Below are 115343 nucleotides of genomic sequence, written 5' to 3' on the forward strand. Positions count from 1 at the left end.
AAAAATACTGTCAAACGATGTCTTTTTATGGAGCAACTGTTTCACGGCTTCTTTCCCGTAATCAAAGCTCATTCCTTCCGTAGTAATGATCAGATCTTCGTCGAAAATATTGTATTTGGTCATTATACGTCTATATCCGTTGGCCCTTTCCACAGCGTTCCGGATGGTTTGCGGACCCATGATGTGAGCTATTCTTTTTCTTCCGGTTTTAATCAGATATTCTACCATTAAGGATGAATTAATGTAATCATCCACGACCACTTTCGATACGTCTAAAGATTTGCTGGGAATTCGGTCAAAAAAGACCAAAGGCGTTCCCTGATTTATGATTTGCTGGTACAGATCATTATTATAGGTTTCATGGCACAAATTAATGATGATCCCGTCTACATTGAACCCTTCCAGAAGCTGCAGGTTTTTTCTTTCAATAAGCGGATTTTCATCAGATTGGGTAATGACAAGTCTGTAACCGAGAGGGTACAGTACATTCTGAATTCCTTCAAGAACCTTTGCGGAAAATGGAGTAATCATCTCCGGAACCACCACACCTATCGTTTTGGATTGCCCGGATTTTAAATTCAAAGCCGTAAGATTAGGTTTATATCCCAATTGATCCGCAGCATCGAGTACCCGTTTTTTGGTTTCATAGCTTACATTTTTATCATTAAGGAGCGCCCGGGAGATGGTAGAGGTCGATAATGACAAAAATTTTGAAAGATCTTTAATGGTTATGCGTTTCATCAGCCCATGTTTTTTGCTAAAATTAATAAAAAAATAAGCAATTGGGAACGTTCCCTGAGTTTCGGGAACGTTCCCAGTGTAAATTTTATAAAAAAAACTGAAGATGAACTGATTGTTAATATAGTTTTAACACATTGACTAACGTATTAATAATCCTTTGCATATGAATACCATTTCTTATCATTATGATGCCGAAAAAATCACTACAGGAATTCTGCACATCGGTGTCGGAAATTTCCACCGGGCGCATCAGCAGTTTTATACCAATGCCATATTGGAATCTGAAGACCAGAAGCAATGGGGAATCTGTGGAGTCTGTCTGCTCCCTTCCGACGAAAATATAGTTCGTAGTTTAAGAGCTCAGAATCTTGAATATTCCCTCACCGTCTGTGGAAGAAACGGAACCGATGAGGTGTATAAAATAGGATCATTGCGTGAACTGATCTGGGGCATTGAAGATCCGGAAGCCGTGATCAACAAAATTGCCGATCCTTCTATCAAAATAATCACATTAACCATCACTGAAGGCGGATACAATCTGGATAAAGAGACAGGAGCATTTATTTTGAACGATGAAAAAATCCAGCATGATGTAAAAAATCCGGGAACTTCTTCCACTGTCTTCGGATTTGTGGCTGAGGGGCTTCGTCGCAGAAAACTGAATAATAACGGAGGAATTACGATTCTTTCATGTGATAATCTTCAGCACAACGGAAATACAGCCAAAAGGGCTTTTACAGCATTCGTAGAAGCTCAGGATAAAGAACTGGCAGAATGGATGAAAACTCATGTTTCATTTCCCAACAGCATGGTAGACCGCATTACGCCTGCCGTATCTCCTGAAGATGTAGTAAGACTGAACCAAAAAAGCGGAATTGAAGATCTGGCCCCTGTTTATTGCGAAGATTTTATACAATGGGTGATTGAAGATAACTTTATTGCAGGAAGGCCTGCGTGGGAAAGAGCCGGGGTAGAATTTACGGATGATGTGACTGCTTTTGAAAATATGAAACTGAGCCTGCTCAATGCATCACACACTTTATTGTCTTATCCTTCTTTTCTGATGGGCTACCGAAAGGTGGATCAGGCCATGGAAGATCAGGATGTGGTAAGATTTGTCCGCAATTTTATGGATACGGATATTACGCCTTTAGTTCCTGCTCCTAAAAATACGGATCTCGAAGACTATAAAAAAACACTGATCGAAAGATTTGCCAACCACAGCGTCAGTGATCAGGTGAGCAGACTGTGTTTCGATGGGATTTCAAAATTCCCGGTGTACATCATTCCTAATCTGATTACTATGATTAAAGCAGGCATAGATCTGACACGTGTTGCTTTTCTTACTGCTTCTTACAGACATTATCTCAAATACAAAACAGATGACCACGGACACTCTTATGAAATAGGAGAGCCTTGGCTGACTGCTGAAGATCAGAAGCTGATTGATGATGAAAATACTCTTGCTTTCCTGGAATTATCTGCTTTTAAAAGCGCTGATTTAAAAGGTTCAGTCAAATTTGTGGAACTGTACACGGAGTTTGCCAACCAGATTAAAAACAAAGGAACCGGTCCGGTTTTAAAATCAATCATAAAATAATTGACCATGATTATAAATTCTGATATCCAGCCTTCAGGATCAAAAGCGAATAAGCCGATCCTACCATTTGTTATCATCACATTCATCTACTTTATCGTAGGGTTTCTGACCACTGTTAATGAACAGCTGCAGGCTCCTTTGAAATTCACTTTTCTGAGCCAGGCCGGAGGACTTAAAAATACTTTCACGACGCTGATCTCTTTTTTCTTTTTTCTAGGCTATCTGTTGAACGGAACCTTAGGAAGTAAGTGGGTGAATGCTTTCGGTTACAAAAACACAATTCTCCGCGGACTTTTCTTTATGATCTCGGGATTGTTTATGTACCTGTGCTCATCATGGTTCGGGTATCAGTATCCGGATTTGAAATTCAGTATCAAAGATGCGGTGATTCCTTTCGGGTTTGTGATTTTTGTGATTGGGTCTTACTTAATGGGAACTGCAGCAGCGATCATTCAGGTGGTGGTCAATCCCTACGCAGCTTCCTACGAATTAAAAGGAACCCAACCTGTACAGCGCTTGAATATTTTGACGGCTATTAATTCAATAGGAACGACTTCTGCACCGTTTTTCGTTACGGTAATCATGTTCAGTGGAATTTCAATTGAGAAGATAGAAATCAGACAATTGCTGTTGCCACTTGCCATACTTATTCTGTGCATTCTGATTATTATCGTGATCACGAAAAGACTTCATCTTCCTGATATTGCCCATACCAGAGCGGTAGCAGGAGAAAAGCTGGAAAGAAGCATTTGGTCTTTCAGACATTTTGTACTCGGCGTTCTTGCGATTTTCTTTTATGTAGGAACTGAAGTCGCCATCGGAGCGAATATCAATTTATATGCTTTTGAACTGATGGATTCCGGACACCCGATCACTTTCTTTGGAAAAACAGATATCATCATTGGAGGAATGGATCTCGGAATTCATGCTTTATTATCTACATTATACTGGGGCGGATTTCTTGTAGGCAGAGCGGTATCAAGCTTTTTGAGCAGTATTTCAGCCAGAACACAGCTGGCAGTAACGACGGTTTTAGCAACAATCCTTGCCCTGATTTCGATGATTACGCAGAATCTGTGGTTTCTCGTAGCGATCGGTCTTTTGCATTCTTCCATGTGGAGCTGCATTTATTCCCTGTCTATAAAAGGGTTGAATAAATATACTTCAAAAGCTTCAGGGATTTTTATTTCTGCCGTATTTGGAGGAGCTGTTTTCACCCTTGTACAAGGAGGTCTGGCGGATATTTTAGGCTCATGGAGATGGACGTGGTCCCTTACGGTGATCTGCGAATTATTAATGCTGGCTTATGCGCTGTTCGGATCCCGTATCCGTGAGAAAGATCTTATTATCTAACTGATTTTCATTAAAAAACACAATATGCTTAAATATAATCTGTTACTCTTTTTCTCGGCAGTCATAGGAAATATATCATTGAACGCACAGGAGCTGCATTCTGCCTTGCAGCTTAGAAACAGCCACTTGTGGAGAGGGCTTGAAGTATCGGCAGGAGCTATTTATACCGGCGATGTACATCTTGATTTTAAAAATTTCTACGGAGGTTTTTGGGCAGGGGGTAATTTTGATGGTTCTTACAAGGAATTTAATCATTACATCGGATATAAAAACAAAAAACTGGTTTTAGAACTTTGGGATATTTATAATTTCTCTCCCGGTGCCACCTATAACAATAAGGAGTATTTTAATTATTCTGCCCGCGAGACCGGTCGTTTCTGGGATTTCAGATCCTATTACACCATGAGTGAGCAGTTTCCCTTGGTGCTCAGCTGGAATACGGTTGTTTTTGGGAGAGACCGAAACAGCATGAATACAGAAAACAAATATTCAACTTTTGTTTCGGGAGAATATCCTGTTTACAAAAAAGAAAATCTGGAAGTAAGGGGAAGAGTAGGCTATAGTTTTGCGCTGAACAATAGCAAGGGAGAGAAGAACAATTTCTTTGCAAAAGATGCAGGATTCAATGAGATAAGCCTTATTCTTTCAAAGAGTTTTACCATTGAAGGCTATAAAATTCCCGTTGGAATATGGGCGATGTGGAATCCGGTGAATAACAATGCGTTTCTTCAGTTCTCCGTTCAGGCGTATTCATTTTAATAATACACATAAACAGATAAGGAAGTGAAATTTTCATTAAAAAAATCATGATTCACAATCCATTTTGTTTATCCGAATAGAATTTTTAGTAATTTACTGATAGATAACGGAACGTATGGATCCGTATGTCTGAAATACAATTTAATTAATCATGCAAGAAAAAAAATATAAAGCAGTCTGCTTTGGAGAGGTTCTTTGGGATATTTTTCCGGGTGAACAAAGAAGGATTGGCGGAGCGCCGTTCAATGTGGCGTATCATCTTTTTAAAATGGGTCTGGATGTAGAAATGATAAGCAGTGTTGGTGATGATGAGCTTGGTCATGAGCTGCTGCAGAAAATTAACAACTGGAAGATTCCTACGGATCATATTCAGGTTACAGAAGAACATCCTACGAGTACAGTCATTGCTTCAGTGGATGAAAACAATGATGCTCACTATGATATTGTAGAAAATGTGGCCTGGGATTTTATTGAAACGACTCCTGAAAATCAGAAGGTGCTCAGCAACGCCGATGCATTGGTTTTTGGAACACTGGCTGCCCGGAATGAAAAGTCAAAAAGCACTTTGTTTCAGCTGCTGGAAGTGAGTTCTTATAATGTTTTTGATATCAATCTGAGAGAACCTTATTACGATATCAGGATTATTAATGAGTTACTGCATAAGACGCAATTAGCCAAATTTAATAAAGCCGAACTCCGCATGGTCCTTGATTTTTTTAAGAAAGAATATAAGGATGAAAAAGACAGCATCAGATACCTGCAGGATCAATTTGGAATCCGTGAAATCATTGTATCCAAGGGAAGTAAAGGAGCACTTTATGCCCACGAAGACCAATTCTATCTGTATCCGACCATTCCTGTTGAGGTTAAAGATACCGTAGGTAGTGGCGATTCATTTTTAGCCGGATTTTTATCAAAAAGACTGCAAAAAGAAGCTTCTGCCCATGAAATCATGGCTCAGGCTGTTTCATTAGGGGCTTTCATTACCTCACAGGAAGGAGCATGTCCGGAGTATACACAGGAAGATTTCTTTACGTTTAAGGGAAAACATGAATTATCAGCTTTGAGTTTTTAAAGTTACAGAATGCGGGTTTGAGAGTCGGAGAATTTGAGGGTTTGAGAGTTTAGAGATGAAAAGTTCGTGTTTTGGGATATAAAATATGGGGTATTGATGGTTCTTAGCGTTATCCTCAATCTTAATCACATGTTTCATTTCTGAAATCTGGGCTCTCAAACCTTATCCCTGCCTTTTGTCCCCGTTTTCTGTTTCTTGTTTTCTCTGTTTAATAAAATCTGTAGGACGTATTCCGTTGAATTCATAAAACAGATTGGAAAAATTAGATCTGGAGGCAATGCCGCATTTCTCGGCAAGGGTTTCGATTTTATAGCTGAGAAAAATCTTATCATTATACAGCTTTGTCGTGATAAAAGTAATCCTTAATTCACTCAGATACCTGTTGAAATTTGTTTCCTTGAAATCATTGATGATTTGGGATAGATAATTGGAATTGGTGTCAAATTTTTGGGCCAGCTTATTCAAAGTCAGGCCTTGTTCTGTAAAACCATTCTTTTCTTCAAAATTTTTGAGTTTGATCAGGATGTCTTCTATCAGTTTTTTATCCAGACCGGACTTATGAATTTCAGGCTCGAAAGTGTTAGTTTCCGGGATGCTTCTCTGTTCCTGTACCCCAATGATTCTTTCTTCCAGTATTTTGTATTTACTGATGATTTCCTTTTCGTGTCTGTAGCGTATCACTAAAATAGCACACAAACCTAATGCAATGACCACTAAGCCGATGATGATAAAGCTTCCCCATGAAGTCTCCCATTCCAGCCTTTGCTTTTCCTTTATCAGGGTCTGTGTGTCGTATTCCTTATGGATTTTATGAGAAAGGTAGGTGAAATCCTGTGATAGAACACTGTCTGCTCTCAGGAGCTGTTTGGTGTAGTAGAGCTCCTTTTCGGTATCCTTTTTATTTTTATAATAATTAATCAGCAGTTCATAGTTTTCCCGCAATTCAGGAAGGATAAACTTATGTTTTTCAAATACGGAATCTACTTTCTGAAAATTAGCGATCGCCTGTGCTTGGTTATCTTCGGCCCAATAGGACTTTCCCATATAAAAGTAGTCTACGGTAGCCCACGCAAAATCATTGATATGCTGAATGGCCGGTAAAGATTCATTGAGCAGTTCCAGTGATTTTTTATAGTTCTTTTTGCGGTATTCTTCAATGCCGGCTTCCTTCAGGAAATATCCTCTTTCCTGTTTGAAATCGGAATGGTAGGTTTCTTTAAGCCCTGTTTTAATGGATAAATCTGCTTTCCTGAAATCACTCAGGTTTCTGTAGCAGACAATCATTTGATGAAGACCATTGTAATATCCCTTTTTATTATTGAAAATAATGTTGGGGTGGGTATTTTTCCTGATTTGAGACTCGAAATAATCGGTGGCTTCATTAAAGTGCTTGAGGGCTTCATCATAATATCCAAGATAGCTTTTAACCACTCCCAGATGATAAATGACCCTGTATTTCAGGTAATTATCTTTTGTGTTTTCTGAGAACCGATAGGCTTTTAGGTATTCATTTAAAGCCATCTTATATTTCTTAAAATTAAAATAATAAACAATTCCTTTACCGAGATAAGCATCACCAATAATATCAGAATCTTTGGAAAGCAATGCAGCAGATATCGTACTGTCTGCATATTGTAATTTCTGTTCGCGTGTAGATGCAAAAAAAACACCGTCTTTATAGGCCTGGGTCAGCTGTTCATAATTCTTTTCCTTTTTGGCTTTAGCGATGTACATATTCAGATAAGGAAATACGCTGCTGTCATTTTCTTCATTATTGATGTACTTCTCTTTTATTTTATAATAATCACTTAAGGTTTCTGCCTGCGAAAATAGAAGCCCAAAAAAACAAAGAAAAAATAATAGATAGTTTTTTTTCATCGAAATTAACGTGTTAGTAGTTTTTTATTTCACCAAAAATAGACAAATTTCATGAAATATATTTTGAAATTGAATGATTTCAACTTAAATGTTAAAACTGCTTATTTTTCAGTATAAATAACTGTTAAACAGACGTTTATTATTGTGCTTATTCATGAATTGACACGTACTTATTCCTGAATAAGCACAGTATCTTTTTTCATAGATGGGTGAGTCATTCTATATTAGGTCCAGAATTCTTAACCACCCCGGCCGGGATAACCTTTAAAACTTGACCATCGAAAATGAAAAAGATTATCTCATCATTATGTATCGTAATAATAATTTCTGCAGTAAGCTCATGCAGACAAGAAGACGAAGAATCTATTAGAGACTTTAACCATGAAAACTCAAAAAACAATGTTCTGCAGAAAAATGCAGATACACTAAATGCAGTTGCTGTCCCCGGGGATAAAGACAATGAAGTCCCCGTTGTTGTCAAAGGAGATCCGCCTCCCAAAAACGGCCAGCAATGGAAGCACTAATCCCCCTTATTATTTGAACAGACAAAACCCCTAATTGTTATTTACATCAGACCCAACATGCAGTTAAAAGCTAAACCTCATTTTTACATTTCAGTATTTTTCTTTGCAGGGATATTTTCTTATGGTCAGAGCATCAATGGAAAGATTTCCGATCAGACGAAGAAGAATATTCCTTACGCAGAGGTGATCGTATCAAAGGATAAGATTAAAAAGACTGCGATAAGCGATGAAAATGGGATTTTTGACATCAGGCTTCCGGAAAATGGGAATTATTTAGTGGAAATATTGCAAAATGGCCGTAAAACCTATAACGGGAATGTTTCTATCAATGGAGACGTGTCGGAAACTTTTACAATCCGTACCGGACAAGACCATGAGATTGGGGAAATTAGCCTTACCTCCAAAAAAAAACTGATTGAGAGAAAAGTAGACCGTCTTGTTTTCAATGTAGAAAATTCGATAACTGCTTTAGGAGGTGATGCCGTAGATGCGTTGAAAATAACGCCGGGTGTAAGATTACAAGGTGGAGATATTTTGCTTGCAGGAAAAAGTACCGTACGGGTAATGGTGAATGATAAAGTGGTACAACTTACAGGGGAAGAGCTTCAGAATTATCTGAAATCTATTCCTTCGGCAAATATCCAGAAGATTGAGGTCATAACGAACCCACCGGCAAAATATGATGCAGAAGGAAACAGCGGACTGATCAACATCCAACTGAAAGAAGTAAAGTTCGATAACTTGAGTGCTACGCTTCGATCTACTTACCAGCAGGCAACGTATGCTTCTGCATCGCATGGTTTGGGAGTTTCCTATAAGAAAAACAAGTTTTCGGTTTTGGCAGATCTTTCCTACTATTATGGGAAGAGCCTTTATACCAATGATATCAACTATTGGTATCCGGAAGAACACTGGAAAAATAGAATTACCAGCAAAAATAAATACACCTTATTAGGAACCTTACTTGATGCGAAGTATCAGCTATCTGATCAATCGGAAGTAGGTTTTCAGTATGCAGGTAATTTTACAGATATCTCAACGGACGAAAACAGCGAAAACAGAAGCTACAATTCTCTGCAGAACCAGATCAAAGATTATTCCAGCAATGGAGTTTCAGAGTCGAAACCAGAAAACCATTCACTGAATTTAAACTACAGTCAGAAGCTGGGTAAGGATGGAAAGAAGTTTTCTGTAGACTTTGATTATTTCAATGCACGGTCACCGAAAGATAACAATTTCACATCTTCATTGCTGGATTTTGTCAGCAATGGAGCAGATCGTCAGTACGCTGTGAATAATTCCAGCCAGAAGATTGATAACTATTCCGTGAAGACCGATTTTGATCTTCCTTACAAATGGGCAGATATTTCCTTTGGGGCAAAAGCAAGTTTCACAACGACTGATAATCAGGTACAGGCGGATTTTTATAATCAGGCTGATAACAGTGTTCTTTCTTCGCAGTATGATCATTTTCAATATACTGAAAATACACAGGCTGTTTATTTAAGTCTTTCAAAATCATTTGGAGAAAAATGGGAGGCAAAGGCGGGCCTGAGAGGGGAGAATACACAAAATAAGTCCAATTCTATTTCTACAGCTCAGATTACGGAAAGAAATTATTTTAAGCTTTTTCCTACCGCCTATCTGTCCTACAAAATAGACAAAGACAATACGGTTTCCGTGAACTTCGGCAGAAGAATTCAGAGGCCGGGATTTTGGGAGATGAACCCTGCCAAATGGTATCAGACCCCAAAATCATATACAGAAGGGAATCCTTTTCTACAGCCGTCTTTTGTATATAATCTGGAATTGAACTATTCCTACAAAAGCCTGCTGAATTTGAATCTATATTACGGAATATCAAAAGATAAATTCTCACAGCTCACCTTTCATGATACAGCGAATGACATCCAGATATTCAGAAGGTTGAACTATGCTGACGGGAAATATATGGGAGGAACAGCTACGGTAAGTTACAGCCCTTTTAGCTGGTGGGAATCATCAACAGATGTATCGGTTTCCTACAGAGAGCTTACTCCTTATATTGATATTCTCCAAAGTAAATATTCGGGTTGGGGTGGATATACGTCTACCAACAATGCATTTATCCTGAATAAGGCGAAAACATGGTCTGCATCTCTATTGTATACATATAACTATCCGGCAGTGGCAGGCTATGGAACATCATCGGCCAATTCAACACTGGATATTGGATTTAAATATTTAGCATTTGAAAAAAAACTCACCATAGGGTTGGCTTTCGAAGATATTCTGAAGAAAAATATCGAAAAAAACCAGAATAATTCTTCCGATATCAGGCAGACATTTAACCAGTATTATGATACAAGGCTGTTTCGCCTGTCTTTAAGCTACAGATTTGGAAATAACAAAATTTCTGTGGAGCAGAGTAGAACAGGAAATCAGGAAGAAAAGAACCGAAGTAATTAACCAGAATTTAAGTCTCACGTTTTTGTAGTCTAGAATGCAGAAACCAAGACATAAAGATACGTTGCAACACCGTCCAATAAAGGATATGATGACATGAAAAGCTTATCCGAAAAACTTAACTTTTAATTTTAAACAAAATGAAAACATCAAATTTCAATGCTCTTGTAGCAAAAATGGAAACCCTAAAAGAAAATGAAAAAGGATTACTAAAAGGAGGAATCGGAGTAATTGGTTCTTCTACTTCAATCCAGGCACCTTCAACAGGAGACGTAAACAACGTACAGTGCAAGTGCGTTATCGTTAAGCCAACAAAGTAATCAATCACAATGAATACGAATAAGCGGTTTGAAAAAACCGCTTTATTTTAAACTAAACTAATAGACTATGAAAACAAGTAATTATAATATTTTTTTTCCTAATGAAGATAAAATTGTAGGTTACAATTCGTTTTCTGATAATTTCATTGTCCTTGAACCTATCCTGTATGATCTTTACGAGGCAAGTGTTCATGAAGATATGGTGGAGGAGTTAGTGAATGTGCATGAGAATTTCTATGATATCCTGGTGAAAAACGGATTCGTTATAGACAACGAAGTGGATGAGCTTGCTGAGATCAAGAGAATCAGTAACGAGACGGATGATAATGATGAGGTTTTTGAGCTTCATATCAACCCGACTATGAACTGTAATTTCAAGTGCTGGTATTGCTATGAAACCCATATCAAAGATTCAAAAATGAATGATACCACCATTCAAAGCACGGTAGCACTTGTGGATAAAATCATTGAAGGAAATCCTAAGCTGAAGAACTTTAAACTGTATTGGTTCGGGGGTGAACCTTTACTGTACTTTTATAAAACTGTTGTCCCTTTATTTGAAGCCATATATCCCAAAATTGAAAAAAGAGGAATTGAGTTTTTCTCCAGCTTTACAACCAACGGATTGCTTATTGAGCAGAAACTCCTTGATATCTGTAAAAAATTCGGTGTTTCAAATTTTCAGATCACGCTGGACGGACACAGGGAGCGCCACAATAAAGTGAGATTTGTCTCCGAGAAAAGAGGAAGTTATGACGAGATCGTCAATAATATTAAACTAGGTCTGAAAAACGGCATTCATATGTCTGTAAGGATCAATATTTCAGAAGAAACCTTATACGAACTTCGAAACATCATCCATGATTTTATAGATATAGAAGAAAATGAGAAGAGATTCCTGAGCTTTTCTTTCTTTGAAGTATGGCAGGAAGAAAAAGATTTAACCGTAGATATTTCAGACATTGTAGATGAATTCAGAAATATGGGATTCCTCTGCAATTATAAAGGAGAGCAAATAGCTTCCATCAGAAATTCGTGCTATGCGGATAAGAAAAACCAGGCCATCATCAATTATAACGGAGATGTATATAAATGTACGGCCAGAGACTTTGCAACGGGCAGTAGAGAAGGCGTCTTAAATGATGACGGAACTATAGAATGGAATGATAAGTTCCAGAAAAGAATTTATGATACCAAATTCCAGAACAAGCCCTGTCTGGAATGTAAAATTCTGCCACTATGTAACGGAGGCTGCTCACAGCATCGTCTGGAACATATTAACGAAGAATATTGTGTTCACGACTTCAATTATGAGAGTAAGCTGAGTGTAGTCAAAGAAAGATTCTATTCCAGACTGTTTCAGAAAATTCCTAAAAAGTATGAACTCAACATATTAAATAGCCTGCTCAACATTGATGCAGATTATTTCAGAAAGAAAGAAGATGCGGTACAAACTACTTTGACGAGTCTGTTTATGAAGCAGGTTCGTGAATCTTTAATCGATGAATTATCCGACATCAACAATTCTTATATCGAGTGCTTAATGCATTTAAAACAAAATAACTTCAGTAAATCTGATGAAACTTTAGCTGCGATAAACAAGATCCAGGACCAGCTTTCCATGAATGATACTGAAGAAAAAGTACTACTGATTTCCGGACTTCCGGTACTTGCCTACAAAGAATATAAACTTGGAAATTATGAGCGTGCCATTGAACTTACCAATCAGTGTATTATCAATGACGACCTTTTTATAGACGAGCATGCTTTCCTGTATGGGCATAAAGTTCAACAGTTACACAACGTGATCCGCGTGATGCTTAGACAAGGGAAAACCCATGAAGCCCTGAATTTGGGAAATCAGATTTTGAATCACCTCATGTTTGGAAAGGATATTCAGTACATCGGATATTGGATCGAAAACTACCAGATTGAAAACGACGAAGAAGTAATGGTGATGGTTTATCAGATCTTCACTGAGCTGGTTTCTGTGATCAGCAAAATCAGCCTTGATCAGGAAGAAGAGGTGAATTATTACCAGCTGGCATTTAAAAATATGGCCGATGCACCTGATGTTTTAAACGAATTCAGAGAGCTTGTTGACTTTATAAAGATTAAAAACAGCTTTCATCAGTCGGAAAATATCGACCAGGACAACCTTGAAATTCTGAAAAATGATCTGTTGGAGTCCAAGTATGTTCATATGCATTATCCGTTGTTTAAATCACTATTTATTTCAGCGGGTCAGAACTCTTACGGGTCCAATAAAGAAGAATTCGAAAAAGTATATTCATAATAATTAAACAGAATGGTTTCATCATGAATTTTATTCCCCAACATGATCAAATGGATTGCGGTCCGGCCTGTCTTGCAATGGTTTCCTCCCATTACGGGAAAGATTTCGGATTGCAGTACCTTAGAGATAAAAGCTTTATCACAAGGGAAGGTGTATCTGTATTGGGAATTACTGAAGCAGCAGAAAAGATAGGCTTCAGAACCATTACTGCCAAACTGCAACCCCAGGAATTTGATAAAGACCTTTTGCCTTGTATTCTCCATTGGAACCAGAATCACTTTGTGGTTCTTTACAAAATTTCAAAGAATATTTTTAATGGTGAGCCGGTTTATAAAATTGCAGATCCGGGACATGGTTTTATCTCTTTACCGGAGGAGAAATTTCAGAAGGCGTGGGTATCAGGCGGAGGAAAAGGTGTTGCCTTATTTCTGCAGCCTACCGAGGATTTCTACCTTCAGGAACCTCCACAGGAAGAGAAGCTTTCGGCCAAATATCTTCTCAGCTATCTGAAACCTTACAAGAACCAGGTGTTTAAGCTTTTTATGTTTTTGTTTCTGGCTACCTTGACGGTATTGGTATTCCCTATTCTTACGCAAAAACTGATAGACGACGGGGTGAGCCAAAAGAATCTTTCCGTGATTATCTATATTCTGCTGGCCCAGCTGGCTTTCTTCTTCGGCAATATTATTTTTAATATTTTCAGTAACTGGATCGTGCTTGTGGTAGGAACCAAGATCAATATTCAGATTATTTCAGATTTTCTGAAAAAATTGCTGAAACTTCCCATTAAATTTTTTGAAACCAAACTGATCGGGGATTTTAACCAACGTATTCAGGATCATGAGCGTATTGAAACCTTCCTGACATCGCAAAGTATCCTAACCCTGTTTTCTATCATCACATTCTCTGTTTTCTTTGGCGTGTTATGGTATTATGACTACAGAATTCTGGCGATGTATGTTATTCTGACGGTAATTTCTGTTGGCTGGTCATTGTATTGGATGAAAAAAAGGAAAATCCTGGATTATTTCCGCTTTCAGCAGAGAAGTGAAAATCAGGAATCCATATATGAAATCATTAATGGTGTTTCAGAGATGAAACTGAACCAGTTTGAAGATTTTAAACGAAAAGAATGGGAGCAGATACAGCAAAAGCTCTTTAAAATCAACATCCGTATTTTGAAACTGGATCAGGTTCAGCTTTCCGGTTTTGAATTCATCAATCAACTGAAAAACATCATCGTTACCTTCCTCGCTGCTTCATTTGTGGTACAGGGAAGTATGACTTTGGGAGCTTTACTGAGCGTTTCCTATATTATCGGGCAGATGAATTCTCCCGTGAATCAGCTGATCTCTTTTTTCCGTTCTTTACAGGATGCAAAACTGAGTTTAGCCAGATTAAATGAAGTACAAAATCATGCTGAAGAAGAACATCCTGAGCACGTTTCGCTGATGAGTGAAAAGTATACGCGTCAGAACGGTATTGAAAAAGGAATTTACTTCAAAAATGTCTCTTTTCAGTACGAAGGTCCGCAGTCTCCCCATGTTCTTAAAGACATAAACCTCTTTATTCCCGAAGGAAAAATTACTGCCATTGTAGGGGCAAGTGGTAGTGGAAAAACAACGCTTATGAAGATGCTTCTGAAGTTTTATGCACCCACGCAGGGTGAAATAAGTTTCAATCATTTAAATGCACAGGACATTTCCCCTATGGATTTAAGGAAGAATTGTGGTGTTGTAATGCAGGACGGGTTTATATTTTCGGATACCATAGAACGTAATATTGCGACAAACGACGAAAATATTGACTATGTAAAACTTGAAAAAGCATTGGAAACAGCTAATATTAAAAGCTTTGTAGAAGAGCTTCCATTAAAGTTAAATACTAAAATCGGAGCTTCCGGAAATGGTATTTCAGGTGGACAGAAACAAAGAGTCCTCATTGCCCGGGCCGTGTATAAAAACCCTCATTTCATTTTCTTTGATGAGGCTACCTCCGCGCTGGATGCGGAAAACGAAAGAATTATTCATGATAATCTACAAACCTTCTTCAAAGGAAAAACCGTAGTTATTGTAGCCCACCGTCTCTCAACGGTAAAAAATGCAGATCAGATCATTGTCCTTAAACAGGGGCAAGTGGTAGAGCAAGGCAGTCACCACGATTTGGTTCAAACGAGATCAGATTATTACAACCTGGTAAAAAATCAGCTGGAGCTTGGGAATTAATCCTTGTAATTGTATAAAAATGCAGAAAAATCTAATTTTCAATATCCATTCCCGGTTCCTGATGTTATAAAAGAATTCCATTTATATTAATGGCCATATTCCCCAAAAAGCCTCTGAAAATCAAAATGATTTCAGAGGCTTTTGTATGTAAGATCTAAGAAATAGGGCTTTTGGATTGATATAGAAAAAATCAAAAAAATAAATAGACAACATTGTCTATTTATTGCATACCTTTGTAGAATGAAACAAAGAGGACAGGTCGTCATCGACAAAATATTAGATACTGCGGATAATTTGTTTTATAAGCAGGGTTACAGCAATACAGGGATTAATCAGATCATTGAAGAGGCCGATATTGCAAAAGCATCTTTATACAAACACTTTGAAACAAAGACAGATCTGTTGATTGCTTACGTTCAGCGAACGCATGAGCTTTGGTTTACCAGACTGGAAGCTACCATAAATGCAGTTGCGGATCCCAAAGAAAAACTACTGGCTATTTTCGATCATCATACACAGCGACAGGAAATCAGACAGTTTGGAGGTTGTCCTTTTATTAAAGTTAATGATGAAGCAGGAACAGACGATCCCCGTTTTTTGGCAGAAATACAGGCAACGAAAATTCACAGTAAAGAATTCATCAGAATGCTGGTCCAAAATTCCGGGCATAAAAAAATATTGTCGGATGAAGAATTGGCGGAAACCATTTATGTCATGTTGGAAGGCTCAATCGTGACAGCTTCAGTTTTTAAAAGGGCTGATGAAATACAATCGGCAAAGAAAATCATTGAAAAACTCATCTGAGATGAAAGAGATAAAAAATAAATGGCTGGAGCTGATCATTGTATTGTCAGCGCCTTTGCTTTCGGTCATTGATGTATTTATCATCAATGTGGCCATTCCGACTATCAAAAAAGGAGTTCACGCTACAGATGGTGAAATGCAGCTTGTCATTGCAGGATATCTTCTGGGTTATGCCGCTTTTCTGATAACGGGAGGCAGGGCAGGAGACCATTTCGGAAGAAAGAAAGTTTTCTTTTGGGGAATGTTTGCTTTTACGGTGGCTTCCTGTCTGTGCGGTTTGTCACAAACGTCTTTTCAACTGAATGTTACAAGGCTTTTTCAGGGATTGAGTGCTTCATTTATGGTGCCGCAGACCATTGCATTTATCCAGGTTTTGTTTACCGATACAAAAGAACGCGCAAAAGCATTCGGTTGGTATGGAATCACTCTTGGAACGGCGGCAGTAATCGGACAGGTTTTAGGGGGCTATTTGTCAGACACCCATTGGTTTATCGAAGGATGGAGACTGGTTTTCTTTATCAATTTGCCGATAGGAATTATAACGCTTTGGGCTACACATCGATATGTAACAGAAACGGTAAAACACCAAAGCACAAAATTTGATTATACAGGAATTTTAATTTTAACGTTAGCTTTATTTTCTCTCATTTATCCTTTAATTCAGGGGCGTGAGGCGGGCTGGCCGTTGTGGAGTTTCGGACTGATTATTTTGTCTGTCTTACTTTTTGCATTTTTCATTTATAATCAAAAAATTAAGCTTTCTAAAAATGAAAACCCACTCATTGACGTCCGGCTATTTAAGATAAAAGATTTTAATATTGGACTGGTTGCCGTATGGTTTCATTTTATGCTGCATACCGCTTATCTTTTGCTGAGCGCAGTCTATCTTCAAAACGGATTGGGTGTTTCGGCACTGGATTCGGGACTTTACTTTATCATTCCCGGAGTTTTATTCATCGTGTCTTCCGTGATGGCTTCACGGCTCATCGTAACATTTGGAAAAAGAGTATTGCAGGTGGGTGTAGTCATTTTAGTGATTGCATTTTATCTTCAAATGACGCTTTGGAAACCCGGAATCAGTACCTGGGCCATTATCGGATTAATGGGAGCCTGGGGATTTGGAAACGGACTTGTTCTTCCTTCGTTATTAAATATTGCATTAAAAAACGTACCTTCTCAGTATGCAGGTGCAGCGGCGGGAATTTATTCCACTTTTCAACAGACAGCTTCAGCACTGGGTGTGAGCATTATTGGTGGCGTATTTTTCTATTTTTCGAAAGATGGCTGGCAAACGGCTTATCACTTTGGAATTATTTGTTTAATCATATGCCTTGTAATAGTGGGTTTAATGCTACAATTACTTCCGGGTATGAAAGCAACAACCAAAACCTTAAAAAATAGACCAGAACAAAATGGAAAACCGGAAACCGTTGATCTATAAAGATGTTCCTTCGTCAGTAGGAGTAATCAGGGTGATCTCTTCTGATACAGGGCTTGTGGCCATTATCTGGGAAGGTGAAGATTATAAAAGGACAAAGCTTTCCGAACCGATAAAAGATGATGAACATCCGCTGCTTTTACAGGCTGAACAGCAGCTTAACGAATATTTTCAAAATAAAAGAACAACATTCGATATTCCGCTTGATTTCAGGGGAACAGAATTCCAGATTAGAGTTTGGGAAGCTTTATTGAAAATTCCTTACGGCATCACAAAAACATATGGTGAGTTAGCGAAAATTCTGGGTGATAGTAAAGCGGTCCGTGCTGTGGGCGGGGCTTTAAACAAAAATCCTATTTCCATCATTGTGCCTTGTCACAGAGTGGTGGGAGCATCCGGAAAATTAGTTGGTTTTGCTGGCGGTTTGGATAATAAATCGATTCTTCTTGATCTGGAACAGGGTGTTACAATGCCGAGATTATTCTGAATGATAATATAAACCATGATGAAAAATAAAAATATCCGTGTTCCTGAAAAAACCGAAACGTTCAACCTTGAAAATTTTCACGAATTATGTGATCATCTGGCGAGTCAGGATAGCGATTTAAAATTAATTCTGGAAAATCACGGGTATCCTCCGATGTGGACGCGTGCCAATACTTTTGAAAGCCTTGTTCATATTATTCTGGAGCAACAGGTTTCTTTAGCATCAGCTTTGGCCACATTAAATAAATTAAAGGAAAAAATTACAGAAATTGTTCCCGAAAATATTCTTAAATTAAGTGATGAAGAAATGAGAGAATGTTATGTAAGCCGTCAGAAAAATGCCTACATCAAAGGATTGGCCAATGCCATTGTGAAAGGAGAAATTGACCTTGAAAAACTTTCGACAATGTCAAATGATGAAGCCCGGGAAACTTTGGTGAATCTAAAAGGAATCGGCAATTGGACGGTAGATGTATATCTGATGTTTACCCTTCAGCGAACAGATATTTTTCCAATCGGAGATCTGGCTGCTGTGAATGCTGTAAAACGACTAAAACAGCTTCCAAAAAGTACTGCTAAAGAAGAAATTCTGGAGATCAGTGAAAAATGGAAACCTTTCCGTTCCGTAGCTTCGATGATGCTTTGGCATTATTATCTTTGCAATCTAAAAACTAAATAAACGAACATTTATTCTATGGAAGCCAAAGAATTACTCAGAGAACATTTTCTTAAGACCATCAGCCTGACCAATGAAGAATTTGATTATGTTTTCTCCCATTTTAAGCCCATTTCATTTAAAAAAAATCAAGCCATCATATCTCCGGGAGATGAGGTGGACCATGAATATTTTGTCATCAACGGATGCCTGAAATCATATTATCTGAATGATGATTTAAAAATGTTCATTCTTCAGTTTGCGATGCAGACCTGGTGGGCTTCTGATTATAATGCTTTGTTTAATCAGGGCAAAGCAACCACTACAGTAGATTGTATAACCGATGTTGATGTGCTCTGCCTGAGTAGTGGAGACAGGGAAAAACTGTGTGATGAACTGCATCAAATAGAACGTTTTTTCCGGTGGAGAAGCAATAAAGGATATGTTGCAGCCCATAAAAGGCTACTCTCATTGATGAACAACGATGCCAAAAGCCGCTACGAAGAACTGATGAAGCTCTATCCGGAATTGTATAATATGGTTCCCAAACAGTTGATTGCAGCTTATCTTGGCGTATCAAGAGAAACCCTGAGCAGATTTCGCTGATTGTAATAAACAAAAAGGCATCAACTGTAGAAGTTGATGCCTTTTTTTGTACCCAGGACCGGGATCGAACCGGTACTCCTAAGAACTGGTGTTTGAGACCAGCGCGTCTACCAATTCCGCCACCTGGGCTTGATGTTTGTTTTAAATTGGTGTGCAAATATATAAACTTTTTTCAATGTTCAAAAGCTTTTTGGGAGAAAAATTTTAAAATTCTACCTCCAAACCATCGTAGGCCAGATGCATTCCTTCCGGAAGATCCTTATCTTCAATATCATGCAGTCCCAGATGGTGGCTGATGTGGGTTAAAAATAATTTTTTAGGCTTAAGCTCTTTAAACAGGGCGATGACGTCAGGAAGGATAAAATGGGCAGGATGCGGATCAAATTTTCTGATGCAGTTTAAAACCAGCACATCCAGATTCTGTAATTTTTCTTTTTCTATGTCTGAAATGAAATTGGCATCCGTGATGTACGCTAGATTTTTAAACTTGTACCCGAAAACTGTAATTTCATAGTGAATCACTTCAATAGGTGTGATATCCGTATCCAGAACATGGAACGGCTTATTTTCAATTTCGTGAAGATCGAAGGCCGGAGCTCCCGGATATCTCACATCAGCAAAAGCATAAGGAAAACGCTTCTTAACCTCATGACCAACCCTTTCATAGCAATAAAGAGGCATGTTTTTTCCGCTTTTAAAGATCAGCGGACGCATATCATCAAGCCCGATCACATGGTCATTGTGTTCGTGGGTGAGAAGTGCAATGTCTACGTTATGTTCATGATTAAGGAGCATTTGCTCTCTGAAATCCGGTCCGCAATCGATCAGTATTTTCCTGCTTTCCTCTGTAGTAATCATTACTGAGGAGCGGAAACGTCTGTCTTTGGGATTTTCGGAAGTACATACTTCACATGTACAGCCTATAACGGGCACACCCTGGGAAGTACCGGTTCCTAAAAATTTCAACTTCATTTTCTTTTGAGGTTGGTTTAATTTTGGTAAATTTACGAAAAATTTTACGTCCTAATGTATCAGAAACTAACTCCTAAACAAAAAGCATTAACAATTAATCTAGATCCTACTATTTATGGTACTTTCGCAGAAATTGGAGCAGGGCAGGAGACTGTTCGTCACTTTTTTAGAGCAGGAGGGGCTTCCGGTACAATTGCTAAGGCGATGTCTGCTTACGACAAAGATTTTAGTGATGCCATTTACGGAAAAGAGGTCAAAAACAGGTATGTTACCCAAAACCGACTTCGAAAAATGCTCCGGTATGAAGTAGCGCTGATCGAAGAAAGGATTTCAAGGGAAAACAATCCGAACAGAAAGTTTTTTTCTTATGCGAACACGGTAACCACGATTAATTTCGACAAAACACTCAAAGGCCACGGCTGGGTAGGAATCCGTTTCCAGACTAAAGAAAACGAAGATTACAACGAGATCGTAATTCACGTAAAATTTAATGAAAATGATGCTACTTTACAGCAGGAAACTTTAGGAAACCTTGGGGTAAACCTTATCTTCGGAGCTTTCAACTACTACGACAATCCACGAAACTTAATCGAATCTTTATACGACGACATTGCCAAAGACGGTCTTGAAATTGACATGATCGATTTCAGCGGACCTGCTTTTGACTATGTTGACAACCGACTGATGTCACTTCAGCTTGTGAAGCATGGAATGACGGATGCTGTGATCTTCAATTCTCAGGGGAGCAATATGCTTCCTGCCGATGTATTGTACAAAAAGAATATATTCGCGGTGAGAGGAAGTTTCAGACCCGTAACGAAGGTGAATATCGATATGCTTAAAAACGGCCTTGAGATGTTCCAGAAAGATGCGATCTGTACCCATGAAGAAACTGAAGTTCTGATTGAGATCACCATTTCCAACCTTAGGGCGGATGGAGATATTGATGAAAGAGACTTTATGGACAGGGTAGATATCCTCGGAAAACTGGGATATACCGTTATTATTTCAAACTTCTCGGAATACTACAGGCTGATCGATTATTTCGCATCGTACACAAGTGGAGATATCGGTGTGGCTATGGGAGTAAATAACCTTCTGATGGTATTCGATGAAAAGTATTATAAAGATCTTTCAGGGGGAATCCTGGAAGCATTCGGAAAGTTCTTCAGAAACGGAATGAGGGTATATCTTTATCCTTACAAAGATCCTGAAACGCATGAATTACTGGATTCTTCAAACCTTAAAGTGGAAGAAAACCTAAAAGAGCTTTACAAATATTTCAAACACAACAACCGTATTGTGGATATCACGAATCACAATCCTGAGTACCTTGGAATTTATTCAAGAGAGATCTTAAGAAAAATCGCATGCTGCGTTACAGGCTGGGAAAACCAGGTTCCGGAAGGCGTTGCAGAAATGATAAAAGAACGTGGAATGTTCGGCTACAAAGAAGAGCTTTCCTTCAAACAATTCTCCTAAAACATAAAATAATATGTCAGAAATAAAGAAAAGACTTTCCTCTATTCTTGAAAGTCCAAAACATAATACAGAAGAAAAGCTTCAGAAAGTATGTCACCTGCTGGATCAGGAAATTTCTTACTTCAACTGGACAGGATTCTACTTTAAGAACGGAGATAAAGATGAGCTGAAATTAGGCCCTTACGTGGGAGCACCTACAGATCATACCATCATCCCTTACGGAAAAGGAATTTGCGGTCAGGTTGCCGTTTCTAATGAGACATTCGTAGTTCCAGATGTTCACCAGGAAAGCAACTACCTAAGCTGTTCTATCGATACAAAAGCTGAGATTGTAGTTCCTATCTTCAAAGATGGTCAGAATATCGGTCAGATTGATATCGATTCTCATACTGTGGATCCATTCACAGCTGAAGACCGTGAACTTTTGGAATGGCTTTGTAATGAGGTTTCCAAGATTTTGTAACTGAAACTTCAGGAAGAAATATAAAATATAAGCCCCGATTTAAAGTCGGGGCTTTTTTTGTGCAGACTGGTGGCTTCGAGTGCTTCAGCCGCCAGTGGTGTGGAGTATTGAAATATTTGGCTTGAACAGCCTCGTTGGTGAATTTGAAAGTCTTTGATTTTCAAATAACTTATGTGCTTTTCTATGCGATTTGCATTATAACTTATAAAACTTAAGTGTCTAAAAACTTTTGTCTCTTTTGTGGTTAAAATACTATCGTTGCATAGCATGAATTTCCGCCAGTAATCCTTTAAAATAATCCCCACATTTTGCGATATGGGTTCCGTACCAGGAAAATGCCTCTCCATCCACGATCATAATCTTTTTATCGGGGTAGAATGCCTTCATTTCCTCAATGTGTTTTTCTTTGAAGGGAAAGGGTTCGGAGGACAGCATGATCACATCTGCATCAGCGAGATCCTCCATTTGAATTTCAGGATACCGCGTTTGATCTTTAAAAATATTTTCAAAGCCTATTTCGGCCAGAATTTTATGAATAAAAGTATCGGATCCGATGGTCATATAAGGATTTTTCCAGATGAGGTAAGCTGCTTTTACGGGAGCATCAAGTTTAGCCTGTTCTAAAACATCATAGATCTTAAGATTGAATTGTTGTGCTCTTTCCTCTTTATTAAAAGTGTTTCCGAGCATTTTTAGAAGATAGTAGTTATCTTCAATGGTCTCTACATTGGTTACTATGACTTTAAAATCATCCATCAGGGCTTCTACCTGTTCTTTGATGTTCTCCTCTTTATTGGCGAGAATAAGGTCAGGCTGTAAAGCTTTTATTTTATCAATATGGATATTTTTTGTACCACCGATAACGGCTACATTTTTTACTTTATTTTCGGGATGGATACAGAATTTTGTCCTGCCTATAACTTCATGTTCAGTAAGGCCAAGATCAAATAACGCCTCTGTGATAGAGGGGACTAAAGAAACAACTTTCATATTCAGACTTTGTCTGCCTAAATTACAAAAGTTTTCCTGTCAGGAAAAGTCCGGCTACGGAAAAATAAATAATAAGTCCGGTAACGTCTACCAGAGTGGCTACAAACGGAGCAGAAGAAGTAGCAGGGTCAAGGTTTAATCTTTTCAGAATAAAAGGAACCATAGAACCTGAAAGTGTTCCCCAAAGAACGATCATCACAAGAGAAACGCCTACACTTAAGCCTACATAAGGCCAATACATTCCGTAATTGAAGAAACCGGCTTCGTGCCATACCATAATTCTTAAAAAGCCTATAACACCAAGAATGCTTCCAAGAGCAAGTCCGGTAAAAATCTCCTTTTTCATCACATACCACCAGTCTTTAAGACCGATCTCCTGAAGAGCCATCGCACGGATAATAAGCGTTGCAGCCTGAGATCCGGAATTTCCTCCACTGGAAATAATTAGTGGGACAAACAGCGCAAGAACGACAGCTTTCTGAATTTCATCCTCAAAATAGCCCATCGCAGAAGCAGTAAGCATTTCTGAGAAGAAAAGGATAATCAGCCAGGTTCCTCTTTTTTTGATCATCTCTACCAGAGAAGTCTGTGTATAAGGATCATCTAACGCTTCAAGACCCCCGAATTTCTGAATATCTTCTGTATTCTGCTGCTCAATCTGGTCAAGGATATCATCAATCGTTACAATGCCTACAAGAACGCCGGCTTCCGTGATGATAGGAAGGGCTGTTCTGTCATATTTTTCAAAATACGTTACTGCATCTTCCTTTGAAGTCATTGTGGTGATCGCCACAAAATGATTATCCGTCATGTCCGATATCAAAGTGTCTTCTTCGGCGAGTAAAAGGCTTCCCAAGGCAATATCATCGATCAGGCGGTTTCTTTCATCCACTACATACAGGTGGTTCATGGTTTCCACTCTTTTTCCGACCTTTTTGATCTGCTGAAGACATCTCTTTACGGTCCATTCTTTACGGATCTGGATGTAGTAAGGCGTCATCAGACGGGCAATAGAATCTGAATTGTAACCCAGAAGCTTCAGGGCAATTCTTCTTTCCTGCGGATTAAGATGATTGATGGAATACTTGATCAGCTCATCCGGAAAGTCCTCAAAAAGAGCAGTTCTGTCATCCGGAGTCATGCCGTTCAGGATCTCGGAAACCTCTTCGCTTCCGATGCTTCTGATGGTATCTTCCTGGAAATCAGGATCAAGGTGGGAGAACACTTCTGCTTTGTATTCTTTCGGAACTTTCAAAAATGCCAGAAGCCTCTCGTCAGCATGAAGATTGCTAAGAGTTTCGGCGATATCGGCAGGATTAAAGATAAGTTCGTCTCTGGAATTCAAAACGTGATTTTTTAGGATATGCAAAAATAATTCAAAAATTTAAGACTATGAAGTAAAGCCGCAAAATTAAGGATTAATTAAAGTTTAAAATAGATTGGATCCGCTTTTAAAACAGAAAAACACCCGCCGGAGCGGATGTTCAAAAATTAAATTTTAATGTATAAATACCTATATTATTCTAGAATAGGTCCGCACATCGGGTAAGGAGAAGGCAGGCACATACCTCCTTCACAGCATTCTCCGAATCCACATTGGGTATGGGTCTGACATTTTTTGATCATTCCGCCACCGTTGATATTCTGTTGTTCTTTTCTGGTGAGTTTTTTGAGATTGTTCATATCAATAGTTTTAATTATTAATAAAAAGACTGTATTTATTCAATACAATCGTATTCCATACAAACACCCTGGCAGCAAAAACCGATGAAGCACGGTCTTGTTACACTACATTTTTGAAAAGCTCCGCCATTGACCTGACTTTGCTGCTTTCTGTTGAGTTTCTTTAGATTTTTCATATTAAATAATTTTAATTTAATAAAAAGATAAGACGCTTAAAATTCAATACAGGCAAACGGTCTACAAACTCCGTCACAACACCATCCAATGGCACAGGGTCTGGTTGCATTACATCTGTTGATCGCTCCGCCGTTGATTTGGCTTTGCTGTTCTCTGTTGAGCTTCTTTAAGTGATTCATATCCATTAATTTAAATAGTAAGATAAATGATGTGATCCTTAAAGCTCCGGATCAATACATGCATACGGTGAGCATACTCCGTTACAGCACCACCCTATAGAACAAGGTCTGTTGGTATTGTTGCATCTGTTAATAGCACCTCCATTAATTTGTTTCTGTTGCTCTCTGTTGAGCTTCTTTAAATTTTTCATATTGTATAAGTTTTAATTTGTAAAACTAAAATAGTAAAAAATATTATATTATTCACCATATGATGAAAATATTTAACTAGTAATCAGTGTGTTTGGAGGTTTTTTTAATTTTTACGTGAAAAGATGACTGCGGGAATGTGCTTATAAACGGAGGTAGATTGTGAATGGTGAATTGTCAATTGTGAATTTTACTACCCGTCAATAATTGACTATTGACTGGTATATTGTGAATGGTAAATCTTCAAATGTGAATCTTATCATCCGTCATCAATTGACCATTGACTTGCGCAGCAAAATTGACCATTGACGGTCGAAGAACATCGAAATACTGTGAATAGTGAATTGTCAACTATGAATCTTAATTATCCACCAATAATTGACCATTCACTTTTAAAGCTCTGTTCCGGCTGTAGGCTTAAGCTTTCTAAGTTTTTTCAAAATACCTTTGATCGCTCCGTCTGTCCCTATTTTGATAGAGTTTTCAGTGGAACCCAGGAGACGCATATTTTTGCGATAGGTGTCGTAATCTGATTCAGTGACCAGATTTCCTTCGGCATCAAAAAGCTTCATACTGACCACGACCTGATTGGAAAACACATATTTTCCGATACCTACTTTGAAATATCTTACTTTGGGAACAATGGCAAAATCCGCATCATTATTGACGCAATAATCCGTGATGGTTTGTTTTTCTATGCTGTCGAAAGGAATCTGAACCTCGGCTCTGAGCATTTTATTTCTTCTGCCGCTGAAATTATCGGAAACAGCACTGAAGAAAGCATGGTTGGTGGGTTCTTTAATTTCCTCAATATCAGGCTCTACCTCGGGATTGAAGTATAGGATTTTTTTTACTTTGTTGTCCGAATTTTTCTGTGCTTTCACTGAAATAATGCCGACCAGTAAAAAAGTGCTGACTGCTGTAAAGAATATAATTTTTCTCATTTGTAATTCGTATGCAAAATTACTGCCTTTTCGTTGGATGACATACAATTTATTAAGAAATTTTTAACATTTTTTTCTATCAATTTTGATACATGGAATCAATAATGTTTTGCTGAATTAAAAAATAGTTGTAATTTTGCACCCGTTACATAATAATCATTAAACAATATTGGAATGTACTTAACAACAGAAAAAAAGCAGGAAATTTTCTCAAAACATGGAAAATCTGCAACAGACACAGGAAGTGCTGAAGGACAAATCGCTCTTTTCACTTTCAGAATCAATCACTTATCTCAACACCTAAAGGCTAACCGTCACGATTTCAACACAGAGAGATCTCTAGTGAAATTGGTAGGTAAGAGAAAAAGTTTACTAGATTACCTTAAAAACAAAGATATCGCAAGATATAGAGCAATTATTGCTGAACTAGGTTTAAGAAAATAATCTACAAAGATTTTCAAATAAAAGCAACTTCGAAAGAGGTTGCTTTTTTTGTGCCATTACTTTTTCTCTTTTCCAATCTTTCGGAGACTCAGCAGATGATACGGATAGAGTAGATTAACAAAAGTAGGAATCTGCATCATCTCTATAATCTGCGTGAATGATATTCATTGCCTTCATCAGAATCAACATAATCATCTGTGTAAATCCGTGCAATCCGTGGTTAATGCCTTTGTACGGTAAAATAGACTTTATATCTGCTCCACTATTTTTTATCATTTCCAATCTTTCCCAGATGAGTATTCTGAAAACTGTCCGGATATTTCAGTCCATATCCCAGGATTCTGTCGAATGCCGAGTGTGAGAATATAATAGCTCCGATCATCTGTACATAGGGAAGACTTAAAGCGGTTCCCACTACATAGATAACAATAGCCAACCCAAGATGATGAAATAGATTGTAGAAAAATGCTCCGACTTTATTATTGACAACATATCCAAGCATAGAAATATCAGGAGCTAAGAACAGGCCTGCAAACCACCACCACGACAATTCTGTACGGCTGAATGCGAAGATTCCCAATATCAAAAAGGCGACGTACTCAAGCTGTAACTGAATCTTCATAATTATATAGTATTGATGATCTGATAAATGTCTTATTGAATGTAAAAGTTACGGTTTAATTTGATTTAAAATAAAAATGAGACGTTATAAAACATCTCACTTTATATAATTAAACCGTGTATTGATTTTTAAAATAGGTTAAGTACCTGATATTAATGTCCGGATTTGGATTCAGTAGTTTCCACATGGCCTAAATATTTTGTACAATAAGCGCCGAATATCAGAATCACAAGGTAACAGAATACCGGAATGATAAACGAATGCTGCACCCCGAACTTATCAGCAAGATAGCCCTGGAAAATAGGAACAATAGCCCCTCCCAAAATAGCCATAACCACAAGAGAAGATCCCTGACTGGTATATTTACCCAAACCGGAAATCGCCAGTGTATAGATATTGGAGAACATAATGGAGTTAAAGATTCCGATTCCTAAAATGCTGTACATCGCCAGTTCACCGTGATTAACCATTGCAGAGATAAGAAGTACCACATTGATCGCAGCGAAAATAGACAAAGTCCTTGCCGGAGCTGCTTTACCAATAAAGAAAGCGATAAAATTAAGTACAATAAATACAATGAAAAAGCTTATCTGTGCAAAACTTAAATCTACAATACTGAAAATAACCAGGAAAACAGCAGCTGCTGCACCCAACATATAAATAGCCTTTTTGCTTTGGCTTAATGACTGATTTAAAGAAATAGCGCCAAGAAAACGCCCGATCATCGCCCCTCCCCAATACAGAGAAAGATAATTTTTACTGATGATCTCATTGAAACCCATGATCTGAGGCTGCTCCAGAAAGCTGATAATAAAGCTTCCCACCGCCACTTCTCCACCTACATAGCAGAACATTGCAAAAACACCGAATTTCAGGTGGCTGAACTCAAGAGCTCCCCAACCTTTTACAATTTCCTCTTCCTGTGTCTGGAAAGAAGGCAGTTTTACCCTTGAAATTAATAAGGCAACCAATAAAAGGATACCGGCGAAAATCAGATAAGGAATTCTTGTGGCCACAGCACTGAACGAACCGTCCGGAGCGGAGAAAAATTCAAAGATCAGGTGACCTCCCAATACCGGTGCGATCGTGGTTCCGAAGGCATTGAAAGCCTGGGTCATATTCAGACGGCTGGAAGCAGATTCTTCGCTGCCGAGTAATGAAACGTAGGCATTGGCTGTGATCTGCAGCACTGTAAAACCCAGTCCGAGAATAAATAAAGCCCCCAGAAATAGAGGATAATAGGAAAAAGTAGCTGCCGGATAAAATAAAACACAGCCAAAGGCCGCGAGAAAAATACCGAACATAATTCCTTTTTTGTAACCTGCTTTATTAATAGGATCTCCCTTTGAAATAGAGATCAGGAAATAAATCAGGGAACCGATAAAATACGCTCCGAAAAAACAGAACTGTACCAGCATCGATTCGAAAAAGGTGAGTTTGAAAAGCTGTTTCAGATAGGGGATCAGAATATCATTCATACAGGTGATGAATCCCCACATAAAAAAGAGCAGGGTGATCGTGATTAGCGGGATCGTATAATTTCTGCTCTGTGTTTTCACTTCTTTATTGATCATAAACATGTATTTATTTGAAAAGAATTATTAGCTCTTTCAGTTGTTTCGTCTGCTGCATATATATTGTGAGAAGCATGGCAAATATAAGGCAGAGGCCCGTTTTTCTGCAACTTTTCAGGTGTTTTTTACGTAAATAACTCATCTTTAATGAAATGAAAAATATTATTTACACTTTTTGAGACAATAATACGAAAATGACTCGATTCTTTGAGCAATTTTCTCAGGAAAAAATCTTTTTTTAACGGGAATGTGATGAATAACTTGAAGATTCTGTTCGTAATTCGTACCGCTTTGGTGAAATAAACGGATAAAATCTTATCATCGGGCATGCTATTTCTGAGACCGAAAATTTAATATTTCATTATTATACATTACCTTTGCAGACGAAAATTTAAAGAGTTTAAATATTAATTCATACTCAATACGGAGTATTAAGACGACAAATTTATGAGTGTACCTCAAGCGTTTACAGAAACGATTACTCTTGCAGACGGCAGAGAAATCACTATTGAAACGGGGAAATTAGCCAAGCAGGCTGATGGATCTGTGGTAGTAAAAATGGGTGGAACTATGCTTTTAGCAACGGTTGTAGCCAACAAAGAAGCAAATCCTGGTGTAGATTTTTTACCATTAACAGTAGATTATAGAGAAAAATTCTATGCAGGTGGAAGAATTCCTGGAAACTTCTTCCGTAGAGAAGCAAGACCTTCAGATCAGGAAATTTTAACAATGCGTTTGGTAGACAGAGTGCTACGTCCGCTTTTCCCTGAAGATTTCCACGCTGAAGTTCAGGTAATGATCTCTCTTATTTCTTACGACGGAAAATCTATTCCTGATGATTTAGCTGGTTTAGCGGCTTCTGCTGCGATCGCGATTACAGATATTCCTTTCAACGGGCCAATGTCTGAAGTAAGAGTAGCGAGATTTGACGGAAAACTTACCGTTAACCCAAGTTATGAAGATCTTAAGGTTTCAGAACTGGATATCATGGTGGGAGCTACTAAAGACTCCATCGTAATGGTAGAAGGAGAGATGAAGGAGATTTCTGAGCAGGAAATGCTTGAAGCGATCATCTTCGGTCATGCTGAAATCAAAAAACAAATCGAAGCTCAGGAGAGACTGGCTGAAAAAGTTGGAAAATCTTTACCTAAAAGAGAATACAGCCACGAAAATCACGACGAAGCGATTCGTGAGAAAGTTTGGAAAGAAACTTACGATAAAGTATATGAAGTAGCGAGAACTCCATCCGGAAAAGATGAGAGAGGAGAAAAATTCAAAGCGGTTCGTGAAGAATTTTTAGCTCAATATGTTGATAATGCAGAAGAATTGGAAAGAGTAACTCCTTTCGTAAAAGTATATTATCATGATGTAGAAAAAGAAGCAATGCGTCAGATGATCCTTGAAGACAATATCCGTCTTGATGGTCGTGATCCTCAAACGATCCGTCCTATCTGGTCAGAAATTGATTACCTTCCTGGAGCTCACGGTTCTGCAGTATTTACAAGAGGTGAAACTCAGTCTCTGACTGCTGTAACACTAGGTTCTGTAAAAGATGCGAACATGGTAGACAGCGTGATCTCTCAACACGACGAGAAATTCTTCCTACACTATAACTTCCCTCCATTCTCAACAGGTGAAGCAAGACCTTTAAGAGGAACTTCAAGAAGAGAAGTAGGACACGGAAACTTAGCTCAAAGAGCACTACAGGCAGTTATTCCTGCAGAAAACCCATACACGATCAGAATTGTTTCTGATATCCTTGAATCAAACGGTTCGTCTTCAATGGCTACAGTTTGTGCAGGAACATTAGCGTTAATGGATGCAGGTGTAAAAATTACAAAACCGGTTTCTGGTATTGCAATGGGTCTGATCACAGATACAAAATCAGGTAAATTCACGGTACTTTCTGATATCTTAGGAGATGAAGATCACCTTGGAGATATGGACTTTAAAGTAACAGGTACTGCAGACGGTATCACTGCTTGTCAGATGGATATCAAAATTCAGGGACTTTCTATGGATATCATGGAAAAAGCTTTGATGCAGGCTAGAGACGGAAGATTACACATCCTGAACAAAATCACAGAAACAATTGCTGAGCCAAGAGCTGATGTGAAGCCTCACGCTCCTAAAATGGTAGTAATGGAGATCTCTAAAGACTTCATTGGTGCTGTAATCGGGCCTGGTGGAAAAATCATTCAGCAAATGCAGAAAGATACGGATACGGTTATTGCTATTGAAGAAGTAGGAGAAATCGGACGTATCGAGATCGCTGGTACAGACAGAGAGAAAATCAATGCTGCTGTTGCTAAGATCAACGAGATCACTTTCGTTCCTGTAATAGGAGAAGTGTACAACGGTAGAGTAGTGAAAGTAATGGATTTCGGTGCGTTCGTAGCTATTGCGAAAGGTACTGAAGGACTTCTTCACATCTCTGAAATCGAATGGGCTCGTCTTGATAAAGTACCTTACAATGAAGGTGACGAAGTAGAGGTGAAGTTCATGGGTTATGATGACCGTAAGAAAATGAAACTTTCAAGAAAAGTTTTATTGCCAAGACCAGAAAGACCTGAGTCTAAGCCAAGACCAGAAGGTCAGGACAGACCACAGGGAGATAGAAGACCTCAAGGTGACAGAAGACCAGAAAGACAGGACAGACCTGAAGGTGAAAGAAGACCTGAACAGGCTCCAAGAGACAATCAGGATCCTTCAACTGAAGCTTAAGATTTAAATCTCAGATATAAATGAAATCCCTCAATTTGAGGGATTTTTTTTGGTTTAAAGTGATAAAGATTTGGTTATTGTTGGTAACCGCAAAGGCGCAAAGATTTTAAAAATAATTACATTTTTAAGTCGCAGGAAAACCGAAAATCTTCAGCAAGGTGACGATCAGATTGCTTCGTTGCTGTGCTCCTCGCAATGACAGCGGTATACATTTTTACCGGAGATAAAATCCTTACACCTTATAAACACCGTGTTTGTGAATTATCCTTTGCGTCGTTGTAAACTATTAAGACGGAGAAAAGGTGTTTTTAATAGCTCCGTTTTTTATCATTCCATTACGCTCCGATTCTCTGCTTCAGATCATCAGCACCGCCTGTTTTTCTCGGTTGGCCGTTTTTAGATGAACCGAAATTGTACGTATAAGAGATCGTTGCGACACGGGAATCTCTTTTTACCACGAAGTTTTCTACATAGTTATTAAAGGTGGTCTGTGCTTTCGGATTGCTCGTAAAAAAGATATCATTGAATGACAATTTCAGAACACTGTTGTTTTTGAATTTCTTCTGAGCTCCGATATTGAGATACCAGTTCGGCTGTACATCCATATAGGCATAGACTTCTCTCGCACGGTAGTTTCCGGTCAGTTCAGCGGTGAAACCATTCCCCAGTTTAAATGAATTGATACTGTTTAAATTGAAAGTGAAATTCCCTTTGTTATTGATCTGCGTTCCTGAAACATTTCCGGTATAAGATCCGTAGTAGAAATTCGCGCTGTTGTTCATATCCCACCACTTCGTCACTTTCACGGGAGCGATCAGATACAGTCCGAAATAGGAAGCCGAGCTTAAATTTTCATTGGTCTGAACGGTAATATTTTCTCCGTTTTCAAATACAGGTTTGATGACATCCGTAATGTTATTATCTGTTTTGCTATAACTTAAAGTGGCAAAATATTTACTGTTTAAGCTGTATGTCAGCTCATAATTCATCGTGGTCTGCGGATTCAGCTCCGGGTTTCCGGCCTTGTAAGTCGTAGGATCCAGATAGAATTTGAATGGATTTAACTGATTATAGCTCGGACGTGTAATCCTTCTGCTGAAATTGATTTCCAGATTGTTTTTATCAGTTATATCATAAGAGAAAACCGCGCTTGGAAAGAGTTGGGTATAATTCTTTTTGTTCACCTGATTGGTGGTAAGCTGCGTTCCTGTTACGTTTGTATTTTCAACTCTTAAACCAAATGTAGCACTGAATTTATCCCACTTTTTAGAAGCATTTCCATACACCGCATTGATGTTTTCCTCATAAATAAAATGGTTGGTTTTATTAAGATCCAGTTCCGGAACGCCTGAGTTTGCATTAAAGAATTTCAGGTCATTGTCCGCTTTCACAAAGCTGGTTTTGATTCCGGCTTCCAGTTTCCATTTGTTTTTCAGATTTTTTGTTACATCAGATTTTAAAGAATAAATATTTAGATTTCCTCCGATATCACCTTGCAGAATATCAAGATTGTTAAGGTTTCCGGATGCTTCGTAATTTCTCGTTTCAAAATTCTGGAGTGAGGTATTCGAGTAATTAATAAAGTCAAAATCAGTCGTGATTTCCGAACCTAGTGAATCAATGGTGTATTTATGATTCAGGTTGAATGAAATGTTTTTCCAGTGGTCACGAGAGCGGTTCTGCGTGGTAAAGCTGCCGTCAGGTTGACGGTCATTTCCCAGGATCAGACTTGAATTGTCACCTTTCGGATCAAATCTATTGCTTATAAAACCAACGGAAAAGCCCAAAACATTTTTATCATTCATATAATAATCCATTCCTGCTTTTGCAATATGATTTCTGAAGTTGAATTTCAGAAAATTGTCCTGCAGATAAGCTTTCTCGAATGTCCCATTGGTGTAGAAATTTCTGTCTAAAACCAAATGATTATAAAATTCTCTGTACGCAAAGCTGTAATTCCCAAAAACGTTCACCTTTTTATTCCGGTGGTTGATGCTGAAACTGTTGTTGTTTTTAATGAATTTTCCAGTTCCCAGAGCAGTGGAAACGCTTCCGTTCGTTCCTTTTCGCTGATCTTTCTTGAGCTTGATATTAATAATCGAAGTTCCTGCTGCGTCATATTTGGAAGACGGATTGGTAATGAACTCTATTTTATCAACGGTTGAAGAAGGAATTCCACGCAGATAAGCTGCCAGGTCAGATCCCGTCATGGGAGTGTTTTTTCCGTCGATTTGTACCAGAAGATTTCCTTTTCCCCGAAGGCTGATGTTGTCATTGCTGTCAACATTCACGCCAGGGGCTTTTTCCAGGACCTCAAAAGCAGAATTTCCCGTGCTGGCAATACTGTTTTCAACATTGAGGATCATTTTTCCATCCTGTCTTTCGATGTAAGGTTTCGTCTTGGTAATAGTCACTCCTTCAATAGATTTGATGTTGAGATCAATAGGAGAAAGCGACTTGTTTTCCGCGATTTGAATCGTGTCAGACTGATAGACTTCACTACCGTTTCTGTTGATCTTTAACCTGTAGTTTCCTGTTTTTAGATCACTGAAACTGAATTTTCCATTCTGTTCTGCAATTTCTGTTTTGACTAATGCATTTCCGGAGTCAAACAGATTGATTTCCAACTGCTCGGTTTTCTCACCACTGATCGTTCCCGACAATGAAAAATTTTGCACGCTTTGTGCCGAAAGCAGACTGCTGAACAAAGTCAGCGTCCATGCTAATAGGAGTAAAAATAATCTGGCCATTGTGTTTGTTTTTTAATTTTTTTTACAGTTTTCTGATATTTTAAGGAGCGCATTATTCATGATCTCCAGCTCTTCTTTTGAAACATTCTGCAGGGCGGTTTTCCGGTTGCCTTCTACCAGTTTCTGAACGTCTTTGATGATCTTTATCCCCGATTCGGTGACTTCAAGATTGGTTTTTCTGCGGTCTTCCGCATGGGTAGTCCGGATCACATATGCTGATTTCACCATCAGGTCAATAATCCTTGTCACCGATGCATTGTCCTTAAAAACCAGATCCCCGATTTCGTTCTGTGTAATTCCTGGATTTTCCAGAACTGCTTTGATGATCAGCCACTGATCAATCGTGATCGTGAAGCCATTAGCCTTAAGCTGACGCTGTGCATAATTTCTGTAAGACCTGATCGCTTTATCGATATGGTAGAATATGATTGAATTTAATTTTTCCATGTTTTCTGTATTGAATTTAAAATGACTAATCAATTATTGATATATCAATTAATTTGTAGTAAGTGTTTTTATTTTGTTACATTTCGCTGAAAATATTTTTGTATAAATTCAAAAAAACTGCATGAGCTGCAGTTTAATTAGTAATAGAAAAGGAAATCTGCTTGATCTGTGTAATCTGCGTAGGCTCATTATTTTCCCGCAAATCACACAGATAAAGCAGATCTTTGTGGATGAATTGATGAAGATTAACTGTTTTATAATGTTTTGAAAAGCCTGTCTATCAGATTTCTTGTGTTTGCATCCGGAGAGACTTTATAAAATTCATTAAGTAAATCGAGAGAAGAAGGTTTTTTAGGATAGTGATTGTTTTGAAGGAAATTTTTCAATGCTTCATTTACTTTTTCTTCCCCGATCAGTTCACTTAATTTCACCATGGCTACAGCACCTTTGGAATAGGCGATATGAGGTGAATCACCTGTCGTTCTGTAGATCGGAATATTTTCAGACAGACCTTTTTCGTTGTCATAAATCTGCTGATGCATTTTGATCCTTTCCTCCATTTTTTCTTTGCCGTGCATCTTTTTATAAAGCATCATTTCCGTATACATCGCAAGCGTCTCGGTGAGCATTACCGCTCCTTCTCTGTCATCCGGATTGATCTGGCTGTTTCCCCACCAAAGATGAGAAAGTTCGTGGCCTGCCAGTTCATTGATCACGTCCTGTTCTTTATCAGCGTGGATATTGGCATGGAAAATCATATCCTCAGGCATAAATATCGCCGACGGATACGCTGTTGCTGCAAAACCTCTGGTGAAAGAGGAGATTTCAGCAAAATTGACCGTTTTAAAAGGATATTTTCCAAAATTCTGTTCACAGTAATCCAACGTAATTTTTGCATTTTCAAGAAGATGATCTGCGTTTCCGAAATGCTTTTTATGATAGAAGATATTGATGGTAATGCCTTTATACAAAACACTTTTCACCTGATAGTCTGCCGAAGAAACCGCAAACCGGAACGGAATACTTTCCGCTTTGTACTGAAAATAGTTTCGCCCCGATTTTTTCCATTTTTTAACCAGATCTCCGGTGCCAATGGCAGTCTGATCACCTTCTGTAGAAACCGTCATCTTTAAATTGATAAAATCCTTTTTAAAGACCTCCGGAGCTTCCGGTTTTTTCAGCTCTGCGAGTTTTCCCAGGTTGTTTTTCTTCCGCAACTGCTCATCCTGGATTTCTTCATCTTTCTGATACCCGATCACAGGATAATATCTGCTGATCCGCATAAAAGAACCGTTTTCTATCACCGCATTGAAAGACTGATGTCCGTTAACCGCATACCATTTGTAGGAAAGTTTGAAATCAAGGTGGGCAATTCCTCCGGGTTTGATGGCTTGTTTTAAATGAACCTCAGAAATGTTTTTATTAATTTTCACAGTCTCGGAACCTGTCTGAAAAACAGCGGATTCTGTAATAAGATCAGGGTTGAAATTAATCAACACCTTATCAATAGGCTGATCGGTAAAATTGGCAAGGACATATTTTCCTGTAATCCGGTATGCATTTTCAGATGGGTGTAATGTAATCTCGGTGGTTACATCAGTGATTTCCGGTTGAGGCTTATTTTCATACTTCTTAAAATCCTTTTCGTACTGAACGGCTGTTGCTAAGTCTTTTTCTTCATTTTTAGGAATATAACCTTTCATAAAAAGTGTTCCTGCAAAAATACCCGAAATAAGCAAAACCAGGCCGGGAATTAGGGTGATCAGATTCAATTTTTTCGATCTGATCGCTTGATCTATCATCCATAAAAATGAAATGATTCCGGCTCCGAATAAAAGCCTTTCCGCAAAGGCATACATATAAATACCATAACCATTAAAATCACTGTAACTCCCTTTAAAATCTGAAAATATTCTGAATAAAGGATAAGGAACGATCTTTCCGGATGCAGGTCCGGCCAATAGAAATACCGCAAGAACGGAAATGCCCAGAGCAATCAATTTATTTCTGATCACATGATTGATCAGAAGGATGAGTCCTGAGAAAAGAATCAACGGAAATGTATTGAAAAGAAAAACGCCCAGATAAGCATTCCAATCAATATGAAGATATTGATACATGGCCTGAAAGACAATCCCCTGAACGATTAAAATTCCGGTAAAAAAGAACAGCAAAACACTGACAGAAATGAAATGCCCCGAGAGTCTGATTTTTGAGAAAAAAGTACTGTCTTCGATCAGCGAAAATCCGGATGAACGGCTTCTCCAATACAGATCATTAATGAAATAAGCCACAAGAAGAAGTCCAAACAATGGAAAATTTTCTGAAATAGTGGTTGCCATAAGACCTGAACCTGCATATTTCTGGGGAAGACGGATTCCTTTCTCGATCTCAGCGTACATTTCCATTCCGACGAAGAAAAGCAACAGGATGGAAACGGCAGGAATAGTAATGCTTTTGAAGAGATAGAGTAAGTCAATTTTAGCATAAGAAAGGATGGACTTAAAAGCATTTTTTTGACCGAAATTCACCTTGGATATAGTGTAAGAAAATGATGATTTGCTTTTAATTTCTGAACTTGAATTTACTTTTTTTACTTTTTGTTTTGAAACAGAAGAAAAAGAAAACAGCCGGTAAGTGAGCCAAAGAAATAACAAAGACGCCACTGAAAAAATGACCCTGTTGATGATTAAATATCCCGAAAATGGTACTAATGAAGCGTTTTTCTGATCTACAGAAAGTGTTCTGGCTTCAAAAAAATAGGATGATAATCCGAACGGATCCAGGAAGGCAGAAACTTGCTGCGTTTCTATGGATTGAGGTAAACCGCCAGCCATAAACGGCGAATTGGAAAATACCAGAACCACCATATAGAGGACATAGAGTAAAAGTCCGGCAACAACAGCGAGCAGTTTCTTCTTGGCTATTAATGAGATCAGAAAGATAAAACTGCAGACAAAAAAAGTGTTGATGAGACCAAAAATCACCATCGGATACAGATAATACCCCAAATTGAACACCTCCTGCATTTCACTTCCGGTCCGGGTGACCTGACCAATGAGGAAGCCAGTCATTAAAAAGGAAAAGCTGAAGAAAGTCTGCAGGAAATAGGTGCTGAATCTTCCGCTGAGATACGTCCATTTAGAAAAAGGAAAGGAAAAGAGTACAAGATCAAATTTTGAATCCTGGTCCTTAAAAAGTAGCTGTACCGCATAAATAACAGCCATAAATATGATGGAAAGACTCATCATTCCGGTCATAAAACCAATGGTGTACGGTGAATTGAGATAGATTCCGTCTCCAGCCGTAAGATTGAACTGGCTGCCGCAGAAAATACCAATGCCTGCTAAGAGTAAGGCGATAAGATAGGCTGGCCAGTGCTTGGTGATGCGTCTGGCTTCAAATAAAAATAGGGCGTTCATGGCTAAGGTTTTTGAGTGAGTGTACGGAAGTAAACGTGCTCCAGAAGCGGACTGACTGCGTTGAAATCTTTCGGCTGGTCTTCTGAAAATACGGTAATATGAAGTTCTCTTTCGATCAGTTGTCGGCTGATGATCTCATGGCTGGAAAGGTAATGGTCCAGTTCGTTTTTGTCGATGGGTTTGGACCAGATCCTGTCTTCCAGTTCAGAAATCAATTCTGCGGGTTTTCCCTGTCTTAAAATCTGTCCGTTATTCATCACCGCCATTTCTGAGCACAGATTCCTGACATCTTCCACCAGATGGGTCGAAAGAATGACGATAACCTCCTGGCTGATGTCATTCAAAAGGGAGTTGAAGCGGTTACGTTCTTCAGGATCAAGGCCTGCCGTAGGTTCGTCTACGATGATGATTTTCGGATTTCCCAGGAGGGCCTGAGCAACACCAAAACGCTGTTTCATCCCACCCGAAAAAGTATGGACTTCTTTCTTCCTGAAATCCGAAAGATTAACTTTTTCCAGTAGGCTGAGGATCTGTTCTTTGCGTTCTGTACGGTCTATGATCCCTTTTAACACAGCAATATGTTCCAGAAGGTCATAGGCAGAAACTTTCGGATAGACTCCAAAATCCTGCGGAAGAAAACCGAGGTTTTGCTTGATGTAATCGGGGTCTTTTGAGACATCCTTTCCGTTGAAGATAATATTTCCGGAAGTAGGTTTTTGCAGTCCCACAATGGTTTTCATTAAAGAGGATTTTCCGGCACCATTCGGACCTAATAACCCGAACATGCCGTTCCCGATGTCGAGCGAGATGTCTTTAACCGCTTGAAAGCCATTCTTGTAAATGAGGCTTAAATTGTTGATAGATAAAGTATTCATATTATAAGGTTTGGATAATAGAAGGGTAAGGCAGACCGTTGTGGTTGCTTGTGTAGATATTAGATTTCAGATTTCAGATATCAGACGTCAGATTTCAGGCTGAGGGAATGACAAATTTGAGAGACAAGAATCAAGAACCAAGAGACAAGATTTTAGATGCAGGACGATAATTCATTAGCTAAATGACTAACAAGTAGCAACAAGCAACTGACAACCAAAATTCATTCTCAAACTCTCCGACTCTCAAACACGAAACATTATTCTCTAAATTCTAAAATATCCCCGGGCTGACATTCCAGAATTTTGCAGATGGCTTCCAGGGTATCGAAACGGACCCCCTTTGCTTTGCCGGTTTTAAGAATGGATAGATTAACAGGGGTGATTCCTAATTTTTCTGCCAGTTCTTTACTCTGCATTTTTCGCTTGGCTAGCATGACATCTAAGTTGACTATGATTGGCATTATATAAATAGGTCTTGTTCGTTTTGCAAATGTAGTCCTTGCTTGAAGATATTCGCAAGAAACAGACAGAAAATTCCAAGCATGAAGTGGATAAACACCAATCCCCAGATCATACTTTCTACTTCCACAAAGAAACTTGCTATGATAACTATAGGAAGTGGAATGAAAATATTATACAGGTAAAATCGCTTAAGCTGAAGTATATTTTCTTTTACAAACAGTTTTGACTGAAAAAATACTTTGAAAACCTTGGCTGAAAGCCAGAAAAAAATCCCGTAGGTAATTAAAACCAGTAAGAATGAAAAGATGATATAAGAGCAGTTACGTTCAATATTCAGAAACGGCTGCTCTGTAAAAGGATAGTTGATATGCAGAAACATATTATCCTTATACGGAGTGATGGCATAACCGGTGAGCAGGCATACAATTGAATAGACAAAAGTGATCAGATACCCCGCCGAGAGTACAATACAAATGTAGTACAGAATCTTCGCAATAATTTTGGTCTGGTTCATGGCAATAATCATTTAACTATTGCAAATTTATAATTAATTATCGTAAAACAATAATTATATTAAGTAAAAAAATATTTAGTGAATCTCAAATGGAATTTGAAAATCAAAAAATCTGCTTTGTTTAACGCGTTTTTTGCCTAAATTTAAATGATAAAATTATTTCTCATGGCATACAGTATTGAACTGGCGGACAAAGTTCGTGAACGGCTTTCAGAAATTCCTGATCTTGAGATTAAGGAAAAGAAAATGTTCAGTGGATTAGCATTTTTGGTCAATGATAAAATGTGCATTAATATAAGCCATGATCAACTCATGTGCCGTTATGACCCTGATTTGGAAGAAGAAGTTTCAGAAAGAACAGGTTTTCTTCCCATGATCATGAAAGGAAAGCAACTCAATGGATATTGCTATGTGGAACCTGTGGGTTTTCAAAATCAGGCTGATTTTGAGTACTGGATAAAAATATGCCTGAATTACAATTCTGTAGCCAAAGCTTCAAAGAAAAAATAATCTTAATATTCCTAATTTTTTTTAACCATTAAGGTGAAATTGAGGTAAATCTGTTTGAATTTTTTTGTTGGAAAAACGCGAAGGATCGCAAAGAAATTTGAAAAGATTATGTTGTAAGGCGCTAGGATTTTATCTGCGATAAAATGGTAGACCGCTCAATAAAAGCCAATGGACTTGCTGAAAATCTCTGATTTTCTTGCGCCTTAAAATATCCTCATTTTAGTTCAGACTTTGCGCCCATTTGCGTTTTTCCAACTATAAGGAATGCCATAAATATCTGGCTGTATAGTTTCAAGACTTTATTAGGAAGGTTTGAAATTTTAAATATCAATTGAATACATGTAGACGAAATACTTTTTGTACTTCACTGTTGAGGAAAATAAACCTTTAAACAACTTCTTATTAAGAATATTAAGATTGATCACTGGCAGTATAATTTTTCGCGTATTGCTATTAAAATTTTTTCCGTCTTTTTTACATCCAGACTGTCGGGAAGGAGAGAAACGGAATGCTCGTGTTCTATCGAGTCTATAAGATCTTCAGCTTTTTGCATTACTTTTTCATAAGACCAGTTTCCGGCTTTGATATCAAGCAATTCCTCTCTGTTGTCTACGCGGATCTGTAAAGAATTTGTCTTAAAAATATGCTCACACGACTGCAAAAGGCGGATGGTGTGCATCATATTCTTGCTGTCATAATTCTGGCCGTGCTGCTGATTGACGTTGTAGCGGTCTTCATTACGTTCAGACACCCATTTCCAGTATTCCTTATAGTCTTTGCAATAGGTGGAGTAGGCGTCCAGATTGCATGAAAGATAAGCTATGGGTTTTTCATCCTTAGGAACGGAAGACAGAGACACCTGATTGGCTTCTTCATGCTGAATCATTCCTTTATAGCCTAAAGTTCCGGACTCATCATAAAACAGGGCGTGCATTCCTTTTGTATTCCCGATGCTGATCAGTCCGCATTTTTCCTGAACTTTTCCGTTGTCGGAGAGCCATTTCTTCAAAGGAACCGATCCCTGATTTTCAAGAATGTGGCAGAAATCCAGAACAGATTTTCTTTCCTTTTCAATGGGATTAAGAATCTTTTTATTGAGTCCTTTTGCTTTTTTGATCTGCGATACAGCGTATCCTGCAAAGGTATCTTTACATAATTTAGATAAAAAGTCTTCCGTACGGAGCAAATCCATCAGCGGATCTTTGTGCAGGATACATTCTTCCGGACTTGCAAGCATCTCCAGAATATTGGGGTTGTTTTTCTGCAGTAGTTCTACAAATCGTCCAATCTCATAATAAGTGATGTCATTCGTTTCATTAGACATCTGGGGGATATAATTCAGCCCGAAAAAATCTTCTTTCGGCAGATAATAAACCCCACGGATATCCGTATCCGAATTTTCTGTAGCCAGCCCGAAAGCGCGGCTGCCGGAGATGGCTTCGAAGAGGATGAGGTGGTTGGTTTTTAAGTCTTGGATGGTCATTGATGTAAAAAATTATCTATAGACAAAACATTTTCTTCTCCAAACCAAGATTTAATATTTTGGAGTGCTAAATCATTCATTTCTGATAATGCTAGAACTATAAGATTTTCTTTTGCTCTAGAACATTCCACGTAAAATAGATTTCTTGTTCTTACTTTTCTATTTATCGTCTCATCAGTATTATCAAAAAATTTCTCAAAATTATATTCTGACTTCCATTCTGTATCATCAATAATTGTTAAAACATTCCTAAATTCATCGCCTTTTGTCCCGTGTTTAGTAGAAAATACAGTGTTGTTTTGAGTGTGATTGAAAAAATTGATAATTTCTTGGTAGGGTAAATCCATAAAGCTTTCATAAAGAAGTTTATCACTTTCTATTCTTTCTTTTTGCTTTATATCTTCAATTGTATTAATATCAATATTGATTCTATCTCTGAATTTAATTATTGCTTCAGGAATTCTCAAAATGTTTTTTTGTAGAATAAATTCGAAAACTTCACGTATACTTTTAGTTTGTCTTTTCTCAACCAAAATATTTAAAATTTTATTTATTTTCACTTTTGTTTGATGTGTGAAATTATCATCATAAATATTTCCACTTTTCTTTAAAAACCGAATAACCTCATTATAATTTTTTCTTTCCCAAAAATGAATTAAATGTTCAATTCCTGTGTTTCTTTCTTGTGAGCTTTTTTTGTCAATATATCCTGTAAAATATCTTACTAATGGATTATTTCTATCTAATAATTGGTCTTTTGTTCTTTGACTTCTACCATATCTAATATCAAATATTCTAAATAATCTCCAGAAGTTAGCCCTTTTAGCAACTCTGCTATTGGCCAAAACTAAGATTTTGTCATGATTATTTCCTTTAAAATTCCAATCTTTACTGTTTAGATTTTTTATGACATTATCATAATTTTCATTTTTTAATGGTTCAATTCTACTTTCATAATCGGTAACATTTTCATCAAAAATAGTTTTTCCATTTTTGTTTACTTTTGTTTTTCTTGGAGGTAAGTAATTACAATATATGAATTTAACATTCCCATCTAAATTTTTTTGAGGAATTTGTTGAATATTTTTTCTGAAATTATTTAGAAGGTTAATGATATTTCTGGATGAGCGATAATTTTCTTCTTTTTTCACTAACTCTAATTTTTTATTGTAGTCAAACAGATAATAGCTTTCCAAATTTCCTATTCCTACATCATAAATTTTTTGATGAGAATCACCATAAAAACCTAATAGTAGGTTTGAATAATTTCTTTCTAAAAGACAATCTATTAAAGATGTAATTACTTCCTTTGCGGTGTCTTGATATTCATCTATAAATATAAAAGGGTATTTTTGAGCTACTATAGTTGTTAACGTTGTATAATTTTCAAACATTTTTGACGCAAGTTCAATTATATCGTTATGATGTAATAGGCCTTTTTCAAAATCTCTAAATGCTGAATCATCATAGTTTATTGATTTTATATTTTGTATGCGTTCATTTAAATTAGGATAATATTTACTATCTTTTTCTCTATTTACGTCTTCAGCATATCTAATTTCATTAAGAATACAAACTTCAATTTTTAACTGTTTTTGAAAAGTTTTAATGGATTCCCATAAAAACTCGTGAATTGTAAGAACTCTAACAATAGAATTGTTTTCTATTCTTCTTATAATCTCATTTTTTGCAATATTAGTGTAAGTAATACAAATTATTTTTTGAAGATTGTTTTCTAACTCTTCTGAATAATTATCGATTATATACTTTAAGGTTTGTACTAAAGTATATGTTTTACCAGCACCAGCACCAGCTTCTAATACAAAACTTTTTTTATTTTCAAGATGATTTACAATTTGTTCAAATGCATTCATAATTATTCTAAATTTTGTTTTATCATACACATTCCAGCCAGCCATTCTAAACCTTCTTTTATATATAAAGGAACTTCCCAATTTTTTTTTATTTCCTTTTCATTAAAAGTCATTAAATCAAAAGAAAAGTTTGTTTTAGTAGATGAACTTTTAGGTCTTAGTTCCCAAGGTGTTTTAACTAATAAATTCTCAGAAGAATGAGAATTCATTAATGTGAAAAAAGATTTTATTTTTTTTATACTTCCATTTTCTTGGGTTATGTTTGATCTAAAAAAATCTAAATTTTTATTAATAATCGCTTCTTCTAAGCTCCTTGCTAAATAATCATGTTCATCATTTTCTTTAATTTGATATGTTACCATAATATATTCTCCATCAAACTTTTCTTCTGAAGTACATTCGCAAAGATCTTTTATTGTGTTTTTTTTAGGAATCCAATCTATTAAAGTAGAATTTGAAGTGATAGCATTTTCTTCACTAGTTATACATTCCTCACCATTTATAGAACTCACAGAATCAATATCTGTTATTATTAACGTTTTTATTTTTATAAAATGTAATATTTCTTTAAACTTTTGAGTGTAAGCGCCACCAACTTCTAAAACTGATATATATTCATTTTGGAGACTATCTGCAACTTTATTTATCATTAATGGTAACAACATTTTTTCAGTGATTCCTTCAACCATTATCACTTTGTCAGCAAAAAAAATATCACATTTATGTAGATTCATATATTGTTTAAGAAATCTAAAAGTTTCTTTATAATCATCTTTATGCCTAAATTTATTAAAATCATTAATTATTATCTTATTTTTAATTTTATTGAAGTATCGAATTCTATCAAATCCTTTATCTAAATCAATACCTGCCTCTGCAATAATATGAGGGGAATGTGAACTTATAATTACTTGTACAGAAATTTTATGTTTTACTAATAATTTATTTATCTCTTTAATAAACACTTGTTGCATTTGTGGATGAAGATGTGCCTCTGGTTCTTCGATAAGTATTAACAAAAACTCAGTTCTCTCTTCTTTTTTCGCTTTTTTGAATTTTTCAACAAAGCTGATAATCTTTAAAACTAGATAGATAAGATTGCTGTACCCTAACCCATTGAAGTTTTCAGGAAGATCAATTTCTCCATTCTTATAAAAATATTTAATATTTTTTTCTAAAATTTTTTCTGATTCAAATACAGATTTTAATTCAATGTCTGGGATATTAATTTTTGGATCTAATCCAAAGCTTTTTAGTTCTTTTAAAATATCATTCAATATAGCTTTGTAATCGGTTTCTAATTCTTTTGAAATTTTATCAAGGCTATTTTCTAATTTTTTAACATTTGCATCATTTTCTTTATTACTTTCTTTATAATAATCGGAAAATCCAACTTCTAAGGTTTTATTTCTATCATCACCTACATCATCTAATTTTCTAGATGCTTTTATTGATTCAATTTTAAGAATCTTTTTAATAGTGTTTCTATAAATATCATCTAAAGGATCATCTAATTCACCTGCATAACATTTTAAATGATAATGTAATTTAACATTATCTTTAAGCCATAATATTATATTTAAATTTTTATCAATTCTATTTTTAAATGATTCAAAAAGTTTAAAAGTCTCTTTTGATTCAAAACTAAGAGTTATTAGAGTACTTGTAATATTACTATCTAAATCAGTTATAAAATCACTTAGATTAATCAAAGATTCATTCTCATTATATCCAATATTTAAAGTTAATTGGATTTTTGGCATTAATTTTTTTATTTCTTTTTCCTTTATTTCCTTTTCTATTTCATCATTTTCATCAATTTCTCTCCATTCATCATAGAGTGATAAACAATGTTTAAAAATGCTATAGGAGTTTTGAGAAAAATTTTCAAATTTTAAATCTTTTTTTTCTTGGACAAGGAAGAAATTTAATGCTTCAAATACAGATGTTTTTCCTGTGTTATTTTTTCCTACTATTAGTGTTAAATCATTTTCTATTTCTAGCGTAATATCATCTAATGCTCTGAAATTTTTAATAGTAATTGAGTTTAGCTTCACGGTTTTTTCTTCTAATATATTAATTTTAGTATAATTATTCCTTCAAACAAATATATTCCCAATCAATAAAAAAAGATTACGGTTTCCCATAACCTTTCAGTTATTTACATCACTATCTCCCTAAACACCCTCTCCATTTCGATCTTATCCGGCTTCCCACCTTTAAGGCTTTTAGATTTCTCTTCGTTTTCCAGAACTGTTTTCTCCAAAAATCCGAAAAGTTCCCAATCATTCGGGTGGTAATAGGATTCTCCTTTGGTCGCTTTTAAAGCGATAAGGTCTTCTATCTTTCTTCGGATATGATCATCAACCAAAACCAATAGCTCACTGAATAAAACCGGTGGAACCGTTCCTTTTTCTATGACCCATTTACCGGTCAGTGCTGTTCTCAAACAGTAAAAATAACTTTTCAGTTTTACTTCATCACTTCTGCAGGCTTCCAGATATTTTTTACTCATGCTCAGATAGTGATAAGAAACCGCAACCGGTGAAAAACAGGTATCTGCCAAAGGAGTAAACAGTTCCAGAAAAGGGTCATTTTTCTTATAAACGATAGGTGAATAAAACCAGCTCAATAAAGCTGCATTTGACTTCAGCAACAAATGGAAAGTCTTTCGTAAATCCCATCCGGAGCCGTCCAGATCATCTTCTGTCATAAATTCTATCGTCTCGTCTTTATCCCATGGAGAAAGATACCAATCTTTTTCATGACGGTAGATAAAACGGATGTCATAATCGCTGTCCGGAGAAGCAAAACCCCAGGCTCTGCTTCCGGATTCTACGGCTAACAGGACTTCTATCCCTCGTTCAGCCTCTACTTCTCTTATTTTTTCTAGTATTTTTGGTGTCATTTTGTTCTATTTTAATGCAAAGTAAAAGAGGAAGTGCGCAGTGTTTTTGCGTTGAACTATTAAGTTTGAGAGTCGGAGAGTTTGAGGGTATTAGAGTTTAAAAGGGGATGGTCAGTTGCTGGTTTTTTAGTTGCTGGTTTATAAATATATCATGTTTTGCATATGGAATTTTGTTTCTTAACTCTTGACTAAAATCAAAAGACCATAATTTCAGCCTTCAGCACAATCCCTACAACCTGCTACCTAATATCTGCCACCCTATTCCTAATTTCACTAATATTGCAACTTCACAACTCAAACTACATACAGATCCATGTTAGCACAACAACTACAGCATACAATAGATTTTAAAACAAAGCCTTTGGGCGCATTAGGGCATTTGGAGCATCTGGCGCACAAAATAGGAATGGTTCAGAAAACCGTTTCGCCAAAACTTTATAATCCGCATATGGTGGTTTTTGCGGCTGATCATGGGATTGCTGCTTCGGGAGTGAGTGCCTATCCACAGGAAGTTACCTATCAGATGGTCATGAATTTTCTGGGTGGAGGTGCTGCAATCAATGTTTTCTGCAGACAACATAATATAGCCATTAAAATTGTGGATGCCGGTGTGAATTTCGATTTTCCTGAAGGCTTGGAACTGATCGATAAAAAAGTGAGAAAATCCAGCCGGAATATTCTGCAAGAACCGGCCATGACGGCAGTGGAATACCAAAAAGCTTTAGAAAACGGAAGATCTGTGGTGTCTGAAATCGTCAAAACAGGCTGTAATATCATTGGTTTCGGAGAAATGGGGATCGGGAATACGTCTGCATCTTCACTGATGATGAGTAAATTGTTTGATCTGCCGGTTGTAAGCTGTGTGGGTCGTGGAACGGGTCTGAATGATACCCAGCTGTTGCATAAAATTCAGATTTTATCAGAAGCGATCGAAAAATATCCCGATGTAAAAACTGCAGATGAAATCGCACAGACTTTTGGCGGGCTGGAAATTGTGCAGATGATGGGAGCGATGGAGGAGGCCTATCAACAGAATATGCTGATTATGATTGACGGATTTATTGCCAGTGTAGCCGCTGCTACAGTTTGGAAAAAGAATCTTCAAATCATGGATAACTTCATTTTCTGCCATGTCAGTGACGAAAACGCCCATCAGACACTTTTAGAATTATTGGGACAGAAAGCTTTGCTGAATCTTAATCTGCGTCTGGGAGAAGGAACCGGCTGTGCATTGGCTTATCCATTGATTCAAAGTGCGGTGAATTTCCTGAACGAAATGTCAAGTTTTGAAGATGCCCATGTTTCAAATAAAGAATAAATGAAAGGTATAAAAAACGAACTGATCTATTTCGCCACAGCGCTTATGTTTTTCACGAGAATTCCCGTTCCGTTTACGATTCCGTATTCCGGTGAGATCATGAATAAATCGCAGAAATATTTCGCCTGGGTCGGACTATTGGTAGGCCTTGTGAATGCAGTTGTAATGTATTTATCTTACCATCTTTTTAACCTTAATATTGCCATTGTTCTGATGATGATCAGCAGTGTCCTTCTGACCGGAGCGTTTCATGAGGACGGTTTTACAGATGTCTGCGACAGTTTCGGCGGCGGATATGGCAAAGAAAAGATCCTGACCATTATGAAAGACAGTCGGGTAGGAGCTTACGGAGCGGTAGGAATTATATTGCTGTTTGCTTTGAAATTCTTCAGTATTCAGGCTTTGGGAACTATAGATTTGTTTAAAACTCTTGGTATGATTGTTCTTGCTCACACAGCAAGCAGATTTATTGCCGGAACCATGATCTATACGCACCGTTATGTGACGGATATTGATGTCAGCAAATCAAAACCATTGGCCAATAAACCTTTGGATGGATCAGCATTGGTGGTGAGTTTTATTAGTGTTTTGGCTTCCTTTCTTCTGATTCCGGACTGGCGGTTGATTCTGGCATTTGCATTGGCTTATTTGGGGAAAATCTGTATGGGCTGGTATTTTAAAAAGCATATCGGTGGATATACCGGAGACTGTCTTGGGTCTGTACAGCAGGTGACTGAAGTTTTGTTTTATTTAGGAGCAATGATCGTATGGAAATTCATGTAATCCGGCATACAGCTGTAGAAAATCCTGAGAATCTGTGCTATGGTTTTTCGGATATTCCTTTGCGAAATGATTTCCGTGAAGATTTCAATGAGGTGAGTTTTGATGAGAAATTTGATAAGGTTTTTTCAAGTCCGTCCGGCAGATGCACTCTTTTGGCAGAACATTTTAAATTGAATTACAGGACGGATGAAAGACTTCGGGAAATGAATTTCGGCGACTGGGAAATGAAGAAATGGACGGATATCCCTAAGGAAGAGATCAATCCATGGTATGATGATTTTGTTCAGATAAAAGCAACTGGCGGAGAAAACCTCTTAGAAATGCAGAACCGTGTTTTGAGGTTCTGGAATGAACTTATTTCTGAAAATCACGAGGATAAAGTGTTGATCATCACCCATGGAGGAGTCATACGCCTGATTCTGCAATCTATTTTACAGTTTCCTCTGGAGAATATATTTAAAATACAGATTGATTACGGAAAGAAAATGATTATTGAATTCAATGAAGGATATTTTTCTTTGAAAAAGCTGAATATATAAATAACTTACACAAATAAGAAGGATTGTCATTGCGAACCTTTAGGTGAAGCAATCTTAGATTTGCGTCATAAAAAAGTATTTTAAGAGATTGCTTCGTCGCTTCGCTCCTCGCAATGACATTATACAATTTTATCGAAGATAAAATCCTTGCGCCATAAAGCAATCGAATTCAAAAAAAATCTTGCGTCTTTGCGATATTCCAACAAAAAAACGAAAAAAAAGCACAAAAAAAGAGGCTAAACAAATAATGACAGCCTCTTTTCAATAAAATTAAATTCTAACTACTTCTCCATTTAAGCAGTAATCTGCTTAGGTCCTTTTCCTTTATCTTCTTCTTTTTTATCCAATCTCTCAGATATCTTTTTTACGATATATTCTATCGCAATAGGTGCTATAATTGCAATCAATGCTTTAAATATTCTTGATTTCATAGTAAGATTTTTTAATGTCCTGATTAATACAATTTCTGAGCCACTTTGAAATTATTTGTGGTAGCAGGTGTTTTAAAGCATACATTGAACCACACCTTTAAAAATCCTTTGAATTTTCGCCAACCCTCTTCGCGAGAGAAGAATTCCCCTTCATCGAATTTTTGTCATTACGAAAATCGCAAATATTCAAAAAACTTAAGTGTACTTCCTGTGCTGAAAGTATTTAATTAAAGTGTTCAAAAACTTTCGTCCCTTTTGTGGTAAAAAAACTAACCTTCATCAGGAATATCCAGTTTCTCATAGTTCTTAAACCCGGCAGTAAACTTTTCCTGCAACCGTAATCTTAGCTTTCTCGGCTTGTGAACGATCAGAGATTCTCCAAAACCAAGTAGTAATCTTTCCAGTTCAAAATTAATCTGTACACAGATTTTAAATAACGTTCCTTCCTCCGTTTCACTTAAAATTTCCTGACTTTTATGAAGCGGTTTGGTCTTTACATACGGAGCGTTGTGGGCATCGACAAAGAAAATGACATTTCTCGGAGCCATTGTTTCCGAAACCGTAACGCCGACAATATCTTTGAAATACTCGTCCCCATCCAGATCTTTATCGATATACGGAATATTTTCATTTGGTTCAATACTTTCCATACGGTCCAGAGCCAGATTGTACATTTTGCCCTTGTGCTGGCAGATCAGAAACCAACGGTTATTAAACTCCTTCAACAATTGAGGATGAACCACATAATTACTGGATTCCCTTGCGGTAAAACTGCGGTAAAGAATATTCAGGACTTTTTTATTGGAGATACTTTCATAAAGGATGTCGATATGTTCCAGTCCTTTCAGCTGTTCATTTTTATCCAGATGAATGATTGATTTCTGTCCTGTAGAATGGATGGAATCTTCCAGTTTCTGAATAACCCCGTTCATCTCTTTAAACATAGAGAAATCTTTGAACTGTTTCAGGATCTGAACGGCATTATTCATCGCTTTCAGATCACTTTCATTGACGGAAATATTATGAATGCTGTACTCAGAATCACTGTAACGGTAGTATTTTCTTTCAAATACTTCAATCGGAGCTTCATACCCGAATTTTTCACTCCTCATATTCTGCAGATCAAGCTGAACCGTCCGTCTGCTTACATAAGATTCCTTTCCTTCAAATTCAAAAAGGGCATCAGAACACGCATCAATAAGATCTTCCAGTGTATATTTCCGGTATTTGTTCTTAAGACATTTGTCTAATGTTTTATAACGAATAAGTGCGTTTTTATTGGATGACATGGTTTTTTGGTTTTGGATAAATGTGAATTGTGAAATGTCAATTTTGCTTCGCAAGTCAATTTTTAAATCGTTTTCATAATTGACCATTCAGTTGCGCAGCAAAATTCACCATTGACTTTAAAAACGATTTCTCTTTCCATTGATCATCTCCTAATGTCTCAATCGTTTTTAAATTGACTATTCACTTGCGCAACAAAATTCACTATTGACTTTAAAAAACTATTTCTCTTTCAATGCTTCTCCTTCAAAAGAAATCCCATCCCATCCGAACTCCATAAAGTTTCTGATATTCTGGTGGTCTGTTCCTTCAGGGTTTTTTAAAACATCTTCTCTGTAGAATTCTCCAAAAAGAGAAAGTACCTGTTCTTTTGATAATCCCTGAAGCTTAGCGAAACTGAAAACCTTACACGAACCGTTATTCTGACCGGCTTCGTTCACTGTATTTCCGTTTTTAAATTCAGTAGGGGTAAAATCATACTGTTCATCAATATGGGCAATTACTTCTTTGAACTGAAGGGTTTCAGGATTGTTTTTTAATTGTTCTAACAACATATTTCTTTATTTTTAATCGTTGGATATGGACAGATCATGCAAATTGGTCTTTTTTGCTTTTCTTCCTTTTCAACAAAAATAATTAAAATAATTTTATCTACGCAGAATTATTGCGCACTTGTGTCATTACTTTGCATTATCAAAATGAAAAAACAGATGGAATTTAACGGAAATCACCTAATCGAATTAGGATATAGACCAGCTAAATGGTTTAAAGATGCCATTACAAATATCAACGAAAATAATCTGGATGAAGTTCAGATCAGAGAATATCTGGATCAATTCAGGCAGCCTGATATTGTTCCGCTACATGATACCGCAAAAGATTTTGTCATCAACATCAGAGCAGAACATGAAAGTGAAGCCGATAACGTAGAGAAAGTGATCAATACGATGAAAGTCTTAATGAAAACACCTACGCTGACTGCCGGTGCCCTGATGCCGGATGCCTGTCCCACAGGACCTGAAGGATTGATTCCGGTAGGTGGAGTGGTTGTGGCTAAAAACGCAATCCATCCGGGATTTCATAGCGCAGATATCTGTTGTTCTGTGATGCTGACAGATTTTGGAGATGCCGATCCTAAAGAAGTATTGGATGCCGCTCACTCAGTGACGCATTTCGGATACGGAGGAAGACAGAGAGGAGAACAGATGCCTGTCTCTAAGGAATTGATTGATGCGTTTAGAGAAAATTATTTTTTAAATGATGAAAGGCTGATCAGTATTGCCCGCGATCATATGGGAACCCAGGGAGATGGAAATCACTTCCTGTTCGTCGGAAAGTCCAAAAATACAGGAAATACGATGCTGGTTACCCATCACGGATCCAGAGCTCCGGGAGCAGCTCTGTATGATAAAGGAATGAAGGTAGCCAACCGTTTCAGACAGGATATTTCCCCTGAAACATTGAGAGAAAATGCATGGATCCCTTTCGATACGGAAGAAGGACAGGCCTATTGGGAAGCGCTTCAACTGATCAGAACATGGACTAAGGAAAATCATACCAATATTCATGATGCGGTTTTAAATAAACTGGATACTGAAAAGAAAGATAGATATTGGAACGAACATAACTTCGTTTTCAAGGATGGTGATTTGTTTTACCATGCGAAAGGAGCGACTCCGCTGGATGATAAATTTATGCCGGATATCACAGGACCGAGGTTGATTCCATTGAATATGTCAGAACCCGTTTTGATTGTTCAGGGAAAAACGAACGAAAGAAACCTGGGATTTGCCCCACACGGAGCCGGAAGAAATTTCAGCAGAACACAGCATAAAAAATCATTGGCCCATAAAACGGTTGAAGAAATTTTCGATGAGGAAACCAAAGGACTGGATATCCGTTTCTTCTCCAATGAGATTGATATTTCCGAACTGCCAAGCGCTTATAAAAGTGCTAAAAACGTAAGAGCGCAGATTGAAGAATACGGACTTTGCGAAGTTCTGGATGAGGTGATGCCTTACGGATGTATCATGGCGGGAGATGTCGGTAAAAATGCACCGTGGAAGAAAAAAAAGAAGTTGAGAAAAGCATAGTGTTGATAACGATGCGATGCTTAAACCTTATAGGCTTCAAAAACCTGTAAGGTTTATATTCTCAACGGTGATCAACGTATAAAGAAGTTTATACAATAAAAAATCAATGGGGCAGTAGCTCAGAAGGTAGAGCAGTGATCACTTTCCGCTATTGGCAGACAAAGTTCCTATTGTACGAGTCACAGGTTCGATTCCTGTCTGCTCCACAATACTGATGAAAAATACTTATATTTGAATACCATTGAAGTGTTTTCATCAGTAAAAAAATTGAAGGCAAACAGAGTTCCTATATTGGTAAATACTCTCCGCCTTTTTCAAAATAATAGGTAAAAGGAGTTCCTATATCGTTTTTTAAAGAAGCCCTACTCCTCACTTATTTAATTTTAATCACAATGAAAACACTTCAATTATTTAATGCCGTACTGGCCAAAAAAACCGAAAGTACTCCTTTTATTTCTGACGCAGGTTTTGTGATCGAAGCAGATGCCGTTTGGGCAAAAGACGGGATCATTCAATTTTACGAGAAAGAAAAATTAAACGGGAATGATCTGAATAAGACCTTCCATAAATCCTGGCAGAAAATAAAAGACAGCACAAGGCTCGAGTTATTCATTGAGCAGCTTAAACATTATATTTCTACGTATGGAAGCAATTTCCAGGATGAAATCTATATTCCTGATGAAGTGCTGAATATTTCCAATGCAAAACTGATTTTTAAAGTCGTTAAAGCCTATTCTGCAGAAGAAATGACTGAAAAATGTCTTTCCCTGCTGAAGTCTGGAATTGCACTGAATGAAAAAACAATGAATGATGTGCTTTCTGTTTTAACAAAAGAACTGAATTATACTTTTACAGGAACAGAGAATATCAGAAACAAAGAAGCTATTGTCAAGATTGCGGATCTGTATCAGGTGTATCCTGCCAATCCCGTAGAGTTTTTCAGATATGTGATTTATAAAACGACAGATACTACGCTTTTGATCAAAAACGATGAGTTGATTAAAGCCATTAAAGAAAGTAAATTTAATCCGTCAGCACTATTTGAAAAATACGGACTGGAAAAGCTTGCTCAGATTTTCAACAGATTCAAACCGTTGTTTTTAGCGTATAAAAAAAGATCTTCGAAAACCATTAATAAGATTTCAAAACTATCCAAAATTCATCATCAGCCATTGGTTTCCAATCCATTGAATGAGGCGACTCATACATTGCTGGAGAGCAATGACCTTCACTGGCTGGATAATGCGACACCGTTTGCATTATTTAAAGCTTTGTCTGCCTGTTATTTGAGAATGTATGGTTTGGATACCTTTGTGTATAGAATCAGGAATGGAAAATCCTGGGTAAAAACCGGGAAAACCGGATCGGTAGGTGAAAAGAACTATGAATTTATCCTGAATTATGTAAAGTCGAGATTTGATCTTACCGGAAAGAAGTTCTACTTCCCGGAAAATGTAGAATTTGGATTGCCAACTTCTGAAAAAATGTTTGTAGGAAATATTCCTGCCGGAACAAGATTCCTTGGTGAAAAACTGGCGGTTGGAATTTATTGGGAAGATGGATGGGGAGCGAATGATCTTGATCTTTCCGGATTGAATATCGGAGGAAAGGCAGGATGGAATGCAGCCTATAACCAGGATAACGGAAGCCTGATGTATTCAGGAGATATGACCTCTGCGCCTAACGGTGCTGTAGAATATCTGTATGCTTCTCAAGGATTGAATGCTCCGACCCTGATCATGAACAATGTATATTCCGGAAGTGCGGACTGCGGTTATAAAATTGTGATTGGAAAAGGAGATCATATTTCCAGAGAATATATGATGAACCCGGATCATGTTTTTGCCGAAGTGAAATGTAATTCCGTCCAAAGACAAACTGTTCTCGGAATAATGCTTCCGAAAGGAGAAAAACAGTGTTTCGTACTTCTGAATTTTGGAGCGGGACACACCCATGTCTCAGGAAATTCCGAGATTTCGGTAATGGCCACGGAAGCATTGTACCAGCAGTGGTATGAGCCTCTATCTTTTAATGGACTTGTCACAGAATTAGGAGCAGAAATGACTTCTCAAAAAGAAGAAGCTGACTTCGATTTCTCCCTTGAAAGTCTAGAAAAAGATAGTTTTACAAAGGTTTTTAAGTAAACATAAACATCTCCTAAATCTGCAAAATCAGCGAGAGATTAAAAAACAACTGATATAAATTCCAAACCTCATAGGTTTCAAAAACCTATGAGGTTTACTTATTAAAATCTACTGCCATTTCGACTCACTCTCAAAATGGCTGTTTTATTTTAAACCCAGTTATATAAAATCATAGATCCCGTTTTTCCAGCCCAATACCTTGGAAGAATCCGCTTTAAGCCAGTTTTTCAGAATTGTAGCATAGACTTTTCTGAAATCTTCGGTATAAATTAAATCTCCTTCATTCAGTTTTTGCAGATCAGGAAGTGCGTTCAGAAGTCCTTTCTTTTTAAGGCCTCCGCTGATGAAAAACATTTGATTGGCAGTACCGTGATCAGTCCCATTGCTGGCATTCTGAGCTACCCGGCGTCCGAATTCTGAAAAAGTCATCAGTAAGACATCATTAAAAATGCCATTACTTTTCAGATCGGCGACAAAAGATTTTACCGCTTCATTGATATCGCTGAACAGTTTGGCTTGCCTTTCGTTCTGATTAACGTGGGTGTCAAAGCTTCCCACAGAGAGATAATAAACCTGTGTATTGATATCAGATTTAATCAGTGAAGCAACAGTTTTAAAATCCTTTCCCAGTTGAGAGTTCGGATAGACCTGATCTGTTTTTTTTGACTTACTCTTTTCAAAAATATAATCTGCATTATTGATCGTCGAGCCCAGGGTTTGGTATAAATAAGAAACCGTTTCGTCATCGTGATGGTGATCATACAAAGATTTAAAATATTTCTCCTGACTGGTCTGATAGAGCCTTTTCGGATCTTTAAAGGCAAATGCTTTATTGTTTTCCCCTTTCAGTGCCAGACTCAGCATATCATCTACTTCCAAAGCCTGTGTAGGATGCTCACAACGGTAACATTCCTCATCCAGAAAACGTCCCAGCCATCCGGTTTCCAGAAATTCATCACTGCGGCTCGCAGAATGCCAGATATCCATACTTCTGAAGTGAGATTTATCCGGATCTGGATAACCTACATTATTCATCACCGAGAGTTCACCATTATCGAAAAGCTCTTTGAAATAAGAAAGTGCGGGATTGATTCCCGTTTCATCATTCAGTGCTAAAGAATCCTTGATGGCAATATTGTTTCTTTCTTTAAAATAAATATCATTTTTTATAGGAATGATAGTGTTCAAACCGTCATTTCCGCCCGTAAACTGCAGCACGACAAGGATTTTCTGATTGGGCTCCAGGGCCTCATTCAGGGTCATTGCTTTCAGAAAATTGGGCATCATCAGCGATGCGGTGGCCAATGAACTTATTTTTAGGAATTCTCTTCTTTTGATTAGCATGATTTTTTTTTTAAGGTGACAGGGATTAGGGATTAGGTTGCAGATGATAGGTAGCAGATATTAGGTAGCAGGTTGCAGGACTGGATGCCGATTTTACTAATTTCAGGTGTTTTTTTAATATTTTTAAAGCAAAAAATAATAAATCAAAAATTGCAGAGCCAAGCGGTGGTTGCTATTACCTGCAACCTGCCACCTACAATCTGCCACCTAACATAACTGATATTCCGGCGTAGACATCAGATTAATAACCCCCATCTTAATACTTTTATCTGAAAAATTCTTTACGGTGTCCATATCAAGGGTTTTGGTGTTTTGGATGAGATAGTCTTCACAGTTTTTGTCATTAAAAACCTTTTCCAGTCTGCTCCAGTCGATGGTGATATTAGGGTTTTTGAAGGATTTATTCATCGCAGTTTCACGGGATTTCATTCCCATGTCAATATCATCATCCTGTCGCGGACTGTATTCCAAAGGACGTAATCCCGACCATATTTGTGGGATCTGCAGTCTTACCATCAGGGTAGAACTGTCTATCCATGATTTTCCGTTGGGCCATCCGGCGACATTCGGTGGATAGAGCAGCATTTGCCCCAGTAGTTTTTGATAAACGATGAGGTTTTCCGGGTTCTGGATATTCATCGGAAGCATTCGCATGATTCCGGCCATCAGTTCTATCGGGGATTTTATTCTGTTGCCTATGTTCTTTTTATCGTAAAACCATGAGCTTGAGAATATATCGTTCATCAGTTTTTTGATATCATATCCGGAATTATAGAATGTTGAACTTAACTGCTCTATAATTTTGGAATCCACATTTTCATTGACGAAGAACTTATATATTTTTGTCGTGATAAATGTTGCGGTGGCTTTATGCTCAAGGATAATATTTAAAACATCGGTTCCGGTGAAGTTTCCGGTTTTTCCCAGAAATGTTTTTGAGCCTTCATCATGCAGGTTTTTTCTCTCTTTAAAATTACCTTCCTTGTCATAGCCCCAGCCTGTGAATGCTCTTGCGCCTTCCCGGATATCTTTTTCGGTATAATTTCCTCTTCCCATGGTAAATAATTCCATCACTTCACGGGCGAAATTTTCATTGGGATGATCCTTTTTGTTCTGTTGATTGTTCAGAAAATTCAGCATAGCAGGGGATTGGCTCACTTCGAAGAGCAGCTCTTTAAAATTTCCCAGTGCATTCTTTCTTATGGTATTCAGAAGCTGTTTATTGAATTTTGAATTATTCACTCTTGATGCAAAATGCCCATGCCAGAAGAAAGCCATCTTTTCTCTCATCTGATCCTTGCTGTTCACCATCTGGTTCAGAAAATTCAGGTTCAGTTCATTGTTTTGGTCTCTGATGAGCTTCTGCATTTCCTTTTTCTTTTCTGCCGGAGTTTTACTGTCCGTCATCATATGGTCTGAAACAGGACTGTCAGGCGTATCATAGTTGATTTCTGTGAAAGCTCCTTCTTTAAATAATTCATTGACCAATGTCTTTGTATTAATATTTTTCATTCCATCTATTTGGTTGATTCCAGGTCCGAAACCGGCACGCCAAAGAAGATGTTTATTATGTAACAGTGAATCGGCCATGTTGAGTGAATTTAATTTTTTGATGCTTTAGAAAGAAAAAGGTTAAAATCATAACGGTTAAGAATTCTTAATATTATTTTTATTTATGATTTGACTTAAACAATCATTTAATTTTAACGAAAATTAACATATTGATAATCATTGTTTTATAATTTAATCCAGTGTTAAAATCAAAAAATAAGCTTCTCTTGGCACGATTTTTACAGCTTACTGCATTAGTAAAATTTAAAATTAGAGTTATGAAAATGTTAAAACAAGCAGTATTACTTGCTGGAATATTAACAGCAGGTATCGCAAGTGCACAGAGCTCACAGATGAATAATATGATCAAAGTAGGAGCAAATGTTGGTTTGGCAGTTCCTTCAGATAACGTTTCAGCAGCTGCGGGTGTGGATGTATCTTATCAGAATTTGATCACTCCCGGATTTGGATTAGGTATTGCAACAGGATATACTCATTATTTTGGAAAAAGTAACAACGGTTATGATAACAATGATGTAGGGGTAGTTCCTGTAGGAGCTTTGATCAGAATCTATCCGAAACAAACCGGTTTCTATTTTGGAACTGACTTAGGATACGGGTTCCTGGTAGGAAATGAGAAAGTAGCTTCCAACAGTTCTGCTGACAGACCGGACGGAGGTTTCTACATCAAGCCGGAGATCGGATACCACAACAGAGACTGGAATTTCTTCGTACAATACCAGAAAGTTTTTGTAGGAGATAAAGGCGATATCGCTGGACAGGACTACAATGTGGGGAATATCGGAGTAGGATTCGGATACAATATTCCATTAGGAAAGTAGTTAGATTTTTATATAAACAATTATTAGCCAAAACCTTTTTATGAAAATGAAAAGGTTTTTTGCTTCCCTGCAGGATTTACGAAAACAATTATTATATTTGATAAAATTTGAGGTTATGATTTTGAATCCAAAATTTCCGCTTTATTTACCAGGAGTAGAGAACAGTAATAATGATCATGTTACTATCATTGGAGCAAGTCTCCGTGAAGATATAACCATCTTAGGCTATTTTGTTTCCAGTAACGGAGGTCTTGAGATAAAAATACAGAAAGAATACAGTACGAAAGACTATTCTTCATTTTCTGATATATTAAGAAAATTCATTCAGGATAATCAGCTTGAAAATGTAAAGCGTCTGGCTTTGGCTGTACCGGGACCGGTAATTCACGGGAAAAGCAGTCCGGCGAGATTGGGTTGGGACCTGAATATCGAAGAGTATACCAAAGATTTCGGATTTGAAAAAGGAGATATGCTGAATGACCTTGAAGCTTCTGCTTACGGTATGGGGCTTCTTGAAGACAGCGACCTGGACCCGATCTACACCAGCGGACATCTTGAAAAAGGAAACGTCGCGATCCTGGCTCCCGGAAACGGACTGGGTGAAGCGGGATATTTCTTTGATGGAAAATACCTGAGACCTTTTGCAACGGAAGGCGGACATTCAGAATTCTCACCGAGAACGAATGTTGAAGTTGAGTTTTACCAGTTCTTAAACAATATCTACGGTATTGTAAGCTGGGAAAATGTATTGTCTAAAACCGGACTTTTCAATATCTACAGATTCTTAAGAGATGTAAAAAGACATCCGGAACCGGAATGGCTGGCAGAACGTCTGGCAGGACCGAATTTTGTTCAGGAACTGTACAAAGCAGCTGTAGAAGAAGATGTCATGATCTGCAGAATAGCTTTAGATACTTTCCTTGAATTTCTGGCTAGAGAAGCCAACAACCTTACCCTGAAACTTAAAGCGACAGGTGGACTTCTGATTTCAGGAGATATTCCACAGACGATCAGAGAATATATCGACAAAGGAAAATTCTATGATAAGTTTAAGATCAGTGATAAGATGGAGGAAATGCTCAAAAACACGCCAATCTATCTGATCAAACAGAATCACACGGCATTAAAAGGTGCCGCCCTGTACACCGCTTACTATCAAAATTAAAATACAAAACTCCGAAACTTTCGGAGTTTTTTTATGGGATGATATTATTCATAAAAATAATTGTTTTAATTGATATACATCAATGAAATCTATTAAATAAGTAGACTATATTTGCACCGTTAAAACAAGTAAATAACTTTATTCAAATGAAAAAAATATTCTTATTAGCAGTTGTTGCCAGCGGTTTGGCATTCGGACAGTCAAAGAAAGTAGTGGCATCTGATGTTCACTGGTGGGGGTACAAAGTAGCAAAATCTGAGGCAAGCTCTCATGATGGTACTGTAAAAGTAAAATCAGGAGACATGGTCATGAAAGGAAATGATCTTGTAGGAGGAAGCTTCGTATTGGATATGACGTCTATCAACGCAACTGACCTTTCCGGAGAATATCAGCAAAAACTGAACGGGCACCTTAAAAACGGTGATTTCTTTGAAGTTGAAAAATTCCCTACGGCTACTTTCGTAATTACTTCTGTAAAGAAAAACAGCGATAAGATCTATAATTCTTTAGTAACAGGAAAACTTACTGTTAAAGGAAAAACAAGCGCGATAACTTTCCCTGCTAAAATTGCATACAGCAAAGGAGTAGTAAGCTTAGTTTCTGAGAAATTCTCTTTCGACAGACAGAAATTTGATGTGGCTTACAAGTCTACCATGCAGGATGTTTTTGTGAAAGATGACATCGAAATGCTTGTAAAGGTGACTGCTAAATAATTTAATCAAAAAAAGATTGTTAAAAGTGTAGAAGTTCTACACTTTTTTTTATTTTTGTTGAATTGTAAATAAAAAAGAATGAAAAGATTACTATTGTTTGCTATGGTGTGCGCGAGCATATCATTTGTTTCTGCACAGAGGAAGTTTGATAAGGTTTCAAAAGTGACTTCATCAGAGATCAGGTGGTGGGGATATAAAGTCGTAAAAACTGAGGCTTCTTCGCATTCAGGGACAGTAAAGCTGAAAAGCGGAAAATTCAATTTCGATAAAACAGTCCTTGTAGACGGAGAGTTTGTAATAGATATGAGAAGCATGATGGCGGGAGATGTTTCCGAGGAAGATCAGATCAAGCTTACCAACGAATTGAAAAGTACCAATTTCTTTGAAGTTAAGAAATTCCCTATCGCAAAATTCCACTTGACTAAAATTATTCCTTTAGCAAACAGTGAGTACAATTCTACGATCTACGGTGACATTACGATCAAAGGGGTAAGAAAAACGATCACTTTCCCTGCGAATGCTTACGTTACTCAGTTTACAGTAGTGATTGAATCTGCGAAGTTCTCATTAAACAGAAGAGACTTTAAAGTATTCTATCAGTCTTCACTGAAAGATTATTTCATCAAGGACGAAATGGATTTCCAGTTCAGAGTTTCTACAGAAAAACTGGATAACGACAACAGAGTTCCTGTAAAGAAGAAGAAATAAGTAAAATATACAATCAAATAATACAATGGGCGGTTTTTATAAACTGTCCATTTTTTTGTATCCATACATTTTAATAATTGAAATCAGGATCAGATGTAAAAGTTGTGGCTCAGTAAAAATGAATTACTCTCGCGAATTATGCAGATAGAGCAGATTTGAAAAAAGTAAAATCTGTATCATCTGATTAATCTGCGTGAATTTTTTAAACCATTATTGATCAACTTCCCTCATGAGAATCAATGCAGTTGATTCCATCTTTGCTTCACTTAAATTTACAGTATAATATTAATCTTTGCGTTTAAAAGAGCATCTAGTCTGTCTTCATCTTCTAAAATCTCATAACAGCTCAGAAGCCTCTGAAATTAATCTGCATCTTTTATCATGTTTTTCTTAAATTAGTCCTATGAAAATTTATGTAGTAAGCGGTCTCGGAGCAGACTTTAAGGTGCTGGAAAGACTGGAATTCCCTGAGAACTGTGAATTGATTTTTATAGACTGGCTTATTCCCGAGAAAAATGAGCCCTTTCATTCCTATGTCGAAAGAATGGCGGAAAAAGTAGACGTTTCCGAGCCTTTCAGTCTGTTAGGATATTCTTTTGGTGGGATTATGGTGCAGGAGATCAATAAACTGAAACCGGCCCAGAAGGTAGTCATTATGGGGAGCATCAAATCAGATAAAGAGAAATCTAAATTTATAAAGACCGGTGAGATCACGAAAATCCCGAGAATATTTCCTGTAGGCATGTTCAATGACAAAGCAGCGAATGTATATTCTGTGGTCAGAAAACTCTTTGATCCTAAGAATCCAAAAATCCTTCAGTACTTTAGGGTAAGAGATCCGTACTATCTGAAATGGTCTGTAGAAAAGGTTTCCGAATGGAAATTTGAAGAAATCCCTGAAGTGATCCAGATATTGGGTGACAAGGATATCGTTTTTCCCATCAAATATTCAAAACCGGACTACGTGATTAAAGGAGGTACCCATCTTTTTCCGGCTACAAAATCCAAAGAAGTGTCTAAAATATTGAAGGAGGTGTTTGTTTAATTATGTAAATTTTGATTGAGTGTTGTTTTTTTTAGGGGTTAAATTTTAAAAATATATGTTTTTCTAAAATTTATGTTTAATTTTGATAGGGTTAAATATAAACTGTATGAAAATTGGTTTAAAATGGATCGTTTCATTCTCGGTCATTACCCTTGTGGCATTCGGAGGACTTTTTTGGAGCCCGATCGTTGATTTTCCCAACACCGGAGAATTTCTTGGCGAAGATAAAATTGTGGGAGCCGACGTAGCATGGATTTTGGCAGCAGCGGGTCTCGTATTACTTATGACACCCGGCTTGTCGTTCTTTTACGGAGGAATGGTTGGTAAGAAAAATGTAATCTCTACCATGCTGCAGAGCTTTATTGCGCTCGGAGTTATTTCTATTTTGTGGGTGGTTGTCGGGTTTTCTCTGTCTTTCGGGGATTCTTTAGGATTTGAGATCAATGGAGTGCACTACGGGATCATCGGAAATCCGCTGAGTTATCCATTTTTTAGTCGTGTAGGGGTGTTGCCTCATAAAACGATGGCTTCTACTATTCCTTTTGTGCTTTTTGCCCTTTTTCAGATGAAGTTTGCAGTGATTACACCTGCGCTTATTACCGGTTCTTTTGCCGAACGGGTTCGCTTCATTTCTTATCTTCTGTTCATGGTGCTTTTCAGCATTTTTATCTATACACCACTTTGTCATATGGTGTGGCATCCGGACGGACTTTTAAATAAATATTTCGGTGTAAAAGACTTTGCAGGCGGAACTGTCGTTCATATGAGCGCCGGATTCGCTGCTTTGGCCGGAGCTTTGGTTCTTGGAAACAGAAAAAATCCTCACCATGAGCCTTCCAATATTCCTTATGTTCTCTTGGGAACCGGAATGTTATGGTTCGGTTGGTTTGGGTTCAATGCCGGATCTGCTTTAAGTGCAAATGCTTCTGCAGCCATGGCTTTTGGAACCACTACAATTGCGTCTGCCTCTGCGATGATGACCTGGATTTTTTTCGACAGGATCAATGGCAGAAGTGTTTCTGCACTGGGAGCGTGTATTGGTGCTGTAGTCGGTTTGGTTGCGATTACTCCCGGCTGTGGCTTTGTCACTATTCCGGAGAGTCTTTTTATAGGATTTGCTGCTGCTATCGTTTCCAATCTGATGATGAACTGGAAAGCGTTGAAGAAAATAGATGATACCCTTGATGTTTTTGCCTGCCATGGAGTAGGAGGGATCATGGGAATGATCCTGACCGCTATTTTTGCCCATGGTGAAAATGCTAGCCTTCTTCATGGTGGAATTGGTGTTTTTGGTCATCATATGGCGGCTTTGGCTCTTGTTTCGGCTTTTACCTTCTTTGGTTCGCTGCTTTTATATAAAATTACAGATTCCATCATTACATTGAGGGTTTCCGAAGAATCTGAAGAGATGGGACTCGATCTTTCTCAGCATCAGGAGAGTTTCAAGTGATGGTAATTAAAAGAAAATCAGGGCACAGTTGATAGCCGAATACCCTGATTGTGATATTGAAATTAAAAGGATAGTTTCTAAATCCTATTCAATAGACTGGACGGCACTGAAAATGTTATCTTTTGATTTTTCAAAGACCTCACCTCCAAATTCTTCATTGTCTAATGAGAAAATACGAATGTCTTTAACTCCCATAATTCCGAAAATATGTTTTAAATAGGGCGTTTGAAAGTTGATATGTCCGTTCTTTTCATTTTCTCCGTATCCGGTATCGCCGCGGGCAGATAATATAAATGCTTTTTTGTTTTCGAGCAAACCAACATAGTCTCCATCGGGAACTCCTGACCTGAATTTCCAGGTTTCATTGATCCGCATTACCTGATCTATATAAGCTTTTAGACCACTTGGAATTGTCCAGTTGTACATGGGAGTTCCAATGACATAGATGTCGTGCTCTTTAAGCTCCTGTACAAGCTCATCGCTTATTTGTAATGCTTTTTGGTTTTCTTCTGTTCTGTCTGCCGGCTTTTTGAAGGCTCCAGCGATCCAGGCTTCGTTAATGTTAGGAATACTGTCGATGCCTGTTTCCCGGTACGTAAATACATCAAGAGGATATTTGCTTTTCCAGTTTTCGACAAAAAGTTGAGTGAGTTTTCGGCTGTAAGATCTTTCATTTCTTACACTGGCGTTGATAATCAATACTTTCATTATTATAAATTTATAACAGCAAAATTCCTGATTATTCATTCCTTAAAAATTGATCTAGTTCAAGAGGATTTATTTTTTTTTCGTATTCGGCTAATAAATTCGGCGGAGACACCTAAATAGGAGGCAATCAGATATTGCGGAACCCTGGAGACAATATCCGGATAAGTATCGAGGAAATCATAATACTTCTGCTCAGCTTTGTACATATTGTTGAATACGATCCTTTTCTCAAGAGTTCCCAGATAACTTTCTAAAATAATCCTGAAGTATCTTTCCAGAGAAGGGATTTCCTGCAGCATTTTTTGAAAAGACTGATGGCTGATCTGCAAAAGGCTTGTTTTTTCTACAGCCTGGATATTGTAAATAGAAGCATTTTGTTTAGAAAAGCTGGAGATATCCGTTGCCCACCAATGGTCTATAGCTAAAAAAAGGATCTCTTCATTTCCGTTTTCAGCATTGATGCAGAAGGCCTTTAAAACCCCTGAAACAATATAGCTGTCATAACGGCAAATTTCTCCGTTTCTTAAAAGGAATTCGCCCTTTTCCAATGTTTTTTCCGTCCAGAAGCTTTTAAAAATAGCAATTTCTTCAGGACTTAAGCTGACATGCTGACCAATATTCTTAATTAATGTATCCATTCGAAATGATTAAAAAGTGAGGAATTTTATAATAGGTTGAAGAGGTAACACTGTACACAGCTAATTTACAAAATACGTATTAAAGGCGTCTCATGATTTGTGAACTGTTATGAATTCTAAGATCCGGGGATGCTTTTATTGGGATTTATCGCGTATCTTTGTTGTAAGAGGAAAATGAAGAATTATCTATGGAATCAATATCGGTTTTTGAGATTATTAAAGTAGGAATAGGCCCGTCCAGTTCGCACACGATGGGACCATGGAATGCAGCTTCTGCATTTATCAGAATTATAAAAAGGGAAAGATCCATTGCTGAAGTGAAGGAAGTTTTCCTTGAGTTTTTCGGTTCTTTAGCGAAAACGGGAATCGGGCACGGAACGGATATTGCCGGAATGCTTGGATTAAATGGTGAGGATTTTACGACCATCAATACATCAAAAATTGATGAAAAAATAGAGAAGATCAAAAAAGACCAGATCATTAATCTGGGTGGAGAAAAAGAAATTCCTTTTATCTACGGCTATCACTTGATTTTAAATATGCAGAAATCCCTTGATTTTCATCCGAACGGAATGATTTTCAAAGCTGTTTTTGAAGACGGAACCGAACTGGTTCAGGATTTCTATTCTGTAGGCGGTGGTTTTATCGCAAGCCAGGAAAAAAACTCCATAGAAAAACATTGCGTCCGAACACTGTATCCTTGCCATCACGGTTCGGATATTGTAAAATACTGTGATAAACTGGGATTGAAAAAGTTTTCAGATCTGATTATGATCAATGAAGAAAGCTGGAGAACCCCGGAAGAAACCAGACTACAAGCGCTTAATATCTGGAAGAATATAAAAGAATGCATCTACAAAGGCGTTAATAAAGAAGGCATCCTTCCCGGAGGCCTGAATGTGACCAGAAGAGCGGCAGGAATCAACAGAAAACTTTTAGGAGACAAAGTCTATAAAAATATTGATGAGTGGTTCCAACAGGTCGTTGATGCAGAAGAAAACTTCACCAATATCAATAAATGGATTGCGTGTTTTGCCCTGGCAGTGAATGAAGAAAACGCAAGTTTCGGAAGAATTATCACGGCACCTACCAATGGAGCCAGCGGAGTTATTCCGGCGGTTTTAATGTATTCGCAGGCCTTTACGGAATGTACCAGCGAAGATGATATTGTACGATTTTTACTTGTTGCCGGAGAGATCGGAACTTTATTCAAGAAAAATGCCACTATTTCTGCGGCAATGGGCGGATGTCAGGCAGAGATCGGAGTTTCGTCAGCGATGGCTGCGGGAGGATTGACGGAAATCTTAGGCGGAAGCATCGGACAGGTCATGATGGCAGCAGAAATTGCCATGGAACATCACCTTGGACTGACCTGTGATCCTATCAAAGGTCTTGTACAAATCCCATGCATTGAAAGAAATACAATGGGCGCAATGAAAGCCATCACAGCCGCAAATATTGCTTTGGAAAGTGATCCGACAAAAGCAAAAGTAACGCTGGATGAAGTGATCCAAACCATGTGGGAAACAGCTTTATCGATGAGTGACCGTTTCAAGGAAACCTCAGAAGGCGGACTTGCCATTGCAGTCAACGTTCCTGAATGTTAAAAGAAAAAGTATACTGTTTTACATATAAAATCCTTAGATGATGAGTCTAAGGATTTTTTTAGATCGGTATGGCAAAAATTAAAAAATTCAGAGATTAGGAGATTGAGAGATTAAGTTGGGTTTTAATTTAAAACTTGTAATAAGAAAATAATTTTGACATATCTTATCTTCTCAATCTCCTAATTTCTCAATCCCTTAATTCTTTATAACTACTTTTTATTCAACAAATAAGTCTTCCCTTTCTGAATCAATTGCATTTGCTTGCTTTCTGGCATGAAGAGCATGACAATGTCAGCTTGTTCAAACCTGTATTTATTTTTTTCAATATTTTCCAGCGGAAATTCAGGCTGTCCTTTTCCCTGTGCATACAAGATTCCGTCTTTAGAAAATATAGTCAACGGAATCGGAATTTCTTTTGTTTCATATTCTCCGGCATATTTCTCCAGATCAGCATCTGATTTTGTATCAAATGACGGATATTGATAGTCTCTTCCATACAATTGATTTAAAATTCCCACGTATAAATCATTGTGGGCTAAATTTTCTCCATTAACGGTTACCGCAAAAGAAAGTTTGTCCGTTGGCTCATAGTTTAATATAGAGTGAGAGCCGGCCGTGTCGCCACCATGTCCGTAGGCAATGATGTTGTAGAACGGTACTTTCATTATTCCCGTCCCGAAAAACTTCTCTTCTTTATTGGAAGTCATCATTTCCAGGGTTTCCTTTTTTATGAATTTTCCATTGAATAAAGCATCAATAAAGGTATTCATATCCTCCGTAGTGGAAGTAATATCTCCTAAGCCAATGCAGTTGTGGAAATCGAAATCCGCCACTTCTTTCCAGCTTCCATCTGTAAATTTGTAGGATTTAAAGACATTTTTAGGATTGTCCAGTACAGAGAATGTATGCTTCATTCCTGCTTTTTCAAGAATATTCTCTTTCAGGATGACATTATAGGGTTTCCCAGACAGCTTTTCCAGAATTCTGCTTAAAAGAAAATACGCTGAATTGGAATATTTGGTTTTCTTTCCCGGTTCAAAACTTACGCCCAGTTTTTTAATTTCTGCAATGATTGCCTTGTCTCCAACTGCTTTTCCGAAAAGCCAGTTATCCTCTGGTTCACCTACATAATCACCGAGTCCGCTCGTATGGTTCAGCATCTGCTGTATGGTAATTTTTTGAGCGTTGGGAATTTCAGGATAGTATTTTGACAGCTTATCATTCAGTTTAAGCTTTCCGTTTTCAACCAATTGCATCAGCATCACAGCCGTAATCATCTTACTGATGGAGCCTATCTGATATTGAGTGTCTTTATCGTAAGTCACATTTTTTAGTTGTGACTGTCCAAAATCTTTGTGGTATTCCTGGACGCCATTTCTGAAAATAGAAACACTCCCGATCCCCTGATTTTTTGCTGCAATATAATTCAGGAAATCATCAATTTTTTCCTTGTTAATGGCCTTTCCGTTGAGATACTGTGCTTCAGTATTTTTAGAAACCGGATGATTTCTGAACAGATTTAAAGGAAGTATTTTTCCATTCTGATTCAGATTTCCTTCAAAATGATCCTCTTTGAAAACACCTTTGTAGCTGGCATTGATTTTTTTAATGTCAAAACTAAGCTCATTGTTACTGAAAGCCGTTTTGTCTACAGGAATGTCATCTTTGCTTTGCTTAGGACTGTTGAGCTGTGAGGTGTATCCTTCAGGCCCTTTTTTAATTTTCAGTACGACGGGAAGTTTCATCGTCTGGATATCCACTTCACCGTTCCAGGTTCCCTCGATTTGGGCGTGACAAATGTGTGCCAGAAAGACCAGCACAAGTAAGAGTTTGATTTTCATGATATTTAGATGTATTTAGATAGTAGAATTTGACATACCAAAGTCATAATCATGGATACCGCTGCAAAAAGAACGATATGCTGCCATTTTTTGATATTGGTTGCTGTCTTAAAGCCGTTATAATAAAGGGTTATACTATAGATTAAAATAATAATGGCAAACGATGCCATAGTCAGGGTCACGGCAATGTCTAAAACGGGTAACGGATCAGAAGGATGGGTCTGATGAGCGATCACTTTTTTCTGAGATTCTTTTACAAATGATAACCTGTCTGTTGCCTGCAGGAGAACCAGTAGAAGCTGTGAAATTAATACGGTATTAACGATATCAATGAACCTTGTTTTGCTGTTTAAAATCTTACCCAGTACAAATAGAATTACGATAGCATACGAAAAACTGATTAGGGTAGGAACAGCTACAGCCTGAACGGTCACCTTATCTAAACTGTTAATCCTATAAATACTGCTGAAATAAGTACCTGTCCAGTAACCCATCAAAATAGCCAAAGCTGTTGCCAATATCCCAACACCGAGCAATACCTTATCATCAAATCTTTCAAAAGGATTAAAAATTGTTTTCCAGTTCATCATGGTGAGTTTACAGGTTAGTTTTCAGTTGTCCGACTTTAGTGATCAGATCGTCCATTTTGTTTCTCATGGTCGGGTAGGAAAGGCCCGCTTGTTTCGCCATTTCTTTAATGCTTCCGCTGGAAAGGAAAAAATTAAGAACAAACTCCTGCTCTTCACGGTTTAGCTTAAGCAGAACGGGAAGCTCGTAATCGCCGCTTACCTCCGTTTTACAGTTCGGGCATTTCATCTGGCTTACATTTAAAGTATTGTCACAACTTGGACAGACAGTTGGCAGTTTCATCAATTAATTTTTTACGAAAATACTATTTTTTTTAATAAAGTTAAAATATTTTTTAATAAAGTTAAAAAGTTGATTATGAAAAGAGGTGGCAGATAGTAGGTCGCAGGTTGCAGGTAATAGGTGGTCAAAGTTTGAAAGTACAGCCTTTGATGTATTACTGAATGCATAGAAAACAAGGATAAAAGCACCGGATATCAATAAAATTGTTGTAAAATCCCGTTACCCGTTACCCGCGACCTATAACCTGCTACCTACTACCTGCTACCTACCATCTGCCACCTTCCACCTAAAAATAAATTTGCATTTCCGATAAAAACAGATATTTTTGCCTGAAAAATTAACAATCATGAAAAAATTCTTTACACTGCTGTGTATCGGTGCCTCTTTGGCTGCCTATTCTCAAATCAGTATTCCTGAAACTTCTCCGAAAGGAACGATTACCACTCAAAACGGAATGACTATTCAGTATAAGGATCTTAAATTCATCAAAGGAAAAGTGACCTACAAAAATGTGCAGAACGGAGCAGAGGAATTTCTCTATGAAAACTCTGTGAAAGCGGTTCAGGAAGCTAGTCCAAATGAAATTGAAAAAATCCCTACTGAAACTCCTGTAGCAACGGTGTCTGAACCGAAACAGGAAAATCCTAAACTTACCGAAAAGTATGATATCAAAAATTATCTTCTTCAGAAGCAGGATTCAGGATATATGAAAGGAAGAACGGTCAATAACCTGGGAACAGCATTTGTTGTCGGAGGAGCCGCCTGTTTTGTGGTAGGCGGGGTTCTGAATCTTTCCAAGGCTAGCGATACGAACGTAAGAAACGGTGAACCAAAAAATGGATCTCCTGTGCCTTTGATCATCGGTCTTATCGGAATGGGAGTTGGGGTTACGCTGAAACTGGCAGGACATTCCAAAATGAAAGATGCCATTAATAACTACAGAAATACCGCTGCATCAAAATTTACTCCAAGCTATTACGTTGTGAATAACGGTAATGGAGTGGGACTGATGATGAAGTTTTAAGAAGGTGGCAGGTAGTAGATGGTAGGTTGCAGGTGATAGGACTCGATAAAAAAATTATTCGTATTCGGTGTCTTTTATCACTATTTTTTGCATTCAGTAATAAAATCAAAGGCTGTACTTTCAAACTTTGACCACCTATTACCTGCAACCTGCTACCTACCACCTAATTACCTCAATATTCCTCTGATCCTGTTCGCATTGGTAATCAGTTCTTCTAGGTACTCATAGTTTTCTTTTTCCAGCGCGGCTTTGAATTTTCTGAGTTGGCTGATGTGCTCGTTCAGAACATCCAGAACGTTTTCCTTATTTTGTTTAAAGATAGGAACCCACATTTCGGGATGCGATTTCGCAAGACGTACCGTACTGGAGAAACCGGAACTGGCCAGCTGGAAAATGGTTTCCTCTTCACGCTCTTTTTCCAAAACGGTATTGGCCAGAGCGTAAGATGTAATGTGTGAAATATGTGAAATATAGGCAGTATGGATGTCGTGGTCTTCTGCGTTCATGTAGATCAGGTGCATGTCAAGGCTTTCTGCTACTTTTTCTGCCAGTTGAAGGGCGTCGGGTGCGGATTCTTCTTTATTGCAGATCACTCCGGCCTTTCCTGAGAAACTGTTGGAAACCGCAGATGCCGGACCACTGTTTTCAGTACCCCACATCGGGTGAAAAGCTACAAATCTTGAGCGTTTTGGATGGTCTTTGACCGCATTTACGATTCCTGCTTTTGTAGATCCGGCATCCATCACGGTTTGTTCATCGGAAATCAAATCGAGGACATCAGGCAGCAGCTTTCTGGCCGCGTCTACCGGAACGGCAATAATGATAAAGTCAGCATTTTTAACGCCATATTCAAGGTCTGTACCTGCGTCTATAATATGAAGTTCCAATGCTTCGCGGATATGCTCCTGATTGTTATCGATTCCGTAGATGAAATCTGCAATGCCTTTTTCTCTTAGTTTTAAAGCCATTGAACCCCCGATTAAACCTGCACCAATAATACTAATTTTCATCTTTTTAAATTTTTTAAAATAAAAAACCCCGTCCTAGGACGAGGTTTTAAGTTATGTTCATAAGAATCCTAGCCCAGATTTGAGTCAAAAATTCTATAATAATATGTTCCGTTATTGAAATTCACCAAGCGAAGGTATAAAATATTTTTTAAACTCAGGATATTTTTGGTTTAAATTATCACGTGACCTATGAACGCGGTTTTAATCTGCGCTGTGAATAATCGTTCTTTTAACGTCCTTATTCTGCTGTTCCAGGCTTATAGTTGTTACTCCGCCTTCAAAAAAGAATTCAATGTCAGTTTTTTTAGGACCAACGGTGTAAGTTATGGAAATAAGGCCATCTTGGTTTATTTCTTTTGTCGAATTTGCTTTAGGAAGATTGGCCAATAGCAGTTCTGATTTTTCTACTTCTTTATCTTTGATTGTTCTTCTGTAAACTTCATCAATAGAAGTATTTTTAAAGATGCATTCCATCTCAGTTTCGTATTCCACCTGTTTTTCAGTACATTCTTTTTGGGTGAGAATTCCCTTGGTTTCAGTAATAGGTGTATTTTCAACGGCTGGTTTTATAGCCGTAGCGCTGTCTTTTTTAACTGTTACGGTAGTTTCATTGACTGTTTTTTTTGATTCATTTTGACAGCCTGTAAACACTAAAAGACCAAGGCAGAAGAAACTAATTTTTTTCATGGAGAATAATTTGAATTTATAGGGCTTAAAAATAATGAATATTCTTCTTTAAAGTTGATTAAATCTGGGGTTTAAAAGTTTTTAAAAAAATGACTAGATACAATGGATTATTGTTGCTGTGGAGCTATTTTTATTGAAAGGATTCTCTATTTGTATATATTTTTTTCTTTCCTGTAATAGAATCCGAACCATGTTAAATTTATTTTTGACTCATTAATAATTTCCAAAGTTCCAACAGCCTTTTTATTATCAAGGTTCTCCCAATTTTGCATTTCATCAGGAAGTGGAATGATAGGTGGAAAATCTGTGAAATAAAGCTCGTACTTATTGACTCCAATTTTCTTTAATTCCGCATTCATTGAAAACCTGCCTGTAATGGTGAATTGGGCACTGTTAAGATTTGGCAAAAAAACAATACTATTTTTCGAATTGCAATTAAATGTCCATTTACCATCAATCTTTTGTAATGGTGCAGATGTATTTGTAGTTTCTGTTTTTGGCTGTAGTTTCGTTGAATTTTGTTTACAATCCAAAAAAATGAATGCACTAAAAATTGGGATTGCTATATATATCTTCATTTACTTAATCTGTTTATAAAATGGTGCACCATGGAGTCAGTTATTTATATTAAAATTTGTCAGTTTATAAAACTCAGTGACACTTATTTTGACATGGAAATTATTTTACCAAATCAATGATATTATTATTGATCATCTTATTATAATCCCCTTCAAAAAGCCCACTTTTATACTTCTTGTAATATTCGATTTTTGATGTGGAAAATTCATAATATAATCTGTCTTCTTTTTCATAGTATTTTCCGTCAGAGTAGTTTGGATAATTTTTATAATCATTATCATTTTTAATAATATATTTATCCGGTATCTCTAAAATAATATGGTCGTTTACTTCATATATGTTCAATATGTCTGAGTAATTAACGTTTGATTCCTCATATTCAGGCTTCCAATACATTACTCTTTGCCCAAGTGGATATAAGATTTTGTTTTTATATAGATATAGTTTCCAGCCAAAATGATTATCACCATTTATTGGGAAGAATATCACGTAATTTTTAGAAGTATTTGAAAAATATATTGTTGGTGTTGAGGTTTCCAAATCTTCATTATTAATTTTCCTAATGATAGCTTTTTCAATATCATTAAAAATAAGCATAATGAGTTCATATCTATTTTTATCAGCTCCTTCAATAGTTGTATTTGAAATATTGAAGTTTTCACAGTTTAATACATAATTAGGTGGATCAGAATTCTCTTGATTACAATTAACTTTAACTAATTGAATTAAGTTTTCTGTAATATTTACCTTATTTGAAACTTCTTTTTTATTTTTTCCCTGTCCATTACAGCTTTGTATTGTGACTATTAATAATATGAGAACTATTGTTTTCATTTGGAATATAAACGGTTTATATTATAATTTCAATGACTATTTTTTTAACATTATTTCAATTTGTGCAAAGGCATTTCATTATTCCCAGGATTGATAAAGTATATTGGGCTTCCTGAAATAAAGTAATTGTTGTCATATTTCTCAATACAAATAATCCCCATATCTCCAGAAGTATTATTGTAATTTATTTTAATTTTTCCATTATTGACTTCTTCAGCTTTTAGTGGAGAATATTTATTTTTCCTTCCTTCTTCGGTGAGATCTACGGAAACATCCTCCAATGAATTTATTGTTATATCAAAAATGGTTTTTGCCTCGTCTCTATTTGATGCTTCAAAATGATATACTCCTTTCCAAAAATCAATATTGCTTTTCGTAACATTATTATCTTTCAAAAAAGATTTTTGTTTTACTAAACATATCTTGGCTGAAGAATTTATTTTATAATGCTCCCATTTTTCAACATTTGCTCCGGATTCATCTTCTGCTACATCTAGTAAATAAATTTCATTTTTATCAAGATAGTAATACTTTGTTTTTACGGTTAATGATTCTGAATAATTAAGAGATTGGTAAATGACAATTGAATCAGATATAGTTTTATTTTTTTCTATATACAGTGTTATTTGATAGCTTAAATCAGCATTATTGTTTTTAGAAACTGAATTTTTGATGAATAATTCTGTATTAGAATTAAGTTTCCCAATAATATTTTTTTTATTTATAGAATTTAATTTATCGTAATCAAACTTAATTTTGGATAAAGGACATTTTGCATCATCCTCTTTAACTTGTTTTTCAGATCTATCAAAAAAAATAGTATTTAATTTGCAAGTTGGGTCGATAGAGCTTACAAAATTCAAATCTGAAATTAATACATCACCACTCCAATTTTTATTAAAAGAAATTTCTTGGGAAATAGAGGGTTTTGAAACGTTTTCTAGTGCCTTTTTGCAAGAGAATGAGCTTATAAATGATAATAAAATAACTAGATTTTTCATCATGTATTAGTAGATTTCGTTAATAATTTTAAAGCTTACACTATTCCCAATTATTTTTTTATATTAAAATTTCCTTTATCACTCAAAGAGTATGATTTAATTAATTTTCTCTTATCATCTTTCTCTGAATAAATGAAAATTTCATCTATTTCATTAATAGAAAACACAGTTGTGTCATCGCTATCGCCGTTACTATTAGCAATTTCTAAACCGTCTATTAATTTTCTTCCCTTAATTGTGATAAGGTATAGTAAATCACTTTCTCCACTAACATTATTTACAATATATAACTTATAATCTCCATTGGAAGGCAATTCTGCTATTGCATCTATACCTAATTGATATTTTTGTAGAAATAATTTTTTGATATTATTATCATTTAGAATTTCCAGTTTAATCTTTTCTGTAAAATTTTTATAATCTATAGGGAATATACTTGACGATTTAATAGATTTTGTCAACTCTTTCGAATTATTTTTGTCTTCCTCAATAGTTTCCTCTTTTTTTAAAATACATTTGTTAGGAGCATAATATTCTCCATTTGGGATTTCCAATATTTCCCAAACTATGCCGTTACCAGTTCTCTGTATAAGACAAACTCCTTTGCTCGGATTAAAAAAGCTGAAAAAATTACCAACATATGCATTTTTTTCTATGTTAAAAGCGGTTTTTATATTAATATTTTTTTCAAAATCACAATCAAGCTTTTGTCCATTATTATAGACCGCACAATACTGTGCATATAAAGAATCTTTAGTGATTCGCAAAATTTTCAAAGTAAACTCTTGGCTTTTATCTTCTGATTTCCAACGCCATATTTCGGGGATATTATTTTTCTTGCTTAAAACTATACTCTTTACAAATCTATTATCTTTAGAATCATGCTTTTTACATGAAGCTGTTATACCAAGAAGGAAAGTCAATACTAATAAAAATCTATATATCATAATTTAAAATCTATAGTTGGTAATTTAAACATTTGTCGACTCTAATTTTAAGTCCATTTAAATAATCTTCTGAAAACCATTTCTCCGAGGCTCCATAGTCGTAATAAGCTTTTCTTATTTCGCTTATTCGTTTGAGTAACTTTTCTTGATCTTCCGGTTGATTTAGCGCATTTGCAGTTTCTTGTCCCATACCTCCATCTATAGTAATACTTTGGCCAAATTCACTAACTAATAATTTTTGAACTTCTTTAATGGCTCCTCCGGAGGTAATAGTCCAGTCATAAATCATAAGAGCTATTTTTAAATTACTAATTTCACAATATCCTTTAGGTTCCCAATATCTTTTTCTATAAATAATGGTTGCTTGTTCTTCTGTAATTTTTTTTTGATTTTCTTGTGTTGGCTCTACTCCTAAATCTTCCTTTGCATATTTTTTCCATACAGGCCATGATATTCCCCTATTGGTAGGATCCCCTTTGTCTTTAGATGGTTCGTTTTTATATCCTCCTTCATGTTTTAAAATAATCGGTGCTATTTTTTTGAACTTATCTTCGCAGGGGTCTGAATTTGTTGTGATTTGTTTGTTTTGTTGAGATTGATATGTTTCATAGCAAATGCAAGTATTTGTGTAACCTAATTCTACTGCTAGCTGAGCAATACTTTTTCCATTTAAATTTATCGAATTTTTACAAAAGTACTTATCCTGAAGATAAACTGAATCAAATTTTCGAACATCCATATGTATCCAACTAAAAGTATGATCATATCTAAGATTGCCATTCTTATCATATAATAAGTCAATAGGCTCTATTGAAAATAAATTGGGATTAGGCCATTCTTTTTGAGCACCTAAATATTTTATAAATATACTATCTCTTATATTTCTTAATTCTGCAAGATTCTTCTTTTGAGGACCTCTTATTTGCCATTTGCCTTTACTGAACTGGATATCAATCGCTTTTCCTTGATGGTTTGTTGTTAAATAGTTCTTAAATCTGCATCTATATCCTGAAGAAAAAGAATCAATTTTATATGTTTCATTTTTACTAAAATAAAACTGTAAAGCTTTAAATCCAAATAAAAGTGATCTGTGTATACCAGGATATTCATACATATGAAAGGCTTCATCTTGAACATTTTTTTTATACATACCTTGTCCAGTGTTATCTCCAAAGTCTTTACAATTGTTGATTTCCTCAATGCGTCGAATCTTACTTTTTACCTTTTTATTTTTTGTAGTACAGCTACATTTAAGTTGATTCCATAATGCTGTATTAATATCAAAATTTTTAGAAAACTCGTCAATAGCTCTTAAAACATTTCCACATACCTTGCCTGTTTCGGAAACTTTCATGTAATCTTTCTGGAATTGCTTAATCATTTTTTCAGTTTTATCTGTAAATTTATCTGTTGGGACATTTCCTCCAAAACCAGCTAAACGGATATTAATTTCCCTTATTAGCTCACTAGGTACAGAGTTTTTGTCAATACAATATTTACCACCACATGCCTTACTACTTGTTTTCACCTCTCCCTTCACCACCGCCGGACTCCTCACATTTTCCACTTCCATCAGGCCATCTGAATCTACACCGAATCTTTTGGATTCTGCCGAAAAATCAATGGAAATTATTTCAATAAAATAATTCTGTTCATGGGCATCCGGATCACCGATGGGAAGATCTTTTCCTTTGTCGAAAACACTTTTAGTGATCACAAATCCTGAGGTAGTGTCACATACATCAGCTGGAATTTTAATATTTCCGCTTCGGTAGATTTCATCGTGAGAACCTGTATCGTATTCCCAGATTACGTATTGAATATGCTTTCCAACCATATTTTTGGAATGGATTCTTACTCTTACCTTATCTCCGACACTAACTTTTGACAGTTCCTTTCCGGAATCATTGATGAAAACGGCATCTAAAATATTGCCTTTCGGATCAGGTTGCTTTGTCCCTCCATTTTGCCCGGCTGGAAATTTGGGCGTGTCTGGTTTTGGTTTAGGGCGGGGTTTTGCCGGAGGTTGTCCGCTTTTATGATCCGGGTTGACGACATCTACATTCACTTTGCTGGCTCCCTGTATTTTTCCGTAATAACTTGCGGTAACATAATATTCGTGATTGGCTCCCTCATTTTGACTGCCTCTCATCAGAAACATATTGGCGATCTGTCTGAGAATTTTTTCATCGGACATCAGTGAGATTCTTACCTCTGCAATCCCTTTTTCATTAACTCTTGCTTTATAAACCTTATTCTGGCGGTTGTTTTTATTGACAGCAGGATCATGGCCTTTTCCCGCTGCATCGTCTTCCCACAGTTGAAACTCTATTTCTTTACCAAACATAGCAATACAGTGGGCCTGTGCCGTTAATGTATCACGATAGCTCGCCTTGTTCACATCTTTTCTATTTCTGTTGAAGAGAATAACTTTGTCGATCTTTGATATTTTCCCTGCTGCAGGAATCAGTACAAGAGTTCCTGCCAGCTTTTTCGAGGCAGGTGTTCCGGGAAGAAGTCCTTGCTGGGTTTCATATACTTTTATTTCAAACTCAATTCCTGTTGCAATTTCACCAAATTGATAAGAAACTTTCTTTCCTGTTTTTGGAGTTCCCGTAATATCTTTCCAGGTGCTGTTTTTCTGCTTTTTGAAAAGATGCCATTCATAGCTGCTGTTAAAGCCTCCAAGGATATTAAAAGCATTAATTTCATAATCGTTACTCGTTCCAACAATCGGATTCTGGGGACCTGTTATTATTCCTGTCATGGCTTAAACGTAGTATTGCTGGTCATTAATATCCTCTTTAAACTCATCATAATCCACCACCGGATTATAAACCTGTTGCTCCTACGTATCAGCATTGGAGGCCTGGGACTTACCGATTTCGCTTTGCTGGCCATGTTTAAGAATGGTGATTTTTCCACCGGTACTGCATATGAGTTCTGAGATTTCGGTGAGACAGCTTTTTCCCATGACTTTCACATTTTCGTAGGTTTTTTGCCATTTTCCCGCGGGTGCATAGGCGCAGGGAAGATAGCCGGTGGATGAAGGTTTCAGCTTACACTGCCCGAAAGGTTGAGCTGCAGGATCAAACTGAAGATCATCTTCCGTAACAGCCAGATAATCTGGATGTCCTTCGGCATCGTTCCAGTAATGTTTTTCATGGCTGGTGACTTTGAATTTTGGAAATGTAAATCCCTGATTGCACTGAACGGTTGCTTTCTGAATAATAAAATATTTACCGTCATGAGCATCAGAACCCCAACCATTGTTTTGATTGTCTTCTTTTTGATCATGTCCTTCTTTTTCAGATGACTGTTCGTCTTTTGCTGTCTGCCAATTATCTTCACCGGCCATTGAATCTATATTTTCTTCCTCTTCAATATTTTCAACCTCTTCCTGAGATTGATTTTCCTCAATTATAAACTGTGGATATTCAGGGATGAGCACTGTTTTTCCGGGAACGGGTTGTTCATGCATAATATCTTCTTTGGGACAGTGGAGATTGTGATAGGTTTTTAAAATAGCCTCATCTTTCAGTCCGAATTTCTTTGCGAGCAAGCCAAAAGTGTCGCCTTTCTGGATAATGTAATTTTTCATGCAATCATTGTGTTATGGTGATACTGTGTTTTTGAACCAGAGCATCTTCATGCCATAGACTCAGCGATGATTCTGCCCGGAACAGGTTTTTGTGATGTTTATGGGTGGTGTATTGAAGAATGATCTCTCCCGAAACAGGTTCCTCTTCCGCTGCTTCAAACCGGATCCCACGTTTCAACTCCTGAAGGCTGCAGGAATCTATGATTTTTCCTTTTAAAACAGTGACAATATAATCGGGATCTTCGTCTTCATATTCAGCTTCCATAAGGCATTGGACAGGAAAAGAATTTTGAAAAAAACAGAACTTTTCAGTCCAGGCCGATCTTTTGTGGAACCAATCCATTTTTGGAAATAAAGTTTGAAAAAGCAGGGTAGACCTGAATTGTCGTAAAAAATATTCACGGTCAGAAATATTATCCAGAAACGTATCCAAATACATCTTAGAAACAGATCCTGTAAAGAATTCCTCCAGGTCTGTACGCTTTTCTTTAAACTTTTGAATCGTGCTTTCATGATCGGCAAATCCAATAATATTTCCGGTGTCAGAAAGGATAAAATCGATCGGCATAATACTTTCTATGCAGGCTATTGAAAGGCTTCCTGTTTTGTCATCAGGTATTTCGCTATTGATTTTAAAATTCTTTTGATTAAATGTCAGAACATAATGGTTTTCAAATTTACACTCACAGATACCTACCTGAACAGTGTGATTTATCACTAAATAATTTTCCATAGGAGCTTCAAAGGTTTCACTGATGTGATACGTAGACAGAAAAAACGAATCGGGAAGTTGAATAGGAGGGACTGCTTTTTTCTTTTCCTGGTCTTTTTGCTTTTCTGTTTTAAAGTTCAGCGGTACGAGAAGCTGTTGAATACCATTAAGGTTTTCAAACCATAGGGTATCTATCCTTTTGCATCGGGAATTGTGAAAAAGCCTGAGCTCTTCGCTGGTCATGCCCAGTCGGAAGGATACAGAATGAAGCGTATCTCCGTTTTGGACTTTATATTCAAAAAAATCCATTTCTATCAATTGTGAATTATGGGTTAAATGTAATAAAAAATGGTATTCAAAATACATTTTCAATGCTAATTTTTTAAAATTATAGAGGTATTGCAATTGTATTCGTATTAATTTTATGTTATTTAAAGTTTATAATCAATAAAATAAGTAATTAATCCCCTTGTTGATAATAAAATTTTATTGATGTTTTACTTTTATACTTCAAAAGATGTTGTTTGTAGAAGAGGTGTATGTAAGCTTTATAGTAAGTCTTTCGTATTTAAAGAATTGACTAGATTTGTAAAATAACCGGTCCAAAAACACAATAATTATGAAGACTCGTTTTTTCTACACTTTGTTGATATTAATAGTTTCTGTAAGTCTAAGCCATGCAGAAACCTATACAAAAGATATGGAGAACCTTTTTTCCATAAAATCGGATACTGTAAAAATCAAAGAGTCTTTCAACCAGGATGATACTTCCGTTAATGAATTTTTGACAGACAGGTTGAAACCTATCCGCAGCAATTTCAAAAGAATCAATTCTATTAAAAAATGGAGTTCCATAAAAAAGAAAGACATAGAAGGAGAATCTGCCGAAGGCGGTGAAGCGGTATTTTATGAGCAGAAAGGACGTCTGAAGAAGGTAACGGCAAGACTGTACGGAGAAATGGGGCAGGTGCTCACCGAATATTATCTGCTGAATGGAAAGTTGTCTTTTGTTTTTGAAAAAATCTATACCTACAACCGGCCTATGTTTTATGACATCAAAGCCATGAAAGAAAATAATGACACGGAAGCTTTTGATTTTGAAAAATCAGAGATAGAGGAGAACCGGAATTATTTTGAAAAAGGAAAACTCCTTCATTCAATCAATAGCTTAGATTGTGGAGCGCCTTTCAGTAGTGATTATATAGCAGAAGAAGAGAAAAGATTTTCGGAATCATTTCAAAAACTGTTGAAGCTGAGAAGTCAGAAATAATATAATGTAACAATGTATCCGTCTAGCAGTTTACCAATGATTTAATCAATCAATATTTTAAATCATACATCAACGCATCATCAAATCATCTCATCAACAAATCGCCACATCACCATCTCTGCAGATTCCCCGGCAGCACACCCTCTGCAGGAAGGTTTAGCCGCCGGATCTACAGTTCCGGTTCAGTACAGGTCAACGGGATTTAGAGTATACTTATCAAATTTATTTTGCTGACCAATACCGGAAACGGAAGTTAATATGGACTGTGTGGACTGTTGTTTTTTCGTTAAATAAAAGATATCATTCTGTGCAATCTGTTCAATATTGTTACACTTTTACATTGGTAAATTGTTACACTGATACATTGTTACATTATTCAAAAACCTATGGATTAGAGATAATCAATGTTGAAGGAATATCAGATAACCACAGACTCTTACTGTCGATCAGGTTTTTCCAGCTTTTGCTGCTGACCAGCATCAGGTCCTGTGCGTTCAGAAATTCTTTCTCGATCTTTTTCTCGTTATATAAAGTGATGTGATTGGGTGCTACCTGTTCGATGCTTCTGATCAGTTCCTTCACCTCAATATTGTTGCGGATCTGTCCTGCGGCATCTAGGATAATGATTTGTGAATTGTTATTATTGATCAGCCTTTTGGCATATTCAAGCAGATAAAAATCGCTCAGGTTGAAGATCGGAACAAATACCTTATCGGCAGATTTAAAATCTTTTTCTACCATAACGCCTACCGGAATATGGGTTTTGTCCAGAATCTGAAGCGTAAAATCGTCAAAAGGAGAGTTGTTGAAAATGTTTCCTTTGCCTTTTACCGTGTTCAGAAGCTTTTCCGGGTTGATGATCTTGGTGGTGAATCCTAACAATCTTCCGAGCAAACTTCCTTCATACATAGATTTACCCAGCATAATCAGGAGAAGATCGTAATTTCCTTTATTGGAGATTCCTGTAAGGTCGCTTTCAATATCTGTGGACGCTTTGAAAAGCGTAGTCACTTCCAGTTTCAGGTCGTGGGATGTCTCAATCACGTTTTTAAACTGAGCATCTTCATACTCATTGATATCGTAGGCGTGCATTTCGTCTACCGGAGCAATATTCACTGCGGTAATGCTTTTGTTGCCGTTCATTTTATTGGTGAAATCATGGGCCAACTTCAGCAAAGTGCTTCCGGATTCAGGTTTGTCAAAAGAGAGCAGGACGCGGTATTTGGAATCATTGTTGTCATGAGTTTCTTCGTCGCTGCTTTTTTTGGATTTAAAAATAAAATTAATAAAGTCTAAAGCAGGCCCCGTCATAAAGGTGGTAAATAAAGCCATAATAACCAACATCGCGAAGATTTCCGGACTTAATACTCCAAGATCATACCCGATATTCAATACAATCAGTTCCATCAGTCCCCTTGTATTCATCAAAGCTCCGATCGTTAAACTTTCTTTCCAGTTGATGCCTACAAACCGCGCGGTGAGGGCACTTCCAATAAACTTTCCTGTAACCGCGGTTAAGATGATAAATACTGCTGTCAGCCAAAGGTGACCGTCATTCAATAGCCCGATTTGTGTACGTAAACCGGTAAATACAAAGAAAAGAGGAAGTAAAAGAACTAAAGCCACATCTTCCACTTTATCGATGAAAAGGGTACGGAATTTCGCATTTTCCGGCATAATCGCTCCTGCCATAAACGCTCCGAATAAAGCATGGATACCAATCACTTCAGTAGCATAGGCAGAAAGAATCAATGTAAGGAAGAAAATAGCGACCATCGGTTTGCTGATGGTGTTTTTGCCTGCCTGAAGGTCCCCGATTCTTTTCAGGAACGGTCTCACAATTTTGATCATTAAAAATACATAAGCGATAGCCATAATGATCACATAGATAGAACTGGTGAAAGAACCTGCTTTTACAATCGCAATAACGGCTGCAAGGATACACCAAGCCGTAATATCATCGGCTGCGGCACAGGTAATAACGATAGTTCCCAGTTTTGTTTTCTGAAGATTTCTCTCCTGAACAATCCTGGCTAGTACCGGAAATGCTGTGATACTCATCGAAATCGCAATAAACAGGGCAAAAGATGTAAACTGAATGCCTTCCGGTGCAAATTCCTGATAGACGAAATAAGAAAGTCCTATTCCCAATGCAAATGGGATGATGATACTCGCATGACTGATCACTACGGCATCATGAGCTTTTTTTCTTAATACACTCAGATCCAGCTCCATTCCTACAATATACATAAACAGGATAAGTCCTATCTGGCTTAAAAACTGTAAGTTACCTAATGATTCTTTCGGGAAAAGGAAAGCAGAGAATTCAGGAAAGTACATCCCGAGTAATGACGGCCCCAAAACAATACCTGCGATCATTTCACCGATGACGGTAGGTTGCTTGATTTTCATACAGATCCATCCGAAAAGTCTGGCAACCAGAATAATGGTGACAATCTGGGCAAGAAGCAATGCCAGCGGATGGTGAAGATTGGCTTTAAAAGATTCCTGGAAGTTGTCCCAGGTAGAGCCGGTGCTTGTCTTAGTGACTATATTTTCCTTGATCTCCAGCGTCTGTCCCTCTATAATAAAGAAGTACATCAGGCAGGAAAAAAAGGCGATGGTAGCTATGTAAAAAATTAAATTTCTGTATTTTCCCCAGTTCATGATTCCTATATTTTAATGCAAAGTTGATGAGAATATATTGATGTTAAATGCTCTTGTTCTTAAAATGTAATAAATGTTCTAAAAAATGTAATAAAAACCGCAAAAGGTTTGGAAGCTGGAAGAGAGAGGATGGAAGTTACTGTTGGGCATTTATTATAATACCTGTCTCAAAATTTGCTTGAAGCAATCCTAAAATTAATAAAACTGTATTTCAGTTATGTTTCAAACCTTAATAACATCCCTCTTCCAGCTTCCTTCTCCCGTACTTCAAAATTCTATCTGAAAGAATACCCCAATCCGATTCCTACTTTCCAGGCTCCGTTTTCAGCAGATGTTTTTGTATTGTAATAAACCGGTATCTGAAACGCTATCTTTTTATAAACCGCGGTAATACCGGCTCCCAGGTTGGGTGTGACAGGACTGTTTTTGGTTCCCGGAGAACGGTCCTCTTTAATTCTAAGCGATGGAAGCATTCCGGCGATCAGTTTAAGGCCTTTATGGGTAAAGCTGACATTCGGGCCTGTAAAATTGATAAAAGCTCCATGATCCACATATCCGGCCGCTACAATTCCGTCGAAAAAGGAGGCCTTGACCTTGGAACCTGTTTCCTGGGAAAAGCAAAGCCCGGATATGAGAATTCCTGCTGCATACAGACAATTTTTCATTATACAATCATTTAATCAGCAGCAAAAATACGTTGGAAAGGTCGTGTAAAAGGGGAGGATGTAATGAAACCGTTACATTTTGCAGTGAAACCGCAAAGGTCTGAAAGATCTACTTTCCGAAGAGCTCCATTAATGAATGTTTATAAGCTTCTCCGATCTGAAGTTTCAGGAAATTATCGCCTTCCGACTGAATGGTACTGATAATTTCGTTGGTGGAAAATACTTTGATGGAAGACAGCGCAATGATCTCCTTTTTATTCACCTGAGCGAAGTCTTTGGAAGGGAGCATTTCGAGAAGTGTCTTAAAGCTGAGGTTTTTGAGGACGATGGTGGTTCCGTCGTTCAGGATAATATCTTTATCGCGGCTGTCGATTTCTGAGGTTTTAATGTAAGCGATCTGTTCCGTGAAAATGACTGTTCTGCCGATATTGGTATTCCATTCGATCAGATCTTTTTTGTGAGGAACGTCTACCAGTTCTTTGGCTTTTTCGAAGGCCTGAATGAGTCTTTCTTTTTTGATGGGCTTTCTGACGTAGTCTACCACATTCAGGTCAAAAGCTTCCGCTGCATATTCCTTGTAAGCGGTGGTAAAGATGATTTTTTTGGAGCCTGAAATAATTTCTGCCACCTGAAGTCCGGTCATTCCAGGCATTTCAATATCCAGGATACAGAGATTGCAGTCGATTTTATCAATCTCACTCAGGAAAATTTTGGGGTCATTAAATGCTTTTACCACTTCTACATTTTCGATCTGCTCGCATAGAAGTTTTAAATAACTGATGGCCAGTAATTCATCATCAAGAATAACGCATTTTATCATAGAATTCCCCTAAATTGATTTTTAATTCTGCCGTGAAGATACCGTTTTTTGAGCTTTTCTCGAGCTGATAATGATTGTTGTAAATCATTTTCAATCTTTGATCCAGAGATTGGCTCCCGAAACCACTGTTTTCTTTGGCAAGAACGTTTTTTAAAGAAGCTTTGTTACTGACTTTCATCGTGAAAATACCGTTTTCGAGCTCCAGATGAATGGAGATAAAGGAATCCTGGGCCAGAAAATCAGTGTGTTTAAAGGCGTTTTCAATAAGATCAACAGAGATCAGCGGAGCGAAAACCTTTTCTTCATACACGGTATCCGACTTATTGATTCTTGATTTGATCCTGAAATCAAAAAGTGGATTGATCTTTATTTTATTGATCTCGATAAGGCTTAAAGCGAAATTCAGTTCCTCTTTAGGACTTACAAATTTATTGTTGCTTTCATATAAAATATAATCCAGAACATTCGCAAGTTTATCCAGTGACATATACGTCTGGTAGGCATGCGACTGCACCGAATTCAGAATGTTTTTGAAGAGATGGGGATTCAGTTTGGTACCAATATGCTCCAGCTGGACTTCATTCAGTTTCTGTTCAATGATTTTATTCGTTTCGGTGAGGCGGGTATTTTTCTGTCTGAACCTGCTGTTCTGGCTGAAAAGATAAATACTGACCGTAAGCAGGAAGAAAATAGCAAATACTCCAATGAATATCAGATAATCGTGGATCATGTAGTAATTGCCTTCCATAAAAATATGATTTGATGCTAGTATTTAAAATCAGTTTAATTTAACCATTAAGAACATTTAAGCTATTAAGATTAATGAAGAAAAATATCAAAGATATTTATAAAGAATGCTGCTTATTATTTGACATCGTCAAATCCTTAATTATTCTTTTTTAAGCAGGTTTCTTAATTCCTTAATGTTTAAAATAAAATTTATTTACTTCAGTTTCTTCAAAGAATTCAGCGTAACCGTTTCCTCACATTTTTCAAAAGAGATTTCATAGGTCGGGTTTTTCTCCGGATAGGTAATCACATAGTCAGGACAAGGCTTTTTCTGAGCATGACTTCTGTCGAAATCTACTTTTCCGTTCGTAATGATACTGTCTTTTATAAATTTCTCATCAATTTTATAGGTCGCCATTCCGTTTTTAGCCTCTTCAGAATATTTGAATTCCTTAGAAAGGGTTTCTGCAATCACACGACTGTTGGGAAGGTATCCGCTGCAGCTCGCGCCTTTTTTGTTTAAAATAAAAAATACAAGAATCAGCCCCGGAATAAGGCCTATTAAAAAGAATTTAATTTTTTTCATTAGAAAATTAAAAGATTGATATCGTGGTAAGTAAGTCCGAAACGGTCGCAGATCACTTTTTTGGTGTGTCTACCTTTGTACATGTATAAGCTCTGCTTCATTTCGTTTTTGCGGATCAGCATATTTTCAAAACCACCTTCTTCATCGTAATTCAGGATATAAGAAAGGAAGAAATTGGAAATAGCTTTGGTCGTGGTTCTTGGCATTCTGGACGTAAGATTCGGAAGTCCGCAGTGGATCACGCCGTATTTGATGATGTAAGGATCTTCCATCGTTGTCAGTTCGGATGTTTCGATCACTTTGCCGTTATCTATGGTAATATCGATGATGACACTGCCTTTTTTCATTTTTGCGACCATTTCTTCGGTAACGATAGGCGTCATATTTAATCTTGGAAGGGCACCGATCACCACATCTGCACGTCTTAAAGCTTTGCTTAATTCTTTGGGATCAATGATGGAGGTCGGAACTCTGCTGTCTACAAGGGTGTGAAGTCTTCTCAGCTTTGAAAGTGAGTTGTCAAAAACCCGTACGCTGGCTCCCAGTCCGATGGCTGCTTTTGTGGCAAATTCGCCCACAATTCCTGCACCCAAAATAACAACTTCTGCAGGTCTTACTCCTGTGATACCGCCCAGCATGAGGCCGTTTGACAGGGCAAGAAGTTCCGATGCATATAAAATAGAAACGGTTCCTGCTATTTCGCCGACGAGTCTTACCAGAGCAAGCTGTTTGTATTCGTCAACGATAAATTCAAATGCAATAGCGTTGATTTTTCGCTCTGCCAGCTTTAAGAAATAAGCTTTATCTCTTAGGTTGATCTGAAGAGCTGAAACCAGATAGGTATTTGGTTTCATGAATTCAATTTCTTCTTCTGTAGGAGGATTGATCTTTAGAATAAGATCCTGCCCGAAAGCTTCTTTAGGATCATTGGTAATCTTTGCTCCCGATTCAGAATACTGAAGATCTGTAAAAAAAGAGCCTTCACCAGCACCGGCTTCAATAATAAGCTCGTGACCGTGTTCTACCAATACCTGTACCGCGTCCGGAGTAATGCAGGTTCTCCTCTCATTAAGACAGGTTTCTTTAGGAATTCCAATACTGAACTGTTTTCCTTTCTTTATAACCTCCAACTTTTCTTCTTTCGGCATCAATTCTTCTTCAGTAAAAGGAGTAAAAATATTTGTAGTACTCATTCTTTAAATAAATTATGTCTTACAGGTTGTTGTTTTTCAATCGAATTTATAAGCAAAGATACATAATATTTACTCGAATGAAATTTCTCTTTCATCCCCTGTATTCACGATGCTCATTGTGTGGTACTTAAGCCCGTAGAGCTCTTCTTCGTATACTTCAGGCCATTCTATGATGCACAAAAAGGCATTATCCAGGTATTCTTCGATGCCGATATCATATACCTCTTCAATGTTTTTTAAACGGTAAAGATCAAAGTGATAAATCTTCCCTTTTGGAGTATTGTATTCGTTGACAATAGAGTAAGTAGGAGAGTTCACTTCATCTTGGCTTCCCAGGTTTTTGAGGAGAAACTGAGTGAACGTTGTTTTACCCGCGCCAAGATTTCCTTTTAATAGAAGGATGTTATGCTTTAAGTCAGGAATGATCTTATCGACAACTTCCTGCCATTGTTCAATGTTATGGATGGTGAAATTCATTATTTGTTTAAATTTTTTTTATATAAATCGTAAAAATGTGAAGTTCTTACTTTGGAATGTTGAGGATTTCTATTTCTGTCATTTTTAACAGGGTTTTCATACAGACTTAGTATTTCCGCCATTTCTACAGGATTTAAATCTTCAATTTTTTTATTAAAGAGAGACTTTGATAATGTTGTAATGCCTTTTCTGTTTTCTAAAAAGTCAAACATATCAAAATTAAAACTCAGGCAATCTGTTTGTTTATAATAATGCTCAATATATCTTGAAATAATAAAATATTTTATTACGGATTGTGCTTTAAATGTTAGGTGAGGATAAAAAGTATAGGCTGTCTGGCTGCAGGGGCATTCTTTTCTTGAAACTGATGATCTGAATATATTATCAATCATTAGATCCCACGAATTTGTAGATAGAGACTTTGGATAGACTGTATTATAAAAGGTTGTAAAGTTTTCTGGAAGTTTTGGAGTACTTCTCATTGCACCTGTGATTGTTTTGCGGTCTTCTGTCTGTAAAAAATATTTTCCTCCAAATTCTATGCATAGAATAAGCAGGGCAAAAGTAGAAATGAGTGCTATGGTAATGCTTTTTAAAAACTTCATCCAAATGATTAATGAAAGCGATGAAAACTTCGCTTATTAATGTTACAAATTTAATTCTAAATTATAATCAAAACAAAACCGGCTGAAAAATTCCAGCCGGTTCATCATCTAATAATACAAAGGTTACTGTTTAATGATCTTGTTGATAACGGTCTGGTCATTGTTCAGCGTTACCTTAAGGATATAAATTCCTGAAGCTATATGTTCAAGCGAAACTTCCTGTACCTGACCTCCTGTTTTTACAAGCTGTCCGGAAATAGTATACAGTTCAAAAGATTTCACTTTCTCCTTAGAATCGATCTTTACGAAAGATATGGCCGGATTCGGATAGATTCTTAATTTATCTTTTACCGTTTCGAGGGTAGATAAAGTACCCGCCTTGATTTCAAAATTGTCAAAAGAAAGATCAAAATCTCCCGCCGTCCTGTTGGCATTAATTCTAACTTTTACAAACTGGTTTTGATAAGCGGCGAGAGAATATGTTTTTTTGATATAATTTCCTGTACCCGGTTCATTATTTACCGTTCCTATGGTCGTCCATGTTGCCCCGAAATCCGTAGAAATCTGTACATCAAAGTTCCCCCAGGTAGCTAACGGTGCAAACGGGCTGCTGTAGTTCGTCTGTTTATAAGAGAAGCTTAGCTCATAATTAGCCGCATTTAATGGTCCCACATTGATGCTGCTGAATGTTCCGGCTGTGGAGTTGGCAAATAGGTTTTTATATAGATTGGTAGTTGTAGTTCCGTTTCCGGTTGCTCCTCTTTCTGATCCCAGTGCAAAAGATTGTGGACTTGTTCCGGTAGTCCATCCCTGCGGGAAAGTGGTAGTCATAAATTCTTCCTTCCATGGAGCCGGTGTCGTAGGAACGGTGGAGAATGCGACTGTTTTCCATGGGCTTTTTTCACCTGGCGAACAGATTCTTCTGATCCAGAAATAATAAGTACCGTTTGAAAGACCTGAAATCACTACAGAATTGGTTCCTGAAACTAAGGTTACAAATGTGTTGGTGTCTGCCGGTGGTGTATTCACTGTAGAAACAAAATATTCATATCCCGATGCTGGCTGTTGATTATTAACGTTCGTCCATGAAATATTCGCTCCATTGTAAGTTTCCGCATTTAAGGTCACGGAAGCAAGTTCAGTACAGCTCGGTGCCGGTTCCCAGATCACATCATCCACGTACATATAGGACCATGTACTTCCGTCCACTCTTCTGATTCCCAGATGATCAGCAGATCCTGAGTAATTATTAATATACACCACATATTCCTGATACGTCGTAGTCAACGGTATGGTTTCAATGATTTCAACGTTGGCAGAAGAAGTGGTTCCTGTTAAAGCAACAATCTGAACTTTGATATCAGCCGAAGTTCTTCTCGCTTTAAAACGAAGCCTGTGTGTTCCGCTGCTGATGTTGGTCAGTTCAGGACTTACCAGAATCATTTTTGTTGCAGCCTCCGTTGCAGTGGCACCATTTCCATAAAAACTAATATTATTCGGTGACGAATTAGCATCCGTTGTGGTTAAGCTGATGGTTGGTGTAGAACCATTATTCGAAGTCAGAATTTTACCCCAGCAATTGGGAAGATTGTTGGTTCCTGAAACGGAATCAAAACTTTCGTAGAATGAAGAAGCAGGCGTACAGGTCGTATAAATACTTACCGTACTGGAATAAGAGCTTTGACACTGCGTGCTTACACTTTTTCCGCGGATGAAATACAGAGTATTCGGTTGTAGTCCTGCAATATGTTGTGACAAAGTAGAAGTTCCCAGTGTAAATGGTGATCCCGCTACCATTGAATTGAAATTACTGTCTGAAGCCACTTCAATCACGTTGTTAATCGGCAGTGCGCTCCCGTTTTCAGTTACAGGCCATGTCACGTCAAATGAATGGGTATTGGCGTTGGAAGCTGTAATCCCATTAACAGGAATCGGGCAGTTGGTGATGGAACTGCTTACCGGATTCTGAGTATTATATAAAGGTCCGTTTGTACAGTTTGAATTCACTGCATAAACCGTGTACGTATACTGATTATTTCCGCGGATGCCGTGGTTATAATTGTTTTCAAAAGTGGTATTGGCTCCGTAATACGCTACATAAGCATTCAGAGAAGTATTTTCTCCCGTTGTATATACCGTTCCGTTGGTTGGGGCATTAGGCACCGTTCCGTTTACATTTCTCAGGATAAGGTATTTGTCAGCGGCCGGAGAACTGGCTATAAAACTTCCGTTAATGATGATTCCCGTATTGGTTAAAGCTAAATTGGAAGGCTGTGCTGAAGGAGCCATACATGGAGTGGGAGCCGTCCAGTTAAAAGTCAGTCCCTGTGCAGCCAGAAAACTGTAATTACTCGCGATTCCTGCAGAAGAATTGCTTCCTGCTACCGTATTATTCCAGTTGCTGGTGGCATTTCCGGAAGCCGTTCTGTTGTTGTAATCATTGCTTGAAGTTCCGCGAAGTCCCACCTTGGCATTGGTTGCGCTTGGGGTTCCCTGGGAATTCAGGCTGTAAACATATTTAATGCTTCCGTTTTCATGTAATCTCGCCTGGAAATTCCAGTCGTGGTGGGAGGCTGCAGTGGCAGGAGAAGCTCCGTAAGGTCTGAAATGACTCCATTGAACCACAAATTCACGGTTGGGAGTACTTCCGGTCACCGCATAATCAATAGATCCCTTTAATCCATTAATATTAAAAAGAGATTCAAGATCTGCAGACAATGGTGAAATCACCCCGGAATAAGAAGTTCCCGAACCGATAGGATCCGTAGAGCTGGATGTTGTACTTCCAAAGCTGATGAATCCGTTGGCATGTACTTTTATGGAATTAAATGCAGTTCCGTTAAAAGGAAAAGAGAAGGGAATAACGTCATTCAATGTGTAGACATTTTCGTCCAGAAGACCTGTTCCGGTAGATGCTGTAGCAGTGGCAATATTGGTTGCGCCGGATAAAGGTGTATACGTTCCCTGATTCTGTGAGAAAGAATAATAAGAGACAATCTGTGCATTCATAAAGACCCATCCTGAGAGGACGAGAGCTCCGGCCATGCGTAATTTTGACCGCGTGAGCAGTCTAAAGAATTGAGTTGTAATCATGCTTAATGTTTAAAAATTTTCAATGCAAACTTATTATTTTTAATTAGAATTAATTTAAATAAGAATTGTGATATAAATCATTCTTTTCTGGGAAGTTTTTTTCTTCAAACTAAATATTTAATTTTACACTATGATTTCCAAACAGACCATAGACAAGATTTTCTCAACGATACGGGTAGAAGAGATAGTAGGAGAGTACGTTCAGCTGAAAAGAGCCGGGTCTAACTTTAAAGGGCTCAGTCCTTTTCATGAGGAAAAGTCGCCAAGTTTCGTCGTTTCACCAAGCAAGCAGATTTGGAAAGATTTCTCCACGGGAAAAGGAGGGACGGCCATTTCTTTCCTGATGGAAATCGAGAATTTTACTTATCCTGAAGCCCTTCGTCATGCCGCCAAAAAATACGGGATTGAAATCGAAGAAGATCAGCGTGAATTTTCCGAAGAAGCAAAACATGCACAGACGGAAAAAGATCAGTTATACAAAATTCATGAAGTAGCCAATTCCTATTATCAGGAAATTCTTTGGGATTCCGAAGAAGGAAAAAGTATTGGTCTGGCTTACTTCAGAGAACGTGAGCTGAAAGATGATATCATCAGAAAATTCCAGCTTGGATATTCGCCGGAAAAGAAAAATTCATTTACGCTTTATGCCGAAGAAAAAGGCTACACAAAGGAAATTCTTGAAAAATCCGGACTTTCCATATTCCCTGAAAATACACCATCCGGAATCGACCGTTTCCGTGAAAGGGTTATTTTCCCGATTCACAGTTTTTCGGGCAGGGTTTTAGGTTTCGGAGCCAGAATTCTTAAGAATAATGTAAAAACTGCCAAATATCTCAATTCGCCGGAAACGGAAATTTACCATAAGTCTAATGTACTTTATGGCTTAAACCAGAGTAAACAGGCTATTTCAAGGAAAAATATCTGTCTTTTGGTGGAAGGTTATATGGATGTGATCGCGCTTCATATGTCCGGAATCGAAAACGTTGTAGCGAGTTCAGGAACGTCTCTGACAACGGAACAGATTAAACTTATCAAAAGGCTGACAGAAAATGTGACGATCCTTTTTGACGGGGATAATGCCGGAATTAAAGCCAGTTTCAGAAGTATCGATATGCTGCTTACGGAAGGAATGAACATCCGTGTTCTTCTATTTCCTGATGGTGACGACCCTGATTCATTCTCAAGAAAACATCCGCAGGAATATGTAGAAAAGTTCATCGAAAATGAAGCGATGGATTTCATTGATTTTAAAGCTGAAATTCTTTTAAAGGAAGTCGGAAACGACCCCATTAAAAAAGCCGAAGCCATCAGAGATATCGTAAAATCTGTAGGTTTTGTTCAGAATGCTTTAAAACGGGAAGTTTATCTGAAAGAAGTTTCCAATAAATTCGGACTTTCGGAGCAGAGTCTTTTCAACGAGCTTGATGTTCAGAAACAGATCACACAGAACCAGACGCAGCACGTTCAGCAGCAGAAAGAAAAAGTTCAGCCGAAGCTTGAAATTGTGCCTTTGGATGAGGAAAAAGAAGATCCTTATCTGTATGATGTTCTGTTTATGGAGAGCAAGCTGGTGGATCATATGCTGATGTTTGGAGATATTGTTCTGAAAAGAACCAATGAGAAAAACGAGGAGTATCAGATTACCGTGATTGAAGAAATCCTGCTGCATTTTGAAGAAGAGCAGTATAACTTTTTGGTTAAAGGCAACGAAATTATCATCAATCAGGTGAGAGACGGTATTCAGAAAGATGAGCTGAGAAGCGGAAACTTTTTTGTAGCGCTGATGGATGAAGAAATTACATCAAAAGTAGTGGATGCACTGATGCCATTGGATGAGCTGGAAAACTGGGGTTCCAGAAATATTTATCCCCCGAATTATGGCGACAAAATAGCAGAACAGGTGCAGGGCGACGTTTTACTCCATAAATACAGATATATTGATTATCTGATCAAAGAAACAGCACGACAGTTAGACCAGTACAGCGGAACGGATGAGGTAAAATACTACGAGCTGATCAAAAAAATCACGCTGCTGAAACAGGCTTCCATCAGACTCAGCGATATTATTGAATATTCTCCTATCAAAGGCATCTACATCGACAGGAAAAGATAAATTGACAGACATTCTGCTGATCATCACGCTGATATTCTGTGACAAAAAGTCCTATAAAATTTTAGGAATAAAAGTTGTAATTTAAACTTCGAAAATAGTTAATAATACATAATAGAAATATGGACATTAAAAAAGACTTCAGAGATTTCTCTGTAAAACATTTAGGAAACAACGGTTTGGTTACCGATCAGTATATGGGAATGTACGGCCCAACAAACCTTACGCCATATATCATGGAAGAAAGAAGATTGAACGTTGCACAGATGGACGTATTTTCACGTCTGATGATGGACAGAATTATCTTCTTAGGAACCGGAATCGACGATCAGGTGGCTAACATCGTAACTGCACAGCTTTTATTCTTAGAAAGTGCAGATCCATCGAAAGATATTCAGATCTACATCAACTCTCCGGGAGGAAGCGTGTATGCAGGTTTAGGGATCTATGACACGATGCAGATCATCAAGCCGGACGTAGCAACAATCTGTACAGGTATGGCAGCTTCAATGGGTGCTGTTTTATTAGTAGCAGGAGAAAAAGGAAAACGTTCTGCGCTTAAGCATTCAAGAGTAATGATTCACCAGCCGTCAGGAGGTGCTCAGGGAGTAGCTTCAGATATGGAGATCAACTTAAGAGAGATGCTTAAATTAAAGCAGGAGCTTTATGAAATCATCGGTCACCACTCAGGACAGACTTACGAATGGGTAGAAAAGTCTTCAGACAGAGATTACTGGATGACTTCCGAAGAAGCAAAAGGCTACGGAATGGTAGACGAAGTTTTGCAGAGATCTACAGAGAAAAAATAATTTCCTTTTTTGGAAATAGTTAAAAACGCACCGGTTTCGGTGCGTTTTTTTGTTTTTATTTAACCACAAAAGAAACAAAAGTTTTTTGAACACTTTAGTTATTTTGAAGTTGAATACTTTGAAAATAGAAGATCACTTAAGTTTTTATGAAAATCTTCGATTCTCAAAAGTGGCAAAAATGCTCGCCCAAAGGCAATTTATTTATTTCTTAATTATCTTATGAACCGTAGTATTCTTAGATGTTTTAATTTCTACTAAATAAATCCCGGCCTTCAATGTCTGAATATTAATCTTTGTGGTATTTCCAGTCAATACTTTCTGCCCTGATACGGCATAAATATTCACTTCTTTAAGATCTTCAGCATTCTCTATTCTGATAAAATCACTTGCAGGATTAGGATAAATTCTGAATTCCTTTTTACTGTTTTCAGAAACACCTAAAATCAGGTTCGAAGCTTCTCTTGGAGTGAAAGGCTGTCTCTGTCCAAAACTTAAGCCCAGCCAGTCATTATTACCCAGTTGAATCTGAGAGAGATTGGTTTGTCCTCTCCAGCTTGAAAGATCTTTTCCTTTGAAAAGCTTCCAGGTATTGGTTCCGGATGCATTTCCTGTAAAATTATTGAGAGAAAGAGTGCTGATTTTATTGCTACCTGATGTAAAATTAAAATAAGGCGCCTGAGCATGAATCAACTGTAAAGCCTGTTCAGCATTTAAGCTTCCGTTGTATTTAATTCCGAACACAAAAGAATGAGCTTCTCCGGCAGAACTGCTGGTTCCAAAATCGATAATAACAAGGCTGGTATTATTTCCTGTTCCGATCCAGTTAGTGATCTGTGAAGAATTGTACCACGAAAAGTTGTAGGCAGCTACAGGAGGAGAAGGATGGGAAAGTGGTGGTGTAGTGGGAGTAGATCCATAACCGAATGATGCCCCATACCATTTTCCATCAACGAGCGGATCATTGTTGGCCCCATTGTTCAGGTGCATATTTTCTGCGGTAGGACCGGACCATGTAGACCAATAGTCTTCCAGACTTGGCGTGTGGTGATTGTAATTGATGCTGTAAAGAAATCCTGAAGGCACTTCTGTTTCCAGTTTTGAATCTACTGCGTCAATAGCATTAATAAGATCTTCCATGGTAAGGTTATTGGCATCATAACGGAAACCCCAGGCGTAGGATGTAGGATTGTCGCTGTCATTAAAATCAGCGATGAAATAAGCTTTTTTAGAGCCTGTTCCTACCCAGAATTTGACGTCATTTTCTGTAAACTGGGCGGAGATTTGCTGCAGACACAGCAGCAGTAAAAAAAGATAAATCTTCTTCATAATATAATTAAATTAAAGTTTTATTCCCGAAACTTTCCATCCGGAAAAGAATACAAAATCTCTTTCCGAAGTGAATACAGATAAGGCAGGTCTCCTGGCTCGCTTCCTTAAATACGCCTTCCCGGATGGTGATCCAGTGGCATCATGTACTTAAAGTTTAAAATAGCTTACAGTTGCGGGTACAGCCCAAGCATTGAATTTCTTCTCACTTGATTCCCTGTTAATGAACAGATGTTCAGCCTTAACTGCTGCAAATATATCATATAAATTTTTGAAGGCGTTTTGTGAATTATCTCACTATATATTCCTTTTGTTTAAGGGTTGGATATTTTTTAGATCGTGATTTTTTGATTTAATAAAGAATAGGAGAGAAGGTTATTGATATTCGGATTAATCTCGTGTTTAAAATTTAAAACTTTTGATTTATTATAAAATTTGCTGAATATTGATTTGTAACTGCTATACATTGACTTCGGAAAATGGAGCGTTAAAAAAATAAATACTGTGAACGTTAAGAAAATTCTACTGTCCGAAGCGCGGGGCTGTAATTGAAGCGAAGCAGAAATAGTCATTCCGCGCAAGTTTTAGAATTTTTAGAGAACAGAATTTATTTTTAGCGGAAGTTTCCCGGTCTTGAATTTTTGATTCTTTTGTTTGACTACGTCGAATCTGTGATTTCAAGACAAAAGAATAGGATAAAATATCTGGTGTATTTTGTTGGAGTTTTCCAACAATAAAGTTTAAACAAGTTGATTGTTAAAATACAATTATTATTAAATTCAAGATCAGTTTACAATCAATGTATACTTTCGCGGCATAAAAGTAACTATGAGAAAACTGCTGTTATCGGCAATCGTATTCACAGCGCTCGCATCGTGTAAAGATGACGACAAAATGAATAACCAGGATATCAATTATGCCAGGCTTCCTCAGGAATTTCCTTTCTCCAAATTGGCAACAGTCAATGGCGTGGATGTCATTAACGGAGGATTTGGTTCCGGTGCTGCGGCACATCCGACAAGAAAAGGTGAGTTCTATGTGATTACGGACCGTGGTCCCAATACAGACTATCTGAACGGGAAAAAATTTCCGGCTCCGAATTTTACCCCAACTATCATGCATTTTAAAATTAATGCAGAAGGAAATATCGAGATCATTAAATATATCAAGCTTAAAAATCCTTCCGGCCAACCGATTACAGGTCTTCCCAACCCTGCAGGCATGGGCAGTACAGGAGAAACAGCTTATGATTCGTCGGGAAATGTTTTAGGAACGGATAATTACGGTCTGGACAGTGAGAGTATTGTTGCAGCAGCAGATGGAACATTTTGGGTGTCTGATGAGTACGGACCACATATTGTTCATTACAATGCAGACGGAGTAGAGCTGGAAAGAATCAGCCCGGTTGGCGTTAATACCGGACCCAAAAAACTTCCGGCAGTTTTAGCTAAAAGAAGAGCGAATAGAGGAATGGAAGGACTATGCATTACTCCGGACGGAAAAACACTCGTAGGAACGATGCAGTCTACCATGTATGTCCCAACAAAGGCATTGGCAACCAATACCACTTTAACCAGAATTGTCACTTTCGATATTGCAACGGGACAGACGAAACAGTATCTGTACAAACAGAATGGAGGTGCTTCAGAGTCGGTATGTGATATTACAGCCATCAGCAACACAGAATTCCTGGTCATCGAAAGAGACGGAAATTTCGGATCGCAGGGAGGAACCAAAAAAGTATACAGAATCAACATAACCGGAGCTTCAGATGTGAACGGAACCGATATTACAGCCGTTGACGGATTGAAGATCAATAACAAAGCCTTAGAGCAGTCTACATGGGATGAAATCACCAATGCCGGAATCAAGCCGGTGTCTAAAATTTTAGCCGTAGATCTGGTCGCAAAATTAGGATATGAACATGACAAATTTGAAGGAATCGTTTATTTAGGAAACAATAAACTGGCCGTCTTCAATGATGATGATTTTGGAATTTTAGATGACGGAAACGGAAATCCGAAAGCTAAAATCCTTCCTAAAACCGGAAAAGTAGACAAAGGAACAATGTATGTAGTCGATATTCAATAATTAGATTTTTTTTAAGAAAACGGCGGCATCGAAGATGCCGCCGTTTTTGACTCTATATGTTTTAAATTCAATAGGAATTTAGCCGAAACCTATGAATTGAAACCTTCAATAATTTTAGAAAAATCCTCCAGTTTCAAAGCTGCACCTCCGATCAGTCCACCGTCGATATCAGGCTGAGAGAAAATTTCTTTTGCATTATCCGGTTTCACAGAACCTCCGTAAAGGATAGAAACCTCGTCAGCTACTTCCTGTCCGTATTTGGCAGCGATGATGCTTCTGATGTGTGCATGGATTTCCTGAGCCTGCTCCGGAGAAGCTGTTTCTCCTGTTCCGATAGCCCAAACCGGTTCGTAAGCGATTACTACTTTTTTGATTTCTTCCGCAGAAAGTGTGAAAAGAGCAACTTCAGTTTGGTTTTTCACCACTTCGAAATGCTGTCCTGCTTTTCTCTGCTCAAGCGTTTCACCATTACAGTATACGGGGATCAGGCCTTTGTCAAGTGCCAATTTGATTTTTCTGTTGCAGTGAGAATCCGTTTCACCGTGGTATTGTCTTCTTTCAGAGTGCCCGATTAATGAACCTGTCGCATCGATAGATTCCAGCATATCTGCAGAAAGTTCACCGGTATAAGCACCGCTCTCATGCTCGCTCATATCCTGAGAAAATACACCGATCTCATCTTTTTCGAAGATATCTTTAGCCATCATTAAATATAAAGAAGGCGGCGCTATCCATACTTCGCAGTTGGTGGTGTTATTGTTTTTATAGCTCAGTAATTGAATCATCAACTGTTGTGCGTCAATGACATTTTTATTCATTTTCCAGTTTCCTGCAACTATTTTTCTTCTCATAGCCTAATTATGTAATTATTATTTATTTTTTTATTTCGCGCAGATTTTACATTTTCGAACAATGTATGAACTTTCATTTTCTGTCATTGTCAATCTGCAAAATTCGCAAAATCTGCGTGATATTTAATTATTTATCAATCCCTTCCAGTTTAAACATGAAAGCATACACCAGGGAAATATCCTTCAGATAGTCAAATCTTCCTGAAGCACCGCCGTGGCCATAATTCATGTCCGTTTTTAATAGCAATATGTTTTTATCAGTCTTCATATCCCTAAGTTTGGATACCCATTTTGCAGGCTCAAAATACTGAACCTGAGAATCGTGAAGTCCCGTAGTTACTAAGATGTTAGGGTATTTTTTCTTTTCGATATTTTCGTAAGGTGAATAAGATTTCATGTAGAAATAAGCTTCCTTATTGTTGGGATTTCCCCATTCGTCATATTCGTTGGTGGTTAACGGAATACTTTCATCAAGCATGGTATTGACCACGTCCACGAAAGGAACCTGTGAAATCACCCCATTCCATAAATTCGGGCTCATATTCGCTACAGCACCCATCAACAGACCTCCGGCGCTTCCGCCCTGAGCATACAGATGTTTTGGTGATGTATATTTTTCCTTAACCAGATATTCTCCAGCATCGATGAAATCGGTAAACGTATTCTTCTTTTTCATCATTTTTCCGTCCTCATACCATTGTCTTCCCATTTCCTGGCCGCCACGGATGTGAGCGATGGCAAAGGCAAAACCTCTGTTCAGAAGACTCAGTCTTGTACTGCTGAAAGAAGCATCCATAGAATTTCCGTAAGATCCATATGCATAAAGAAGCAGCGGACTGTTTCCATCCTTCTTGAATCCTTTTTTGTAAACAATGGAGATCGGAATTTTTGTACCGTCTTTTGCCGTTGCAAAAAGTCTCTCAGTGGCATATTCATCTTTTGCATAACCGCCAAGCACTTCCTGTTGTTTCAGCAATGTTCTTTTCCCGGTCTTTAGATCCTGCTCAAACTGCGATACGGGCGTAATCATAGAGGTATATCCGAAACGGAAATTATCCGTATTGTATTCAGGATTTTCCAGTGAAGAAATGGTGTAAGCCGGTTCGTCAAAGGTCAGCGCCTCTTTCTTAGCTGTTTTTCTGTCGTAAATAACCAATTGGGTAAGTCCGTTCTGTCTTTCACTGAAAACCAGATAGTTTTTAAAGGCACTTACAGCCTGCATTAAGACATCGCTTCTGTGCGGAATGAAATCTTTCCAGTTCTCTACACCAGTTTTATCCAAAGGCGTTTCCGCTATTTTAAAGTTAAGCGCATCTTTATTTGTTCTGATCAGGAATTTGTCTTCCAAAGGCGTGATCGTATACAAAACATTCTTCATTCTCGGCTGGAAAACTTTGAATGTTCCGTTGGGTTGGTCAGCATCCAGATACCTGGTTTCAGAAGAAGTGGTAGCTCCGGAATAAATCAGGATGAATTTGTGATTTTTAGATTTATATACTGAGATATAATTGGTTTTATCCTTTTCCTCGTAAACCGTCACATCTTTACCAGGATCAGTTCCCAGTGTATGTTTCTTAATTTTTTCTGATAAAAGGGTAACCGGATTGTTTTCTGTGTAAAAAATAGTTTTATTGTCATTCGCCCATTCTGCGGAACCTTCTGTATTTTTAATGCCCAGATCGGTTGTTTTTCCGGTTGTTAGGTCCTTTAAAAACAAAGTATACTGTCTTCTGGAAAGATCATCAACACCGTAAACTAGTTTGTTATTATCCGGGCTGATGCTGAAACCTGTAGCACTGTAATACGGATGACCTTCCGCAAGCTTATCTATGTCCAGAAGAATTTCCTCCGGAGCAGTAAGACTTCCTTTTTTTCTGCAGTATTTGAAGTATTGTTTTCCGGCTTCTGTACGGGTGTAATAATAGTATCCGTTTTCAAAAACAGGCACCGATTCATCTTTCTCTTTAATACGGGCCTTCATCTCCTGGAAAAGCTTTTCCCTGAAAGGTTCCGTATCCTTCATCATGCCTTCCCAATAGGTGTTTTCGGCTTTCAGATAATCAACGACTTTTGTGGAGTCTTTTCCTTTCTTGAAATAATCGATCATCCAGTAATACGGATCATTCACTTTATCTCCGTGAATTTCCCGGATGTGTTCCTGCTTTTCAGCGATAGGGGCTTTTAAAGCAGGGAATTTTTGAGATTGTATCGTAGAAGCACTCATAATTAATATTCCCAGATAAAATTTTTTCATAATATGCTTTGTTTTTGGTGTCTGGTTTAGGCCAAATTCCACAGATTTTTCAAAAGCCTGTAGAAAGTATGCTCTTCGTCAGTGACTTTATTGTCAGCTTTGATCAGGGTTTTAGCAAATTCTGCAAATTTTACGCGCTCATCTTCTGTTGAGTCATCAAAGAAACATCTTGCGTGAAATTCAAAGTGGTCTTTCCATTCTTCAGGCTGCAAAAGAGCCAGTGTTTCCAGTTCATTGTCAAGATTCATTCTGAATGGAAATTCGTCTGCCATATACTGCTGAATCAGCATTCCTTCCTCAGGAGCAAATTCCCCGTCTACTGAAGAGAGGATCATTAAAAGATGATAACCGGCGATGGATTTATTTGATTTTTGCATTTGTAAATGTATGTTTAAGTTTAGTGTTTAACTTGGATTGTTGGCAGCTGTTTTTGGGTTGCGAGATACGAGGTTTCGAGGTTCGTGTTTTGTGATTCGTTTTAATTCACAATTCACCATTGACCATTCACCTTAATCAATATAGTCTTTCGCAGGCTGCTTGTCCACGATTTTCCCTTTCTCCAGGATCAGTACAAACGGATTGCTTCTCGCAATAGTTTTGATAGCAGTCGCGTCCATCATAGCATTTTTAATGGTTTTAAAAGTATTGTGATCTGTAGAAATACCGTAAATCACAGCTCCTTTTTGAGTATTCACTTTAGCCTCAAGTTTCTGAATAAGATCAACGGAAACCTCTTTTGGATGATATGAAAATACCAAAACAGCTTTCGGTGCATTGATGATTTCGTCCGTCAGATCTACCCCTGTAGGATCTTCAATTTTGAATTTAACGATTTCAGATTTATAACCTTCTTTCGTCAGAACAGATTCATTTTTCCCTTCCTCAATTTTCCATGGAGAACCTTCTGCCCAATATTTTGTTTCTTTAATATAATCGTCCTGATTTACCTTTAAAACTTCTCCCGTTTTCTGATTTTTAAGGGAATAAAAAGTTTTGTATTCAGAAGGATTTTTATTGATTTTTTCCTTTTCAGTTTTAATATTCGTTCCGATTTTATAATCACGGAAATCGATCAATGGTTCGTGCATAATTCCCTGAGCCATAATGTAAATCATGATCACAGAAAAAAGTCCTAAAAGAGCATATCTGAACTTTCCGGAAGGCTCTTTCGTATTGTCGCTGCTGTACACATCTTTTTTACGGAACTCCTTTCTGTAAAGGATAAACACGATAATAAGACCAACAAGAAGCACAATATCTTTCATAAAACTCTGCCATGGCGTAAACTTGATCGCGTCTCCAAAACATCCGCAATCCGTCACCACATTGTAATAGGCAGAATAAAAAGTAAGGAACCCAAAGAAAATACAAAGGGCAATTAACGCTGAAAGTGTGAATTTAAGCTTCAGCTTTAACAACAGCATAAATCCTAGGAAAAGCTCCAATACGACCACAATGACCGAGAACAGAAGGGCAAATTTTTCCAGGAAGGGCATATTGAAAACCGATGGCGCGAAATATTCTTCCATTTTGAAAGAAAATCCTACCAGATCCACAGCCTTTACAAAGCCGGAAAGAATAAAGATAACAGCAATAATAAAGCGTAATAAACCTTTGATCATAGTAATTTATTTTTGGGTTTCGGAAATATTTTCTTTTTCAGAGAACTTGATCAGACAGAAAACAGCATAATTCAGCATATCGAAATAGTTCGCATCCAGACCTTCAGAAACAATAGTTTTCCCTTGGTTATCTTCAATCTGCTTCGTTCTTAGTACTTTCTGATAAATAAGATCAGTAATGGAAGAAATTCTCATATCCCTCCACGCTTCACCGTAATCATGATTTTTTCTTTCCATTAAAGCCTGTGCATCATTAGAATACTTATCGTAAAGGCTTAAAACTTCCTCCTTATTTTCATTAAAATCATTGGAAAGCCCTTTTTCAAGCTGAATAAGTCCGATAATAGAGTAGTTGACAATCGCAATGAATTCGTCTTCCTCGCTTTCATCCACCATTTTTTTATCCGTCATCTGAAGCGTACGGATTCTGTTTACCTTGATGTAAATCTGATCCGTAATAGAACTGGGTCTCAAAACCCTCCACGCTGCGCCGTAATCCTGCAATTTTTTACTGAAAAGATCACGACACTCACTGATCACTTTCCCGAACTGTACTGATGTTTTTGACATAAATTCTCTTAATCTCCCAAATATACGAATTCGGTTTTAGGTAGCGGGAATCGGGCATTGATTTTTGTCAGAGTTTTGGGGTTTGAGTTGGAGGGTTTAAGAGTGGGGAGAGTTGGAGAGTTTGAGGGTGAGAGCGTTTTAGAGTTGTGGGATTCGGGGTGAGAGGGTTTGAGAGTCGGAGAGTTGGTGGTGGCTGGTTATCAGTTGCTGGTTCTTGTCAGGAAATTTTGAAATAAAGAGATTCTAAACTTAATTTCTATCTAAAAGAATATTCGTTTCCGCCCAAGCCCTTATCAACCAATAGCAACCCAGCAACTAACAACTAGCAACTAGCAACATTCCACAATAAGTCTTAATTTTGCAGAATAGTATCACTTATCAATCCTAAACAAAACATGCTTTCAAACTCCGAAACTTTCCAACCCTCCAACTCTAAGACTCTCCAACCTTTCCACTCCCTCAACTGCAACGGAAGGCTGGTAGAATTGGACACCCCAAAAATTATGGGCATCCTCAATCTTACCCCGGATTCTTTTTCAGACGGCGGGAAATTCAATAGTGAAAAATCTGCGTTGGAACATGCGGAGAAACTTTTGAAAGACGGATCGGAGATCATTGACATCGGGCCGCAATCTACACGTCCGAATGCTGAATTTTTGAGTAGCAAAGAGGAAATAGACAGAATAGGGAATATGATTTCTCTGATCAAAAAAGAATTTCCGGAAGCCCTGATCTCACTGGATACGTTTTATGCTGAAACGGTAAAATTCGGCTTTAATGAAGGAATTGACATGATCAATGATATTTCCGGCGGACAGTATGATGATAAAATGTTTGATGCCGCAGGTGAAACGAAGCTTCCCTACATCCTGATGCATGTGAATCCGTCTTACGAAACGATGCATGATAAAGTTAAATTTGAGGACATTACTCTGGAAGTTAACCGTTATTTTTCTAAAAAGACGAATGAACTTCTCGAAAAAGGAGTAAGAGACATCACCCTCGATCCTGGTTTCGGGTTCGGAAAAACGGTAGAAGATCAGATGAAAATGATTGGGGAAACTGAGTATTTAGGCTTCGGAAAATTTCCTTTATTGATCGGTATTTCCAGGAAATCATTTATCTATAAACCGCTTGGGAAATCTCCAATGGACATTAACGAAGAAACGCAGAAACTTCACTGGAAAGTTTTGGAGCAGGGTGCTAAAATTTTAAGAGTACATGATGTGGCGGAAGCTGCTGTAACCATAAGACAGTTTTGCGAAAAAAATAAAAAGTGTTAAAAAAACTTGTTCAGTATTTAAAAATTAATACATTTGCAGTATGAATTTTACGAATCAGAAAAATATTATTGTCATTTCTAACATTATTGTTGTGGTAAACAGCAGTAAGGAAGCGGCATTGTAAAATATTTTAATTTAAATTATATAAGCCGTTTCATATTGAAGCGGCTTTTTTTATTTCAGAAATTATGGATCAGTTATTAACAGTAATTATTATCGTCATTATTATTCCCTTGCTTTGGTGAGAAGGATAGAGTATGACTGTACATATTTGAGCCCTCTCACATCGTGAGAGGGCTTTTTTTATACCCATTTGTTAATTTTTAAAACCCTAAATAATGTATTACAACGACAAAACGATCGTGTATTTTGATGGAAACTTCCTCAAGGCAGAAGAAGCAGGAATGAATCTCTACGGACAATCACTTCATTACGGTTACTCCGTTTTCGAAGGCATAAAATCCTACAATACCGAGTATGGAACCAAAATTTTTAAAGCAGAAGAACATTACGAAAGACTGAAAAGATCAGCAGAACTGATGTACATCCCGTTTGATTACTCAGTAAGTGAACTGACGGATCTTACCTATGAACTTTTGGAGCGTAACGGATTCAAAGATGCTTATATCCGCCCGTTGGTAACCTGTTCGCCCAATATGTCCCTTTCAAAAGGACAAAAATCCTACCTCTCTCTGCTTGCCTGGGAATGGAGCAACGGCTATCTCGCAGACAAAATGAAAATCATGACCTCCGGTTTTCAACGCCCAAATCCAAATGCTTTTAAAGTAGAAGCCAAAGTAGGCGGACATTACGTCAATTCTATTCTGGCCTGTCAGGATGCCAAAGACAAAGGCTATGACGAAGCCCTCTTACTTGATGAAAACGGAAATGTCGCTGAAAGCTCAGGTGCCAATATATTCTACGAAAAAGGCGGAACATTATTCACACCCGCCAAAGGAAGCATACTGCCGGGAATCACAAGACAGACGGTGTTTGAAATATGCAGTGAACTGAATATTCCCGTTAAAGAAACCTTCTTTAAGCCTGAAGAAATGAGAGGAGCTGATGCCGCTTTCTTCTGTGGTACGGCAGCTGAGATTGTAGCGTTGGATTCTTTGGATGATGTTCCTTTTACCAAAAACTGGGAAGATACGGCAAGTGGAAAAGTACAGCAGGCCTATCAGAAACTGGTAAGAGTTCTGTCATTGTAAATTTAAAGAACTTAAATATTTAGTAATCAGTTAAATACATCTGTTTTTCAAACAATTGAATATTGTAGTTTTCGTAAAAGTGAAAATAAAAAAGAGATTACAAGCTGTAGTTTTGGACCAAAATTAAGGAAAAGCTTCAGTGATGAATTCCAAAAAAAATGAAATTATTGATACACACAGAGAGGATAAGAACAGCAAATGCAGGATAATATGTTAAATAAATATTCAAAAACATTCACACAAAACAGCGAACAGCCCGCAGCAAAAGCAATGCTTTACGGAATAGGCTTTACAGAAGAAGATATGCACAAGGCCCAGATCGGTATTGCCAGTATGGGATATGACGGAAATACCTGCAATATGCACCTTAATGACCTGGCTAAAGTGGTAAAAAAAGGAACCTGGAACCATGGTCTTGCGGGATTAATATTCAATACTATAGGCGTAAGCGACGGGATGAGTAATGGAACAGACGGAATGCGGTATTCACTGGTAAGCCGCGATGTGATTGCAGACAGTATCGAAGCCATCTGCGGAGCCCAGTATTATGACGGAATTATTGCATTACCGGGCTGTGACAAAAATATGCCGGGAACCATTATTGCCATGGGAAGACTGGACAGACCATCCATCATGGTGTATGGAGGAACAATAGCGCCGGGATGTTATAAAAATGAACCGCTTAATATCGTTTCGGCATTCGAAGCTTTAGGGAAGAAAATTGCCGGAGAAATTTCAGAAGAAGATTTCAACGGAGTGATTAAAAATTCCTGTCCGGGAGCAGGAGCATGTGGTGGAATGTATACGGCCAACACCATGTCTTCAGCCATAGAAGCTTTAGGAATGAGCCTTCCGTATTCATCTTCCAATCCTGCGCTAAGTGATGAAAAGCAGAATGAATGTCTGGAGGCAGGAAAATACATTAAAATATTACTGGAAAGAGACATCAAACCTTCAGATATCATGACGCGAAAAGCTTTTGAAAATGCGCTTCGCCTGATCATCATTCTTGGAGGCAGTACCAATGCCGTTCTGCATTTTATAGCAATGGCGAAAAGCGTAGGCATTTCCGTAACTCAGGATGATTTCCAGAAGATGAGTGACATCACGCCGGTACTGGCAGACCTTAAACCCAGTGGAAAATACCTGATGCAGGATCTACATAACCATGGAGGAACACCTGCTGTCATGAAATACTTACTGGAAGAAGGTTTATTGCATGGCGACTGTTTAACGGTTACCGGAAAAACCATCGCTGAAAATCTTGAAAATGTACCGGGTCTTGATTTTACAAAGCAAAAGATCATCAGACCTTTATCAAATCCGATCAAAGAAACTGGACATTTAAGAATATTGTACGGAAACCTCGCTGAGAAAGGGAGTGTTGCGAAAATCACAGGGAAAGAAGGCGAAAAATTTTCAGGAAAAGCAAGGGTATTCGATGGAGAAAAAGACCTGATCAAAGGGATTGAAAACGGAAGAGTTCAGCATGGAGACGTTATTGTCATCCGTCATGAAGGCCCAAAAGGCGCACCGGGAATGCCGGAAATGCTGAAACCTACCAGCGCGCTGATTGGAGCAGGACTGGGCGGAAGTGTAGCTTTGATTACTGATGGAAGATTCAGTGGCGGAACTCATGGTTTTGTAGTAGGGCACATCACTCCGGAAGCTTATGAAGGCGGGCTGATTGCTTTTGTGAAAGACAATGACCTCATTGAAATCGACGCAGTAAATAACACCATACAGCTCAAAGTATCTGAAGAAGAAATCGAACAGCGAAAAAAAGGATGGCAAAAACCTGAACTTAAAGTAAAAAAAGGATTGCTGTACAAATATGCACTCACCGTATCATCAGCCGCAGAAGGCTGTGTAACAGATGAAATCACTCAATAAAAAGACAATGAAGAATCTAAATGTATCCACAGAAACAGAAATCAGCGGCAGCCGGATCATCCTTGAAGCATTTCTTCAGGAAGGGGTAAAAACCATTTTCGGGTATCCGGGTGGCGCCATTATCCCCATTTATGACGCACTTTACGACTATAAAGATCAGTTGGAACATATTCTGGTCCGTCATGAGCAGGGAGCAGTCCATGCAGCACAGGGGCTTGCCAGAGTATCCGGAGAAGTGGGAGTGGTATTAGCGACAAGTGGTCCGGGAGCCACCAATCTTGTTACAGGATTAGCGGATGCCCTGTTGGATAATACACCCATTGTATGCATTACGGGACAGGTTTTTGATCATCTTTTGGGAACCGATGCGTTTCAGGAAATCGATGTTATGAATGTGACGAGCCCCGTTACCAAGTGGAATTATCAGGTCACCGATGCGGATGAACTTTCCGAAGTATTGGGCAAAGCATTCTATATCGCAAGATCTGGAAGACCAGGCCCGGTATTGATTGATGTTACGAAAAACGCCCAGCTGCAAAAGGTGTTTAATAGAGGTTACACACCCTGTGATTCTTTGAGAAGTTACAGACCGGATCCTGTTCCCCATATGGATGCTATTGAAAAAGCTTCTTTTCTGATCAATCATGCAAAAAGACCATTCATCATTGCCGGACAGGGAATTATGCTAGGGAAAGCTGAGAAGGAATTTTTACAGTTTGCTGAGAAATCAGGAATTCCGGTAGCATGGACGGTTTTGGGAATGAGTGCCATCCCGACGGATCATCCACAGGCTGTAGGAATGGTAGGAATGCATGGAAACTACGGTCCCAACATCCTTACCAACGAATGTGATGTTCTGATTGCAGTGGGAATGCGCTTTGATGACCGTGTGACCGGAAGACTGGATCAGTATGCGAAACAGGCGAGTATCATTCATCTGGACATTGACAAAGCAGAGATCAATAAAAATGTAAAAGTTGAAGTTCCGATTCTTGGAAACTGCAAAGAAACATTACCTCTTCTGACACAGCTGATAGAACCAGGAACACATAGAGACTGGCACCAAAAGTTTAAAGATTGCTATGAAATTGAGCATAATCAACTGATCAGCCACGAACTCTATCCTTTAGAAGGAGAAATTACGATGGGAGAAGTGATTCGACATTTAAATGAAATGACTCAGGGAGAAGCCGTAATTGTAACCGATGTAGGGCAGCACCAGATGGCTACCTGCAGATATTCAAGTTTTAAACATTCCAGAAGCAATATTACCAGCGGAGGATTGGGAACCATGGGATTCTGTCTTCCAGCCGCAATAGGAGCCGCTTATGGAGTCACCAACCGTCCTGTTATCGCAGTGATGGGAGATGGTGGAGCCCAAATGAATATCCAGGAATTGGGAACATTGATGCAGTATCAGCCGGATATCAAAATTTTGATTCTTAATAACTGCTATCTGGGAATGGTAAGACAGTGGCAGGAACTTTTTCACGAAGAAAGATATTCCTCGGTAGATATTCAGAGTCCGGATTTTGTGCAGGTAGCTAAAGGATATAAAATTCCGGGAAGAAAAGTAGTGGAGAGGGAAGAACTGGAAGCTGGACTTAATGAAATGCTTCATCATCAGGGCGCTTTCCTGTTAGAAGTCATGACCGGGAAAGAGCATAATGTTTTTCCTATGATTCCCCAGGGAAAAAGCGTTTCAGAGATCGTACTGACCAACAATAAGACATAATAATATAAAATATAAAAAGATGAATTCAGAAAACAGGGAATACACCATAACGGCCTACACAGAAGATTATCTGGGGCTGATCGGCAGGATTAATGCTATTTTTTCAAGGAGGAGAGTTTCCATTGTGAATTTTAATGCAGGGCCTTCCGATATTGAAAAAGTAAAAAAGTTTGTGATCGTCATCAGAGAAACTGAAGAATCTGTACAGAAGATCACCCGGCAGATGGAAAAACAGGTAGATGTTTTGGAGGTTCATTACCATAAAAATCCATACCTGACCGTAGCGGCACACGCAAGCTAATTAGAAAAACAATCAAAAAATATCATTAACAAATATAAAAATTAAAGAAAATGGCAAAATTGAATTTTGGCGGAGTAGAGGAAAATGTAGTAACAAGAGAGGAGTTCCCATTAGATAAAGCTCAGGAAGTATTAAAAGATGAGATCGTAGCAGTAATCGGCTATGGCGTACAGGGACCGGGACAGGCACTTAACCAGAAAGACAACGGAATCAATGTGATTGTGGGCCAGAGAAAAAATTCAAAATCATGGGATAAGGCTGTAGCAGATGGATTTGTACCGGGAGAAACCTTATTCGAAATAGAAGAAGCTTTGCAAAAAGGAACGATTATTTGCTATCTCTTGAGTGATGCAGCCCAGATTGAATACTGGCCAAAAGTGAAACAGCATCTTACCCCTGGAAAAGCCCTGTATTTTTCTCACGGCTTCGGAATTACCTTTAATGAACGTACGGGAATTATTCCTCCGGCTGAGGTTGATGTATTTCTTGTTGCTCCGAAAGGATCAGGAACGTCATTGAGAAGAATGTTTCTTCAGGATCGCGGACTGAACAGCAGTTTTGCGGTATATCAGGATGCTACAGGAAAAGCAAGAGAAAGAGTAACTGCATTGGGAATAGCTATTGGAAGCGGTTATTTATTTGAAACAGACTTTAAAAAAGAAGTATTCAGTGATCTTGCAGGAGAAAGAGGAACTTTGATGGGTGCCGTACAGGGAATATTTGCCGCTCAATATGATGTATTGAGGAAAAACGGACACAGTCCTTCTGAAGCATTTAACGAAACCGTTGAAGAATTAACCCAATCATTAATGCCTTTGGTTGCAGAAAACGGAATGGATTGGATGTATGCGAACTGTAGCACCACAGCACAAAGAGGAGCACTGGACTGGTGGAAACGTTTCAGAGACGCCACTTCTCCTTTATTTGAAGAATTATATGAGAGCGTTGCGAAAGGAGATGAAGCCCAGCGTTCCATCGACAGCAACAGCAAACACGATTACAGAGAAAAACTGGAAGTAGAACTGACTGAGCTTAGAGAAAGCGAAATGTGGAGAGCCGGCAAGACGGTCCGCAGTCTCAGACCAGAGAACAATTAATCAGGAAATATAACAATGGAAGAAACGTATCCTTCTGTTTTGGACAATGTCTATAAAGCAGCAAAAAGACTCAGAAATGTAGTGGTAAGAACCCCTTTGGCGATCAATAATCATCTCTCAGGTATTTATAATGCAAAGATTAGCTTTAAAAGAGAAGATCTGCAGCAGGTGAGGTCCTACAAAATCAGGGGCGCTTACAATAAAATGGCGGTGATGTCTCCTGAAAACCTTGCAAAAGGGGTGGTTTGTGCCAGTGCAGGGAATCATGCTCAGGGAGTGGCTTTTGCATGCAGCACCATGAAAGTGAAAGGTACCATTTTTATGCCTTTGCCCACGCCGGGACAAAAGCTGGAACAGGTGAAAATGTTTGGAGGGGATGATATTGATATTGTGCTTTACGGGGATACTTTCGATGAAGCTAAAGATGCCGCACTGAAGTTCTGCAAAGAGAATCAGGGAATATTTATTCACCCGTTTGATGATCAGGATATTATTAATGGGCAGGCTACAGCAGCACTGGAGATTCTTGAGCAGTCGGATGAGCCTATTGATTATCTTTTTCTTCCGGTTGGTGGTGGTGGTCTGGCTGCGGGCGTTTGTTCTGTATTCAAGGAACTGTCACCACACACGAAGATTATAGGGGTAGAACCTTCTGCAGCGGCAAGTATGAAAAAAGCACTGGAAAAAGGACAACCGGTGCTTCTTGAGAAAATAAGCCGTTTTGTGGATGGAGCTGCTGTACAGAAAGTAGGAGATCTTAATTTCGAACTCTGTAAAAACGTGCTGTACGATATGGCTTTAGTAGATGAAGGAATGGTGTGCGAAACCATTCTTTCCCTCTACAATAAAGATGCTGTGGTTGTGGAACCTGCGGGAGCTCTTTCCGTAGCTGCACTCGGGAAATATAAAGATCAGATAAAAGGAAAAAATGTAGTCTGTATCATCAGCGGAAGCAATAATGATATTACGAGAATGGAAGAGATCAAAGAAAAAGCTCTTCTTCATGCGGGTTTAAAGCATTATTTCCTCGTTAGATTTGCACAGCGTCCGGGAGCCTTGAAAACTTTTGTCATGAATGTTTTAGGACCGAATGATGACATCACTTTTTTTGAATACACGCAAAAAAATTCAAAAGAGAAAGGGATTGCGGTTTTAGGGATCGGATTGAGAGATAGTGAAGATTTCACTCCGCTGCTTAATAATATGAAGAAGTATGATTTTTTTGTCAATTACCTGAATAATGATCCGTCTTTGATGAATTTGCTTATTTAAGATGCTGTGTGAAATGGTGTTGGGTTTCGCAAAGACGCTAATTTTTTTTCATACGATGTGTTGTTAAGGCGCAAGGATTTTATCTACGATACAATTTAATGCTGTTGAAGAGATTGCTTCGTCGCTGCGCTCCTCGCAATGACAAAAAAGAGTATCGGCGGCCCGGAGGGCCGCCGATACTTTCATTTATCTCTCAAGCGTAAAATTAGAAATTACTTTCGGACGTTCAGCCTCATTGGCTACTTTCCAGGATGTCCTGTACATCCATTCCGTCATTTTATACAGCTTTTTGTAATTGATATTTTCAGATTCATCCTGAGGTGTGTGGTACTGATCATGCAGTACGCTGGTGAAAAACACTGCTGGAATCCCGATTTTTGCATATGGTAAATGGTCACTTCTAAAATAGAAATACTCAGCGTGATTTGGAGAATCCCAGTCTTTCAAGTATTTGAATTTTGTACTTTCATTATTGGCATCCTCAGCCATTTTAACCAATTCTTCAGAGTTTTTATGCGGGGTATTTCCTCCCAGAAGAGCGGCTTCATTATTGTCGTTTCTGCCGATCATATCACCGTTTAGTACAGCTACAATCTTTTCTTTTGGAACAACTGGGTGAGCGGCATGCCATCTGGAACCAAGTAATCCTCTTTCTTCCGCTCCATGGAAAACAAACAGAATACTTCTTTTTCCGGGTTGCTTTTTATAGGCTCTGGCCATGGCAAGCATTGCAACGCATGTACTGGCGTTATCGTCGGCACCGTTATAGATGGTGTCATTTTTTACGGGATGTCTGATTCCGTCGTGATCTTGATGACCGCTTAACAAAACGTATTCTTCTTTAAGGGCAGGATCTGTACCTTCAATTTTTCCGATGATGTTTACAGAAGGATATTTGTAGGTTTCTGTGATGAGGTTCAGAGCCATTTTAGGGTTGTTTTTTACCCAGTTTGCATTTTCTCTTTTGATCCATAAAACAGGAATATTATCCGTTATTTTTTCTCTCAGACCTTCTACGCCGTAGGTTCCTCTTGTCATTTGAGGAAGAACTTCAACCCAGCTTTTCTCGGAAATATCATCGGTGATGAAAATCACGGCTTTTGCGCCCAGTTCAAGAGCTTTGTTGTAATATTTTGTTCTTACAAAACCGGGATATCTTCTTACAAAAAGTGTCATCTCCTTGTCTATGTTTTTATCAGAGGCATTGACGGCAAGAACTTTTCCTTTGATATTTAATTTGGAAAGCTCTTCGGGTTCTGCATTTCCGGCGTATACAATCTCAGCATCAATTGAGGCATTAACGGGTTCTGCAACAAGGAAATCTTTCCATAGTTTCAGACTGCTGTTTCCGATTTTCAGATTGCTCTGAGGAATTACCTGATGCCTGTACATATCAAAAAACTGAAAAAATGTACCGTTGTCACCCGCGGGCTTCATTCCGGCTTCTTTGGCTTTATCGGCCAGCCACATCGACACTTTTAATTCATCCAAAGTTCCTGCTTCACGACCCCAGAACTGATCGGCTGCCAGTTCATACATGTCTTTTCTGAGATCGGTTTCTTTGATGGCAGAAACCAGCGGTTTTTTATAGTTTTGAGCATTCCCAAGACTGAACAGGAGAATACTGAGTATAGAGAATATGTAATTTTTATTCATCAGATTTTTAATTGAAGTTAGCCAATTTATCTGAGAACTGTTTTGAAAACTCCTTTCTGTCTTCCTCCAGTTTTTCTTTGTCGGCCGGAAGGACATAATTAAAAAGGACTTTATCTTCATTGTCAAGAAATATAATTTCCTTTTCATTACCATCGATCATCTGTGCGAAAATTTCCCACATCGGGGTATCTTTCAGTCTTAATAATTCAAAAAACTGTTCCGCTTTTATTTCTATTCTCTGCATGTTTCGTTTTTTATGTATTTAAAAATGTTGTTTAAAATTCTAATAGTTTCAGCTTAAACTGAATGGCAAAATTCTGTTTGAAATTGGGTGTGGTATAGTATCCGACTCTGTAAAACAACCCTAAATTGAAATAGCTTGACAGAAAGTTATTCCATTCAAGACCCACTTCCTGATACAGGTGATCCAGCTTTCTGAATCTGAACTCATGGTATTCCGGATGCTTCATATCTCCGATGGTTCCTCTTAATACAAAATCAAAGCTCGAAATATTCTGTCCGAAGCTTTTGAAATATAAAGGAAGTTTGTGGGTGAAGTAGTAGGCAATAAATTTATCATTGTAATACTTTCCACCCTCCAGCGTGGCAAAACCAAGGTAAGAAGTAAGGTTAAAATTAAAATCTTTACTCGGGGAAGCCAGTCCGTTCATCGTAAAATGCTTCCAGATAGGAGCTTCTCCCAATACCACTCCTCCGTAAAGTCTGAATCCGGTAGTTCCGAGCATCGTCTTAAAATTGTGGACAAACAGGGCGTCAAAACGGGTATAATTA

Annotated in this window: 103 protein-coding genes, 2 tRNA genes and 1 riboswitch (2 of these 106 cut by a window edge); of the genes, 44 read left to right on the top strand and 61 right to left on the bottom strand. The window is 37.7% G+C overall.

Annotated elements, in window-relative coordinates; all coding sequences use genetic code 11:
- Positions 1-741: the 5' portion of a LacI family DNA-binding transcriptional regulator gene (locus BM143_RS08755; RefSeq protein ID WP_090024139.1), read on the bottom strand. The gene continues 267 nt to the left of window position 1, outside the view; 741 of the gene's 1008 nt are visible here — the first part of the coding sequence; the start codon lies at positions 739-741; the stop codon falls past the left edge of the window.
- 163 nt (positions 742-904) lie between these two features.
- On the opposite strand from BM143_RS08755, the gene BM143_RS08760 reads away from it, so the two are divergent.
- From BM143_RS08760 to BM143_RS08775, 4 genes are all read left to right on the top strand, one after another.
- Entirely contained in the window at positions 905-2341 is a 1437-nt protein-coding gene (locus tag BM143_RS08760) for a mannitol dehydrogenase family protein (RefSeq protein WP_090024140.1), read from the top strand.
- A gap of 6 nt (positions 2342-2347) precedes the next feature.
- Positions 2348-3694 carry an MFS transporter gene (locus BM143_RS08765; protein WP_090024141.1) on the top strand — a complete coding sequence of 449 codons (1347 nt, stop codon included), beginning with the start codon at positions 2348-2350 and terminating at the stop codon, positions 3692-3694.
- 24 nt (positions 3695-3718) lie between these two features.
- Positions 3719-4453 (top strand): hypothetical protein, encoded by a 735-nt coding sequence (locus tag BM143_RS08770; RefSeq protein ID WP_090024142.1) that lies wholly within the window; start codon positions 3719-3721, stop codon positions 4451-4453.
- Positions 4454-4604: 151 nt separating this feature from the next.
- Positions 4605-5528, top strand: coding sequence for a carbohydrate kinase family protein (locus BM143_RS08775; protein WP_090024143.1), 924 nt, complete (start codon positions 4605-4607; stop codon positions 5526-5528).
- Positions 5529-5690: 162 nt separating this feature from the next.
- On the opposite strand, the gene BM143_RS08780 is transcribed toward BM143_RS08775, so the two are convergent.
- Positions 5691-7406, bottom strand: a complete 1716-nt coding sequence (locus tag BM143_RS08780; protein WP_090024144.1) for a helix-turn-helix domain-containing protein — start codon at positions 7404-7406, stop codon at positions 5691-5693.
- Positions 7407-7690: 284 nt separating this feature from the next.
- Here BM143_RS08780 and BM143_RS08785 point away from each other — a divergent pair, with 284 nt between their 5' ends.
- The 10 genes from BM143_RS08785 to BM143_RS08830 all read left to right on the top strand — a co-directional run bounded on the left by BM143_RS08785 (position 7691) and on the right by BM143_RS08830 (position 19205).
- The gene (locus BM143_RS08785; protein ID WP_090024145.1) at positions 7691-7930 is read left to right on the top strand and encodes a hypothetical protein; all 240 of its coding nucleotides are present in this window, start codon (positions 7691-7693) and stop codon (positions 7928-7930) included.
- 57 nt (positions 7931-7987) lie between these two features.
- Complete coding sequence (locus BM143_RS08790; protein ID WP_090024146.1) at positions 7988-10378, top strand: outer membrane beta-barrel family protein; 2391 nt, start codon at positions 7988-7990, stop codon at positions 10376-10378.
- 137 nt (positions 10379-10515) lie between these two features.
- On the top strand, positions 10516-10695 hold the full coding sequence (locus BM143_RS08795; RefSeq protein WP_090024147.1) for a hypothetical protein: 180 nt from the start codon (positions 10516-10518) through the stop codon (positions 10693-10695).
- Between the two features lie 67 nt (positions 10696-10762).
- Positions 10763-12991, top strand: a complete 2229-nt coding sequence (locus BM143_RS08800) for a radical SAM/SPASM domain-containing protein (protein ID WP_090024148.1) — start codon at positions 10763-10765, stop codon at positions 12989-12991.
- 23 nt (positions 12992-13014) lie between these two features.
- Positions 13015-15216 (top strand): peptidase domain-containing ABC transporter, encoded by a 2202-nt coding sequence (locus tag BM143_RS08805; protein WP_090024149.1) that lies wholly within the window; start codon positions 13015-13017, stop codon positions 15214-15216.
- Between the two features lie 240 nt (positions 15217-15456).
- Positions 15457-16020 carry a TetR/AcrR family transcriptional regulator gene (locus BM143_RS08810; RefSeq protein WP_090024150.1) on the top strand — a complete coding sequence of 188 codons (564 nt, stop codon included), beginning with the start codon at positions 15457-15459 and terminating at the stop codon, positions 16018-16020.
- 1 nt (position 16021) lies between these two features.
- Entirely contained in the window at positions 16022-17461 is a 1440-nt protein-coding gene (locus BM143_RS08815; protein ID WP_167375261.1) for an MFS transporter, read from the top strand.
- On the top strand, positions 17433-17945 hold the full coding sequence (locus BM143_RS08820; protein WP_090024152.1) for a methylated-DNA--[protein]-cysteine S-methyltransferase: 513 nt from the start codon (positions 17433-17435) through the stop codon (positions 17943-17945). Before BM143_RS08815 ends, BM143_RS08820 begins: the two co-directional genes overlap by 29 nt.
- 15 nt (positions 17946-17960) lie before the next feature.
- Complete coding sequence (locus tag BM143_RS08825; RefSeq protein ID WP_090024153.1) at positions 17961-18623, top strand: DNA-3-methyladenine glycosylase family protein; 663 nt, start codon at positions 17961-17963, stop codon at positions 18621-18623.
- Positions 18624-18638: 15 nt separating this feature from the next.
- Positions 18639-19205 carry a Crp/Fnr family transcriptional regulator gene (locus tag BM143_RS08830; protein ID WP_090024154.1) on the top strand — a complete coding sequence of 189 codons (567 nt, stop codon included), beginning with the start codon at positions 18639-18641 and terminating at the stop codon, positions 19203-19205.
- 49 nt (positions 19206-19254) lie between these two features.
- Here the strand turns inward: BM143_RS08830 and BM143_RS08835 are convergent.
- Together BM143_RS08835 and BM143_RS08840 are read right to left on the bottom strand one after the other, a co-directional pair.
- Positions 19255-19334: transfer RNA gene (locus tag BM143_RS08835), tRNA-Leu, on the bottom strand.
- A 75-nt stretch (positions 19335-19409) separates the two neighbouring features.
- Positions 19410-20177: an MBL fold metallo-hydrolase gene (locus tag BM143_RS08840; RefSeq protein ID WP_090024155.1), complete on the bottom strand. Its 768-nt coding sequence runs from the start codon at positions 20175-20177 to the stop codon at positions 19410-19412.
- 54 nt (positions 20178-20231) lie between these two features.
- Between BM143_RS08840 and BM143_RS08845 the strand changes: the two genes are divergently transcribed.
- Positions 20232-21659 carry a nicotinate-nucleotide adenylyltransferase gene (locus BM143_RS08845; protein ID WP_090024156.1) on the top strand — a complete coding sequence of 476 codons (1428 nt, stop codon included), beginning with the start codon at positions 20232-20234 and terminating at the stop codon, positions 21657-21659.
- A 13-nt stretch (positions 21660-21672) separates the two neighbouring features.
- Entirely contained in the window at positions 21673-22122 is a 450-nt protein-coding gene (locus BM143_RS08850; protein ID WP_034726722.1) for a GAF domain-containing protein, read from the top strand.
- A gap of 252 nt (positions 22123-22374) precedes the next feature.
- Here BM143_RS08850 and BM143_RS08855 read toward each other — a convergent pair whose 3' ends face one another.
- The 7 genes from BM143_RS08855 to BM143_RS08865 all read right to left on the bottom strand — a co-directional run bounded on the left by BM143_RS08855 (position 22375) and on the right by BM143_RS08865 (position 26284).
- Positions 22375-23112: an ABC transporter substrate-binding protein gene (locus tag BM143_RS08855; protein ID WP_090024157.1), complete on the bottom strand. Its 738-nt coding sequence runs from the start codon at positions 23110-23112 to the stop codon at positions 22375-22377.
- Between the two features lie 22 nt (positions 23113-23134).
- On the bottom strand, positions 23135-24457 hold the full coding sequence (gene mgtE, locus BM143_RS08860) for a magnesium transporter (protein WP_034726718.1): 1323 nt from the start codon (positions 24455-24457) through the stop codon (positions 23135-23137).
- A 173-nt stretch (positions 24458-24630) separates the two neighbouring features.
- Positions 24631-24795 (bottom strand): bacteriocin-like protein, encoded by a 165-nt coding sequence (locus tag BM143_RS23960; RefSeq protein WP_156122696.1) that lies wholly within the window; start codon positions 24793-24795, stop codon positions 24631-24633.
- A 35-nt stretch (positions 24796-24830) separates the two neighbouring features.
- Positions 24831-24971: a bacteriocin-like protein gene (locus tag BM143_RS23965; RefSeq protein ID WP_167375262.1), complete on the bottom strand. Its 141-nt coding sequence runs from the start codon at positions 24969-24971 to the stop codon at positions 24831-24833.
- 36 nt (positions 24972-25007) lie between these two features.
- The gene (locus tag BM143_RS23970; RefSeq protein WP_167375263.1) at positions 25008-25151 is read right to left on the bottom strand and encodes a hypothetical protein; all 144 of its coding nucleotides are present in this window, start codon (positions 25149-25151) and stop codon (positions 25008-25010) included.
- Between the two features lie 38 nt (positions 25152-25189).
- Entirely contained in the window at positions 25190-25342 is a 153-nt protein-coding gene (locus BM143_RS23975; RefSeq protein ID WP_156122694.1) for a bacteriocin-like protein, read from the bottom strand.
- A gap of 390 nt (positions 25343-25732) precedes the next feature.
- Positions 25733-26284: a pyruvate decarboxylase gene (locus BM143_RS08865; RefSeq protein ID WP_090024158.1), complete on the bottom strand. Its 552-nt coding sequence runs from the start codon at positions 26282-26284 to the stop codon at positions 25733-25735.
- Between the two features lie 174 nt (positions 26285-26458).
- On the opposite strand from BM143_RS08865, the gene rpsO reads away from it, so the two are divergent.
- Positions 26459-26728, top strand: coding sequence for a 30S ribosomal protein S15 (rpsO, locus tag BM143_RS08870; RefSeq protein WP_034726714.1), 270 nt, complete (start codon positions 26459-26461; stop codon positions 26726-26728).
- A gap of 114 nt (positions 26729-26842) precedes the next feature.
- Here the strand turns inward: rpsO and BM143_RS23980 are convergent, their stop codons facing one another.
- From BM143_RS23980 to BM143_RS08880, 3 genes are all read right to left on the bottom strand, one after another.
- Positions 26843-27004, bottom strand: coding sequence for a hypothetical protein (locus BM143_RS23980; RefSeq protein ID WP_167375256.1), 162 nt, complete (start codon positions 27002-27004; stop codon positions 26843-26845).
- Positions 26991-27350 carry a DUF4260 domain-containing protein gene (locus BM143_RS08875; RefSeq protein WP_090024159.1) on the bottom strand — a complete coding sequence of 120 codons (360 nt, stop codon included), beginning with the start codon at positions 27348-27350 and terminating at the stop codon, positions 26991-26993. Before BM143_RS08875 ends, BM143_RS23980 begins: the two co-directional genes overlap by 14 nt.
- 152 nt (positions 27351-27502) lie before the next feature.
- Entirely contained in the window at positions 27503-28924 is a 1422-nt protein-coding gene (locus BM143_RS08880) for a sugar MFS transporter (RefSeq protein ID WP_090024160.1), read from the bottom strand.
- Between the two features lie 447 nt (positions 28925-29371).
- On the opposite strand from BM143_RS08880, the gene BM143_RS08890 reads away from it, so the two are divergent.
- Positions 29372-31648, top strand: coding sequence for a polyribonucleotide nucleotidyltransferase (locus tag BM143_RS08890; protein WP_090024162.1), 2277 nt, complete (start codon positions 29372-29374; stop codon positions 31646-31648).
- 335 nt (positions 31649-31983) lie between these two features.
- On the opposite strand, the gene BM143_RS08895 is transcribed toward BM143_RS08890, so the two are convergent.
- The 6 genes from BM143_RS08895 to BM143_RS08920 form a co-directional block, all read right to left on the bottom strand.
- Positions 31984-34398 carry a TonB-dependent receptor gene (locus tag BM143_RS08895; protein ID WP_090024163.1) on the bottom strand — a complete coding sequence of 805 codons (2415 nt, stop codon included), beginning with the start codon at positions 34396-34398 and terminating at the stop codon, positions 31984-31986.
- Positions 34399-34410: 12 nt separating this feature from the next.
- Positions 34411-34845 (bottom strand): MarR family winged helix-turn-helix transcriptional regulator, encoded by a 435-nt coding sequence (locus BM143_RS08900; protein ID WP_090024164.1) that lies wholly within the window; start codon positions 34843-34845, stop codon positions 34411-34413.
- Positions 34846-35099: 254 nt separating this feature from the next.
- Positions 35100-38267: an ABC transporter permease/M1 family aminopeptidase gene (locus BM143_RS08905; protein WP_090024165.1), complete on the bottom strand. Its 3168-nt coding sequence runs from the start codon at positions 38265-38267 to the stop codon at positions 35100-35102.
- Positions 38268-38269: 2 nt separating this feature from the next.
- Positions 38270-39142, bottom strand: coding sequence for an ABC transporter ATP-binding protein (locus BM143_RS08910; RefSeq protein ID WP_090024166.1), 873 nt, complete (start codon positions 39140-39142; stop codon positions 38270-38272).
- Positions 39143-39399: 257 nt separating this feature from the next.
- Entirely contained in the window at positions 39400-39603 is a 204-nt protein-coding gene (locus BM143_RS08915; protein ID WP_034726695.1) for a helix-turn-helix domain-containing protein, read from the bottom strand.
- Entirely contained in the window at positions 39603-40118 is a 516-nt protein-coding gene (locus tag BM143_RS08920) for a DUF2975 domain-containing protein (protein WP_090024451.1), read from the bottom strand. Before BM143_RS08920 ends, BM143_RS08915 begins: the two co-directional genes overlap by 1 nt.
- A gap of 165 nt (positions 40119-40283) precedes the next feature.
- Between BM143_RS08920 and BM143_RS08925 the strand changes: the two genes are divergently transcribed.
- Positions 40284-40628, top strand: a complete 345-nt coding sequence (locus tag BM143_RS08925; protein WP_090024167.1) for a TfoX/Sxy family protein — start codon at positions 40284-40286, stop codon at positions 40626-40628.
- Positions 40629-41049: 421 nt separating this feature from the next.
- Here the strand turns inward: BM143_RS08925 and BM143_RS08930 are convergent, their stop codons facing one another.
- The 4 genes from BM143_RS08930 to BM143_RS08945 all read right to left on the bottom strand — a co-directional run bounded on the left by BM143_RS08930 (position 41050) and on the right by BM143_RS08945 (position 46893).
- Positions 41050-42111, bottom strand: coding sequence for a nucleotidyltransferase domain-containing protein (locus tag BM143_RS08930; RefSeq protein ID WP_090024168.1), 1062 nt, complete (start codon positions 42109-42111; stop codon positions 41050-41052).
- Positions 42108-44030: a UvrD-helicase domain-containing protein gene (locus BM143_RS08935; RefSeq protein WP_090024169.1), complete on the bottom strand. Its 1923-nt coding sequence runs from the start codon at positions 44028-44030 to the stop codon at positions 42108-42110. The genes BM143_RS08930 and BM143_RS08935 overlap by 4 nt, the downstream gene beginning before the upstream one ends.
- Entirely contained in the window at positions 43988-46042 is a 2055-nt protein-coding gene (locus tag BM143_RS08940; protein ID WP_167375265.1) for an AAA family ATPase, read from the bottom strand. Before BM143_RS08940 ends, BM143_RS08935 begins: the two co-directional genes overlap by 43 nt.
- 104 nt (positions 46043-46146) lie before the next feature.
- The gene (locus tag BM143_RS08945) at positions 46147-46893 is read right to left on the bottom strand and encodes a nucleotidyltransferase domain-containing protein (protein WP_090024171.1); all 747 of its coding nucleotides are present in this window, start codon (positions 46891-46893) and stop codon (positions 46147-46149) included.
- 313 nt (positions 46894-47206) lie between these two features.
- Between BM143_RS08945 and cobT the strand changes: the two genes are divergently transcribed.
- From cobT to cobC, 3 genes are read left to right on the top strand one after another with little or no spacing between them, the layout of a single operon-like run.
- A complete protein-coding gene (cobT, locus tag BM143_RS08950) occupies positions 47207-48211 on the top strand; it encodes a nicotinate-nucleotide--dimethylbenzimidazole phosphoribosyltransferase (RefSeq protein WP_090024172.1) in 1005 nt (334 codons plus the stop codon).
- Positions 48212-48994, top strand: a complete 783-nt coding sequence (locus BM143_RS08955; protein ID WP_090024173.1) for an adenosylcobinamide-GDP ribazoletransferase — start codon at positions 48212-48214, stop codon at positions 48992-48994.
- Positions 48979-49533 carry an alpha-ribazole phosphatase gene (cobC, locus tag BM143_RS08960; RefSeq protein ID WP_090024174.1) on the top strand — a complete coding sequence of 185 codons (555 nt, stop codon included), beginning with the start codon at positions 48979-48981 and terminating at the stop codon, positions 49531-49533. The genes BM143_RS08955 and cobC overlap by 16 nt, the downstream gene beginning before the upstream one ends.
- Before the next feature lie 293 nt (positions 49534-49826).
- Here the strand turns inward: cobC and BM143_RS23985 are convergent, their stop codons facing one another.
- From BM143_RS23985 to BM143_RS08970, 3 genes are all read right to left on the bottom strand, one after another.
- On the bottom strand, positions 49827-49964 hold the full coding sequence (locus BM143_RS23985) for a hypothetical protein (protein ID WP_165571878.1): 138 nt from the start codon (positions 49962-49964) through the stop codon (positions 49827-49829).
- Positions 49965-50233: 269 nt separating this feature from the next.
- Positions 50234-51253, bottom strand: a complete 1020-nt coding sequence (locus tag BM143_RS08965) for a helix-turn-helix transcriptional regulator (RefSeq protein ID WP_090024452.1) — start codon at positions 51251-51253, stop codon at positions 50234-50236.
- A 219-nt stretch (positions 51254-51472) separates the two neighbouring features.
- Entirely contained in the window at positions 51473-51805 is a 333-nt protein-coding gene (locus BM143_RS08970; protein WP_090024175.1) for a HopJ type III effector protein, read from the bottom strand.
- A 156-nt stretch (positions 51806-51961) separates the two neighbouring features.
- On the opposite strand from BM143_RS08970, the gene BM143_RS08975 reads away from it, so the two are divergent.
- The 3 genes from BM143_RS08975 to BM143_RS08985 all read left to right on the top strand — a co-directional run bounded on the left by BM143_RS08975 (position 51962) and on the right by BM143_RS08985 (position 55488).
- Positions 51962-53344 carry an RtcB family protein gene (locus BM143_RS08975; RefSeq protein ID WP_090024453.1) on the top strand — a complete coding sequence of 461 codons (1383 nt, stop codon included), beginning with the start codon at positions 51962-51964 and terminating at the stop codon, positions 53342-53344.
- 108 nt (positions 53345-53452) lie between these two features.
- Positions 53453-53550 (top strand) — tRNA-OTHER (locus tag BM143_RS08980).
- A 186-nt stretch (positions 53551-53736) separates the two neighbouring features.
- Entirely contained in the window at positions 53737-55488 is a 1752-nt protein-coding gene (locus BM143_RS08985; protein ID WP_090024176.1) for a hypothetical protein, read from the top strand.
- A gap of 159 nt (positions 55489-55647) precedes the next feature.
- Here the strand turns inward: BM143_RS08985 and BM143_RS08990 are convergent, their stop codons facing one another.
- Positions 55648-56832: a DUF1501 domain-containing protein gene (locus tag BM143_RS08990; RefSeq protein WP_090024177.1), complete on the bottom strand. Its 1185-nt coding sequence runs from the start codon at positions 56830-56832 to the stop codon at positions 55648-55650.
- A 207-nt stretch (positions 56833-57039) separates the two neighbouring features.
- Positions 57040-58422, bottom strand: a complete 1383-nt coding sequence (locus BM143_RS08995) for a DUF1800 domain-containing protein (RefSeq protein WP_090024178.1) — start codon at positions 58420-58422, stop codon at positions 57040-57042.
- Positions 58423-58661: 239 nt separating this feature from the next.
- Between BM143_RS08995 and BM143_RS09000 the strand changes: the two genes are divergently transcribed.
- The 6 genes from BM143_RS09000 to BM143_RS09025 all read left to right on the top strand — a co-directional run bounded on the left by BM143_RS09000 (position 58662) and on the right by BM143_RS09025 (position 64306).
- On the top strand, positions 58662-59225 hold the full coding sequence (locus BM143_RS09000) for a hypothetical protein (protein WP_090024179.1): 564 nt from the start codon (positions 58662-58664) through the stop codon (positions 59223-59225).
- Positions 59226-59340: 115 nt separating this feature from the next.
- Complete coding sequence (locus BM143_RS09005) at positions 59341-60390, top strand: glucokinase (RefSeq protein ID WP_090024454.1); 1050 nt, start codon at positions 59341-59343, stop codon at positions 60388-60390.
- A 146-nt stretch (positions 60391-60536) separates the two neighbouring features.
- A complete protein-coding gene (locus BM143_RS09010; RefSeq protein WP_090024180.1) occupies positions 60537-61103 on the top strand; it encodes a YceI family protein in 567 nt (188 codons plus the stop codon).
- A gap of 78 nt (positions 61104-61181) precedes the next feature.
- Positions 61182-61811, top strand: coding sequence for a YceI family protein (locus BM143_RS09015; protein ID WP_034726648.1), 630 nt, complete (start codon positions 61182-61184; stop codon positions 61809-61811).
- A gap of 403 nt (positions 61812-62214) precedes the next feature.
- Positions 62215-62856, top strand: a complete 642-nt coding sequence (locus tag BM143_RS09020; RefSeq protein ID WP_090024181.1) for an alpha/beta hydrolase family protein — start codon at positions 62215-62217, stop codon at positions 62854-62856.
- A gap of 106 nt (positions 62857-62962) precedes the next feature.
- Positions 62963-64306 (top strand): ammonium transporter, encoded by a 1344-nt coding sequence (locus BM143_RS09025; protein ID WP_090024182.1) that lies wholly within the window; start codon positions 62963-62965, stop codon positions 64304-64306.
- 84 nt (positions 64307-64390) lie between these two features.
- Here the strand turns inward: BM143_RS09025 and BM143_RS09030 are convergent, their stop codons facing one another.
- Both BM143_RS09030 and BM143_RS09035 read right to left on the bottom strand, forming a co-directional pair.
- The gene (locus BM143_RS09030; RefSeq protein WP_228430737.1) at positions 64391-65014 is read right to left on the bottom strand and encodes an FMN-dependent NADH-azoreductase; all 624 of its coding nucleotides are present in this window, start codon (positions 65012-65014) and stop codon (positions 64391-64393) included.
- Between the two features lie 59 nt (positions 65015-65073).
- Positions 65074-65652 carry a Crp/Fnr family transcriptional regulator gene (locus BM143_RS09035; protein WP_090024183.1) on the bottom strand — a complete coding sequence of 193 codons (579 nt, stop codon included), beginning with the start codon at positions 65650-65652 and terminating at the stop codon, positions 65074-65076.
- Between the two features lie 188 nt (positions 65653-65840).
- On the opposite strand from BM143_RS09035, the gene BM143_RS09040 reads away from it, so the two are divergent.
- Positions 65841-67259 (top strand): L-serine ammonia-lyase, encoded by a 1419-nt coding sequence (locus BM143_RS09040; RefSeq protein WP_090024184.1) that lies wholly within the window; start codon positions 65841-65843, stop codon positions 67257-67259.
- 209 nt (positions 67260-67468) lie between these two features.
- Here the strand turns inward: BM143_RS09040 and BM143_RS09045 are convergent, their stop codons facing one another.
- From BM143_RS09045 to BM143_RS09055, 3 genes are read right to left on the bottom strand one after another with little or no spacing between them, the layout of a single operon-like run.
- On the bottom strand, positions 67469-69100 hold the full coding sequence (locus BM143_RS09045) for a serine hydrolase domain-containing protein (RefSeq protein WP_090024185.1): 1632 nt from the start codon (positions 69098-69100) through the stop codon (positions 67469-67471).
- 5 nt (positions 69101-69105) lie between these two features.
- Positions 69106-69690: a YIP1 family protein gene (locus tag BM143_RS09050; RefSeq protein WP_090024186.1), complete on the bottom strand. Its 585-nt coding sequence runs from the start codon at positions 69688-69690 to the stop codon at positions 69106-69108.
- A 7-nt stretch (positions 69691-69697) separates the two neighbouring features.
- Complete coding sequence (locus BM143_RS09055; RefSeq protein ID WP_090024187.1) at positions 69698-69970, bottom strand: DUF2089 family protein; 273 nt, start codon at positions 69968-69970, stop codon at positions 69698-69700.
- Between the two features lie 346 nt (positions 69971-70316).
- Between BM143_RS09055 and BM143_RS09060 the strand changes: the two genes are divergently transcribed.
- The gene (locus BM143_RS09060) at positions 70317-70994 is read left to right on the top strand and encodes a hypothetical protein (protein ID WP_090024188.1); all 678 of its coding nucleotides are present in this window, start codon (positions 70317-70319) and stop codon (positions 70992-70994) included.
- 167 nt (positions 70995-71161) lie between these two features.
- Here BM143_RS09060 and BM143_RS09065 read toward each other — a convergent pair whose 3' ends face one another.
- The 9 genes from BM143_RS09065 to BM143_RS09105 all read right to left on the bottom strand — a co-directional run bounded on the left by BM143_RS09065 (position 71162) and on the right by BM143_RS09105 (position 80674).
- Positions 71162-72004, bottom strand: a complete 843-nt coding sequence (locus BM143_RS09065; protein ID WP_090024189.1) for a prephenate dehydrogenase — start codon at positions 72002-72004, stop codon at positions 71162-71164.
- Between the two features lie 201 nt (positions 72005-72205).
- Positions 72206-72691, bottom strand: a complete 486-nt coding sequence (locus tag BM143_RS09070) for a hypothetical protein (protein WP_090024190.1) — start codon at positions 72689-72691, stop codon at positions 72206-72208.
- A 146-nt stretch (positions 72692-72837) separates the two neighbouring features.
- On the bottom strand, positions 72838-73269 hold the full coding sequence (locus tag BM143_RS09075; protein WP_090024191.1) for a hypothetical protein: 432 nt from the start codon (positions 73267-73269) through the stop codon (positions 72838-72840).
- A 100-nt stretch (positions 73270-73369) separates the two neighbouring features.
- Positions 73370-74104 (bottom strand): hypothetical protein, encoded by a 735-nt coding sequence (locus BM143_RS09080; protein WP_090024192.1) that lies wholly within the window; start codon positions 74102-74104, stop codon positions 73370-73372.
- A gap of 50 nt (positions 74105-74154) precedes the next feature.
- A complete protein-coding gene (locus tag BM143_RS09085; RefSeq protein WP_090024193.1) occupies positions 74155-75108 on the bottom strand; it encodes a hypothetical protein in 954 nt (317 codons plus the stop codon).
- A 47-nt stretch (positions 75109-75155) separates the two neighbouring features.
- Positions 75156-76052, bottom strand: a complete 897-nt coding sequence (locus BM143_RS09090) for a hypothetical protein (protein ID WP_090024194.1) — start codon at positions 76050-76052, stop codon at positions 75156-75158.
- Between the two features lie 10 nt (positions 76053-76062).
- A complete protein-coding gene (locus BM143_RS09095) occupies positions 76063-78819 on the bottom strand; it encodes a glycosyl hydrolase 108 family protein (protein ID WP_228430739.1) in 2757 nt (918 codons plus the stop codon).
- Between the two features lie 81 nt (positions 78820-78900).
- Positions 78901-79653 (bottom strand): DUF4280 and LysM peptidoglycan-binding domain-containing protein, encoded by a 753-nt coding sequence (locus BM143_RS09100; protein ID WP_090024195.1) that lies wholly within the window; start codon positions 79651-79653, stop codon positions 78901-78903.
- A gap of 4 nt (positions 79654-79657) precedes the next feature.
- Positions 79658-80674 (bottom strand): hypothetical protein, encoded by a 1017-nt coding sequence (locus tag BM143_RS09105; RefSeq protein ID WP_090024196.1) that lies wholly within the window; start codon positions 80672-80674, stop codon positions 79658-79660.
- A 310-nt stretch (positions 80675-80984) separates the two neighbouring features.
- Between BM143_RS09105 and BM143_RS09110 the strand changes: the two genes are divergently transcribed.
- Positions 80985-81635 carry a hypothetical protein gene (locus BM143_RS09110; protein WP_090024197.1) on the top strand — a complete coding sequence of 217 codons (651 nt, stop codon included), beginning with the start codon at positions 80985-80987 and terminating at the stop codon, positions 81633-81635.
- Positions 81636-82019: 384 nt separating this feature from the next.
- Here BM143_RS09110 and BM143_RS09115 read toward each other — a convergent pair whose 3' ends face one another.
- From BM143_RS09115 to BM143_RS09155, 9 genes are all read right to left on the bottom strand, one after another.
- Positions 82020-84302 carry a cation:proton antiporter gene (locus BM143_RS09115; RefSeq protein ID WP_090024198.1) on the bottom strand — a complete coding sequence of 761 codons (2283 nt, stop codon included), beginning with the start codon at positions 84300-84302 and terminating at the stop codon, positions 82020-82022.
- Positions 84303-84577: 275 nt separating this feature from the next.
- Complete coding sequence (locus BM143_RS09120; RefSeq protein ID WP_090024199.1) at positions 84578-84967, bottom strand: hypothetical protein; 390 nt, start codon at positions 84965-84967, stop codon at positions 84578-84580.
- A 109-nt stretch (positions 84968-85076) separates the two neighbouring features.
- Positions 85077-85787: a LytR/AlgR family response regulator transcription factor gene (locus tag BM143_RS09125; RefSeq protein WP_090024200.1), complete on the bottom strand. Its 711-nt coding sequence runs from the start codon at positions 85785-85787 to the stop codon at positions 85077-85079.
- Entirely contained in the window at positions 85765-86535 is a 771-nt protein-coding gene (locus BM143_RS09130) for a histidine kinase (RefSeq protein ID WP_090024201.1), read from the bottom strand. Before BM143_RS09130 ends, BM143_RS09125 begins: the two co-directional genes overlap by 23 nt.
- Before the next feature lie 195 nt (positions 86536-86730).
- Positions 86731-87102, bottom strand: coding sequence for a hypothetical protein (locus BM143_RS09135; RefSeq protein WP_090024202.1), 372 nt, complete (start codon positions 87100-87102; stop codon positions 86731-86733).
- Positions 87102-88295 carry an alanine dehydrogenase gene (locus BM143_RS09140; protein WP_090024203.1) on the bottom strand — a complete coding sequence of 398 codons (1194 nt, stop codon included), beginning with the start codon at positions 88293-88295 and terminating at the stop codon, positions 87102-87104. The genes BM143_RS09135 and BM143_RS09140 overlap by 1 nt, the downstream gene beginning before the upstream one ends.
- Positions 88296-88364: 69 nt before the next feature.
- On the bottom strand, positions 88365-88772 hold the full coding sequence (gene tsaE / locus BM143_RS09145) for a tRNA (adenosine(37)-N6)-threonylcarbamoyltransferase complex ATPase subunit type 1 TsaE (protein WP_090024204.1): 408 nt from the start codon (positions 88770-88772) through the stop codon (positions 88365-88367).
- Positions 88772-89377 (bottom strand): transglycosylase domain-containing protein, encoded by a 606-nt coding sequence (locus BM143_RS09150; protein WP_090024205.1) that lies wholly within the window; start codon positions 89375-89377, stop codon positions 88772-88774. The genes tsaE and BM143_RS09150 overlap by 1 nt, the downstream gene beginning before the upstream one ends.
- 123 nt (positions 89378-89500) lie before the next feature.
- Positions 89501-92470, bottom strand: a complete 2970-nt coding sequence (locus tag BM143_RS09155) for a T9SS type A sorting domain-containing protein (RefSeq protein WP_090024206.1) — start codon at positions 92468-92470, stop codon at positions 89501-89503.
- 130 nt (positions 92471-92600) lie between these two features.
- Here BM143_RS09155 and dnaG point away from each other — a divergent pair, with 130 nt between their 5' ends.
- Both dnaG and clpP read left to right on the top strand, forming a co-directional pair.
- Positions 92601-94583: a DNA primase gene (dnaG, locus tag BM143_RS09160; protein WP_090024207.1), complete on the top strand. Its 1983-nt coding sequence runs from the start codon at positions 92601-92603 to the stop codon at positions 94581-94583.
- Positions 94584-94702: 119 nt separating this feature from the next.
- Positions 94703-95389 (top strand): ATP-dependent Clp endopeptidase proteolytic subunit ClpP, encoded by a 687-nt coding sequence (clpP, locus tag BM143_RS09165; RefSeq protein ID WP_034726592.1) that lies wholly within the window; start codon positions 94703-94705, stop codon positions 95387-95389.
- Between the two features lie 201 nt (positions 95390-95590).
- Here the strand turns inward: clpP and BM143_RS09170 are convergent, their stop codons facing one another.
- The gene (locus BM143_RS09170; protein ID WP_090024208.1) at positions 95591-96715 is read right to left on the bottom strand and encodes a T9SS type A sorting domain-containing protein; all 1125 of its coding nucleotides are present in this window, start codon (positions 96713-96715) and stop codon (positions 95591-95593) included.
- A 67-nt stretch (positions 96716-96782) separates the two neighbouring features.
- Positions 96783-96974: riboswitch (cobalamin riboswitch) on the bottom strand.
- Positions 96975-97543: 569 nt separating this feature from the next.
- Here BM143_RS09170 and BM143_RS09175 point away from each other — a divergent pair.
- Positions 97544-98806, top strand: a complete 1263-nt coding sequence (locus tag BM143_RS09175) for an esterase-like activity of phytase family protein (protein ID WP_090024209.1) — start codon at positions 97544-97546, stop codon at positions 98804-98806.
- Positions 98807-98895: 89 nt separating this feature from the next.
- Here the strand turns inward: BM143_RS09175 and tpiA are convergent, their stop codons facing one another.
- From tpiA to BM143_RS09200, 5 genes are all read right to left on the bottom strand, one after another.
- Positions 98896-99657 carry a triose-phosphate isomerase gene (gene tpiA / locus BM143_RS09180; RefSeq protein ID WP_034726585.1) on the bottom strand — a complete coding sequence of 254 codons (762 nt, stop codon included), beginning with the start codon at positions 99655-99657 and terminating at the stop codon, positions 98896-98898.
- A gap of 127 nt (positions 99658-99784) precedes the next feature.
- Positions 99785-101911, bottom strand: a complete 2127-nt coding sequence (locus BM143_RS09185) for a S9 family peptidase (protein ID WP_090024210.1) — start codon at positions 101909-101911, stop codon at positions 99785-99787.
- Positions 101912-101937: 26 nt separating this feature from the next.
- Positions 101938-102288, bottom strand: a complete 351-nt coding sequence (locus BM143_RS09190; protein WP_047448769.1) for a tellurite resistance TerB family protein — start codon at positions 102286-102288, stop codon at positions 101938-101940.
- A 132-nt stretch (positions 102289-102420) separates the two neighbouring features.
- A complete protein-coding gene (locus BM143_RS09195; RefSeq protein WP_090024211.1) occupies positions 102421-103533 on the bottom strand; it encodes a BT_3928 family protein in 1113 nt (370 codons plus the stop codon).
- A 6-nt stretch (positions 103534-103539) separates the two neighbouring features.
- Positions 103540-104103, bottom strand: a complete 564-nt coding sequence (locus BM143_RS09200) for a DUF1599 domain-containing protein (RefSeq protein WP_034726574.1) — start codon at positions 104101-104103, stop codon at positions 103540-103542.
- Positions 104104-104498: 395 nt separating this feature from the next.
- On the opposite strand from BM143_RS09200, the gene folP reads away from it, so the two are divergent.
- The 7 genes from folP to ilvA all read left to right on the top strand — a co-directional run bounded on the left by folP (position 104499) and on the right by ilvA (position 112895).
- Positions 104499-105386, top strand: coding sequence for a dihydropteroate synthase (folP, locus tag BM143_RS09205; protein WP_449384774.1), 888 nt, complete (start codon positions 104499-104501; stop codon positions 105384-105386).
- Positions 105387-105724: 338 nt separating this feature from the next.
- Positions 105725-106597, top strand: a complete 873-nt coding sequence (gene ilvE, locus BM143_RS09210) for a branched-chain-amino-acid transaminase (RefSeq protein WP_090024212.1) — start codon at positions 105725-105727, stop codon at positions 106595-106597.
- A gap of 210 nt (positions 106598-106807) precedes the next feature.
- Positions 106808-108490 (top strand): dihydroxy-acid dehydratase, encoded by a 1683-nt coding sequence (gene ilvD, locus BM143_RS09215; protein ID WP_185116540.1) that lies wholly within the window; start codon positions 106808-106810, stop codon positions 108488-108490.
- Positions 108491-108497: 7 nt separating this feature from the next.
- Positions 108498-110225 carry a biosynthetic-type acetolactate synthase large subunit gene (gene ilvB, locus BM143_RS09220; protein WP_090024458.1) on the top strand — a complete coding sequence of 576 codons (1728 nt, stop codon included), beginning with the start codon at positions 108498-108500 and terminating at the stop codon, positions 110223-110225.
- A gap of 19 nt (positions 110226-110244) precedes the next feature.
- Positions 110245-110526, top strand: coding sequence for an ACT domain-containing protein (locus BM143_RS09225; RefSeq protein WP_051891199.1), 282 nt, complete (start codon positions 110245-110247; stop codon positions 110524-110526).
- Between the two features lie 50 nt (positions 110527-110576).
- Positions 110577-111623, top strand: coding sequence for a ketol-acid reductoisomerase (gene ilvC / locus BM143_RS09230; protein WP_072922848.1), 1047 nt, complete (start codon positions 110577-110579; stop codon positions 111621-111623).
- Between the two features lie 15 nt (positions 111624-111638).
- Positions 111639-112895: a threonine ammonia-lyase gene (ilvA, locus tag BM143_RS09235; RefSeq protein WP_090024214.1), complete on the top strand. Its 1257-nt coding sequence runs from the start codon at positions 111639-111641 to the stop codon at positions 112893-112895.
- 186 nt (positions 112896-113081) lie between these two features.
- Here ilvA and BM143_RS09240 read toward each other — a convergent pair whose 3' ends face one another.
- The 3 genes in view from BM143_RS09240 to BM143_RS09250 are tightly spaced (at most 31 nt apart) and all read right to left on the bottom strand, a layout consistent with a single transcriptional unit that may run on beyond the window.
- Positions 113082-114551, bottom strand: a complete 1470-nt coding sequence (locus tag BM143_RS09240) for a M20/M25/M40 family metallo-hydrolase (RefSeq protein ID WP_090024215.1) — start codon at positions 114549-114551, stop codon at positions 113082-113084.
- A gap of 7 nt (positions 114552-114558) precedes the next feature.
- Complete coding sequence (locus tag BM143_RS09245) at positions 114559-114795, bottom strand: hypothetical protein (protein WP_090024216.1); 237 nt, start codon at positions 114793-114795, stop codon at positions 114559-114561.
- A 31-nt stretch (positions 114796-114826) separates the two neighbouring features.
- Positions 114827-115343 carry the final stretch of a peptidase associated and DUF5686 domain-containing protein gene (locus tag BM143_RS09250; protein WP_090024217.1) on the bottom strand. Its footprint extends 1898 nt past the window's final position, so the window shows 517 of its 2415 coding nt (coding positions 1899-2415); its start codon lies beyond the right edge, outside the window; its stop codon occupies positions 114827-114829.

This window comes from Chryseobacterium oleae (assembly GCF_900115055.1).
Classification (GTDB): Bacteria; Bacteroidota; Bacteroidia; order Flavobacteriales; family Weeksellaceae; genus Chryseobacterium; species Chryseobacterium oleae.

Coding starts and splice junctions, on each gene's coding strand:
- BM143_RS08760 (WP_090024140.1), top strand. CDS start 905: ATGAATACCATTTCTTATCATTATGATGCCGAAAAAATCACTACAGGA.
- BM143_RS08765 (WP_090024141.1), top strand. CDS start 2,348: ATGATTATAAATTCTGATATCCAGCCTTCAGGATCAAAAGCGAATAAG.
- BM143_RS08770 (WP_090024142.1), top strand. CDS start 3,719: ATGCTTAAATATAATCTGTTACTCTTTTTCTCGGCAGTCATAGGAAAT.
- BM143_RS08775 (WP_090024143.1), top strand. CDS start 4,605: ATGCAAGAAAAAAAATATAAAGCAGTCTGCTTTGGAGAGGTTCTTTGG.
- BM143_RS08780 (WP_090024144.1), bottom strand. CDS start 7,406: ATGAAAAAAAACTATCTATTATTTTTTCTTTGTTTTTTTGGGCTTCTA.
- BM143_RS08785 (WP_090024145.1), top strand. CDS start 7,691: ATGAAAAAGATTATCTCATCATTATGTATCGTAATAATAATTTCTGCA.
- BM143_RS08790 (WP_090024146.1), top strand. CDS start 7,988: ATGCAGTTAAAAGCTAAACCTCATTTTTACATTTCAGTATTTTTCTTT.
- BM143_RS08795 (WP_090024147.1), top strand. CDS start 10,516: ATGAAAACATCAAATTTCAATGCTCTTGTAGCAAAAATGGAAACCCTA.
- BM143_RS08800 (WP_090024148.1), top strand. CDS start 10,763: ATGAAAACAAGTAATTATAATATTTTTTTTCCTAATGAAGATAAAATT.
- BM143_RS08805 (WP_090024149.1), top strand. CDS start 13,015: ATGAATTTTATTCCCCAACATGATCAAATGGATTGCGGTCCGGCCTGT.
- BM143_RS08810 (WP_090024150.1), top strand. CDS start 15,457: ATGAAACAAAGAGGACAGGTCGTCATCGACAAAATATTAGATACTGCG.
- BM143_RS08815 (WP_167375261.1), top strand. CDS start 16,022: ATGAAAGAGATAAAAAATAAATGGCTGGAGCTGATCATTGTATTGTCA.
- BM143_RS08820 (WP_090024152.1), top strand. CDS start 17,433: ATGGAAAACCGGAAACCGTTGATCTATAAAGATGTTCCTTCGTCAGTA.
- BM143_RS08825 (WP_090024153.1), top strand. CDS start 17,961: ATGATGAAAAATAAAAATATCCGTGTTCCTGAAAAAACCGAAACGTTC.
- BM143_RS08830 (WP_090024154.1), top strand. CDS start 18,639: ATGGAAGCCAAAGAATTACTCAGAGAACATTTTCTTAAGACCATCAGC.
- BM143_RS08840 (WP_090024155.1), bottom strand. CDS start 20,177: ATGAAGTTGAAATTTTTAGGAACCGGTACTTCCCAGGGTGTGCCCGTT.
- BM143_RS08845 (WP_090024156.1), top strand. CDS start 20,232: ATGTATCAGAAACTAACTCCTAAACAAAAAGCATTAACAATTAATCTA.
- BM143_RS08850 (WP_034726722.1), top strand. CDS start 21,673: ATGTCAGAAATAAAGAAAAGACTTTCCTCTATTCTTGAAAGTCCAAAA.
- BM143_RS08855 (WP_090024157.1), bottom strand. CDS start 23,112: ATGAAAGTTGTTTCTTTAGTCCCCTCTATCACAGAGGCGTTATTTGAT.
- BM143_RS23960 (WP_156122696.1), bottom strand. CDS start 24,795: ATGAACAATCTCAAAAAACTCACCAGAAAAGAACAACAGAATATCAAC.
- BM143_RS23965 (WP_167375262.1), bottom strand. CDS start 24,971: ATGAAAAATCTAAAGAAACTCAACAGAAAGCAGCAAAGTCAGGTCAAT.
- BM143_RS23970 (WP_167375263.1), bottom strand. CDS start 25,151: ATGAATCACTTAAAGAAGCTCAACAGAGAACAGCAAAGCCAAATCAAC.
- BM143_RS23975 (WP_156122694.1), bottom strand. CDS start 25,342: ATGAAAAATTTAAAGAAGCTCAACAGAGAGCAACAGAAACAAATTAAT.
- BM143_RS08865 (WP_090024158.1), bottom strand. CDS start 26,284: ATGAGAAAAATTATATTCTTTACAGCAGTCAGCACTTTTTTACTGGTC.
- rpsO (WP_034726714.1), top strand. CDS start 26,459: ATGTACTTAACAACAGAAAAAAAGCAGGAAATTTTCTCAAAACATGGA.
- BM143_RS23980 (WP_167375256.1), bottom strand. CDS start 27,004: ATGATAAAAAATAGTGGAGCAGATATAAAGTCTATTTTACCGTACAAA.
- BM143_RS08875 (WP_090024159.1), bottom strand. CDS start 27,350: ATGAAGATTCAGTTACAGCTTGAGTACGTCGCCTTTTTGATATTGGGA.
- BM143_RS08880 (WP_090024160.1), bottom strand. CDS start 28,924: ATGATCAATAAAGAAGTGAAAACACAGAGCAGAAATTATACGATCCCG.
- BM143_RS08890 (WP_090024162.1), top strand. CDS start 29,372: ATGAGTGTACCTCAAGCGTTTACAGAAACGATTACTCTTGCAGACGGC.
- BM143_RS08895 (WP_090024163.1), bottom strand. CDS start 34,398: ATGGCCAGATTATTTTTACTCCTATTAGCATGGACGCTGACTTTGTTC.
- BM143_RS08900 (WP_090024164.1), bottom strand. CDS start 34,845: ATGGAAAAATTAAATTCAATCATATTCTACCATATCGATAAAGCGATC.
- BM143_RS08905 (WP_090024165.1), bottom strand. CDS start 38,267: ATGAACGCCCTATTTTTATTTGAAGCCAGACGCATCACCAAGCACTGG.
- BM143_RS08910 (WP_090024166.1), bottom strand. CDS start 39,142: ATGAATACTTTATCTATCAACAATTTAAGCCTCATTTACAAGAATGGC.
- BM143_RS08915 (WP_034726695.1), bottom strand. CDS start 39,603: ATGCCAATCATAGTCAACTTAGATGTCATGCTAGCCAAGCGAAAAATG.
- BM143_RS08920 (WP_090024451.1), bottom strand. CDS start 40,118: ATGAACCAGACCAAAATTATTGCGAAGATTCTGTACTACATTTGTATT.
- BM143_RS08925 (WP_090024167.1), top strand. CDS start 40,284: ATGGCATACAGTATTGAACTGGCGGACAAAGTTCGTGAACGGCTTTCA.
- BM143_RS08930 (WP_090024168.1), bottom strand. CDS start 42,111: ATGACCATCCAAGACTTAAAAACCAACCACCTCATCCTCTTCGAAGCC.
- BM143_RS08935 (WP_090024169.1), bottom strand. CDS start 44,030: ATGGCTGGCTGGAATGTGTATGATAAAACAAAATTTAGAATAATTATG.
- BM143_RS08945 (WP_090024171.1), bottom strand. CDS start 46,893: ATGACACCAAAAATACTAGAAAAAATAAGAGAAGTAGAGGCTGAACGA.
- cobT (WP_090024172.1), top strand. CDS start 47,207: ATGTTAGCACAACAACTACAGCATACAATAGATTTTAAAACAAAGCCT.
- BM143_RS08955 (WP_090024173.1), top strand. CDS start 48,212: ATGAAAGGTATAAAAAACGAACTGATCTATTTCGCCACAGCGCTTATG.
- cobC (WP_090024174.1), top strand. CDS start 48,979: ATGGAAATTCATGTAATCCGGCATACAGCTGTAGAAAATCCTGAGAAT.
- BM143_RS23985 (WP_165571878.1), bottom strand. CDS start 49,964: ATGAAATCAAGAATATTTAAAGCATTGATTGCAATTATAGCACCTATT.
- BM143_RS08965 (WP_090024452.1), bottom strand. CDS start 51,253: ATGTCATCCAATAAAAACGCACTTATTCGTTATAAAACATTAGACAAA.
- BM143_RS08970 (WP_090024175.1), bottom strand. CDS start 51,805: ATGTTGTTAGAACAATTAAAAAACAATCCTGAAACCCTTCAGTTCAAA.
- BM143_RS08975 (WP_090024453.1), top strand. CDS start 51,962: ATGGAATTTAACGGAAATCACCTAATCGAATTAGGATATAGACCAGCT.
- BM143_RS08985 (WP_090024176.1), top strand. CDS start 53,737: ATGAAAACACTTCAATTATTTAATGCCGTACTGGCCAAAAAAACCGAA.
- BM143_RS08990 (WP_090024177.1), bottom strand. CDS start 56,832: ATGCTAATCAAAAGAAGAGAATTCCTAAAAATAAGTTCATTGGCCACC.
- BM143_RS08995 (WP_090024178.1), bottom strand. CDS start 58,422: ATGGCCGATTCACTGTTACATAATAAACATCTTCTTTGGCGTGCCGGT.
- BM143_RS09000 (WP_090024179.1), top strand. CDS start 58,662: ATGAAAATGTTAAAACAAGCAGTATTACTTGCTGGAATATTAACAGCA.
- BM143_RS09005 (WP_090024454.1), top strand. CDS start 59,341: ATGATTTTGAATCCAAAATTTCCGCTTTATTTACCAGGAGTAGAGAAC.
- BM143_RS09010 (WP_090024180.1), top strand. CDS start 60,537: ATGAAAAAAATATTCTTATTAGCAGTTGTTGCCAGCGGTTTGGCATTC.
- BM143_RS09015 (WP_034726648.1), top strand. CDS start 61,182: ATGAAAAGATTACTATTGTTTGCTATGGTGTGCGCGAGCATATCATTT.
- BM143_RS09020 (WP_090024181.1), top strand. CDS start 62,215: ATGAAAATTTATGTAGTAAGCGGTCTCGGAGCAGACTTTAAGGTGCTG.
- BM143_RS09025 (WP_090024182.1), top strand. CDS start 62,963: ATGAAAATTGGTTTAAAATGGATCGTTTCATTCTCGGTCATTACCCTT.
- BM143_RS09030 (WP_228430737.1), bottom strand. CDS start 65,014: ATGAAAGTATTGATTATCAACGCCAGTGTAAGAAATGAAAGATCTTAC.
- BM143_RS09035 (WP_090024183.1), bottom strand. CDS start 65,652: ATGGATACATTAATTAAGAATATTGGTCAGCATGTCAGCTTAAGTCCT.
- BM143_RS09040 (WP_090024184.1), top strand. CDS start 65,841: ATGGAATCAATATCGGTTTTTGAGATTATTAAAGTAGGAATAGGCCCG.
- BM143_RS09045 (WP_090024185.1), bottom strand. CDS start 69,100: ATGAAAATCAAACTCTTACTTGTGCTGGTCTTTCTGGCACACATTTGT.
- BM143_RS09050 (WP_090024186.1), bottom strand. CDS start 69,690: ATGATGAACTGGAAAACAATTTTTAATCCTTTTGAAAGATTTGATGAT.
- BM143_RS09055 (WP_090024187.1), bottom strand. CDS start 69,970: ATGAAACTGCCAACTGTCTGTCCAAGTTGTGACAATACTTTAAATGTA.
- BM143_RS09060 (WP_090024188.1), top strand. CDS start 70,317: ATGAAAAAATTCTTTACACTGCTGTGTATCGGTGCCTCTTTGGCTGCC.
- BM143_RS09065 (WP_090024189.1), bottom strand. CDS start 72,004: ATGAAAATTAGTATTATTGGTGCAGGTTTAATCGGGGGTTCAATGGCT.
- BM143_RS09070 (WP_090024190.1), bottom strand. CDS start 72,691: ATGAAAAAAATTAGTTTCTTCTGCCTTGGTCTTTTAGTGTTTACAGGC.
- BM143_RS09075 (WP_090024191.1), bottom strand. CDS start 73,269: ATGAAGATATATATAGCAATCCCAATTTTTAGTGCATTCATTTTTTTG.
- BM143_RS09080 (WP_090024192.1), bottom strand. CDS start 74,104: ATGAAAACAATAGTTCTCATATTATTAATAGTCACAATACAAAGCTGT.
- BM143_RS09085 (WP_090024193.1), bottom strand. CDS start 75,108: ATGATGAAAAATCTAGTTATTTTATTATCATTTATAAGCTCATTCTCT.
- BM143_RS09090 (WP_090024194.1), bottom strand. CDS start 76,052: ATGATATATAGATTTTTATTAGTATTGACTTTCCTTCTTGGTATAACA.
- BM143_RS09095 (WP_228430739.1), bottom strand. CDS start 78,819: ATGACAGGAATAATAACAGGTCCCCAGAATCCGATTGTTGGAACGAGT.
- BM143_RS09100 (WP_090024195.1), bottom strand. CDS start 79,653: ATGAAAAATTACATTATCCAGAAAGGCGACACTTTTGGCTTGCTCGCA.
- BM143_RS09105 (WP_090024196.1), bottom strand. CDS start 80,674: ATGGATTTTTTTGAATATAAAGTCCAAAACGGAGATACGCTTCATTCT.
- BM143_RS09110 (WP_090024197.1), top strand. CDS start 80,985: ATGAAGACTCGTTTTTTCTACACTTTGTTGATATTAATAGTTTCTGTA.
- BM143_RS09115 (WP_090024198.1), bottom strand. CDS start 84,302: ATGAACTGGGGAAAATACAGAAATTTAATTTTTTACATAGCTACCATC.
- BM143_RS09120 (WP_090024199.1), bottom strand. CDS start 84,967: ATGAAAAATTGTCTGTATGCAGCAGGAATTCTCATATCCGGGCTTTGC.
- BM143_RS09125 (WP_090024200.1), bottom strand. CDS start 85,787: ATGATAAAATGCGTTATTCTTGATGATGAATTACTGGCCATCAGTTAT.
- BM143_RS09130 (WP_090024201.1), bottom strand. CDS start 86,535: ATGGAAGGCAATTACTACATGATCCACGATTATCTGATATTCATTGGA.
- BM143_RS09135 (WP_090024202.1), bottom strand. CDS start 87,102: ATGAAAAAAATTAAATTCTTTTTAATAGGCCTTATTCCGGGGCTGATT.
- BM143_RS09140 (WP_090024203.1), bottom strand. CDS start 88,295: ATGAGTACTACAAATATTTTTACTCCTTTTACTGAAGAAGAATTGATG.
- tsaE (WP_090024204.1), bottom strand. CDS start 88,772: ATGAATTTCACCATCCATAACATTGAACAATGGCAGGAAGTTGTCGAT.
- BM143_RS09150 (WP_090024205.1), bottom strand. CDS start 89,377: ATGAAGTTTTTAAAAAGCATTACCATAGCACTCATTTCTACTTTTGCC.
- BM143_RS09155 (WP_090024206.1), bottom strand. CDS start 92,470: ATGATTACAACTCAATTCTTTAGACTGCTCACGCGGTCAAAATTACGC.
- dnaG (WP_090024207.1), top strand. CDS start 92,601: ATGATTTCCAAACAGACCATAGACAAGATTTTCTCAACGATACGGGTA.
- clpP (WP_034726592.1), top strand. CDS start 94,703: ATGGACATTAAAAAAGACTTCAGAGATTTCTCTGTAAAACATTTAGGA.
- BM143_RS09170 (WP_090024208.1), bottom strand. CDS start 96,715: ATGAAGAAGATTTATCTTTTTTTACTGCTGCTGTGTCTGCAGCAAATC.
- BM143_RS09175 (WP_090024209.1), top strand. CDS start 97,544: ATGAGAAAACTGCTGTTATCGGCAATCGTATTCACAGCGCTCGCATCG.
- tpiA (WP_034726585.1), bottom strand. CDS start 99,657: ATGAGAAGAAAAATAGTTGCAGGAAACTGGAAAATGAATAAAAATGTC.
- BM143_RS09185 (WP_090024210.1), bottom strand. CDS start 101,911: ATGAAAAAATTTTATCTGGGAATATTAATTATGAGTGCTTCTACGATA.
- BM143_RS09190 (WP_047448769.1), bottom strand. CDS start 102,288: ATGCAAAAATCAAATAAATCCATCGCCGGTTATCATCTTTTAATGATC.
- BM143_RS09195 (WP_090024211.1), bottom strand. CDS start 103,533: ATGATCAAAGGTTTATTACGCTTTATTATTGCTGTTATCTTTATTCTT.
- BM143_RS09200 (WP_034726574.1), bottom strand. CDS start 104,103: ATGTCAAAAACATCAGTACAGTTCGGGAAAGTGATCAGTGAGTGTCGT.
- folP (WP_449384774.1), top strand. CDS start 104,499: ATGCTTTCAAACTCCGAAACTTTCCAACCCTCCAACTCTAAGACTCTC.
- ilvE (WP_090024212.1), top strand. CDS start 105,725: ATGTATTACAACGACAAAACGATCGTGTATTTTGATGGAAACTTCCTC.
- ilvD (WP_185116540.1), top strand. CDS start 106,808: ATGTTAAATAAATATTCAAAAACATTCACACAAAACAGCGAACAGCCC.
- ilvB (WP_090024458.1), top strand. CDS start 108,498: ATGAAGAATCTAAATGTATCCACAGAAACAGAAATCAGCGGCAGCCGG.
- BM143_RS09225 (WP_051891199.1), top strand. CDS start 110,245: ATGAATTCAGAAAACAGGGAATACACCATAACGGCCTACACAGAAGAT.
- ilvC (WP_072922848.1), top strand. CDS start 110,577: ATGGCAAAATTGAATTTTGGCGGAGTAGAGGAAAATGTAGTAACAAGA.
- ilvA (WP_090024214.1), top strand. CDS start 111,639: ATGGAAGAAACGTATCCTTCTGTTTTGGACAATGTCTATAAAGCAGCA.
- BM143_RS09240 (WP_090024215.1), bottom strand. CDS start 114,551: ATGAATAAAAATTACATATTCTCTATACTCAGTATTCTCCTGTTCAGT.
- BM143_RS09245 (WP_090024216.1), bottom strand. CDS start 114,795: ATGCAGAGAATAGAAATAAAAGCGGAACAGTTTTTTGAATTATTAAGA.